Origin of the sequence: Flavobacterium sp. LC2016-01 (assembly GCF_009711135.1) — a bacterium.
GTDB lineage: Bacteria > Bacteroidota > Bacteroidia > Flavobacteriales > Flavobacteriaceae > Flavobacterium.
Genome location: NZ_WMIC01000004.1, coordinates 115343 through 230685, shown reverse-complemented (window position 1 = coordinate 230685; position 115343 = coordinate 115343). Strand labels below are relative to the sequence as shown.

Below are 115343 nucleotides of genomic sequence, written 5' to 3'. Positions count from 1 at the left end.
GCAAAATTATAACGACAAACAATCTTTTACCGTCATAAATAACATTCTTTATTTTTCTGCTGACAATGGTTTAAATGGTTTTGAATTGTGGCGAAGTGACGGAACTGAATCAGGAACCTACATGATAAAAGATATAGCTGCTGATAGAAGTAGTTATCCGAGAAGTTTTACTTCATTGAACAATACAATTTACTTTATTGCTAACGATGAAACGGGAACAGCATTATGGACAACTAATGGTACTCAATCTGGAACAATTAAAATAAACCGTTTGAACGATATGAGGGTTCTGCAAACCGTCAACAACAAATTATTTATAGTTGCAGAAACATCTGGAACATCATATGGACCACATGATGTATGGGTTTCAGACGGAACGGCATCTGGAACAAGTCATATCAAAAGTTTTGGAGATAATATAGATAGTGATATCCAAATAACGGCCTCACTTAAAAACGAAATATATTTTGTTGCCAGAAGTCCCGAAAGTTATAATAAGGCAGTTTATAAAACTGACGGAACAATTGGAGGTACTGTTTTATTGTTTGATGGAGTAACACATCCAATATCAAATCTTGATATAAATACAATTTTAACATGTGGTGAATATGTATATTTTGTGATTGAGGATTATTTAAGAATTCCAAGAGAGCTGTGGAGAACTAATGGAAAAATAACAGAGCAAGTCGCTAACACAGAATCTGCTGTTTTTACCTATATCAGAGGTTTAACATGTTTTAATAAAAATTTATTATATTTTCTTGAAACGTTCCCTCATAAAGTTTCGATGATCAATGATCAATTAGCTCAACCAGTAGAGTTAGATTTAAACCTTCCAAATGGCCAAAAATTTGCTGATAATGAAGGCATTGAAGAATTAGGAACAACGGATAATACTTTATATTTCAGAGCACGAACTGATATTAGTGGAAATGAACTTTACATTGCGAAAATAAATAGCCCAAACTTGAGTACTATTGATCATAACAATGCCAAAACTAATGACCTAAAACGTGTAAGTGTTTATCCTAACCCAGCTAATAAAATAATAAATATTAAATCTTTTGATAATTCTGAAATTGTTAAGTTCGAGATATGGGATGTAAGTGGAAGAAAAATTCAGGAACAATTTAATGAAGATGTAAAAGGCGAAATTAAATATGATGTAAGCTGGTTGCATACAGGAATCTATTTTATGAAAGTAAAACTTTCAGACGGAAAAGTTAATAATGTAAAAGTCATAATTAATCACTAATAATTACAATTTTATAGTACTCCGCAAAGTCTTCTGATTTTGCGGAGTTTTTTTTTTAGCATAAGTACACAATGCTTAAAATGAACTTATATCATTTATATGGTGCAGTAAAAACCTATTTAGCTGGTGTAATAATAATATTGCGATACTCCACAGGACCGTGGTCTCCCTGAAGGAATATTGGCCCGGGCTCGGCCTCGTTGCTGTCTATAGCGCCGCCAGTAATTCCGGGAATATTCTGATTGCTGATTACTGTTTCACCATTGGCAACAACCGTTACCATTCTACCGATCAGGGTAATATCGTACGTATTCCATTCGCCGGCTTCTTTGGCAACCATTTCATTTGGAATCAGCAGTCCATAAATCGCTCCCATTTGATCTAAAGCAGGTTCCATTCCTTTACCATCTGTCACCTGTACTTCATAACGACCGCGAAGATACACACCGCTATTACTGTGTTTTGGAATACGAAACTCTATATGAAGTTTAAAATCATTAAATTTCTCGTTGGTCACCAAATTTACACCCGATTTTGGACTGCGTAAAACGCCATTTTCCACAACCCACTGACTAGTGCCTTCTGTATGCCAATCCTTGATTGAATTGCCATTGAGAAGGTGAATCGGTTTGCCCCAAACAGGTGAAGCAGTGCGACGAAGTGTTGGAACACGAACACCAGTCCAGGTTTGGGTTTTTCCATCAACAGTTTGTAAGGTTCCGTATATTTTTTCACCTTCAATTTCGCCTTCTACACGAAGATCGTTGCTTCCTTTCTCCCATTGCGGTGGTATTGAAAAGCTAAATTTTCGATCCTGGACATGAATTTCAGATATTGGTCTGGCACTGCCTACTACGCACATAAATTGTCCCACAAGTGTTTTAGGCCCCGATCGTCTAATTTCGAGCCAGGCTGGAGCAGGTTTTCCGTCAATATCAATTGTTATATCCCAATGGCCTTTTAAAGTATCTTTTTCAACTGCATAAAGATTGTTGCTGATTTGGCTAGCAAAAAGAGTCAATAACAGGCTAAATATCAAAATCTGGTTACGGAAATTTGGAAATGCTGTGGTTTTGGTTTTCTGGTTCATAAAGTTTTTTTGATATTAAAGATAATTAATTTTCAAAAGAAATCAATTTTGGAGTCAAATCTATAAGATTAAAAAAAGAGCCAAAGGCTCGACCAATATTGTAGAGCTGGACTTTAGTCCAGTTTAAAACGAATGTATTAACGTGGAAATTTGTTTCGTAAAAATCATTATCTAAACTGGACTAAAGTCCAGCTCCACAATATAAATCATTCCTTCGGAATTTTTGTATTTCATTGACGTGAAAATATCTGTGATATTACTTCAAATCCTTCTTAATAACTAAATATTTTAAATCCGTTTTTCCAGCATTACTAATTCCGTGTTCAGCATTTGGTGGACAGTAAAAACTGGTGTTTGGGCCAGCTGTAATCGTTTTTCCGTCAAGGAAGAATTCGGCTGTTCCTTCTAAGATGTAGAAAAATTCTTCTTCGGGATGGTGATGCGGTGAGTGTGTTGATTTTCCGGGTTCAACGATACTCATTTTGAGTGTGTTTTCCTCAGTGAAGTTTTTATCGGCAAACCAATATTGATACCCTACTTTGGTTTTAGTGGCTTTGTTTAAATCAAAGTGATTGACACAATTTTCTATTGTGTATTTTGGTTCTGTTGAAGTTGTTTCTTTTTTTACTTCTTGAGAAAAGGCTATCTGCTGGAAGAATAAAACAGCTAGTGTGGTTTTTATGATGATCGTTGGTTTCATTATTTTTTTTGTAATGTTACGAAAAAATCTCTTTCGTTTAAACTGGACTGAAGTCCAGCCCTACAATATAAGTCATTCCTTCGGAATTTTATTTCGTCCTAAAAAAGAGCCAAAGGCTCGAGCTATTTTGTAGAGCTGGACTTCAGTCCAATTTAATAATGGGAATCATGCCACCGTAATTCCCTCTAAAAATGGCCATCGCCTAGCTTTATAACAACAATAATTAATTTTTATGTTTTAATGCTTCTGATCGAAATTCATATTCGTTCTTAAAAATCCTTCAGTAAAGGATATACTTTTTTAAACTTGTTGAACGCAACTTCATATACACTTTTATTTTCCATATTAGGAAAATAGGTTTGTCCGGTTTTGCTATCATTTGTGATCTTCTCACTGAGTGATTTCAAACCTATAAGAACAGCGCCCCAAGAAGATCCTTCGATAGTTTGCGAGGTTTCAACCTGCATCTGAAAAATATCAGCAGCCATTTGGAGCCACAGTTCGCTTTTGCCAAATCCGCCACTGGCCATAACTTTTGTTTCTTTTCTATGTTTGGGATCCGGAATTAAAATTTCTGTGATTTGGAACAATCCAAATAAAATTCCTTCTAAAGTGGCTCGTACCAAGTGCGCTTGTGTGTGCGTAATCTGCATTCCTAAAAGAGTTCCTTGAGCCGAGGCATCCCAGATTGGCGCTCGTTCTCCCAATAAATAAGGTACAAAAAGCAGTCCATCAGAACCCGCAGGAATTTCTTCAGCTTCTTCAATAAGAACTTCTAAAGATTGTGTTGTTTTCAGTAAAGTTTCTTTCAACCATTGTAAAACTATCGCACCATTATTGACAGCACCTAAAGTAAGATATTGATTGTCCATTAAATGATAACACTGCGTGCGCATTTGGTCGTCAAGATACGGTTTGTCAATAGGAAGTCGAACTGCTCCGCTCGTGCCAATAGTTAAAGCAATACAATTTTTGTTCATGGCGCCTGTTCCGAGATTGGCCAACGCACCATCGCCACCTCCTATTACGTAAAGAAAATCATCTGAAATTCCTTTGCATTGGTGCGTGACTTCGCAAACTTTAGATAGTTGATACGGCTTTATGTTTAAGAAATCCAAAACTTCCTCATCCCAATCTAAACTATTAATATTTAACAATCCAGTTCCGGATGCCATTGAGGTGTCTGTATAATATTCATTGGTCAAATGATGCCAGACATATTCTTTGATACTGATGAATTTATAAGTTTTGGAAAATAGTTCAGCATCAAATTCTTTGAACCAGGCAATTTTTGTCAAAGGAGAAAAAGGATGAATTGGTATTCCCGTTTTTTGATAAAAGTGTTTTCCTTGATCTGAATTTTTAAGTTTTTCGGCAATTCCCGTCGCTCTGTTATCAGCCCATAAAATAGCATCTGTCAGTGGTTTTCCACTTTCATCAATTGCAATAACACTTTGCATCGCCGAGCTAAAACTGATAAACTGAGGCTGAATTGCGTTTGTAATCTCGTTAATACATTCCTTTACGGCTTGCAAAATTTCGTACGGTTTTTGAATACTCCATTCCGGCTTGGGATGATACATTTCGTAAGACTTAGCAATTTGTCGAAGCACATTTCCCTGTTTATCAAAACAAACGGCTTTTGTGGCTGTTGTTCCTATGTCAATGCCAATATACAATGCTTCCATATTATTTATTTGATCCATAAATTTAAAAGTAATACACCAATTAATCCCATTACTCCTATAATTGTTTCCATAACGGTCCAAGTTTTAAAAGTGTCTGAAACGCTGATGCCAAAATATTCCTTAAACATCCAAAACCCAGTATCGTTTACATGCGAGCACATTAAACTTCCAGCGCCAATAGACAAAACCATTAATTCCGGACTCACACCAGATGCAATCACTAAGGGCTGTACAATTCCGGCTGCGGTTAATCCGGCGACTGTTGCAGATCCTAAAGCAATGCGAATAATAGTCGCAATCAGCCAGCCTAACAATAAAGGAGAAAGAGAGGATCGTTCGAAAAAAGCACTCAAATCTGTTCCAATTCCGCTGTCAATTAATACTTGTTTAAAAGCACCGCCGGCAGCAATTATTAAAATGATCATCGTAGCCGAACTTAAAGCACTGCCCGATTTATCCATAATATCCTGCATTTTTCTTCCGCGTAAAATGCCTAAGGTAAGTACAGCAAAAAGTATCGCAATTAACATTGAAGTTGTCGGATTTCCAATAAAAAGCAAAAAGGCACATAACGCACTTTCTTTGGGTAATACTAATTCACTGAACGTAGCTGTGGCCATTAAAAAAATTGGAACTAATGCCGTTACAATGCTAATTGTAAAAGAAGGCATTTCTGATTCTGTGAAAGTTTTGCTGTCGAATAATCCTTTTGGGGGAAAGGCATTTATTTTTTTTATAAATTCAGGAAAGATGATTCCGGCCATGAAAAGTGCTGGAAGCGCAACTATAAGTCCGTAAAGAAGTGTTTTGCCGATATTGGCTTTAAAAATAACTGCAATTGCTGTTGGTCCCGGATGTGGAGGCAAAAAACCATGCGTAATAGAAAGCGCCGATGCCATGGCAATTCCCAAATAAATAATAGGCTGTTTAGTGCTTTTGGCCACGGCAAAAACCATTGGAATCAAAATTATAAACCCTGCATTGTAGAACATTGAAATTCCAACAGAAAATCCGGTTATGACCATTGCCCATTTAATATGCTGTATACCAAAAGACCGAATCATCACAGAACTGATTCGCTGTGCAGCGCCACTATCGGAAAGCAAATTTCCTAAAATAACACCAAAGGCAAGAATAAGAATTAAAGAACCTAACGTACTTCCTATTCCCTCCTGAATCGAATTGATTAAATCCGGAAAAGGCATTTGCTTGAAAATGCCGACAAAGAAAGCGGCAACAATTAGGGAAATAAAGGCATTGAGCTTTACAATGGAAATTAGAATCAATAATAAGAGAATCCCTGCAATAAGAATCAGTAGCGACATAATTTATTGATTAAGTGTTTTGAATTTGTCTCGTAAAAATATTACTTTCTACACGTAAAAAGCCGTCATTTGAAATTTAATATGTTAAATAAATTCATTTAAAGCTGCTTAGGGAAATTATAAAAAAGATACGTTCTCGCCTAGCCCCGATCGAAACGGCATCTCCCGATTTAGAAAAACAAGGCTTTTTAGCCGTAGTTTTTGTTTATCGGAATATAGTGAAGAGCGGGACTAAACGTTCTTTTGAAAACGGAATTTCTGCTCCTGAAAAGAATCCTAACTCAACTTTACAGAATATCAGAAATAAAAACTACTTTTAAAACCACTTCAAAAGCAACTTTTTTTATTATGAATCAACGCCAAATTAAAATAAAATCACACCTTCTATTTGTTATTACTTTAACTTTTACAAATTTTATATACGCTCAGAAATTAGAGGAAAAAAAACATAACGTAATAGCAAAAGACGCATTTCTCACCAAACTATCAGATCAATTCAGTTTTACGGAAGGCCCTGCCTCGGATAAGAAAGGAAATATTTATTTTACGGATCAGCCTAATAATAGAATCATGAAATGGTCGGTTAATGGCGAACTTTCTGTTTTTATGGAAAATGCAGGAAGAGCAAACGGTTTGTATTTTGATCACGCAGGAAATCTTTTGGCTTGCGCCGATGAAAAAAATGAACTTTGGAAAATAGACCAAAACAAAAATTATACTGTACTACTGAACAACTTTGAAGGAAAAAGGCTGAATGGTCCCAATGATCTTTGGGTCGATCCAAAAGGCGGTATTTATTTTACAGATCCTTTTTACCAAAGAGATTACTGGAAACATACGTCCAAAGAAATAGAGAAAGAAAGTGTTTACTATTTATCTGCGGATAAATCCAAAATTATCACCGTTGCCGATGATCTTGTAAAACCGAATGGCATTATTGGGACTTCCGATGGAAAAACCTTATTCGTAGCGGATATAGGAGCAAATAAAACGTACTCTTATACAATTGACAGTAATGGGTCTTTAGGTAAAAAAACGCTGTTTACTGAATCAGGTTCAGATGGAATGACCATAGACCAGTCCGGAAATATTTACTTATGTGGAAACGGAGTTACCGTATTCAATCCAAAGGGAGAAAAAATAGCCCATATTGATGTTCCAGAACCTTGGACAGCTAATGTTTGTTTTGGAGGAAAAAAATTTAAAACATTATTTATTACTGCTGGTAAAAGTGTTTATACGATAGAAATGAACGTTCGGGGCATGAAATAATCAAAATTTTATTCATCAATAAAAAAATCAGACGTTTTTCAGCATCAAAAAACATTAAAATGATCTTCATTCTGATCGAAATTTATTTGAATTTGGCTTAAATTCGAATTTCTAAAAAAAAAGAAAACCTTTCGAAATGCCTTATTTTACTAGTGTTTTAGTATTCTCTATGGTTGAATAAGAAAAAATTATGATGATTTTATATTATTATTTGAAAATCCGCCATACATTTGCCTAACAGTGTTAAACAATTTAATACTCGAATATAATGGCTAGCAAAGATCGAATTTTAAGACAAAAAGAAGAGACAAGAAATAACATTCTTGGCGCTGCTTATGATATCGTAAAAGAAGAAGGCTGGAATGGTTTGAGTATGCGTAAAATTGCCGACAGAATCGAATATACTGCTCCTATTATCTATGAATACTTTTCAAATAAGGAAGCAATATTAGAAGAACTGACTGGCAAAGGTTTTATAAAACTGACTAAAGAACTGCAAATTGCAATCGACAAGTTTGAGAAACCCGAAGATCAATTAGAAGCCATGTGGATGACTTACTGGGACTTCGCTTTTACAAATACTGAAATGTATCAGTTAATGTTTGGTGTTCAAATGACCTGCTGCGCACAGCGATGTTCGGCTCAAGAGGGACCCTACAAATTATTCACTCAGGTAATTGCTGAAGTAATGAAAGACAGTAACCCGAGTCAGGATATCATTAAGCAAAAGTACTTCACTTTCTTTTCTGTTATTCATGGTTTAATCGCCATCAACATCATTAATAAAAGTGATATTTTAGAAACAATAAATGCCCAAATTTTGAAAGATGCTATTGGAGGTATCATCAAATCAATACAATAATATTTTTTTCATTTTTTACTTAACAGTGTAAAATAATTTAATCGGATAATATAAAATCCTTTTTTTTATAACCTTTACTTAACACTGTTAGAAAATTTAATAGAGTAATAAAAACTCTTTTTTTAGACTTTTACTTAACGCCGTTAAATCTTTTAATAGCGATTGAAGTAAAATTGAAAAAGCTTAAAGTATGAAAGTTTGTGCACATTTACTTAACGACGTTAGATAATTTAATTTTATTAAATATGAATCCCGAGAATTTCAGAATACCAAGATTTTTTAAAAGAAATGTTCAACCAATTAAAACCAATATGAAAATGAAAAATGTAATTATAACCAGTTTTATTCTGGCTTTAGTATTAAGCAGCTGTGCCGATAAAAATCAGGCACCTACTGCTCCACCTCCGCCGGTTTTACCTGTGTTGGCCATCACAAGTGCAAATACAACTACTGATGCCGAATATCCTGCTGCTATACAAGGAACAGTTGATGTTGAAATTCGCCCACAAGTAAGCGGAAACCTTGACAGAATTTTTGTTGATGAAGGTTCTTACGTAAGCAAAGGACAAACTTTATTCAAAATAAACGAGCGTCCGTATCGTGAGCAGTTAAACAATGCTTTGGCAAGTCTTCATGCTGCAGAAGCGGCTTTGATTAACGCAAACTTAGAAGTTGATAAATTGACTCCGTTAGTACAAAACAAAGTAGTTTCTGATTATCAGTTAAAAACAGCTAAAGCTTCTCAAAAAATTGCTGCTGCAAATATCGAACAGGCAAAAGCAATGGTTGGTTCTGCTAAAATTAATTTAGGATATACGAATGTAACAGCCCCTGTTAGTGGTTACATCGGAAGATTACCTAAAAAACAAGGAAGTTTAGTTTCTGCTTCTGATGTTGAAGCCTTAACTACTTTATCAGATGTTCATGAAGTGTTTGCTTATTTCTCTTTGGGAGAAACAGATTTCATCAACTTTAAAGCACAATACGCTGGAAATTCTCTTGGTGATAAAATCAAAAAACTGCCTCCGGTTACTTTGATTTTAGCGGACAACAACGCTTATCCTCAAACCGGAAAAATTGATATGGTAGACGGTCAATTTGATAAAACTACCGGAGCAATCACGATTAGAGCAACTTTCCCAAATGCAAACGGAACTTTACGTTCTGGAAATACAGGGAAAATCCGTTTAGGATTAAATCACGACGATGCGATTTTAGTGCCACAAGCGGCTACAGTTGAAATGCAGGATAAAGTATTTGTTTTCAGTGTAGGCAAAGACAACAAAGTAACTAAAACGCCTATTACTATTGTAGGTAAAAGCGGTACCAATTATTTAATTAAAGAAGGTGTAAAAACAGGTGACCAAATCGTGTTAAGCGGTATTGACAAACTTCAGGATGGACAAGCGATTCAGCCAGAAAAATCAACTAAAGTTGCCGAAGTAACTAATAAAAAATAATTCTAAAAGAAAATGTTCAAAATATTTATACAAAGACCTGTACTGGCAACCGTAATTTCCATTTTGTTGGTGATTCTGGGAGTATTAGGTTTGACTAAACTGCCTTTACAACAGTTTCCTGATATTGCGCCTCCATCGGTTTTGGTAACTGCGGTATATCCGGGAGCCAACGCAGAAACGGTTTTACGTTCTGTGGCACCTTCAATCGAAGAATCTATAAATGGTGTAGAAAACATGACGTACATGAGTTCTACAGCTAGTAACGACGGTACTTTGGCTATTACCGTTTTCTTTAAACTAGGAACTGATGCCGATCAAGCTGCGGTAAACGTACAAAACAGAGTTGCTCAGGCAACCAGCCAGCTTCCTGCCGAAGTTGTGCAGCAAGGTATCGTTACGGCGAAACAACAAAACAGTTTCATCATGGCAATTGGTATGTACACCGATGATGAAGCAAAATACGATCAGACTTTTGTTGCCAACTATGCGCAGATTAATATTATTCCGGAACTAAAACGTATTCCGGGTGTAGGTTCTGCCAGTATTTTTGGTGGTGTAAAAGATTACTCTATGCGTGTTTGGTTGAATCCAACACAAATGTCAACTTATAAAGTTACTCCAAGTGAAGTTATGGGAGCGATTCAAGACAAAAGTTTGGAAGCGGCTCCGGGGAAATTTGGAGAACGAAGCAAAGAAGTTTTTGAATACGTTATTAAATACAAAGGAAAATTAACTAAACCAGAAGATTACGAAAATATTGCGATACGTTCTAATGCAGATGGTTCAGTACTTCGTTTAAAAGATGTAGCGAGAGTTGAACTTGGTGCTTATTCATATAACAGTTTAACTCGTTTAAATGGTAAAAAAGGAATTGTAATTGGGGTTATCCAGTTAGCTGGATCGAACTCAAATGATATTCAGATTGCCATTAATAAAATGATGGAAAAGGCTTCTAAAGATTTTCCAAAAGGCATAAAACACAATATTTTCTATAGTACAAAAGTATCTCTTGACCAATCTATCGAACAAGTTGAGCATACGCTATTAGAAGCTTTTATACTTGTATTTATTGTGGTATTTATCTTCTTGCAAGATTTTAGATCAACATTAATCCCGGCTATTGCTGTACCTGTAGCAATTTTAGGAACGTTCTTCTTCATGCAGTTATTCGGATTTTCGATCAACCTTTTAACGCTTTTCGCATTAATTCTGGCGATTGGTATTGTGGTCGATGATGCCATTGTGGTAGTCGAAGCGGTGCATGCGAAAATGGAGCACAAACGTTTGTCTCCAAAAATCGCAACCCATGAAGCAATGCACGAAATAACGGGTGCTATTATCTCGATTACGCTGGTAATGGCTGCTGTATTCCTGCCGGTTGGTTTTATGGAAGGCTCAACAGGAGTTTTCTATCGACAGTTTGCCTTTACAATGGCAATTGCAATTGTAATTTCGGCAGTAAATGCCTTAACATTGAGTCCGGCTCTTGCAGCATTATTCTTAAAAGATAATCACGGAGCACACGATCACGATGCGCCTTATGTGAAAAAAGGATTTAAAGAGAAATTCTTTACCGCTTTTAACAGCAGTTTTGAATCGTTGACAAATCGTTACGTTGGCGGACTTAAATTCTTAATCAGAAGAAAATGGTTGAGTTTAGGCGGATTAGGTTTAATTATCGTAGCAACAATTGTGATGGTAAAAACAACTCCTGCAGGATTTATTCCAACAGAAGACCAAGGATTTATTGCAATTGCAGTAAATACACCATCTGGAACATCATTAGACGGAACTCAAAAAGTAATGACTGAAGCTGAGAATACTTTAAAAGCATTAGACGCTTCTCGATTTGTAACCGCGATTTCAGGTTTCAACTTATTGACAAACTCTACAAGTCCATCTTCAGCAGTAGTTTTCGTATTGCTTAAACCAAATGAAGATCGTGGTGATGTTAAAAATATTGACGAAATCATGAATCAGGTTCGTGGCAAACTGGGCGCTATTTCTGGCGGAAGTTTCTTCGTATTCAGTTTCCCAACTGTTCCTGGATTTAGTAACGTTGAGGCTTTAGATTTAGTTTTACAAGATAAAACTGGAGGAAAACTGGATAAATTCAGTGGAATTTCTCAGAATTTTATCGGCGAATTAATGAAACGCCCTGAAATTGCAGTTGCCTTTACCTCTTTCAAAGCAGATTATCCGCAATTGCAATTAGAAGTTAACGACGAAAAAGCGAATCAATTGGGCGTAAATGTAAAAGACATTTTACAAACCATGCAGGCTTACTTTGGTAGTGCACAAGCATCTGACTTTAACCGATTTGGTAAATATTACCGTGTGGTAGTTCAAGCCGATATCCAAGACAGAGCAGATCCAACAGCAATTGACAGAGTTTTTGTAAAAAACAAAACTGGCGAAATGGTGCCAATAAATACATTAGTAAAACTAACTCGTATTTATGGTTCAGAAACCGCTTCACGATACAATTTATTTAACTCAATTTCTATTAATGCGATTCCGAAACCAGGATTTAGTTCAGGAGATGCCATTAAAGCAATTGAAGAAGTAGCAGCACAACAATTACCTGCAGGTTACGGGTTTGAATTCTCGGGCCAGACTCGTGAGGAGATTTCTTCTGGAGGGCAATCGGCAACTATATTCTTACTGTGTTTGATATTCGTTTATTTCCTACTTGCTGCACAGTATGAAAGTTACATTTTGCCTTTGGCAGTAATCTTATCAATCCCTGCAGGTATTTTTGGAGTATTCGTAGCTATTGGTTTAACTGGAATTGAGAACAACATTTATGTACAAGTTGCCCTTGTCATGCTGATTGGACTTCTCGCCAAAAACGCCATTCTGATCGTCGAATTTGCCGTCCAGAAAAGAAAATCGGGACAAGCGTTAGTTAGAGCTTCAATTGATGCTGCCAAATTACGTTTACGACCAATTATCATGACGTCTCTTGCCTTTATTGTTGGTTTAGTGCCAATGATGAGCGCCAAAGGACCATCAGCTCAAGGTAACCACTCTATTAGTATTGGTGCTGCCGGAGGTATGATTTCAGGAGTAATTCTAGGTTTGTTTATCATCCCTGTTTTATTCATCATCTTCCAGCATTTACAAGAAAAGGTTTCTGGAAAACCAGTTGCCGTAATTCATAACGAAGAAGAAAAATAATAAATGGAAAACTATATCACAACCATCCTTGTCGCCATCATATTTGGCATCGGCTATATATCGTACAGAATCTCGAGAGATCTTGAAACTAGAAAAGATACTTGTACAGAAATTTAATAAAAGAAAGAATGAAAAATCATATAACCAAAATCGTGGTCTTCGCCATTCTGATCACGACCTTAATATCCTGTAAAGTGTCGAAGGATATTGAAACTCCAAAAGATGCATTTCCTGAGAATTTCAGGAATGCATCGGTTTCGAGTGATACAACAAGTATTGCCGATGTGGAGTGGAAAAACTTCTTTACAGAAAAAGATATTATCAAATTGATCGACAGCGCCGTTGCCAGAAACAACGATTTGCAGATTGCCGAAAAGAACATTGAAATTGCACAATACCGTTTTACACAGTCAAAATGGGGAAATGTGCCTCAGGTCAATTTATTTGTAAACGCAAGCACAAGCAATCCTTCTGACAATAGTTTTACAGGATTGAACTTAAATCAGGCAATTGGTGCGAAACATATCGATGATTATTCTGCTGGAGCTTCACTTTCTTGGGAAGCTGATATCTGGGGAAAAATCAGAAATCAGAAAAAAGGGGCTTACGCAGGATATTTGCAATCTGCAGAAGTTAAAAAAGCATTGCAGACGAATATTGTTGCAAACGTTTCAAGAGGATATTACAATCTGTTGATGTTGGATGCCCAATTAGAGATTGCCAGACAAAATCTACGTTTAAATGATAGTACAACAAATATTATCAAATTAAAATACGATGCTGGTCAGGTAACAACTTTGGCGATTCAACAATCGGAAGCACAAAAATTAAACGCAGCGCAATTGATTCCGTTATTGGAACAAAATATTTCTATTCAGGAAAATGCTTTGAGTGTTTTAACGGGTTCGTTTCCTGATTCTAAAGAAAGAACAATTCGTTTAAGCGCTATTGAAGTTAAAAACAATAATGCAGTCGGAATTCCGTCTTCATTAGTAAGCAGAAGACCAGACGTAAAAAGTGCCGAATTGGCTCTTAAAGTCGCAAATGCAAACGTAGGAATCACAAAAGCCGATTTGTATCCAACTTTAAGAATTACGGCTCAAGGTGGCGTAAACTCTTTTGAGACCAGTAATTGGTTCAACATTCCGGCTTCTTTATTCGGAACTGTTGCAGGCGGATTAACGCAGCCGCTTTTGAACAATAAAAAACTAAAAACACAATATAATATCGCTGTAGCGGAAAGAGAAAAAGCCGTTTTAAGTTTCAGACAATCAGTTTTGGTTGCCGTAAGCGAAGTTTCTGATGCTTTAGTTAAAGTGGAGAAATTACAGCAACAGGAAACCTTCTTGAAAGAGAAAGTAAAAACATTACAGCAAGCAATTAAAAATGCTAACCTTTTATTCAAAAACGGTATGGCAGAATATCTTGAAGTTTTAACGGCGCAGGCAAATTTACTGCAAAGCGAACTAGAACTTGCTGATATCAAAAGACAACAGCTTACAGCTAATACAGATTTGTACCGCGCTCTAGGCGGAGGCTGGAAATAATACCCAATACCCGTTAATTATTTATTTTTTGAGATGAAAACGCTGTGAGACCTTTGGGTTTCATGGCGTTTTTTAGTTTGTCATTGCACACGGATGACACGGATTCGCTTTGCGAAAGCGCGGATTTAACGGATTTTTTATTCGCATTTTTTGTCAGGCTGAGCGAAGTCGAAGCCCACGCAATCAAAATCGACAATCTTTGTGGAGTCTCTGTGCGGTCCTTCGACTTCGCTCAGGAAGACAAACCGTATAATAGGTGCAAAATTCACAATTCACAATTCACAATTAATAAAACTTGTCTCAAATGCCCCTAAAATAGTCTTAAATATATATTTCTTCAAAAAGAAAGATTAGTTATGTTTGTAATACATTAACTAATAACTATTTAAAAATAAACCACATGAAAAAAGCAAAAATTATTTTTTGGACAACAACAATTCTAATCTTTTTATTTGAAGGCGTAATGCCAGCGTTGACTTCGCAGACAGAATTAGCAAAAGAAGGAATCAGACATTTAGGTTATCCGGAATATTTTGGAAATGCATTAGTCGTTTTCAAAGTATTGGGCGTTTTAGCATTAGTGATTCCACAAGTTCCAAAAAATGTAAAAGAATGGGCTTATGCCGGATTTGGATTTGATTTTATCTTTGCCTCAATTAGCCATTTTGCGGTTGACGGAATAAATTTTCAAAGCTTTTTCCCATTAATTATTTTAGTGATTCTTGCCATTTCATATATCTACTATCATAAAATAGAACGCTATAAAAACATCGCGTTATAAACTTTTGAAATTATGATCGAGGTTTTCAAAACAAATGTTCAGGAAGTCGAGCAATCAGCTATGATTGTTGGGAAACTTCTTGAACATTTCCCAGACAGCATAATCAATTTTGATTTAGAAGATTGCGACAAAATTCTGCGGATTCATGCCTCATCCATTTCAAATCGAAAAATAATAGATCTTCTCGATTCCTATGGTTTTCATTGCGAAGTGCTTTTATAAGACTCCTAAAAAACATTAAACCGTTGATTTAAAACATTTTAAAATTTTTTATTGTACTTTTGAAAGAGAATCAATTTTATAGAAAAGCAAACTATTCTTTCAGATCACAAGTGTAATTTAAAATTGACAAAATGAAAACAGCAGTCCAAAAAAACATTGTCGAAACATATCTAAAACTGAATGAAATACTTTCCTCATTTTCGGAGGAAGAATTAAACCAAATTCCATATCAAGGAAGCTGGACCGCAGGACAAACAGCACAGCATATTATTCTTGCATGCTCCGGTTTTCCTAAATTATTTGCTGGAAAAACAAAAAAAACCATTCGGAAATATGATGATAATGTATTGCAATTAGATGCCATTTTTCTCGATTTTAGTACCAAAATGAATGCACCAGATTTTCTAATTCCAGAGAAAAAAGAATACGACAAAAATCAATTAACTTCATCTTTAAAAAAAATAGAATCTGAGTTGTTTGAGTCTGCAGAAAAATATGATTTAACCTTAACGTGTCTGGATTTCAATGTGCCAGGTTTTGAACATTTCACTATTTTTGAATGGATTCATTTTGCGCTTGTTCACACGCAGCGGCATACTTATCAACTAAATTCCATACTAAAAACACTAACCAAAGTATAATTTAAAGCTTCAAATCAACCAAAAACCTATTTATATGAAATCAAAAAGTGGCGCTATTTTTATAGCTGGATTAATTGCAGGGACGTTAGATGTGGTTGCTGCAATTACCATTTATGCAGGCATTCTAAACAAAACAACCGGAATTAAAATTTTACAGTCAATTGCCAGCGGTATCTTTAAAAAAGAAGCTTACAGCGGGGGAGCCCAAATGGCACTTTATGGACTTTTACTGCATTACTTCATTGCTTTTACTTTTGCGTGGTTCTATTTTACCGTTTTTCCTTATTTTTCATTTCTGAAAAAAAACACACTGCTTTCTGGAATTGTTTACGGGGTTTTTGTTTGGATTATAATGAACTTGGTAGTACTTCCAGTAGTATTTCCGGTACTTCCAGAAAAGCATTTAGACTTTCCTTTATTCTTATCCATCATAATTTTGATATGCTGTATCGGAATTCCAATTGCTTTTATTCATAAAAAATATCAGTCATTAAAAAGCTAATTTCGAAATAGAAAAATAAAAAAAAAACGCGAAACCAAATATTTTGATTTCGCGTTTTTCGTTTAATGCGATATTGTTATTCGCCCTATTATTATGGTAATAATAGTTAATATTAAAAAAATAAAGAAAAACAATTGTGCAATGCTCTCGGCTCCATTGTCGATTACTCCAAAACCAAATATTCCGGCAATAATTGTCAGAACACTAAAACTTACTGTCCAATGTGACATAACACTTTATTTAATTGTAAATATTCCTTTTTACTATTTTTTCTTCTCTTTACAAAACTCACTTGTTAATCTCATTCATATTAACTCTAAAAATTATTTTTATAACACAATAAGCTAAAAATGAAATCGCTCTTTAGATTATTACAATTCATTTACTCTATTTACAAAATTCCCATTTATAAGCGATTGAGTCATTTTTTTGATCGATTGGATTAATTGTCCCCTTGTTTCTAAAGTAATTTTAGATGAAAATTGAAAAATTATGGAAGTAGCAGTTGCAAAAAGCTTAACCGCTGTAAAACATGGTGTCATTTTAGAGAAAACAGAACGTGCTTTTGAAGAACTCGGAGTTCTAAATCCAGCAATTTATCAAGATGGAAACAATGTTCATATGTTTTACAGAGCTGCGAAAAGAGGAAATTTTTCAACTATAGGCTATTGCCGTTTTGAAGGTCCAAAAAATTTAGTTGAACGACATACAGAACCTATTTTTGTTCCTGAATATATTTATGAAATTCACGGCGTAGAAGATCCCAGAATTGTAAAAATTGACGATCGATTCTATATGACATATGTAACCTATGACGGCATAAATGCATGCGGTGCTCTGGCAACATCAAAAGATATAACCTCTTTTAAAAAGAAAGGCATTATAACGCCCCGATTTATTTTAAATGAATTTACAAACTTGATTCGCAAACACTTACAAACAGCAAGCATTGCCAGAATATTAGCTTTCAACACAGCAAGAAATTATCCGCTGACAGAAACAATGAAAGAAAATTTATATGTATGGGACAAAAATGTAGTTCTTTTTCCTAAGAAAATTGATGGGAAATTCATAGCTTTACATAGATTATTTCCTTCAATTCAAATATTTTCTTTTGAAAAAAAAACCGATCTGACGGTTGAATTTTGGAAAGACTACATCAAAAACTTACCAGACCATATTATTCTGGAACCTAAATATGACCACGAAACCAGTCATATTGGTCCAGGCGCCCCGCCTATTGAAACTGAAGACGGCTGGCTGTTGATTTATCATGCCGCCGAAAGACGTGAAAAAGGTCTAGTTTATCATGCCTGTGCCGCTTTGTTAGATCTTAATGATCCTTCAAAAGTACTGTCGAGATTAACAAAACCGATTATCACGCCATCAGAATATTATGAAAGACACGGTTATGTAAATTATGTGGTCTTCCCTACCGGAACTGCCATTTTTGATGACCTTCTATATATTTATTACGGTGCCGCCGATGATAAAATTGCAGTGGCCTCTTTGAACCTCAACGACTTATTAACTGAATTAAAACAGAATCCCCATGAAGACGATATCCAATAAATCCAAAATAGTTTTTTTATCTACTTTCCCGCCAACACAATGCGGTATAGCAACTTATACGCAGGATACAATCAAAGGAATCACCGATGTTTACGGTAAATCTATCAAATGCGAAATCTGTGAACTTGTTGATAAACCAAAAGAAAAACCTACACAGGCATTTACTTTAAACACAAAAAACAGAGAAGAATATGCTAAAACAGCCGAAGAAATTAATAAAGACGACGCTGTAAAATTAGTTCATATTCAGCATGAATTTGGTTTGTTTTCAGGAAACTATGGCGATTATCTTTTAGACTTTTTAAATGTCATTAAAAAGCCGGTTACGTTTACATTTCACAGTGTAATTCCGAATCCGAATAATGATTTAAAAACGTTTGTAAAACTGCTATTGAGCTACAGTAATTCGGTTTTTGTGATGACAAATAAATCGAAAGAAATATTGGTTAATGACTATGAAATTGACGAAAAAATAATCACCTGCGTACCTCACGGAACTCATATAGTGGTTTATGAAACTCCTGCTCAGGCAAAAGAAAAATTAAACATTGAAGATCGATTAGTACTTTCTACTTTCGGGCTTTTAGGCGAAGGAAAAAATATAGAAACCGGGCTTCAGGCGCTTCCAAAAATTATTGAAAAAGCACCAAATGCCTTGTATTTAATAATTGGAAAAACACACCCAAATTTAATTAAAGACGGTGTAGATACTTACCGCGAAAAACTGGAAGGAATTGTTGAGGAATTAAAACTTGAAAATAACGTTCGTTTTATTAATCAATATCTAGATACTGATGAACTTTTAGAATATCTAAAAGCAACAGATATTTATATGTTTACTTCCAAAGATCCCAATCAGGCTGTAAGCGGAACATTTGCTTATGCAATGAGCTGTGCTTGTCCTATAGTTGCCTCAAAAATTCCGCATACAAAAGAAGTCTTAACGCCAGATTCAGGAATATTAGTAGATATTGGAAATGTTGATCAATTTGCAGCAGCGGCAATCAAACTGATTTCTGATGAAAATTTAAGACATGAAATGGGAATCAATTCATTTACCAAAATGCGTGCTTCTTCTTGGGAAAATGCTGCCATTATACACATCAATACCTATAAAAACTTAATTGAAAATCCATCAGAAATTAAACACAGTTATCCGGCAATTCAATTAAACCATATCAAAAAATTAACTACAGAACTTGGTATTATCCAGTTCAGTAAAATTTCTATTCCCGATTTAGATTCAGGATATACTTTAGATGATAATGCAAGGGCATTAATTGCTTTTTGCATGCATTATAAACTGACTCAGGATAAAGAGGATTTAGCCTATATTCTAATCTATTTAGATTTTATTCAGCGCTGCCAAAAACCAAAAGGAGATTTTATCAATTATGTCGATCAGGAAAACCGAGAGCATATTGAACAGAATGCCGAAGTCAATTTAGAAGATTCAAATGCAAGGGCTATTTGGGCATTGGGAACAGTAGTCTCTCTTTCAGACATTCTTCCAGAAGCTATTATTAAAAAAGCGACTAAATGTTTATTGAATTCTTTAAAATGGACCGAAACTATTCAGTCACCTCGTTCTATTGGCTTTGCAACTAAAGGTTTATATTTATATCACGCGACGATTCCTAATTTATATGTTGCGGCAATAATCAGTAAACTAAATGCAAAACTGCTGGCAAATTATGAAGACACTGCGACGGAAGACTGGCAATGGTTTGAAAATTATTTAACCTACGGAAATGGAATTCTGCCAGAGTCTATGCTCTATGCTTACTTAATTACCAATAAACCTATTTACAAAAAAGTAGCTTTGGACTCCTTAGATTTCTTAATTTCTAAAACATTTGCAGATGGAAATTTTAAAGCAATTTCAAATCAAAGCTGGCATCATAAAGGTTCAGAACCAAGTCAATATGGAGAACAGCCAATCGATGTTACTTATACAATTCAAACTCTAAATACTTTTTATAATGCTTTTAAAACACCGCATTACAAAAAGAAAATGAAAGCTGCGTTTAACTGGTTTTTAGGCAAAAATCATTTAAATCAAATTATGTACAATCCAGTAAGCGGTGGTGGTTATGACGGACTGGAGAAAGAAAATATCAACTTAAATCAGGGTGCAGAATCGACTGTTTGTTTTTTGACTGCAAGATTATTAATGGAAAAATTAGCCTTATCGCAGTCAAGAGTTATTCCTTTAATGAAATCTCGAACTGGTATCGCAATTAATTCATAATATAACGGCAAAGCTGACCAAAATTCCTTTTAAACCCTTAAAATCCCTTTCTTAATGAAAGGGATTTTTTGTTTTGTTAAAAATAAACAAATAAATTTGCCTATCTACTAATAGGTAGTATCTTTGTCAAAAAAATTACTGCTATGACAACACGGGAAAATATTATAGAAAAAGCAGATCAGTTTATTCGAAACAAAGGCTATAATGCTTTTAGTTTTAAAGATATTTCAAATGATATTGGCATAAAAACCGCTTCTATACATTATCACTTCCCTACTAAATCAGATCTTGGAGTGGCGACTATAAAAGAACATATAGCAAGAACTGAAGCTTTGAAGAAAAAAGTAGCCAATGAATCTCCTTTAATACAACTTGAAGCTTTCTTAGCGGTACAGGCACAGATAAAAAAAGAAAATAAAGTCTGCATTGTGGGATCATTAGCAACAGATTTAAATACGCTGGACGAATCCATAAAAACAGAACTGCAAGGATTTGCTCAAATTGTAATTACCTGGCTGACGGAAGTTTTGATCGAAGGAAAAGAACTCAAAATATTTGATTTTGAAATGGCACCAAGAACAAAAGCTATAATGATAATAACCAATATGGTTGCAATTGTACAGCTTTCAAGACTAACAAATGATGATGATTTTGAATTAGTAAGAGAAACGATATTAACAGAATTAAGACCTAAAAAATAATGAAAAGAGTTGTAGTAACAGGATTAGGAGCCGTAACTCCTATTGGAAACAATGTTCAGGAATATTGGAATTCATTAATTAACGGAATCAGCGGTGCGGCTCCAATAACAAGATTTGACACCACACAATTCAAAACTAAATTTGCATGCGAAGTTAAAAACTTTGATGCTTCGTCTATTTTTGAAAAAAATGAAATAAGAAAATACGACCTTTTCACGCAATACGCATTATATGCAACAGATGAAGCGGTAAAAAATGCCAATATTGATTTCGACAGCTTAAACAAAAACCGAATTGGAGTTATATGGGGCTGTGGCGATGGCGGTATTTCAACTTTTGAAGAACAAATTGGAGAATATAAATTAGGAAACGGTACGCCAAGATTCAGTCCGTTTTTCATTCCAAAAAGAATTGTAAATATAGCCTCAGGAGTTATTTCAATTAAATACGGACTTCGCGGCATTAACTATACAACTGCTGCAGCCTGCTCTGCCAGCAATACGGCAATCATAGATGCTTTTAATTACATTCGCTGGGGCAAGGCAGATATGATGATCACTGGCGGTTCTGAGGCTTCTGTTACAGAATCTTCTATTGGCGGTTTTAATGCTTCAAAAGCATTGTCAACATTAAATGACGATCATACTAAAGCTTCGCGTCCGTTTGATAGTACCAGAGACGGATTTGTTTTAGGTGAAGGCGCCGGAGTTGTGATATTAGAAAGCTATGAACACGCGATAAAAAGAAACGCTGTAATTCTCGCTGAAATTGTAGGCGGAGGTTTAGCTGCCGATGCTTATCATTTAACAGGAACACATCCTGAAGGTGAAGGTGCCGTTTTAGGAATGGAACTTGCCCTTGAAGAAGCTGGAATTACACCAGACAAAATTGATTACATTAATGCGCATGCAACGTCTACTCCAACTGGTGATTTAAGTGAGCTTAAAGCAGTAGAAAAAGTATTTGGAATAAATCCTAATGCAAATATCAGCGCCACGAAATCAATGACCGGACATTTGCTTGGCGGTGCCGGCGCAATTGAAGCCATTGCCTGTATAAAAGCGGTTCAGGAAAATATTGTTCCGCCAACGATAAACACACAAGATGTAGAACCCGAATTTGCAGACAAATTTAATTTGACACTTGGAAAAGCACAATCCAGGATAGTTAATTATGCCATGAGCAATACTTTTGGTTTTGGTGGTCATGTGGCCAGTTCCATCTTTAAAAAATTTACAGAATAAATCTTAATTCCAATTGTAATAACATACATTTTTTGAAAAATCCCTTTCTCTCACGAAAGGGATTTTTTATTTGCAGAGACCACAACGTCAATATAGTATAAATATTGCGATTTGATGAAAATTATATAAGCATCCAAAAAAGTTGTGTAAAAGATTTTAACAAGTATTAGGGTAACTTTCATCTATAATTACAAAAGGCATATAAAACTGTTAAAAAACTGATTTACAATATGTTTTAACTCTAAAACAACATTATTTTGATCCTCAGCTTAAAAAATACATTCGCACAAATTGGCACTGCAACAGTGTTTGCATCGCGGTTTTTTAAGGAACTTTTAATTCCTCCCTACGAGGCAAAAGAGTTCTTAAAACAATGTTATGTTATTGGTTATAAATCGTTGCCATTAGTTGCTATAACAGGTTTTATAATGGGTTTGGTACTCACGATCCAGTCCCGACCTACACTGTCAAAATTTGGTGCCGAAAGCTGGCTTCCAGGAATGGTGGCGCTTTCGCTGATTCGTGAAATTGCTCCTGTAATAACAGCTTTAATCTGCGCCGGAAAAATTTCATCTGGAATTGGTGCCGAATTAGGTTCTATGAAAGTTACAGAACAAATTGATGCGATGGAAGTTTCAGCCATCAATCCTTATAATTATTTAGTTGTAACGAGAATTGCAGCTTGTACTTTAATGGTTCCTATTTTAGTGTTTTTTGCAGATGCCGTTGGAATTATTGGCGGTTATGTTGGCATAAATATTCATGGCGATGTCAATTTTTATCGCTATTTAACTCAAATTGTTCAGTCTCTGGAATTTCTGGATGTTATTCCTGCTACCATTAAAACTTTCTTTTTTGGATTTTTCATTGGAATGATTGGCTGTTTTAAAGGTTTTAATGCCGCAAACGGAACGGAAAGTGTAGGCCGAGCTGCAAACTCAGCAGTAGTTACAGCTTCTTTAAGCATATTTATTATTGATATGGTCGCAGTACAGATAACCGATTTATTTTTTTAAGATGATTAAAGAAGAAAAAAATATCGAACCAAAATCAAAAGATAAAAAGCAGACTCCTATCATTGAGATTAGGGATTTGCAGAAGACTTTTGGAAAAGACAATAAAGTTTTAAATGGCGTAAATCTGACCGTCAATAAAGGAGAAGATTTGGTCATTTTAGGACGATCTGGTTCAGGAAAATCAGTTACGATAAAATGTATTGTCGGATTGATAGAACCTGATAAAGGAGAAATAAAAGTTTTTGATGAAAATATATTAGATCTCAGCAAAAGTGAACTCAACAAAATGAGAGTCAGAATTGGTTTTTTGTTCCAAAGTGCCGCTTTATACGATTCAATGTCAGTTAGAGAAAATCTTGCTTTCACACTTAGAGCCCATAAAAGAGATTTAACTGCCGATGACGTTGAAAATGAGGTTCTAGAAGCTCTTGATAGTGTTGGTTTAAGTGATGCAATTGATAAAATGCCAGCAGAATTATCTGGTGGAATGAGAAAGAGAATCGGTTTGGCAAGAACACTGATTCTAAAACCTGAAATCATTTTGTACGACGAACCCACAACAGGATTAGATACGATTACATCAAGAGAAATAAGCGAACTAATTCTGGATATCAAACACAAACAAAAAACCTCATCGATAATCATTACGCACGATATGGCCTGCGCCAAATTAACTGCCGACCGAATTATGGTTTTAAAAGATGGAGTAATCCACGCCGAAGGAACGTATGAAGAACTGGAAAAAGATGAAGACGAATGGGTGCGCTCATTTTTTGAATAAAGCAAAATAAATTGTAGAAATCATGGAAAAGGAATCTGGATATACTTGGAAATTAGGAATGTTTGTATCAGTTGGTCTGCTGCTTTTTATTATGGCCATTTATTTTATCGGAAAACAAAAAAATCTGTTTGGATCTACTTTTCACATCAGTTCAAAATTTAAAACTGTAAGTGGTTTGGAAGTCGGAAACAATGTCCGTTTTTCTGGTATCAACATTGGAACTGTTGAAGAGATCAGGATTATAAACGATTCTTCTGTAGTGGTTTCAATGGTCATTAAAGAAGACGTTCGAAAATTCATAAAAACCGATGCCCGTGCCGGAATTGGTTCTGACGGATTAATGGGCGACAAAGTATTGACTATTTCTCCCGGAGTAAAATCAACAAAAATTATTGAAGACAACGGTGCGATAGCTTCTATAGACGGAATCGAAATGAATGACATCATGAAAAGCGTCAAAAAAAGCGTTGATAACGTTGGTGTAATTTCTGAAGAATTAGCCATTTTCAGCCACAGCATGAACAACGGAAACGGCGCTTTGGCAAGATTAGTTCGTGATGATAAAATGGCAAACAGTGTCACCAATACGCTTTCAAATCTAGAAAGTGGCACAAAAGGTTTCAGCGATAATATGGAAGCCGCAAAAAGCAATTTCCTTTTTAGAGGCTATTTCAAGAAAAAAGAGAAAGAAAAAGCTAAAAAAGAGGAAGAAATAAAAGAAAAACAAGAAGAAGCTCAAAAAGAAAAAGACGAAAAAGCCAAAGAAGAAAAGGAAAAGCAAGAAAAAGCTAAAGAAGAAAAAGCTAAAGAAGAAAAAGCAAAACAGGAAAAGCAAAAAGAGCAAGATGCTAAAAAAGAGCCTGAAAAAAAACAATAAAATTTCTACGCCATGAAAACTTCATATAAAAATATAAGCCTAAAAATTTTAAAATGGACCGGAATCACGTTAGCAGGAATATTACTTTTACTTTTTCTCATTCCGCTATTATTTCCCGGAAAAGTTGCCTCTGAAGTTAAAAAAATAGCCAACGAACGTTTGGACACAAAATTGGATTTTTCGAAATCTAAACTTTCCTTTTTTACTCATTTTCCATCGCTGACCGTTTCTTTAGATGATTTGTCTATGACGGGTTCTGCGCCTTTCAGCAAAGATACGTTGTTAAAAGCAGACCAGGTTGCATTTGGAATAAATCTGAAAAGACTGATTTTTGACAATGAAGTTAAAATCAACAAATTATACGTTTCTGATGCTTTAATAAATGTAATGGTAAACGAAAAAGGACAAGCCAATTACAATATTTATATTGCTCCAGAAGATAGAAAAGACGACAAAAAAGATCCTAACGCACCCGAAGAAGGAACTGCACTACGACTGGAAAGAATTGATCTTGAAAATTGTCATGTCAAATATAATGACCGATCGGCCAAAGTTTTAGTTGATGCAAAAGGTTTTAATTATATTGGAAAAGGAAACCTCAGCGAAGATATTTTTGATTTAAGTACCAATGCCAAAATCGACAATCTTGATTTTTACTATAACCGCACTGGCTATTTGAGAAGAAAAAATGTAAGCGCCGATTTAATTACCCGTATCAATACACACGCACTTTCATTTATTCTTCAAAAAAATGAACTTCATATCAATAAACTGCCCTTAAAATTCACTGGGCTTTTTACTATTTTAAGAGATGGGTATAAAATTAATATCAAAGCCGCTTCAGAAAATACAACCGTAAAAGATCTGCTTTCTGTAATGCCTCCCGAATATTTAACTTGGCTGGAAAAAACAGATATTTCAGGCCGAAGCGATCTTCTTTTTACTTTGAAAGGAGATTATAATGTCGAAAAAAAACAAAAGCCAAATTTAGCTTTCAATTTAAAAATTGATAAAGGCGCTGTAAATTATAAAAATGCTCCCGTACCGCTGACTGATTTTCAAATGGATTTGAATGCGATTCTCCCTTCTTTAGATATGGAACAACTGCTGGTAAATCTTCGAACTTTTAAATTTAAAGTGGGCGATAAAGATTATTTTAATGCCTATCTGCACAGCAAAGGATTTACCGAAATGACAATCGATGCCAGCGTAAAAGGCGCACTGGATCTTGCAGTTGTCGACGCTGCTTTGGGTTTAAATTCGGTTGATATAAAAGGAATTTTAAAGACAAATATTAAGGCCAAAGGTGTTTTCAGTACTTCAAAAAAACTTTTTCCAAAAACTATTGGCGGTATTGCGCTCCACAACGGCTGGCTGAAAACCGACTCCTATCCTAACCCAATTACTAATATTACTTTTGTTGCCAATGTACTCAACAAAGCGGGCACTTATCAGGATTTAATTGTGGCTGTAGCTCCGGCGTCGTTTGTTTTTGAAGGAAATCCGATGTATGTAAATGCTACACTTTCTGACTTTAATGATTTGGCTTATAATGCCAAATTTAAAGGTGAATTGAATGTTGGACGCATTTATCAGGTTTTCTCGCAAAAAGGAGTTGATGTAACCGGTTATGCAAAAGCCGATTTATCTCTTAAAGGAAAACAGAGTTATGCTACAACTGGACAATATAATAAATTGGATAACCGAGGTACCATTCTGCTAAAAAATATTAAAGCCACTTCTGAACTTTTTCCGAAGGCTTTCTTTATTAAACAAGGAAATTTTCGTTTTCAGAATGAAAAAATGTGGTTTGAAAAATTCAATGCGACTTACGGCAAATCCGATTTTGATATTAATGGATATCTTTTAAATACAATAAATTATTTTCTTGAATCAAACGGAACGCTGAGCGGCAACTTCGATATGAAATCAAAACTGATTAATGTTGACGAATTTATGGCACTTGAAAATGGTGAAAACAAAGACCGAAAACTCGAAGTTGATTATGCCAAAGAAGATCATCCGAAAATGAGCGGTGTCGTTATGATTCCGAAAAACTTGAATGTTTCCCTGACCGCAAATGCTGATAAGGTCGAATATAACGGCTTAGTCTTCAACAAACTTTCTGGCAAAACCGGAATTGAAAAAGGGAATTTTTATTTACAAAATGCCACTTTTAATATCATTGACTGCCTTTTAGGAATTGATGCTTCCTATAAAAACGAATCGCCCACAACAGCTCATTTTGATGCACATTTTACTGCTAAAGACTTTAGTGTTCAACGCGCTTACAAAGAAATACCGATGTTCCATGATATGGTAACGGTTGCTGAAAAAGCACAGGGAATTATTTCTGTTGATTATAATGTCAAAGGCGATTTAAACGGAAATATGGGACCCATTTATGAATCGCTGGAAGGAGGCGGTACCATAAACCTGCGTGATGTTCAGGTCAAGGGCTTAAAATTATTTGACGGGATCAGTTCAAAAACCGGGCAAAAAGGCCTTGACAATCCTGACATGAAAGGAATTGAAATTAAATCGACGATAGATAATAATTTAATTTTTGTTGAGCCTTTTACTTTTTCTGTTGCCAGCTTTAGACCCACAATAAAAGGTACAACAAGTTTTGACGGATTGCTCGATTTAAGAATGCGTTTAGGTCTTCCTCCTTTTGGAATTATTGGTTTTCCAATTGTGATAACGGGAACGCACGAAAATCCTAAAATAAAGATATTCAGTAAAACGGGACAAAAAATCATTGCCGCAGTTTATGATGAAAAACACAATAAAGTAATCAGGGAAGAAAAAGTAAGCAAACCAAAAAAATCTAATTCAAATGAAAACAAAAAATCAAAATAAAAATAGTGCTTTCGAAAAGTTCGCGAGTGCTGTTTGTAAAGCAACGGGAAGCACGCCGGCATTTATTATTGCTTTTTTAATTGTTGTTGTCTGGGCCGTTTCTGGGCCGTTTTTCGATTATTCAGAAACTTGGCAATTGGTTATCAATACAGGAACAACAATCATCACTTTTTTAATGGTTTTTTTAATTCAGAAAGCGCAGAACAAAGATTCACTGGCAATTCAGCTAAAGCTAAATGAACTCGTTGCTTCAAACGAATATTCCAGCAATAGTCTTGTTGATATTGAAAGTATGACCGAAGAAGAAATGGAAATTATTCAAAAATATTACCGCAGATTAAGTGAGCTTGCTAAAAAAGATGAAACCATCAGGACATCACATTCAATTGCAGAAGCGCATGAACAGCATGAGCGAAAAGACAAAAATAGAAATCAAAATAAAGCCAAGATTAAACCGGCTAAAAAACCAAATACTCCAACTGCCACAAAAACATCCAAAACCTCTAAAAAATGAAACTACGCTCAACCGAAACTTTCTGGCCTTTGAAATATAAAATGCAGGGAAGCTATCCGTCTTTAGATTCAAATATCGAAACACCAATTTTGATTATTGGTGGCGGTATTACAGGTGCATTAATCGCTTATAAACTAATCAGCGAAGGTAAAAAAGCAGTCTTAGTTGACCGACGCGATATTTGCAACGGAAGCACGGCCGCAAGTACCGCTTTGCTTCAGTACGAAATTGATGTTTCTTTACACGAATTAATCAAACTGCGAGGAGCAGATTGTGCTATAAACAGTTACAGAAACGGGAAAAAAGCAATTTTCGACTTGCGAATCATTATTGATACCATAAAAAGCGACTGCGAATTTGAGTTTAAAAAAAGCATTTATTTCTGCAGTCTCAAAAAGGATATTCCGTTTTTAAAGAATGAATTCAAAACTAGAAAACAGCATGGATTTGATGTTAATTGGCTCAGCAAAGCCGAATTAGAAACAATGGGGCTAAAAGCAATTGCAGCAATAGAATCTAAAACCGCTGCCGTTGTTGATCCGTATCATCTGGCGCAGGATTTAATTTCCTATTGTCAAAATAAAGGAATGCAAATTTATGACCGCACTAATATTGAATCCATAAAAAATCAAGGTGGAAAATTTATTGTCCAGACAGAGAATGGAAATCATATTATGGCGCATGATATTATACATTGTTCTGGTTATGAAAGTACCGAAACTCTAAAAGAAAAAGTTGTCGATTTAAAAAGCACTTACGTCATTGCCTCTGAAAGTTTGCCAGATTTGCCCGCTGTTTTCAAAAACTCTATTCTCTGGGATACTTCAAATCCGTATTTATATTTTAGAGCCACTGCAGACAATAGACTAATTATAGGCGGAGGCGATGAAGATTTTATAGATCCCAAAAAGCGCGATAAATTAATTCCCAAAAAAGAACAATATCTCCTAAGATCCTTCCGAAGAAAATTCCCGAACATCAATTTTAAGCTGGATTATTCCTGGGCGGGAACATTTGGAGAAACAAAAGACGGTCTTCCCTATTTTGGAAAACCAGATCCTAAAAAAAATGAACATTATGTTCTAGGTTTTGGCGGCAACGGCATCACTTTCAGCATCATCGGAATGAATTCAATTCTGGATTCTATCAATAATAAAAATAATATGGATTTGGAGTATTATCGATTTGGGCGATAATTTTAGGAACAAAGAGACAAAGTTGCAAAGAGACAAAGTTTTTATAGCTTTGTAGAACCTTTGCAACTTTGTCTCTTTGTCTCTTTGAACCTTTTTAAGCTGTCACAGCCATCGGATTCAAATTAAACTTATATTCTTTTGGACTGCAGTTAAATTTTTGTTTGAATATTTTTGAGAAATAACTTCTGCTGGTGAAACCAATGCAATAAACAATTTCAGAAATATTCAGGTCAGAAGTACGCATTAAAATCTCAGCTTTTAAAACCCTCATATGTGTGATATAATCATTGACCGTTCTATCATGAATCATTTTAAAACCTTCCTGAAGTTTGCTTGGCGACAATCCTGATTTTTTGCTCAGCGATTTAATCGTAAAAGCTTCTTCTGGACTGGATTTAATAAATTCTGAAAGCTCTTTTATTTCTTCCATTTCTTTTAATGTCAAGCAATTTGCATCTTTCGAAAAAGAATTTAAATCATCGCTGTGCTGCTGAATTTCCATTGCCAAAATAATTTTTAAAATGCCTTCTTTCAATAAATTTCTAACAATTCCGGTTTGCGTTACCGCGTTAAGCTGTTCTATTTTTTCGGCAATTTTCAAATTATATGAACCCATATAAAAGAAATTCTCCTCCATATTATTTTCAAAAAAAGTTTCTTTTACTTTCTGATTCAGTGATGGCATTAAATACGGCTGTTCGGTTTGAGTTCCAACAATAATCATTGTCAGTTTCGTATTAACATCTTTCTCAAAAAATAAAACATTATCCTGATGCTCATTAGATGTTAAAATTGCCGTCTGAAAAGTTTTAAACTTTCGCTCCTCGCCATTTATCCCAAAACTATGTGACAAACCGCCTTTTGAACAATATGCAAAATAAACCGGCGTAGACATCACATTTAAAAAGTCCATTCTAACAGCCGTCGAAAATGTCATATCAAACTGAACGTATGAAATATTATCATTAAAAGAAGCTCCAGTTATGGTTCCTTTTGCAAAACTATTATTAATCTCAAGCGTATATTCATCGAAATCAAAAGCTATTTTTCCATCAAAATTATCATTCAATTCATCAAATACGGTTTGAATTTGTTCTGTATGTATGGTAACTATTTTCATTTTGCGTACATTTAAATTTGACATTTAGTCCCGAAGCCTCGGGATAGATTTCTATAGATAAATCAATAAACCAAAGTTCGGGCAAGCGTTCTTGAAAATGTTATATAATTTTGAGGTTTTGTTTTATAATTACTTCGAAATGATAAATTTAACTCAAACAAAAAATTTCTTAATTCAAAAAAAAATGAAAAGCTTTTCATTCGAACCAATCGCAGCAAATGATTCTACAGTTCTGATTCTCGGCACAATGCCCGGCACAAAATCATTAGAACTGAATCAGTACTACGGACACAATCAGAATAATTTTTGGAAATTTATGTTTCTTATTTTCCAAGAAGATTTCTCATACGATTATGAAATAAGAAAAGCTTTGCTTCAAAAAAACAAAGTTGCGCTTTGGGACGTTTTACAATTTTGTGACCGAATAGGAAGTTTAGACAGCGCCATTAAAAATGAAATTGCGAATGATTTTGAAACGTTTCTAAAACTGCATCCAAACATCAAAACCATTTTTTTCAACGGACAAAAAGCGCATGCCTTTTTTAAAAAATATGTGGAGCTCCAAAAAACATATCAGCTTCATACACTTCCGTCTACAAGTCCCGCCAATGCTGGAAAATCTTTCGATTCAAAATTAGCCGAATGGAAAATTATTACCACTCTGTAAACAAATCAGTTGAAATCATATAACATTTTCAAATTAAAATATAACATAATCCTTGCAGCTCGTTTTAACTTTACTATCAAGAAATAAAAGCCAAAAAAGAAGAAGATTTACATGCACAATGAAGGCTTTTTTCAAATAAATAGAATTACGAACTGAAAAGTTCAGAGTATAAAGAAAACATTGGTTATGTTAGTTTATTTTGAGAAATAAAGCTATTCTAATTTTTAGAGTAGCTTTGTTTTTTTAATCAATATCTAAAAACGCAATTATGAAAGTTCAAACCTATTACAATCACATACGATTTTATACACCTCATCATTTTATATATTATCCCATTTTAACGATTTTTTTATTATTCAGCATCTATTTTGCCTGCACTACAAACGACGCACTGATATGGTCGTTTATCAGCGTAGGTTTCATTTTTCTGTTCTTTTTAGCCTTTATGCTCCGCCAGCATTATGCTTTAATTTTGCAAAACCGAATCGTGCGTTTAGAAATTCGCTACCGTTATTTCACCCTGACCGGAAAAAGGTTCGAAGAATTTGAATACAAATTAACTGATGATCAAATATTTGCACTGCGTTTCGCGCCCGACAGCGAATTTTTACAGCTTCTTGAAGACGCACTAAAAAACAATCTTTCCGGCGATTCTATCAAAAAAGCAATAGTCCACTGGAAAGCCGATTATAATAGAGTCTAGCTTTAATTGTGAATTGTTAATTATAAATTCCTCTTCATGTCGCCCTGAGCGAAGTCGAAGGACTCGTAATGTATAAATTCAACATGCAAACTTTGCGTAATTATTTTGCACTCAAAAGCTCATAATTAACAATTAACAATTTATAATTAAAATTGGGCGTGCCACCATCCCGATAAGAGGGCAAATTACTACACGCATATACGCCCTCTTATCGGGATGCTGTCGGGCTATCCGCGTTGCTTCGGCAACATGCTCCTATCCCTCACGCGGCATCCATTTTCAAAAGAAATTTTGGCCATCATAAAACCTCTTATTTTCATATTAAACTGATAATCAAATGAATTAGCTAAATAATAAACCGTAAAAACTGAAATGAATGATTTTTTTTGTTAACTTTAAGTGTTAAAAATTTATCAAAAACTCTAAAATTAAATCCGATGAAAAAATTAATTTGTTTTATGATAGTTTGCCTCTTTTGGATTACGGCAAAAGCACAAACCACCGCCGAAATTCCAGCTGATACTTTACCCGCCATACATAATAGCTCCGATGAAGTTCAGAATTATGATCCAGAAGATTTGCCTTGGCATGCACGACGCTTTAAATTCACAGCTGGAGCATTTTTTCCAGTAAATAATACACAAGTCGAAGTAGGAAGCAATAATGGTAATTTTGGAAATATGATCGATTTTGAAAAAGATCTCGGTTTTAATAAAAGCAGTACGTCATTTGCTGCTGCTTTTGAATGGCGCATTTCAAGAAGATCAAGACTGGGTTCTGAATATTTTTATTTGAACAGAAAATCAACAAAAGTCCTTCAAAAAGATATAGAATTTGGTGATCATACCTATCCAGTAAATGCAACTGTTTCAGCATTTCTAGACAATCAGATTATTAGAATATACTACGGTTACGCTTTTGTATCAAAACCAAAATATGAAATAGGTGCTTTAATAGGTGCACATGTTATGTTAGTAGATGTAGGTCTGAGTCTCGAAGGGCAAACACAGCAGCTTTCCTTTAGTGATGATTTTGGTGTGACTGCGCCATTGCCAGATCTTGGAGTTTGGGGAGAATTTGTACTAGGCAAAAAAGTGGGACTTTATGCTAACTTTAATTACTTCGCCATAAAAATAAATGATATCGACGGCCGTATTTTGAGTTACAACCTTTCTGTATTATATAATTTGTATAAAAATTTCAGTATAACAGCAGGATACACCGGTTTAAACATCAGAGTTGATGCTGAAAAAGAAAGACTAAATGGTTTCTTTAAATGGGGTTATAACGGGCCGACAATAGCTTTAACTTATTCTTTTGGAAAACATATTCAGCTTCATAAATAAAAGTTGCTAAGAGGCTAAGATTCTAAGTTTCTAAGTTTTTTTTACCGCAAAGCACGCAAAGGATTACGCAAAGTTCGCAAAGTTTTTTACACAAAGCTTTGCGAACTTTGCGTTTGTGAACACAATCTTGACAAAAAAACTTTGCGTGCTTTGCGGTTAACTTGAAACTTGAAACAAAAACAAGCCCGAAATCTTCTGAAAGAAATCGGGCTCATCTGCTCAAACTTAACTAAAATAAACGCAGTTATTACTAACTCAACTAATTTAACGGAGTGAATTTTATAGTTGTTCCCCCTCCAGCTGCCAATTTGATATTAATTACACTTTTACTATTTACTTTTTGTTTTGAAATCGTAACCGGATACGGATTTGTTTTATAATCGGCTCCTGCTCCATCTGCATAAATTGTTGCTTCATATTCTTTTCCGGCATCTAAAAAGGATAATTCTACTTTTAATTCTCTTGCCTCTTTATTGGTAATCGAACCCAAATACCAGTTTTTCTCGTCCCAATCTTTACGAACAATAGTCGTGTATTCGCCAATTTTAGAATCCAAGACTTTGGTATCCGACCAAGTGCAAGGAACATCTTTTATAAATTGAAATTCAGGTTTGCCAACATAATTTTCAGGCAAATCAGAAGCCATTTGCAACGGACTGAAAATAATCACATACAAGGCCAATTGATTTGCTAAAGTGGTTTGAACTCTCGCTCCAGAAGGTGTTTTATAATCAAAATTAAAATTCCCGGGAGTATAGTCAAAAGGCCCTGAAAGCATTCTTGTAAATGGCAAAGTTGTTAAATGCTGTGGTGTATTGCCACCATCAACAGACCAAGCATTATATTCCTGTCCTCTCCCGCCTTCCTGCGACATAAAGTTTGGATACGTACGCTGAATTCCCGTTCCTTTCATTGGCTCATGATTATCGATCATGATATGATATTTAGCCGCCGTTTCAATTACTTTTCTATAATGACGCGCTCCATACTGACTGTCGTGCCATTCTTTTTTATCCAGATATTTGTTCACATAGCCCGTTTTAACCGAATTGACACCCATTTTTTGATACAATTTAAAAGCATCTTCAAGCTGGCTTTCATAATGTTTTGAAGCGCCGGCCGTTTCATGGTGACCAATTAAGCGGACATTTTTTATGGCTGCATATTTTGTAATTTCTTCCAAATTAAAATCGGGATATGCTTTTGTGAAACTAAATGCAGATCCGTCGGCAGTCCAGTCTCCGTCCCAGCCTTCGTTCCAGCCTTCCACCAGAACGCCGTCAAAATTGTTTTTCGCAGCAAAATCAATATATTCTTTCGTATTTTTTGTTGTAGCACCGTGTTTTGGACCTTGACCCCAAGTGAATTTTTCTAAATGCATTCCCCACCAAATTCCGATATATTTTGATGGTGTAATCCAAGAAAGATCTTCAATTTTCGAAGGCTCATTTAAATTCAGCATAATGGTTGAAGTTGCAACATCACCAGGAGTTTTTCCAACCACAACGGTTCTCCAAGGCGTCACAAAAGGTGTTTCAGCATATACTTTTACACCATCTGCCCAAGGCACTAAATCACTTTTGTATTGTTTGTCGCTTGTTTTTAAAAGTGTCATTGAAGCAAAATCAGTCAAGTTAGCTTCGTGAATTGCCACATACAATTTCTCTTTTGTTTCAAAAGTTGCCGGAGTATTAATTGTATCCGTTTTACTGATTGGCGTTTTACGGTATTCGCTTTCATAATAACTGTTTTCGCGATGAACAGGAATCCACCAAACATCATTATTTGATTTAAAAGTAAACTGCGTAACTTCATTCGAAATTTTCACTGTGCCCAAATTTGGCTGTTTTGGAAAAGAATAACGAAATCCTACGCCATCATCAAAAACTCTGAAAATAATATCTACAAGACGCTCCTCGCCTTTTGCTTCTTTCAAGTGAACAATTAATTCATTATGATGATCTCTTACTTTTTTAAATTCTCCCCAAGGCTGTTCCCAAGTTTCATCAGATGTTTTTTCTTCGGTAGAAACCACTTCAAAACCATCCGTCATTTTTTGAATTCCTTGAAACTCAAAACCCAGCAAAGAAGGCTCAATCACCGATTTTCCGCCAGAAGTAAAACTGTATTCAGGCTGTCCAGAAGGCGTTAATTCAAAAACTAATTCGGTGTTTTTTCCAGGAGAACTTATTTTATAGGTCGTTTTTTTAGTACCGCAGGCGCAGATCAGCATTGAAGCTAAAGCAATCAGGCAGTATCTATATCTTATGTTTTTCATTATTTAATTGTATTAATTACAACTGTTATTTTATTTCGCTTACTACTTGTTTTGCTTTTGCGGGCTGCATCGAAACAAAATAATTAAAAGCCTGGTCTAATTTTTTCTGAGCGTCGGCATTGCCTTTCTTTTCTACTCGTAGGTTATATAGTTTGCTGATGTCTGCAAAATAGGATTCGGTGTTTTTTACGCCGGCAAACGTTTTCACTTTTTCGATGTAATTGTAACCAAATTCAACTGTCGGCTCAAACATGGTTCCTTCGCCAAAGTCATTCCACGTAATCAATTGCAGATAGCTTAAGTTTGCATTTTTAGCCAGATTAAGGGTTTCATCAAGTGTTGCTCCATTATTGTGTTCAATTGTCCAGCCAATTGCCGCTCCGCCTCCGCCTTCGGCATAAAAATCTTTAAAACCAGGATAAGCACTTCCCATTGCAACCGAAAGTTTTGGTTTTGTATTAGTGTACCAATTCGTTAAATAAGTACTGTTTTTATACACCCATGAATATTCGCCAGAAGCATTATCTCCTGCTTCTACAGATTGATCCCAAAGCGTCAAGAAAGCTGGTTTTGCAGATAACGTGCTAAAAATGTTTGTCCATTCGGCTGGTGTCTGCAATACAATTGGTCCGAAATTCAGCAATAATGGTTTCCCGTTTATTTTGATGTAGTTTGGATTAGAAAAATAATTGGTCTGCATATAACTTAAATCCGTTTTTGCAGCGCTGGTTACAGAGATTGCTTTTCCTGCATCGACTACATTTTTTGTAACTCGATCTTCGTAAACAATCGCATATTCAAGTCCAACTTTACTTAGCATGGCGATTAACTGCTCTGTATTTTCTTTTACCATTCGGTAATCGTTCACATCATAAGTGCCGTACCAATCGATTAAAACACCATCAATTCCCGAATATTTCATCAATAACAAATGATTTTCAATCACATTTTTGTCGCCCGAATGATAAGGCCCAATCAGCGGATAATAATAAGATGCAATTTCCCTGCGGTTGTTTGCTCCAATATTATTTGGATTTTTATTTGCCATTGTCCAGTGATAGCCCCATTTTTTATCGGCACTGCTTTCATTGGTTTCAAACCAAGGCATATAATGAACATATATTTTGGTGCTGTTTGTTTTTTCAATCGCGACTGGTGCAAGTGTTTCAGGCTCGGTTGGTTTATCAGAACCTTTGTCATCACTGCTGCTACATCCAGAAGCGACTAAAATGTTCATTATTCCAAAAAACAATAAGGTGATATATCTTTTCATATTGATGTAATTTGTTTTTTATATTTTTTGCCACAGATTAAAAGATTAAAAAGGATTTCTTATCATATAATAATCTGTGAAAATCATTTAATCTGTGGCTAAAATATTTTTTATAGAAGCCAACTGACTTAAAAATATGTCAGCCTTCCACGACTAACCAACATGGAAGACTGACATTCAATAACCTAATACCCAGGATTCTGTTTTAGGTTTTTATTTGTTGTTAAAACGGTACTTGGAATAGGGAAAATTGCTCTGTATTTTTCTGTAGTTCCTTTTTCCCACCAGGCTAAGAAAAATGTTCCAAAACGGATGTTGTCTGTTCTTCTTCTTCCTTCAAAAGTAAATTCCTTAAGCAATTCTTGATCAATAAAATGAAGATCAATTGTTGCCGGCATTGCTTCACCTGCACGCGCTGTTACTTGCTGCAAGAACGGTTTTGCCAAATCTGGAGAGCCTAAACGAACGTAACATTCTGCCTGCATCATTAAAATTTCAGCATAACGAATTACAACTAAATCGTGATCACGTTCCCAAGTTTCACCTTCTTTCATTTCATATTTGCCTAAACGGACACCTTGATTTTCTTTAGCATCAGCAACACTTGTAACTTCTTCAGTATAAGTCAACTTTTCACCGTTATCCATAACGATAACTTGTCCTGTCGCTTTATTAATTTGATCTCCGGCAACCATACATTTTTTTCTTTTGTCAGTATCATCAAAAGCAGAAAATACTCCTGGCTGTGCACACATTCCGTTTGCGCTCCATGGATAATCTCCAGTAGCAGAAACAGTCAATTTATGCAAGTAATGACAAGACATTGAATTCATATAGTTTCCAACAGTTCCTGCTTTTGAATCGTAAGGAATTGCAAAAATGATTTCCGGTGATTTTTGATTTTCTGTTGCGAAATTGGCAAAGAAATCTGGCGTCAAAGAGTAACCAGAAATTTTTTGGCACATGTTAAGACAATCCTGCCAACGTGCAGTTCCAATAAAAGCTTCAGAGTTTAAATACAACCTAGCCAATAAAGAATAGGCCACATTTTTTGTCATTTTAGAATACACCACATTTGAATTTAAATGCGGAATAGCATCTGTAAGCTCCTTTTCAACAAAATCATACACTTGTTTTCTAGTAGAATTTGATGGAAGCGACGTGTCCTCAAAATTGGTTACGATTGGCACATTTCCAAATAAATCTAAAAGATTATAGTAATAATAAGCTCTCAAAGCTTTTAATTCAGCATAAATTGGCGCTTTTGCATTATCTGTCAAAGACGATTTATCGATTTGATAAATGATAGAGTTGATCTTTGCAATTCCCGTATAATTGTAACGCCAGGCCGAAAGAATCATTCGGTTATCTGCTTTCCAAGTATGTTTTTGTGCATCCTGATATTGTCCGCCATCGTACCAGTTTGTACCTCTGGTCGGAATTGTCGCTTCATCAGAAACCGTTTCAGTTAAAAAGAATACATATTCGCAAGTTGGATAATTGTTTGAAATTCCGTCAGCGAATCCTCTTAGAGAAGAATACGCCCCTCCAACTAATGCATCAATTTCCTTTGGAGTATTTCCAAAATTTCCATCTTCTACTTTATCATATAAATCTTCACTTAAATCTGTACATGATATCGTAAAAAGCATGCTTATTAATATTGCTGCTGTTATTTTGATTTTCATTTGTTCTATTTTTGAGTTAATTCGCTTAGTTATTTAGCGTAAAATTTAATCCAACAGAGATTGTTGTTGGTCTAGGATAGTTATTATATCTGTCGATACCCGGAGATGCTAAACCTGTTTGATCAATGACACCGTTTACGCCGTTTTGCGCATTTAAGCCAATCTCTGGATCAACACCTTTATAACTTGTGAAGACAGCAAGATTTTCTCCCATTAAATAAAATCTAAGTTTTGATTTTTTTTGCAAACCAAGAGGCATCGTATAACCAAAAGAAACGGTCTGAAGTCTGAAGAAAGAAGCATCTTCAATCCAGTAATCTGAGTATTTTGGAGAAGATGTTATCCCGCTTCCTAAGAAATCATCTGGAACATTGTAAGCCGGTAATCTGTTTGGATCATTCAACATCATGTTTGTTGCATTTAATGCTTTTTGGCCAAACATTCCGTAACCGCTGATTCCAAGATCAAAATTTCCATATGTAAAATTCATTCCAATACCTAATGTCAAATCTGGCTGAATATTTCCTAAATCTGTTTTATCAGCATCTACTAAAGCACTTTCTGGAACAACAGTTCCTGCTGCATTGTAGTATTGTATTTTTCCAGTCGAATCAAGACCAGCATTTCTGAATCCCCAGAAAGTTCCAACAGGATAACCCTCAGCAATAATTTGAGAATATTGTCCAGACATACCTGCTAAACCGTGTAAAGAACCACTGTAAATAACATCTGTTTTATAAGTTGGATTCGAAAGTTTTTCGATTTTTTGAACGTTGTGCCCAAGTGTCAAATTAGCATTCCAATTGAATTTTGATCCTTTAATAATGTCGGCATTCAAAGTAAGTTCCACTCCTTTGTTTGACATTTCACCAACGTTTGCCAGCATCGTTCCAACTAAATAAGGAGGCTGAGGCACTTCGTAAGTGTATAATAAATCATCAGTATTTTTAGAATACCATTCAAATGAACCCGTAATTCTGTTGAAAAGCGTAAAATCAAAACCAATATTTAATTGTTTAGTTGACTCCCATTTCAAATCAGGATTTGGATTTTGTTGTGGCGAATAAGCCAAACTCCAAGTTCCTGTAACAGGATCGTAGTAACTGTCATTTCCAACTCCTAGAATAGAAAGTGATTTGTACTCTCCAATTCCGTCTTGATTACCGGTTACTCCATAACCCACTCTCAATTTCAAATTGTCAAGCCAGCCTTTTGTAGCATCCATAAATCCTTCGTTAGAAATTTTCCAAGCCACAGAAGCTGACGGGAAAGTTCCCCATTTATTGTTTTCTCCAAAACGGCTTGAACCGTCTCTTCTTACCGTTGCAGTCAGCAAATATTTTCCGTCATACGAATAATTTGCACGAGCATAAAATGAAACCAAATTTGATTTTCCTTTATACGAATACACATCACCTAAACGATATTTGTAACCAGCTCCTAAATTATTATAGCCGAAAGCATCAGTTACAAACCCGCTTCTTTGTGCTCCAAAACCTTCGTAAATGTTCTCTAAATAAGAATACCCTGCCAATGCGCTGATAGTATGTTTATCGATAACTTTATTATAATTTACATAAAGTTCGCCTTGTGCATTTGTATATTCTGCGTATGTTCTTTGAGCATAACCGCCTTCTGTCATTCCTTCTAGAACAGCATAACTTGGTTTATAAGTGCCTCCTTTAACTGCATTATGTTCTAAAGAAATATTGGCAACAGCCAAGAAATCATTCAAAAATTTAACTTCTGTTTTAAAATAACCTAAAAGTCTGTGTCTTTCATTATCAACTGTTCTGTTTGTCAAAAGTTCAACCGGATTGTAGTAAAGATTACCCGCTACAGATGAAAATTCTCCAGTTGGCGTATAAACCGGAATTGTTGGATTCAGGTTATAAGCATATTCAAAAATTCTGTAATCAACTGGTTTCCATTTGTCGATGTTGGCAAATAATCCCATGTCAAATTTTACATCTTTATTTTCTCCAAGATATTGATAAGCACTAACGTTTCCGCTAAGTCTTTCTAAACCAGAATTTTTGATAACCCCTTCGTTATTTAAGTACGAAAGTGAAGTTCTAAAACCGCTGTCAGCTTTACCGGAATTGATCGTTAAAGTGTGTGATTGTGAAATGGCTGTCTGCTCGATTGCTTTTTGCCAATTTGTATTTGCACCATAATCAACAGCATCTTTATTTCCTGTAGTACGAACATAATTTCTCCATTGATTTGCTGATAAAAGATCTAAATTATCATTCACATAACCAATACTTGACAAACCGCTATACGTAACAGAAACTCCTTTTGTACCCGATTTTGTTGTGATAATGATAACTCCGTTTGCTCCTCTAGAACCGTAAATAGCAGTCGCTGAAGCATCTTTTAAAACGTCAACTGTTTTGATATCTGAAGGCTGTACAATGTTGATATCAACACCAGCAATTCCATCCACTACAATTAATGGGCTGTTGCTTGCTGTTAATGAAGTTCCACCACGAAGACGCAATGTTGAACCTGCTGCAGGATCACCTGAAGGGCGAATAACATTTAAACCTGCTACTTTTCCCTGCAAAACTTGTTCTGTAGAAGAAATGGTTCCTTTTACTAAATCATCTGCTTTTACAGTTGAAATTGCTCCGGTCAAATCTGATTTCTTTTGCGTTCCGTAACCTACCGCTACAACCTGAACTTCAGCTAATTGATAACCGTCGTTTTGTAAACGAACATCAATATTTTTTGTTGCCGAAGTGATTTGAACTTTTTGAGTTGTTGATCCAATAAAAGAAACTTCAATCGAACCTCCTACGGCTACCATCAAAGTAAATTTCCCGTCAAAATCTGTTGTGGTGGCATTTTTTGTGCCCACCTCAATTACCGAAGCGCCCGGCAATACAGTGCCTGCATTGTCATACACAGTTCCTGATACCTGCTTTTTTTCCTGAGCAAACATTCCTGCCGAAAGAAAAAGCATGAAAATCATGAATACTGCAGTTTTAGTAGTCCACATTTGATGCAGGACTATTTTTTTATTTTTACTATTCATTAGAATTGATGTTTTAATTTGATAGTGAATTATTTGTCTAAAGTTTTAAGAGGAATTTTGGTATCAGAGATTGTTTTGTCTTTGTTGTCTTTTACCAAAACATGAATCTCATTCAAACCTTGAACACCATTTAGCTCTGAAACTAAATTGACAAATCCTTTTATCTCAGCTGTTCCTCCTGAAAACTCGCCAGAAAATGTTTTGCTGCCTGCAGTAATGGTATAAAGCAGTTTGTTTACACCAGGCTCATTGTTTTTTCTAGACATTCCAAGGAAATCTTTTTGGCTGATAACTGTTGGAAAAAAGCTGAAACTTGGCGGCGGCGGCGGAATAAATTCTCCTGCATAAATAATTTGGTCTCCAGAATTTGTTGTCCAATCTTTTGCTACCATCAGGAAAGTAATATTTTCCATAACAAAACCTGCTGGCGGATTGTAATATTCCTGTGGAATCAAATCCATTCTATAAAAGCCATTTCCAAGATCTTTTAATTTTGTTTTTTCAGATACATCTGGAAGCCATGCCTGATATTCCTGCAAAACGGCCCAATTGTTTAATCCTGAATGAAAATGCACACTAGGAACACCTGCAAAACCATCTTTTAAATTAGAGTTAAATAAAATACTAACCGGTTTATCGATTAAAGGTTTTGTTGGATAGGATCTGATCAATTCGTTTGCAGTATAAAATGAAGAAAAATCAGTATACGGCATATTGGCAACGTCACTTTGTTTTGATCCATTTTTGTTTTTCAAACGAAACCAAAATCCCGCACTTGCAGCAATTTCTTCTGGCGTTTTAGAAAAATAAAGTGTTGGCGTTAAAGTAAAACTCCAGATTTTATTTCCCTCATATTTTAGTTTTGCAAAATCAGATGAGTTTTCCCAATGTCCTGCATCTGGTTCTGATGGAGACCAAATCCAGATATAAACATCTTCCGTCTCCGCAAAAGTGGTTCCCGAAAGATCAAAGTACCAAGTTACTTTTTCATCATATTTGTACACAACAGGATAGGATGACATACTGCCTACGGCTCCGGCTGCGTCTTGCGCCTGAATGAAATTAGGAGCCATCAAAAGGGCAAGTAAAATTGTATATATAAACTTTTTCATATTACTTTTTATTAATAGCAGTTAATTTAAACACGTAAGACACGAATGGCGAACCTCCAGAGGAATGAACTAATTGGAATTCTAATTCGTCACTGCTTCCTGGAACCGATGATAATTTAAGCTCATCTGTTTTTTGTGTTTTTTGAGCATCATTGAACAAATAGATTTTTGTTGCACCCAGATTTGTTGGCTGAAAATCTGAACTAAGCGCCCAGTAGCCTTTTGGTGCAAATAAAGGAGGAACATTTCCTGTTACTTCATAACTTGTTGGCTGGTTCTTTTCGTCTACATTGAATTTAATTTTAAAATCCTCGTAATTAAAGTACGTACTCAAGTTTTCTTCGTTAGGTTCGACTTTGTTTGCTTTCGCAACCTCATCAACCATTTTCAAGTTTGTTAATCCCCAATTTCCATTTAGTTTCTCATAAAGGGTAATCGGATCAACGTAGCTTCCGTCGTCGGTATTATCACAGCCTGTGGCCATTAAACCCAAAACAACAGCTAACCAATAAATACTTTTACATCTCATAAATTTGTGGTTTGTTTGTTAGTTTTTTTGTCTTATAAAAGACAGAACGAAACTAGATGTTAAATAAATCTAAAAAAAAATATCTGAGAAAAATCAAGATGAAATTGAAAGAATACCCTATTTAATTAATTGAAAATCAATAATTTATATTATTTTTATAATTCAAAAAATCAAGATGCTGTTTAGATGAAAAGACCTGCTTATTTAATGGTAAATATGACAATATGAAAATTAAAGTGGATATTTTTTTCACTATGCATATATATAACTGGTTTTTATTGTATAATTGCAAATAATTAGACCGCTTTTAACATTTATATCTTATTTTTGAATTCAGAACTTGCTTTTAAAGCTTTTATTTAAAGGAAGTTTCAAAATTCTGAAAGCGCTTTAATCAGCAGCACTCAAGCTTATCCCGAATTAAAAAACGAATTAACTCGACAACCAAAAAAGATTTTTTTTTTACCCTAAACCAAAACAAACCATGCAGAGAATTTTCATTCTATGTTTTTTTATTGCAGGTTTTTCTCTAACTGCGAAAGAGACAAATCCTGTTTTAGAGGAATTAGATAAAGTGCTTCTTAAAAAAGATATTTACTTAAAACAGAAATATCGAAAAATTGAAGCTTTAAAAAGAAATGTGTCAAAATTTACGGTCAGTCAAAACAATGAACAGCTTTATAATACCTATATGTCATTGTTTGATGAATATAAATCGTTTAAATACGACTCCGCTTATTATTATTTAGAAGAAGCAAAAATCAAAGCCATCGTTTTAAAAGACCCAAAATATTTGGCTAAAAGCCGAATTAAAGAAGGTTTTGTGCTTTTGTCATCGGGATTATTTAAAGAAGCCATTGATACTTTAAATGTTATTGATGACCAAAAACTGGATATAAAAAACAAATTTGAATACTATAATATCAAAGCCCGCGCGTATTACGATTTAGCCGATTACAATAAAGATCAGCGGTTTAACATTCATTATGTACAGCAGGGAAATCATTTCTTAAAAAAGGCTTTAGAATTAATTGGAACCAATACAAACGAATATTGGGCCGCAGAAAGTCTGAAAAGATTAAAACAGCAGGACTGGCGCGGTGCCGAATTTGCATTCAGCTATTGGATCAATAATTACAATCTTCCACCTGATTATTATGGTATTGCGACCTCAAGTCTTGGGTACATTTATTCGGAAAGAGGTTATACCAAAAAAGCTATTCAGTATCTCGCGCTTGCTGCAATCGCGGATGTCAAAAATGCTACAAAAGAAACTGTCGCACTTCGAAATTTAGCCAATGAACTCTTTAAAATGGGTTATTTGGACAAGGCCAATGAATATATCAATATTGCAATGGATGACGCGACTTTTTACAACGCAAGACATCGAAAAATTGAGATTTCGTCTATTTTGCCCATTATTGAAAAAGCGCAATTAAACAACGTAAAAGATAAAAATGACAAGCTGGAAAAAATCATTATTCTGCTTACCATATTGACTTTCATAATTGTTTTGTTTTCGGTTATTATCTTCAAACAATTAAAAGAAAGAAACAAAGCCAGAAAAATAATGGCTTCTTCGTATGCACAGCTTCAGGAAATGAACATTAGTTTAAGCGAAGCAAATGCTATTAAAGAAGAATATATTACATATTTTATTAAGGCAACTTCAGCATTCATTAATAAGATTGATCACATTCAAAAAAGCACGCTTCATAAAATTATTACCAAAAAAACAGACGAAGTTATCGCGAGTTTAAAGCGCTATAATGTCAAAGAAGAACGCGAAAATCTGTTTCATCAGTTTGACGAAATTTTCCTTAAACTGTTCCCTACTTTTGTAACCGATTTTAATCATTTGTTTCCGAATGATCATAAATGCATTGTCAAAAAAGGAGAACTTTTAAATACTGAACTAAGAATTTTTGCGCTCTACCGATTGGGAATTCAGGACAGCAATCAAATGGCAGAATTTCTGGAACTTTCTGTAGCTACCATTTATACCTACAAAACCAGAATTAAAAGCAAATCAGACTTTAAAGATACTTTTGAGGAGAAAATTATGGCGATAAAAACTATCTAAGGTCCTGAGATACTAAGGTTCTAAGGGACTAAGATTCTAAGTTTTTTACGCAATCTTGTCATTCCGAGGAACGAGGAATCTCCGCGAGAAGCTCTACAAAGATTGGATTCTCTTTGAGGAGTTACTTGCGGAGATTCCTCGTTCCTCGGAATGACAAACTAAATCTTAAAAAATCATTTTCTATTCAACTGTCTCTAACTGCAAAATCATATTTTGATAATATTTGCTTAGCGAAAACAATTGCTCAGCAAAAATCATCACAGCAAGCGGAATAAAGAAAAACACCGTCAAATTCTCTTCATACAAAAAGAAAGTTGTAATCATAAAAATTCGGGCATACTCCAGGTAATAAATCCATTTTCGCTGTTCTAGCAATGCGCCGCAATTGATTAGTGTAATTATGATAACTGACAAAACAAAAACTTTGTCGAGTGTACTTAACAAATCAAAATAATAAGTAAAAGCAGTTAAAATTAAAGTACAGATTCCGAGTTGAATGTAAAGATAATTACGAAATCGAAGACGCTGATGCGGATTGCTTTTATCCTGTAAAAAACGTTTTTCTAATGTTGGCCGAATGTCCTGATCCATATGCGCGGGACTTCCAAAAACGGCTTTCCAGCGCGCTTTAAAACCTTTTGAGCGTTTCCATAGTTCATAAATTTCAAAATAATAATGAAAATGCTGCCAAAGAAAACTATAGCTTTTTAACGGATGTGTCAAACCGTATTTAGGTTTTTCTTCTTCTTCCTGAAAAGTTCCAAAAATACGATCCCAAAACGTAAACATATCACCATAGTTTTTATCCAGATATTTTTCGTCAGAAGCGTGATGTACGCCATGAACAGAAGGCGTTACAAAAACATATTCCAGCCATTTTATTCGGCCAATAACCTGTGTATGCGTAAAAAATGAATAAGCTCCATGTACAATCAGCATGGTAATAACCATTCCCGGATGAAAGCCAACAAAAGGAAGTATACACCAAAAACCAGTTCTGACTATTGCTTGAAAAGTGGTAATTCTGGCTGCTGCTGTGAAATTAAATTCCTCGCTGTGATGGTGCACAATGTGTGCTGCCCAGAAAAAGTTGACCTCATGTCCCAATCGATGGTACCAGTACCAAACGAAATCTGTTGCGAGAATAAGCGCCAGCCAAACAAATACATTACTCGGAATATCAAAAAGCCTGTAATTGTTATAAATAAAATAATACAGCTGATAAAAACTAGCTGCAATAAATAAATTAATTAAACGCTCTGCAATACCAATACTAATATTTGAAACTGAACTTTCGTAGTTAAAAATTTCTGGTCTTTTTTTGTGCTGCGCCAACTTATATTCTAAAAACAAAAACAGAAAAAAAGCAGGCATTGCGAAAGCAAGAAAATTAATGTGTTCCATTTTTTTAAATTTCTTTTTATTCTTATAAAACTAAAATACAATTCGTTATAAAATTAAAGATAAAGATATTTACAAAAATCATCTCATTTTTTACTTTTTCAAAATGATAGTAACTTTCGAAAATGATCTTTATCTTTTATAGAACCCATTTCTAATTTTGTTTGAATTTTGGAGCTTCTAAAGCTACTTCTTTAACAGACTGCGTATCTGCTACTTTTTGCAAAGCAAGAATGTAAGCCGCAATTCTTGGTGTAACATTATGTTTTAAAGCCGTTCTAAAAACAGTTTCAAAACCTTTTTCTAAAATATCTTCTAAACGCTTATTGATCTGATGAATTCTCCAAGATTCTAAAAGTGAATTCTGAAGCCACTCAAAATAAGAAACTGTAACACCGCCGGCATTTGCTAAAATATCTGGAACAACCAGAACATTATTTTCATGCAAAATTTTATCAGCATCAGATGAAACAGGTCCGTTTGCGCCTTCTACAATAATTTTGGCACGAATAGCGGCCGCATTTTTCTGCGTGATTACATCTTCTTTTGCCGCCGGAATTAGGACATCAACATCTAAAAGCAATAATTCTTCATGCTTAATAGCAACCGAATTTGGATATCCTTTTATGCTTTTGTTATTCAAATTATAATATAAAATCAATTCTGGAATATTGATGCCTTCAGGATTATAAAACGCTTCCGAAACATCACTTACAGCAACAACTTTTAATCCTTTTTCGAATAAAAATAAGGCCGAATGCAGACCAACATTTCCAAAACCTTGAATCGCAACTGTTGATCTCGCGGGTCTTAATTTTAATTTTTGAAGTGCCAATAATGTAATAATGCTCACACCTCTTCCCGTTGCTTCTACCCTTCCTAAAGAGCCGCCTGAATGCAAGTGTTTTCCGGTTACAACAGCGTGAATTGTTTTTCCGTGAACTATCGAAAATTCATCCATCAGCCAGCCCATTTCGTCAGGCCCAGTTCCCATATCTGGTGCAGGAACATCTTTTTCTGGTCCAAAAATATCTGCTAACGCTTTTGTATACGCTCTTGTAATTCTTTCTAATTCTGTTTTAGAAAGCGTTCTAGGATCACAAATAATACCGCCTTTTGCTCCTCCAAAAGGAATTCCGGTCACGGCAGATTTCCAGGTCATCCACGCGGCAAGCGCTTTGACTTCATCAAGATTTACTGCGGTATCATACCTGATTCCACCTTTTGATGGACCTAATGCCGTATTATGAATCACGCGGTATCCTTCAAAATTCTGCTCTTTTCCATTATCTAATGTAATCGAAAAATTGACCACAATTTGTTTTTCAGGACGCTGCAGTTTCAGCCTTAATGATTCATCTAAATTAAGAATGTCGGCTGCTATATTAAAACGATCAATCATCGATTGAAACGGATTCTGTTTTATAATTTCTGAACTCATAGTTTTATACTTTAATTATTTAGTTTATTTGATTTGGGAACATCGCATTATTGTATCGTGAAATAAATTCGGCAGTAACTGCAAGTACAACACGGAATTTTCATCAGACAGCAATGCATCATAATATTTGTATTTCTATTTGATCTCATATAATAGGTTATTAACAGTTCTAAAAAAAAGCCTTTCATTGGTGCATGAAAGGCTAAAAAAAAAAATAACTAACAAGTACTTTCTCTATTAACGCCATTTCATCGCATGGTTTAACATACAGCACATCGTCAAGCTGTACATAAACGGGATGATATTTAGAATATAGTTTTTCATTGTTAGGACAAATTTATAAATATATTTTATAAATTCTATCGAATTAGTCGAGTTAATTTTAAAAACTTTTCTGAATAATTCAAAAACAGCTGTAAATTAAGGTTTTATAGTATTAAAAAAATTTAGTTTAATTGTGAAAAAACAATAAAAACTATAGCAATTAGCGCTAAAAAGATACCCGCGAAGTTAATTTTGGAGAGTTTTTCCTTGAAAAAAAGCAGACCAACAAGACTTCCTAAAACAATAACGCCAATATTCATTCCGGCAAAAACTGTTGATGGATTTTCAGAAAATGCTTTATGCGCTTTTAAATAAAATAATATATTTCCGAAATTGAAGATTCCCACCAAAGCACCAAATAATATATTTTTTGACTGAAGCTTTGCTTTCTTTTGGACTAAATGATAAATCACAATTATAAGAGAAACTGCCAACGCAATATTAAAAACAACAAATAAAGAAGTTGTGTAAGGCAAAATTGTATAAAGAGCAATTTGTTTAAAAAGTATATCTATAATTCCAAACCCTAAAAAAACAATAAACGGATAAATCCATTTGTTCTGATCGTTTCCGGTTTGCTTTTTTAAGATGAATAAAAGCGCTATAAACCCTATTATCAAGCCAATGACTTTATACGAGTTGAATTCTTCTTTAAAAATTAGCCAAGCAGCAATTATTGGAATAAAAAGAGACAATCGCTGTGCAGCATCGGTTTTTACGATTCCCATATGTTTTATAGAAGAAAACAAAAACAGAAAAACTATTGGAAGCAAAACACCAACTGCAATATATATGTTCCAAGGTGCATCTGTATGAACTGCAGTACTATCTGGGCTAAAAGTAAAATAGCATAATATCAATGCCATTAAATAATTGAAAGTAATAATTTGAACAGAATCAGCATTGTATTTTCGGGTTATTTTAAAAATTACACCAACTGTAACACTGCATAGAATACTTAAAACTAGAAATAACATAAATTGAATTTTGACTGCAAAAATAAGGTTTATCTATATGAAGTTTTATTCTTCACTATAATATTTCACAAAATGGTGATTAAATACGGTTTGCATTACTTCAGAAGTAATTCCACAAAATTGGATTTCAAAATCATCTTTTCCAAGGCCAGAAATTGATCCGCCCCAGCCTTTCAACTTTTCACCATTTTCTAGAAATACTTCTAATTGAGGTATTATAACAGTAGCAATAAATTCATCTTCGAGATAATCTGAATTTATATGAACATCAAATTTAGTACAATGGTCTTTAAAAAAATTATAGGGAGATTCAATTCCTTCCAATATAAGTTTTCCATGAATTACTCCCATTGGAACATCAGAAAATTCAAATTTTGTATAACCAATAATTTCATTATTAAGCTTTAAAATATATTTACTAGTCATTTTAACTCCTTATTTGAAATCAAAAATAGTTATTTAGATATTTTAATGTGAAAAATTTAATCACTTTTTAACCAGCCGGTAATGCTCATTCGGGTATTTTGAGTCACTAATACTTCATGAACCAATTCATTACTTTTAAAGAAAACCGTTTTGCCTTGAACTGGCGAAATTTTCTGCTGACTTTTGTTTTGGTGAATCATTAATTCTCCGCCATCACTTTCTTTCCAATTACTATTCAGATAACTGATCATTGAGTATTTACGGCTCGAATTATTTTTGAATTGATCGAGATGTTTCAAATAAAAATCGCCTTTTTCGTATAAAGAATAATGAAACTCGTAACCCGTAATTCCGGCAAAACAACTTTCGTTTAAATAGAGTACGAAAGCATCAATTATGTCAAAAAACTCATTTTCGAAAACATTATTATGCTTTTTATCCAGCCAGTAAATTACATCCTTTCTAATGGTTCCGTCTAGGGCAAACTTCTCAGAATTCCCTATTCCTGCTGTCAATAGCAGGCTTTCATTATTTAAATTGATTAAATTTTGTTTGAGATTATCTGCTAAAGCATCACTCATAAAACGTTCTGATATTCCAATTTTATTCTCTATATAACTTGCTATTAAGTCTTCGAAACTATCATCCATTTCTTTTTTGGGAAAAACTGCAAATACAGCCAACGTGGCAAGGTAGACTAATTAAAATTGGTAATTGGTTTATTTTTAAATAAATAAAAACCCGACAGGTTTTAAAACCTGTCGGGTTTAAGAATTACAATTATCAATTTATAATTATCTACAATTTACTAATATAACTTCCGTACATATCTTTAAACTGATGTCCGGTTGCAAAACGGTCTTTGCTCAGTTTTTTATATTCGACTAAAGCCCATAAAACAAATTCTTTCACAAAATATTGATCTTTTTTATCCAATTCAGGCTGATATTTTTTAAGCAGAATATCTAACGGTGTAACTTCGTCTAAAATTCCTTGGTATGCTGCGTCTGATGCATCATCTAATAATTCAAAACCGCTTTCCGCAAAAAACCATTCTATTAAATCAGAATAAGGTGTTTTTTCTCCTGGTTTTTCTAATTTCTCTATTTTAGGGAAAAGTGTCGGAAACAAAGTTCTGATTGCTGAGCCAATTAAATACTGCGCTACAACAGCCGCTCCCTCCTGCTCTCCTTCATAAACCAATTCGACTTTTCCGGTAATCGCCGGAATAATTCCCATAAAATCGGATAGTCTCAAAACTGTTTTATCCACTCCCGATTTTAATGCGCGTCGTTCTGCGGTACTTATTAAATTCTCAAAAGCTGTAATACTCATTCTGGCACTTACACCGCTTTTATTATCGATATATTCACTTTCGCGGGCCTCAAAACTAATTTGCTCTAAAATATCTCTTGCCAAACTTGGTACATAAACAATATCGCTTTGATTTTCGTCCAATTTTGCTTCCTGTTCAGTAATTGTTCTTGCTATTTCAACTGTTTCAGGATAATGCGTCAAGATTTGTGAACCAATTCTATCTTTTAGAGGTGTTACAATACTTCCTCTGTTCGTATAATCTTCCGGATTTGCTGTAAAAATGAACTGCATATCGAGAGGCATTCTCAATTTAAAGCCTCTAATTTGAATGTCGCCTTCCTGCAAGATATTAAAAAGCGCAACCTGAATTCTGGCTTGTAAATCTGGTAATTCATTGATAACAAAAATGCTTCTATTTGCTCTCGGAATCATTCCGAAATGAATTACGCGGTCATCAGCATATGATAATTTTAAATTTGCTGCTTTTATTGGATCAACGTCACCAATTAAATCGGCTACCGTAACATCTGGTGTTGCTAGTTTTTCGAAGAAACGCTCGTTTCTGTGCAGCCAAGAAATTGGAGTTTCATCGCCTTTTTCATCAATTAAATCTTTGGCAAAACGTGAAATCGGATTTAGTGGATCATCATTAATTTCTGAACCAGAAACATACGGAATATATTCATCTAATAATTCGACCATTTTACGCGCCAAACGTGTTTTGGCTTGTCCGCGGAGCCCTAATAAATTGATATTGTGACGAGAAAGAATCGCACGTTCTAATTCGGGAATAACGGTATTTTCAAAACCGTGAACGCCTTCAAAAACAGGTTTTCCTGATTTTATTTTTTCGCGAAGATTATTTCGCAATTCATCTTTTATACTGATGCTTTTATATCCCGAGGCTTTTAATTGGCCTAATGTTTTTATAGTAGTTATTTCCATTTTTATTGAAATATCGATTGTGTTATTGTTTTATTTTTTGCAGATAATAAACGTTGCGTCATACTTTGTGTTAGACGCACTGCTGTGCGTCTCTACGATTTTGGTACGTGCCAAAAGAAACCTTAGCCTCTTAGAATCTTAGCAACTTAGAACCTTTATTTAATTCTCTTCTTCCTATTCGTTTCATAATCTTCAAAAATCATTTCACCGAGACCTTTTATTCCGGTATAAAATGCTTTTCCTTGATTGGCTTCTGTAAAATGATTCACAAATCGCTGTAAATAGGGATCGTTTGCAATCATGAAAGTCGTAATCGGAATGTGTAATTTTCTAGCTTGCTGTGCCTGTGTATAACATTTGTCTACAATATACTCATCAAGACCGTTGCTGTTCATATAATACGAACCATCGCGCTCGCGTACACAGCTTGGCTTTCCATCGGTAATCATGAAAATCTGTTTGTTGGTATTCCGTTTTCTTCGCAAAATATCCATTGCTAATTGAAGTCCGGCAACCGTATTGGTATGATAAGGACCTACTTGCAGATAAGGCAAATCTTTAATTGGGATTGTCCAGGCGTCATTTCCGAAAACTAAAATATCAAGTGTATCTTTTGGATAGCGCGTTGTGATTAATTCCGCCAAAGCCATTGCAACTTTCTTTGCCGGAGTAATTCTGTCTTCTCCGTACAAAATCATACTGTGGCTGATATCGATCATCAAAACGGTACTCATTTGTGCTTTGTACTGCGTTTCTTCGACAACCAAATCATTTTCGGTCAGCATAAAACTTTCTACGCCATTATTAATTTGAGCATTTCGAAGACTTTCTGTCAATGAAATTCGTTCTAGACCATCGCCAAAGTTAAATTCGCGAAATTCTCCGGTATGTTCATCTCCATTTCCGGCATGTTTTGTTTTGTGGTTTCCGTTTCCGGAGCGTTTTAGATTTCCAAAAATCTGATCTAAAGCCTGCTGGCGAATCGCACGTTCTGTTTTTGCAGTAATTCCAAAACCATTCGAGCCGTCTTGTTTGACTTCGTCTTTTATGTAACCTTTCTTTTTTAAATCTTCAATAAAATCATCAATTGTGTAGTTCTCGTCGGTAAGTTTATATTCTTTATCCAATTCACGGAGCCAGTCGATCGCTTCGTCAAAATCACCCGAAGTATGGGTGATAAGCTCTTTAAAAATACCAAAAAGCTTTTCAAACGGAGACTGAAACGGGGCTTCGTACGACTTAAAATAAAAACCTTTTTTAAATTCGTTTTTCATAATTTTTAAAATTACGTTTTTTTAGAATTACGGAAAAAGAAACGTTTATTAATTTTTAGTTAAAGTATTTCAAGAAAACCTCCTAAAAGAAAGGTATTTCTTGTCAATTATTCAAACTTTCCGTCGACATAAAACCATGCGCCATTTTCAAATTTAAAAGTTGAAAATTCGTAATGTGTCTGCGGTTTTTGATTTGAATCTAAAAAATAAGCTTTAAACTCTACTGTGTTTTCAGTAAAACTCAGAATTTCTAATTTTTGCCATTTATTGGCCGTTGCCCATTTTAAAATTTCAGCTTGCGAATAATATTTTCTTTCTGAAATATAAGTTGTTTCTAAAAGATAATCGGCATTATGAGTTGCATAAGCCGAATATCTGGAGCGCATTAACGCCAAAGCGGTTGGTGCTTTTTGATTTTTCTGAAGATATAATCCACAGCAGTTTTCGAACAGTAAACCTGTATCGCAAAAACATTTATGCGTCGCCATCAACCTGCTCTTCTCCGTTAATTTTTACATGCAGCTGATTCAGCAAAACCTGATATCTGCTGATTTCTCTAAGTTCTTCATCTTCTTCAGCATGATCCAGCATTTCGTCTAATTCATCGCTTACTTCAAGCAATTTATTATTAGCTTCTCTCTCGTTTTTTGCAGCAATCAAATCAATAATTTCCTGAACGTTTGCTTTTAAAGTTTCAAATTTTGTATTCATTGTTATTTTGTTTCAGGTTTCAAGTTTCAGGTTTTCGTTCCAACAACTTGAAACGTTCAACATGAAACTTGAAACTATATTTATTTTTCTTCTTTTTTGTCTTCGTTGAACTTCTTTACAATTTCTTTCAGCTTTTCTTTTCTTGCTACTTCAGCCTGTTTCTTTTTGTTTTGGGCTTTGTGCAATTTGTCATTGTGCTTTTTGATGTTCCTTTCGTTATTGCGTCCCATTATATTTCTCTTTTAATTTCTTCTAATGTTTTTTCGGTAAAAATCAATTCGGTGATAAGCTGTTTTCGCAAATCAGCTATATCATCATAATCAAAATATTTTGCCCATGAAGTCAATTGCTGCAGATTCCGTATTTGTTTTAGTCTTTTTGCGGTTTCAAAACTTGTTCTTAAAACTGCTTTTCCATCAAACTCCGGATTGTTTTTATGCTGATAATTAGCGAGATTTTTATCGAAATCAGCTTCTATATAATACAGCTTTTCCTCGGCATTATCTGGATAAAATTCATTCCATTTTGCAAAACCAATTTTTGTCTTCGATTCGGTTTCAGGTTCTCGGGCAATCAGACGCCATTTGCTGTTGGCTAATCTTCCCCAATGATTAGAAACACGATACATTCCCTCTTCAGTATAAAAATAAGTACTTCCGGCTTTGCTTTCAAATTGTTTTTTTAAACCTTCAATTTTGTCTGGAAGCACTTCGTGAAAAACACAAAACGTATTTTTAAACGAATTTGGATGTGGCTTAAATTTTTTCTGCATATGCAAATATACTCAGATTGTCACGAACTCCCTAAAACAAACCTAAATTGATTAACTTTGCATCTTCAATTTTAAAATAAAAAACGATGTCTAAAGATTCACATGAAAAAATGCCGCAAAAAGGAGTTTACACTGGCATTATCGAAAAAGATGAAAACAATAATTATTTCTGCGGTGAATACCTTTTAGATTATAAGATCGCACATACTAATTTTAATATTGGAGACTGGGTTACTATTAAATCTGTAATCGAAAACCCAAGTGATATCAGCTACGATAAATACCCTAAGAAATCTAAGAACTTCGATAAGGCCAATCATAAGCCGGAATAATTTTTTTGTTTCAGGTTTTGTTAAAACGTATATTTTTTTAACGCAAAGAACACTAAGGTTATTTTTACTGCGTGTTATACATTGAGAATATTAAGTTCGCAAAGTTTTGTATTGATAAAACTTTGCGAACTTTTCATTTTAATGACACTTCAATGAAAAAATCTTTGCGTTCTTCACGTAAACCTTAGCATTCTTTGCGTTAAAAAAACATCGAACTATCCAGTTAACGTTTTAATAAACCAACTTTCATGAATATTTTTTCCATGAAAACAGAAAAGTTAAAAAAAAGTGTACCTTTGCAAAAAATTTGTCGATTTGAACTAATTAATATCGATTTCAAACTAATAGACAAGTAGTTACCTTTTATTTATGAAAAAAATAGTTGAATACCGCAAGTTACTAAACGTAGAAAAAACTGCAGAGCTAAAAGATTTAAAAACAGTTTATCGCAACGCGATGAAAGAATCTCATCCTGATAAATTTGTAGGTGATGACGCTGGTTTAAAAGATGCAGAAGAAAAAAGTAAAACAATCATTGAAGCTTACCACTTTTTAGTAAGCATTCACCCGGATACTATCAAACTTAATTTACCTGAATACACTGAAACAATTTCAACTTGCACGATTACAGATTATAAATTTGTAGAAGGCCGTTTGATTATTGATTTTTCTAATGGAAGTGTTTACGAATACATCAGTGTTCCTAAAGCAACTTACGTAAAAATGGTAAACGCTGATTCACCAGGAAGATTTGCAAAAAGACATATTTTGAACTCTTTTACTTGGAGAAAAAAAACAAACCAAGAATAGTTTTTAAAGCAAAAACATACATAGAAGCACTCTTATTACAGAGTGCTTTTTTTATGCCTAAAAAATGCTAAATTGTTTGTTTTCATTCAAAATAAAAACACAATTAATAGTTTTAAATCATATAAAACAAGCAAATCACTTGATTTTAGGCACTTTAGAGCATGAAAAACTATAACAAAATTTTAGGTTACAAAATTCTTGATGTTCTATATTTTTAAATACTTTTGTTGCACAAATCAATTAACTAATTAATATTTATAATGAAAAAAATATTTTTTTTACTTACAGCTTCTGTAGCTATCATTTCATGCAGCAAAGTTAAAGACGGAGAGTATCTAATTACAGGAACTGCAACTGGAATTGCAAATGGAAAAACAATCATTCTTCAAGGTTCAGATCCAGTAACAAATATGACTGTTGCCCTTGATACAGTAAAAGTTGAAAACGGAAAATTTGAAATAAAAGGAAAAGTAGCTGAACCAGCTTTTCATACTTTAATTCTTCAAGATGCTAATGCTCCAATTCCATTCATCTTAGAAACAGGAGAAATTGCAATCACTATCGACAAAGACAGTATTCATAAATCAAAAATTAGTGGAACTTACAACAACGAAGAGTTTGTAAAATTCCAAGAAGATCTTAACAAAACTCAAAAGAAGTTAATGGATTTTCAGAAAAACAATACTGCAAAAATGCAACAAGCTCAACAAGCTCAAGATACAGCAACTATCAATGGCTTGATGAAACAATATATGGAGATCCAAACAGAAGTTCAGGCAGATACAAAAAAGAAATATGTAACTTATGCTGAATCTCACCCAAAATCATTCATTTCTGCATTAATTGTAAAAGGAATGTCTGAAGATCCAACTGCAGATGCTAAAAAAGTAGAAAGCATTTACAACTCTTTAGATGAGTCTGTAAAAAACACTACTCCTGCAAAAGCAGCTAAAACAAAAATTGGTCAAGCAAAATTGCCTGCTGTAGGTGCATCAGCTCCTCCTGTTGGCAGCGCTAAATGAAGAGCAGATTTTTCAGCTCCAAATCCAGAAGGAAAAGTAGTTTCGCTTAAAGAAAGTTTAGGAAAAGTAACTATCGTTGATTTTTGGGCTTCATGGTGCGGACCATGTCGAAAAGAAAACCCGAATGTTGTAGCTATATATAAAGAATTACATTCAAAAGGGCTAAACATTATAGGTGTTTCTTTAGATAAAGAAAAAAGCAAGTGGACTGAAGCTATCGCAAAAGATGGTTTAACCTGGACACACGTTTCAAACCTGAAATTCTGGGATGAACCAATTGCAAGACAATATAATGTTGAATCTATTCCTGCGACTTTTATTCTTGATGCATCAGGAAAAGTAGTTGCACAGGACTTAAGAGGTCCAGAATTGAAAGCAAAAATATTAGAGCTTTTAGCTAAGTAATACTAAGTATTCAGAATAAAAAAATCTCCCTAGTGGAGATTTTTTTTTGCTTTAACAATAGATATAATTCGGAAAAGAGTAGCTGCTAAAAGAACTAAAACATTCTCAAAAGAAACCGTTGCAAATCACTTAAGATGTTTTAGTATTTAAAATTTTCGAATAAACCATTTGTCAAGCAATTTCAAATATGATGTCATTACATCAATATTTATTTTAATTTATCAATAATAGCAAAGCTTAACGGCTTTATAAATCTTGAATTTATTACCTAAACCTCAAAAACAACACAAAGAATAATCTTACTTTTTGAAATAAATTTAAAAAAACTCACTAATGGAGGTTTTTTATTTTATTCACTTCCAATGAATTAAAAAATAACTTTAAAATAACTTAAAATTAAGTTCATTTTTTGTTTGTAGATGCGAAAAACGTTCCTATATTTGCAACCGCTTAGAACAACAAAGCGCAACAAAGCTGAGATCGGGGAGATACTCAAGCGGCCAACGAGGGCAGACTGTAAATCTGCTGTGTGAACTTCGCAGGTTCGAATCCTGCTCTCCCCACAGAAAGGGTAAAAGAAGCCAAAACGAAAGTTTTTCAATCTTTTCAAAAACCCTCAAAAAACGTGGTAAAGCCTGCAAATCGTAAGATTCGCAGGCTTTTTTCTTTTTTACTGCTTTTCATTTTTTTTAAAAACGCTCAAAATTTCTGTGGCACAATCGTGGCACATTTGAGTTTCAGCAAAATGTGCCACAAAATTAGACCTAAACACCTGTAAACACAGAGGTTAACGAGGTTAACGACTTGTTTTTTTGACGCTATAATTCTACATTTATTAATCTAAAAAGTTGAATTATGTTAGAAAGCAGTTTTGGGTTGGTTTTCTTTTTGAAAATACCCCGCAATGAAAGTAAAATTAGAACTGTCTATTTTAGAATCACAGTAGATGGAATTCCAAAAGAAGCATCCACCAAACGCAAATGGGATATGACTCGGTGGGACAAAAAGAGTGAAAGAGCAGTCGGCACAAAAGAAGATGCAAAATCAATTAACTTTTTCCTGGACTCCCTAGTTTTAAAAATCAACGAAATTAAAACCACTATGATGTACAGCGGTAAATTAATTACCGCTCAAAAAGTAATGGATCAGGTTTTAGGCAACAGTTCGCCACGAATTAAAGTGCTGGAAGAATTTGAAAAGCATAATGATGAAATGAAGGCTCTTCTCGGAAGAGGATATGCAAAAGGAACATTAGACCGTTTTACAATTACTAAAAATCATTTAACAGCTTTTATTCAATTGAAGTTTAAAACTGATGACATAGAATTTACAGATCTAAATTTAGAGTTTGTAAAAGACTTTGAATTTTATCTCAGAACAGTCCGTGACTGCAGTAATAATACTACCCTAAAATACATTGCAAATTTTAAAAAGATTGTAATTCGTGCAATTGATAAGGAAATTATCAGTAAAGATCCTTTTAAAAACTTCAAGGGACGAAAAACTAAGATGGTAAAAAAGCCTCTTACTACCCAAGAACTATATGAACTGGAGAGACATTATTTTACCACTGACAGGCTTGATGTAGTCAGAGATGTATTCGTATTTCAATGTTACACTGGACTGGCTTACATTGATGCATATCAATTGAAGAGAACCGATATCAAAGAAGGAATTGATGGGAATCTTTGGATTATGTCTGAAAGACAAAAAACCAATTCTACAACAAATGTCCCGCTCCTGCCTCAGGCACTTAAAATAATTGAAAAATACAAGGAACATCCACTGTGTATTCAGCGAGGGACTGTCCTGCCTGTTTCTTCCAACCAAAAAATGAATGAGTACCTGAAAGAGGTGGCAGTCTTGTGTGGGTTTCCTTTTACATTAAACACTCACATAGCTCGTCGCACATTTGGCAGTACCGTCACACTCAACAATAACGTTCCTATAAATGTAGTTAAAGAACTGCTGGGTCATGCTTCGGTAAAGCAGACTGAAGCATATGCCATAACAGAGCAGGCAACAATTGGACGAGAAATGTCAATTCTGAATAAAAAACTGAACAAAACTGAACCCAAAATGTCTAAACCGGACTTAGCAGTTCTCAGCAGACTGGAAAAAGAAATCCAGGCTATTAAAAAGAAATACAACATTTCTTCTTGATAAATAATTTCAAAAATATTTAAATTAAAAAGAGGTTATCTCAAATATCTTGAGATAACCTCTTTTTGCATAGTTTTACTTCGCTTTTATAGCCGGGATGATAAGACGGACTGTACTTAATGTATCCTAAATCCTGAAGCTGTTTAAAATATTTATGATAGGTCGGCAGTGTATTGACATGCGATAATTCCATTATTTTACTTCGGCTGACTTGTATCCTCCTCCTCTGCCCCTGCCTGTATCCTAATCCCAGTATAGCGGCCAAAATTGATAGATGATAGACATTTAGCTGGGGATCCTCGACGTACGATGACAGGTAGTCCATTATCTGCCCAACTTTAAGTCTTTTGTTTTGTTTCATCGTCAAATAGTTTTTGAAGATCTTCTTTATTATAGTAGTAAGAGCCAAGTACTTTCTTGAAACGTACTTTTTGGCTTGTTCGTAGATTTTGCACCGAGCCTGCAGAAATATCAAGCAGTTTTCTAACAGCCTTGCTTTTAAGCCACCCAGGTTCTAAAGAATCTTTCTGTGCAGAATTCTTATCTTGAAATACAGCCTGTATTTTATCTAGTAGAAGAAGACCAAATTGTCTTAGATCTTCCTTGGTCACAAATTCATTCATTCTGTAATTATATAAAAGTTATTAATTGAAGAACCTTCAGATATCCGTATCAGCTGAAAACAAAAAATAAACCTCACTCCCGCGATTTTTCTTAAAAGATGGTCGATATTTTATGTATCCATATTGATGAAGTTCCTGGACACATTTATGATAGGTATTTGCAGAGGAAACTTTTGCGATAACAATAATCTCCGAACTAAATACAAAAATTGGATTAATAAAGCCTTTACTGGATCTAAACTGCAATAAAGATGCATAAATGGCAATATGCATTGGACTAATCCGGTAATCATTCTCTATTGCAGTGAAAAAATCCGATAAAGGCTTTAACTTTTCCATAATTATTAAAGTGTGGGAGTTTTTCTTTTCTTTACTTTATTGTCTTTCCTTCCGGGATCACCTTCATCAGAATCTGGATTTTGTTTTTGATCTTTGGAAACCGATTCTTTTTCAGATTCAGCCTTCTTTTCTTCTTTACTCTCTCGATTGTTGATTCGCTGAAGATTTGTGTCGTAAACATTAACGGTTTTGAACTGTGGATTAGCCTCCACATACATTTTACTTTCAGCGCCCCCGGCAACAAAAGTCACTGACTGAAGATTTCCTTTCTTAAGGGAGTTCAAAAGATCTTCCTTGTACTGGGGAGTATTCAGTTCTTTGATAGAATGTTTGGAAAGGCTTGCTTCCAGATCATATCCATAATTTTGATGGTATTGGTTCAGTTTAAAATTACCGCTCTCAGATTCTTTAAAGTTCATTTTCAACCAGCAATTATAGCTCTCGCCTTCTTTTGTCTTAAGATCTTTATTGACAGAACGGCCCTCCATTAAATTATAAGCCTCTTTCATGGTAATGCTTGCGCTGTCTTTGTTGATGTAAAAAGTCTGCTCCAGCCCGGGTTTTTTTTCCTCTTTCTGCAGATTCACGTGATAGGAATTAAAAAAATACATATCAGACTGTTCTGACTTCTTGAAATTTAACTCTACAGTAAGGGTATCTTTATTTGGCAGGCCATTGTTGATAATACCGGTGTGCATAATTTTAAAATCCTTATCACCTTTCATCATGTTCTGTTTCAGTTCTGCATCGAACGTTTCTCCAAATCCAGTATATTTTAACTGGTCTTTCAGGTATTCTAAATTTTTCTCATTCATTGTATCTAGATTTAAATTATTTTCTAAAAATTCTTTCCTCTCCCTAAAAAGCTGGGCAAATCCATAAAGCTCAAAAGCTTCATTTTGGGTAGTATCAATTCCACTTTCTAAAATGGCTCTTAAGTCGTAAATAAGAGATTCAACCGGCAGGCTCTGAAAATAATCTGCATCGTTAGTCATAACTAAACAGTACTCTTGGGCATCCATTGACTTTCTAAAAAATTCTATTGTATAGGTATCGATTACCTCATCAGTATTAAAAGCGACAAATCGATGGCCGTTATGAGCCATTTCTTCAGCAAACGACAGCATCATTTCAGTGTCAGCCAGATTGATTATCATAATGTATTTTAAAATTTAAAAAGTATCAGTGCTGATTCCGTAATCGGAAATATCTTATCAGTCAGATTATTATTAATATCAACTTCCAAATGCCTGCCGCCATTTTTTTCAATCATCTCAAGCGTCAGATATTTATTCTCAGGTATAGTAAATTTCTCCAGCGCATAGACTTTTATTGTTACAGACTCATTAGGTATCACTGCAGTCGATGAAGTTGCATATAATGGCTGTATTTCTATTTCCTGCGATGCCGTTCGTTTTGACTTTTTACGGTCTCTTATAAAAAAGCGAAACTGATCAATATCATAGTTAATCTTTGATTTGTTTTCAAAAACTACACGTATATATAAAACGTCCTGCTGTATAAAGATTCCGTTTACTTCCAGACTTATTTGATACTTGGATTTTTTTAAGCCGGTGGTCTTTTTCATTTTGGATAATGCGATTGAAGCACACTGCTCAATTCTTTTCTGATTTTCATTATCTGCAGAAAATATCACATCATTAGATGCGGCCACTGCATTGTCCGCTTTAATATTTAAATCAGGACAGTCTTCATCATAATTCAGCACAAACACGTATAATTTAGCGTCTGAAGTTACTACTGTTAAATTGGTCTGGAAAAAATACTGCTTAGCTGCTTTTACCAGAAGGATATTCTCCACTCCTTTTGCTTTCTGAACCAGTACATCTGCGCTTCCTTTATCAATGCTCTTAATGGCATAAGGAAAAACAATACTTGTGGTTTTAGAAAAACCGACCTGCAGGTTCTTATACTGGTCTTCATAAAAGGGCATTTCTTTTGGATTTGACTGTGGGTACGCTGATACAAAAACCAGTATACAGCTGATTAGAAACAAATAATTCACTTTTTTCATCTTTTCTCTCTTTTAAGGTTTTAAATTCTTTTGTTTTTCATCATAGAGCAGCACCTGATACCCTGCCTTTACAACCACTTTTATGAGTTTAACTTTTTTGCTCATAAGACTTTTGGCGGCCTCGATGCCCATACCTGCTGCCTGTGCTCCCCAGGAATCCGAAACACCTGTAAGGCCGAGAGTCTGAATGGAACGGTCCGCCGACGCTTTGGCTACATCCCTGCTGATAGCTCCGGGTATATAGATGCCGTCAATGCCGTCAATATCATAAACAGCCAGCTCAACAGGAAATATGGAATTATTGAATTGTATGTTGGAGATCTTTACCTCCAGCCTCTCTCCTTTTAAAGCTGCAGTTCCGTATAGAAAAGTATTCTTGGGTACAGCTGTTCCCTGCAGGAAAATATCATGCAGCAGCCTTAATTTGACTACCGATCCGTTGATAATAGTCTGTGTCTGATGAATAACTGCTTCAATAGAATTCTGCACCACTTCAGAAGGCTGTTCTCCGTCCAGAGAATAAAATGTATTTGTTTTTAGTAAGTTCTGCGAATTTTCATTGCGCTCAAGTGAACTTATGTTGTTCTCCTGTGTTTTTTTCAGCACTGAATATATTTTTCCTTTTTTACTGTCAGTTGATTCTTTAAGCCTTTCCTGCACGCGCTGCGGATGCTGTATATCCAAAATATTCTCCAGCATGCCTCCCAGTTGCTGCAGTTCAGGATCAGATTCCTGTGGTGTGCTCATTGCTGACATAAGTCCTTCGAGTTTTTTGATTTCTTCTGATTCTCCCCGAGAAGTGCCGTAATTTTCAAATTCTCTCATGTCCTGACCGTAACTCGAAGCAGCAGGCTGGCTGATTACTTTTTCAAGAGCCCTAAGCTTCTCATAAACTTTCTGCTCATTGCGGTCCTGAAAAGACTGCGAATTAAAAGCCGATCTGTTTTTTGGAAGAATGCGGGATTCAAGATCATCTGCAGAAAAAGAATTAACTTCATCTTCTGAGACTTTATCATCAAAATAGTTAGGATCTTTCTTTATCTGTTCACGCAGTTTTAAGGAATCAACTGCCGCCTGATCGTAATAACTCATTTTGTCCAGTGTTGAGTCCTCTTTAAACTTAGGCAGAGGCAGATTAAAATTAAATCCCTTCTTTTGATCATTCTCTGCTGTTTTGGCTTCCACTCGTCCTCCTCCTAAGGAATAGAAAAGAAATGTTAGAAATGGAAATGTTATAAGAGGCAGCATTAAAAGCATCTTTCTCTTTTTAGATTCCTTTGGTGATAATGTTTTCTCTTGCATAGTTTTAGTTTTTTAAATTGATTGTCTTAATTTTTGAAGGTGTTGAAACCTCAGCTTCTTTATAAAATGAACTGTAAAGGTTATAGATTAAAAAACCTGATGTTAAGACCGTAAATAGCAGCAGTACCCATATGAGTTCTCTTTTTGAGAGGCCGTCTGTGAATCGCTTCATTTTTTCTGCCCATTTTTTCTGCGCCAGCAGATAATACTCGTGATAAACAAAAGGTTCAGCCCGTCTTTTAAATATAGATTTCATGTAAATTTTATTTTTTGGTTTCAGATGATAAATCCTTATTATCGATAGTATTAAACCGCTCAATAAGAAACCCGTGCGGATTATTATCACTTCTGGAAACATTTCGAAGTGCACCTTCTGTAAGCAGGCTTCTCTTCAAAATACTGGTAGTGCGGATGATACTCTGTCGGGCATAACATCTAAAACGGTAGGGATATTCACGGATATCAATACTCACACTGTCAATCTGAATGGTCTGGCTGATATTCCCTGATATAATTCCCGAATAAAAATTATTTTCCTTTAGGTCATCATAAATGCGTTTTGCACTGTCATCTGCAAGATAAAGCGCCTTTGTAATATTGGTTTTAATAACCTTATCATCAGGATCAAGCGTAAAGAAAAACGTGTGAAAGGTTTTCACATGGTCCCTTGCTTCCACAGCAATATTATCTTTTCTTTCAGATGCATAAGCTTCCAGCGCTTTGCCATTTGCCAGAATATACACTTTGTCCTGCATAAGATTTACCGTTTGGAAACTTTTATAGACCGCATAACAGCTGATTATGATACAGCCGGCAATAACCAGCATTGTGAAACCTCTTACATATCTGAAAGCGGTATCTATGTTTTTCATTTTAGTAAACATGTAATGTTGATTTAAGTCTGTTTTGAATTTCCTTTGAGCCTGTCATTCATATAATTTCCCTTATCAGCAAAATACGGACTGCTCCCCGCCGTAGAAGCCATGCTGCTTGTCATTCTTCGGTCTGCATCTCCCATTGCATCGGATGCCATTCCGACCGCACCTGAAGAGGTCCTGACAACAGAATTAGCTGAACTGCCAAACAGACTTGTCACTTTTTGACCAAGAGCTCCTCCTCCGCCTGCGTGAACTATATAGTTGGCAACAGAAGGCACGGTAAAATATCCTATGATGCCGATTATCATAAAAATGAGGTAAGCCATGTCGGTTCTGCTGAAAAAAGTATCACCGGTCGCCTGCACCTGTGACAGATCCAGTTTGAGCATCAGCTCCTGAATTTTACCGATTATGCTTCCAAAAATATTGGCAACAGGAAGCCAGAGGTAAATATTGATATATCTGGCAAGCCAGACTGTCAGCGTGTGCTGGAAACCGTCAAATACTGCAATGCCGAAAACCAGCGGTCCTAAAATGGAGAGTACAACCAACTGGAAGGTTCTCAGGGTATCAATACAGAGCGCTGCCGCTTCAAACAAAACCCTTAAGATTTCGCTCAACCATTCCTTAACAGAATTTCGAAAACTGTAAGAAGCTTTTTCCATAGCAAATTTTACATCATTGCCTATGCCTGCGAGCATGCTTTCATCCGATGGATCAGCACCGTCGTGAGTATACTTATACCATCTGTCTCGATCTCCCGTTCCCGCCGTGCCGACATACATCTTCCATGGATCTGTTTCCTTTATCGCTTTTTCCTTTTCTTTAAGAAGTACTGCAACCGCATTGTTGGAGCCTGAAACCATAGCAGCAGTAGCTGTTACGGTTGGCTTCATAACACCATTGATAAGTGCCAGAACCGAAGGAAAGATCATAATACAGAATCCTATAACAAACGGACGGAAGAGCGGATAAAAATCAATGGGCTCTGCACATGCAATATGCCTCCAGACTCTGGAAGCTATATACCATATGGCGCCAAATCCCGCTATTCCCTGCCCTACTGCTATAAGATTAGAACACAAAGGCATCATTTCATCATAGAGCTGGTCTAAAACCCCATGGAGACTGTTCATTTCATCACCAAGTCCCTGCGCCATTAACCGCAATGGAAACAATAATACCATAAGCACCGCAGGTGCTGCTTTTTTATTTAATACTATCATCATAATTTAGTCTTTAAATGCCTGTAATCCTCTTGACGCGTAAACATCATTCTTCTCCTTTGCTCTCTGAAGAGCCAGCACATTGGATGATGCATTAAAATTTCTTATGAAAAGAAGTTTATCCTGCATCTGCGCATATATATCGTCAACAGCCTTCAGCCTGTCATCATCCGACATTCTGAGTTTATCAGCGGTTATGACTATTGTTAGTTCATCTAGATTTCGAAGACTCTGATTAAGCAGATTTCCGTAAACTTTTTCAAAATAATTTATTTCCTGTCCGCTGAAATTCCCGCTTTTTATAAATCTGTTCATTGCGTTTCGGCTTTCCTTGACTATTGAAATCTGGTAGTCCACGATCTCTCCTACCTTTTTGTAATTCTTTACCGCAGGACTGACCTGCATAAGTGCGTCCAAAAAGGTTTTATGAAGACTGAAATTTCCTTCAGTCATATCTTTAACCGTTTTGTATCCTCCTGAAAGCAGCTCATATCCCTTTTTCATGTCACTGAGAATTTTCTTGAACTGGGAAAGCTTTTCAATATTCAATATCAGCTGCTGGATTTCCGCTGACTGCCCATTTGATTTATCTGGAATCAGAAAGATGCAGAAAACTGCCATAAACAATAATATCTTTTTCATAGCCGCTTATTTTATAATCCGTACAATTCACTTACACCTCTGTAATCCTTTCTATCTGCAGATTTTGACATCGCCAGAAGTCTGGCTTCACTGCTGAAAGAAAGACAGAAATTATAATCCTCGAGCATAGTTTTGTGCAGAAGATCAATGCGCTCAAGCCTCTGATCATCTTTTAGCTGCAGTTCTGCATCAGTGGTAATAACAAGCAGCTGGTCGAGAGTCTGGCTGCAGCTCCACAGCAGTTTCTCAAAAGACCTCTCAACATGATCCAGTTCATTACCGTAAAACAAATCAGCAGTTTTAAGATCCGCCAAAGTGTTTCGGCAGAGTTTTATTATTTTAAACTGCATGGAAATGATCTCAGCCGTTTTATAATAATTTCTAACCTTTGGATTGATTTTTAAAAGTGAGGTAAAATAATCTCCGTGCAGGTTGAATTCTCCTCTTCTCGCATCCCCAATAAAATTGAGTCCCTTTGATACCGCCGAATATCCTTTCTTTGCATAGTCGATATAAACCTGAAGTGCCGCTATTTGAAGAAGCAGTTCCTTTCTCTGCTTTGCCTGCCCGTTCATACTGTGGCTAAAGACACAGAGGGCCGCGAGTATTACAGCTGTCTTTTTCATGATTTTTTATTTTATTTATGGAATTCCGTAAAATTGTTTCACCCGGTTTACATCAGCTTCTGTTTTGGCCCTCTGAAGGCTCAGCAGTATGTTCTGCTGGTTAAACATTGTAAGGTCATCGTAGTTTGCATCAATCTGGTCGGCAGCCTTGTTGATGATTTCAATACGTTTGAGATCGCTCATCTGGGTGGCAAAAGAATCCAGAATCAAAAAAATCTGGTCGATATTTTTCATACTTTCCTCCAGTATTCCAGTGTAAACACGCTCCATATACTGGATTTCATTGTCTTTAAAATGGGTATCCTGCTTGAAAAGATTCGAGGCTCTTTCATATTCCTGAACAAGCCTTGTCTGCTTTTGGGTAATCTCTTTTATCCTCTGGTAGTAGGTAATAATTGACTTTACTTTTGCCAGCTCTTCATAGTAGCCTTTATAAAGATCTTTCTGTTTCTGAGTCCAGTCCGAGATCTCATCAAGCTTTAATTTGGATAATACATTTTCCACCTGCTTCTGTGCGTTCTGAAGCCAGATGGTCTTGTTCTGCAATTTCTGGATTCTAAGATCAATTGCTTTGATTACTTTTTTTGTTACTGCTTTTACGATCTCCAATATTGGGAGCACCATGGTTTTTTCAGCAGGCCGTGCAGAGGTGCTGACCAGCAGCAGGCAGACCAAACTGACAATTAATTTCTTTTTCATTTTTCTTTTTCATTTAATTCCATTTTTCATATCCTGAGCCATTGCGGCTATTCCTTTCTTTATGTCCCCGCCAAACTTCTTCGCATAGGCATTCATTTTCACTTTCTCGCTTTCCTCTGTTGTATACGCCAGATATTCTTCTAGTGAAACCTCCGTTCGATATACTTTTGAAAGCATCCCTCCCAGCGAGATAAATACTTCTTTGTACTTCCTTGCTGGATCATTGGCCTTATTTACAGAAAGTACAAGTGCCTTCTCTTTGTCTGTAAGTCCCAGCAGCTCCTGAATCTGGTCAAACTTATTCTGATATTTGCTCTGGTCAAGAAGGATCTTGCAGTCGCTATTGTTGATAATAGCCTGTTTTACCACAGGTGAAGAAATAATATCCTCCACTTCCTGAGTTACCACAATAGCTTCACCAAAGAACTTCCTAACAGTCTTAAACAAATATTTTATATAGTCTGCCATTCCTTCCTTGGCAATTGCTTTCCATGCTTCCTCAATAAGAATCATTTTTCGGATACCTTTAAGTTTTCTCATCTTGTTTATAAACACTTCCATAATTATGATGGTTACTACAGGAAAAAGAATTGGATGGTCTTTGATATTATCCAGTTCGAAAACAATAAACCTTTCTTTCAGAAGATCCAGATTTTCCGTTGCGTTCAGCAGATAATCAAACTCTCCGCCCTTGTAATAAGGCCTGAGCACATAGAGAAAGTTATTCACGTCAAAGTCTTTCTCCTTTACCTTATCGGCTTCCAAAATCGATATAAAATCCTCTTTCAGGAAATCATAAAAGCTATTGAAACAGGGAAAAATATCTGAATTACTATCCAATTTCTCGTAATACAGCTGCAGGGCATTTGAGAGCGCCACATACTCGCTCCGGTTAAAGGTTTCGTCATCTTTTTTCCAGAGCGCCAGCAGAAGCGTCTTAATGCTTTCTTTTTTCTCCGTATCAAGATTGTCTCCATCTGAAATATAAAAAGGATTAAAACGGATGGGATTTTTTTCATCGTAAGTGAAATAATAGCCGTTGACCATATCACAGAGTCCCTTGTAGCTGTGCCCGACATCTACCAGCACAATATGAGTTCCCTGTTCGTAATAGCTTCTAACCATATGATTGGTAAAAAAGGACTTCCCGCTGCCTGAAGGCCCTAAAATAAACTTGTTTCGATTGGTGATGATCCCCATCTTAACAGGTTCATCACTGATATCAACATGAACCGGCTTACCAGTCAGCCTGTCTCCCAAACGGATGCCCATTGGACTGAGCGAAGATTTATATCCTGTTTCCATGTTCAGAAAACAGACCGCTTGTTCTGTAAAAGTGTCAAAGGTGTCATTCATGGGAAAGTCCGCCTCATTTCCCGGCATTCCTGACCAGTAAATCTGGGAGGCACCCACAGTTTCATGTTTTGCGGCGGCATCCATCTGTGCAAGGGCTGATGATACCTTGTTTTTAATATCTTTCAGCTCTTCCTTATTGGTGCTCCATGTCAGGACATTATAATGCGCTTTGACCGGCAGCCTCTGCTGTGACACTGCTTCATTCAGGAAATCATTGGTGGCATCCCTTGCAATCATATTCTCCCTGCTGTAGGCCGAGAGTGACTGAAGTCTCAATCGCTTGCTTTCCAGCTTTTGGATGGTTTTCTGGGCATCTTCAATGAAGATATACTGATTGTAAATATGATTACAGGATAAAAGCTGGCCAAGGGTTGAAGCAAAACCAATACTGAATTTGGTTTTATCGGTCGAATAACGGTCAAAATTAATCCTCGATCCGCATAGTCCCGGAAGATCTGCGGCATCTCCAAGCGTAAAAAGCTGGCAGTGCTTGTCCCCTACTGCTAATCCTTCATCAAACCTGATATCCTTAAAAACAAATGAATCTTCCCGCTCTGACAAAAAACAATACTTTTCCACCAGTCCGATTCTCCTGCTCCCGCTTCTTAGCGATTCATTTTGCAGACGCACCAGATTTATAAATCCGCTGTCTTCCATAATCCTCTTAAACTGACCGCAGGCATCTGTAAAATCCTGCAGCAGCTGGGGTTTTAAGGTTTCCTCGGGTACTATGGAACTCCTAAGCAGATTAGAAAACAATGAGGTTGAATTTCTTCTCCCCGCTGGTTTCTTGGTCAGCATGATATAGCAGGAGTGATCCAAAAAAGGTCTTTCATTAAAATAACGCTCACTGCTTCTGGTAAGAAAACTGCTGTCTTCACTTGAAAAATCAGCTTTATAGGCACTTTCTAAAAACCAGTCCTGTTTATGGAAAACACAGAACTTCGGCAGTACCTTTAACGCCTTTATCCAAGATTGGTGAAAAGCTTCATACTCTTGATCTGACAGCGTAAAAATTTCAGGCAGTTCTGCTTTAAAAACTATTGTAACATCTCCCTGTTTTGATAATATGCAATCGTGTTCCACTGCCATAATCGGCAGCTGATCTTCCATCCTCTTCTCCATCCTTCATACATTTTAATCATTAACGTTTTATGGTTATAACTTTACAAAAACCGCTCTGCTGTAAACTTTGATCCACTTCGGAACCTGTTTTTTTGCCAGAGCCTTCATCATGCCGTATTCGCCGTAAGTATTACTCATTCTGTATATTTTAAAAACAAGAAAAGCTCCTGCCGTTCCAATAAAACCAATGCATATAAAAGAAGGAATTCCAATTATATACAGGACGGCAAACAGGATCATAAGACCGACAACACCTCCGCCCAAATACCAGATGTACTGCGCTTTAAGCCCTTTAAATTCAATACTCTGATTGATTCCTTTATTGATAGAATAAACACTGTTGCTCATCTTCTCTATAGTTTAAACACCGAAAAAGGATTTTATGACCGTAGCTACCACCACCAGAAACACACAGCTACCAAACCAGGCTGCCGCAACTTTCCCGGTATCAGGGTCTCCGGCATTCCATTTCTGGTATACTTTTACCGCGCCGATAAGCCCGAGGATCGCACCAACTGCGTACATTAATTCGGTTCCCGCATCAAAGTAACTTCTGACTTTCTGGTTGGCTTCATTGATTCCCGCCACACCGTCCTGGCTGTACATAACATTACTAATCAAAATCATCAGCAGTGACGATCCCATAGCTCTAATTCGTCTAAAAAGACTTTTTAATTTCCATCTGCATTTTTTCATCACAAATCATTTTTAAAGTTATTCTTTAACAAAAAGAAGAGGAATACCGCCGTCGCAGCTCCATTTTTCCTGTCACATAAAGCCATACCGCACAAGAGTGAACGGGGAATATTCCTCCTCTGAATTTTTTAAAATACTGGTCCATCCCAGAGACTGTCAGCTTCGCTTAGAGTTAAAAGGAGATTGGGATGCTTTTGAGATTCAAAGACCATTAGTTGGTTAATGTTTTCTCTTAGGGAAGAAATTTTGATATAAGGGTATTCATCCAGAAGCATTCGCAGGTAGTTTTGAAACTGCTGTTTGGTCAGCCGTTTTTCTGCACTTTCTTTAACTGCTTCTTTAATACGCTGCGATAGATTTTCCGCATCTTGCAGTGTATCAAAAGATTTCGGAAATGAATCGGATATGGACCTAATTTCCTGTAAATTTTTAGAAGTTTTTTTTAGAAATGGTATCTGCAGTTTCATTTCGCCTGATAAGATTTTTTTTAAATCACGACTGTGAAATTTCAGTAAGATTATTAGATACCAGATAATTATGGCAATACCGGCCGCGGCCAGATAATTGCCCCATGAAATATTTGTAAACATAGCTCCTCATTTTATCGTTCAACATTTTATCCTCCTCTATGAAAATCACCATCTGTTAAATGTTGATGGGATTTATTCTACAGGCCAAAGGAACGATAAGAATAAACTTTCTACAAGTACAACTTTTCTGTACCCTTTTTGTACCCTTTCAAAATGCCTGAATTTAAAGGGGTGTCAAATGATACACGGCAATAAAATCTAGTACGTTTTTATCTTACGGATAATTTTCTCAAGACTTTCAATCGCAATTTCCTTATCACGCTCTTCTGCATTATATGATTTGCTTCTGACTGACTGGTAAGAAAGATTTCTCTTTACCGGAGTAGAGAGATAAGGCACTATACTTTTAAATATGTAGTTCATGGACTTGGCCTTAATAATTCTCGCCTCATCTGTCGCCCTTAAAATAAGTCCAATCTGATCTCCAGAAAGTACACATTCAAGTTTTGAATCTGCCTTCTCTACAAATTCACCTTCAATAGTAGCACCAAGCTGCTCCTGCATTAGAATTGCTGCCTTTTTTTCAGCATATCTGATTTCGCTGGAGAACCAGTATTCCAAAAATGAAATCAGATTCTGTTGGGATGGATTAAAGGTTAATCTTATATCTGCGTTTATTTTAGAAAGTTTCTTGCAGAAGTACAGCAGGTTTTCAAGTCTTTCAGATAAATTCCCAAAAACTTCCAAATACCTGCCTATTCTGGTCACGAGTCTTTCAATATATTCTCTGCAGTTAAAATTCATTCTTATTAGCATAAGATCAAGATTAGAAAAACTTTCTGATTCCGTAATTGGATAATTTAATTTTTCAAGTTCGCTGATTATCTCTCTGTAATACAAAATCTGGCGGTAGGTATATTTACTCTTTCTGCAGCTTTGTAGGGGTGCAGCAAGAAGATTAACAACAAATTCCAATTCGGGATCAATTTCCTCTGTATTTTCTTTTTTATTACTTAGATTCTTTAAAGCCTCAAGTGTCTCTTTTTTCCAGATCGAAAAATAGCTGTGCGACACCCTTTGGTCCAGACTCATAAAGGCCGAATATCTTATTTCTACAAATGACACCAAATCATCGAGGGAACTGGCTATCAGGTCAAATATTCTAAAAAATTCAGGGGAATTGAATTTTTCGATCATTCTTATTTCTACTACCCGATCTATCAAAAAAACCAATGAAGTATGATATTTTCTAATATGAAGTCTAATCTGCCTTTTGCTTTTCAGCTCAAAAAAAGAATCTTTAATATGAATTTTGATTTTTTTTGATTCAGACACTATTGTTTTACTCAAATTTTCCAGTTCATGTTCCGATATTTTTACAGAAAAATTATCAGTATCAAATGAATTTAAAATCAACGAATCGAACCATTCCAAAGGATATATTTTAATCATCGTCTTATTGTTTTAATTAAACAATCTTTGGCAGAATGAGGAGCGATTCAGGCAGCTTATTTTTTATTTGAACGAAATTCGGTTGGCAGCATGCCGGTATGTCTTTTAAAAAACACGCCAAAGTTTTCAGCACTGCTGAACTCTAGTTCATCGGCTATATTAGACACGGAATAGCTTGAGTCCGTAAGAAGATTTTTCGAAACATTGACAAGAGCTTCAATAATAAATGCTTTCGCTGTTTTACCGGTGCTCTCTTTTACCATCTTATTCAAATGACCTGGAGTGATAAATAAAGCACCTGCATAAAACTGCACATGATGCTGTTTCCTCAAATGTATTGAAAGTATAGTCAGGAATTGTATTACAATACTTTCTCTTCTTGAAAAATCAAGAGTTAAGTCTGGTTTATATTTCGAATGTATAAACTTGAGTTCATATATAAATAAATTAAAACATATCCGGCGCAGCTTGATAATTACTTCTGGTTTGTCATCGCTGTTCTGCAATGCATACAATAATTTATAAATAAGCGACAAAACTTTAAAGTCCGCTTTTTGAAGACTAATCTTTCGATCTGATTTTAACATAAGAAAACTAAAAGCATCAGAAAGCTCTTTCTCATAACAGTTATTAAATGCAAAATCAAAATTTGTCCTTACAAGATAAAGCTGGATGTTATCCGTCGCCTCAAGCTTTGTACAAATGGAATTAAATGGGATTACCAATAAATCTTTCCGATTGACTATATTGGTTTCGTCATGGAATCTGATATTCATTTTACCACTTTTGATTAAAAGCACTGAAAAATTTGAAACGGCAAATGGAACAGACACAATATTTTTCATCTTGTAGTCTGTAATATATACCACATCAACACCATCATTTTCAATGCTTTTAATCTCAGTATTTAAGATTTCTCTAATCATTTTTGCTCTTTTTGTTCAGATCTTCTTTTAGATTTTATCCTTGAAAAAATATTCCATCCACGTAAAAAACTGGAAATATAAATTAGACAGACAGCAGATGTATAAAACATACGCCGTTAATCTCGGGCTCTCACTAATGTTGTCATTGTAAAGTACGTGCTGGACCAGCTTATCAGCAGCAAAAAGCTTCATTATAAAATAAAGGCTGCAAAGATTAAAAAGGAACAGTAAAATATAAAACAAAGCTCTCTTTTTCATAAATCAAATAGATTGGAAAATCATTAATCAACTATATTAAAATAGGAAGTTATTCAACTTGAGTAACCTCGTAACATATTTAATTTCTGGTACCTTTACTTGTGGTGGACGTCTCCCAATCCCTGTCCTTTCTGTCCTTTTCACTAAATAAAACTGCTTCGGAAATAGAAGAAATAGACAGAACGGTTTCCTTTTCACCTGTTAGAAGCGTTGAATCCTGTCTTTTGGCAATCTCGTATTGAATTATAAAATCGTCTACAATTTGGTACTGCTGTCCGCGAAGATTTCCAAGATTAACTATATACCCCTTCATATCAAGTTTCAATGATGATCCGAGTGTACTTTCATCAACAATTATAAGTAGTGTTGAAACAGGATCCTCTGTAGAAGAAATTGTATCTAAATCAGAACTGCTTTTATCAAAAGTCCTTAGTTCATTTCGTCCAGTTTGGTCTTTGAGTACCGAAATGATCGTTTCTTCTAATTGGGCAGGAATTAGAAGTAGGTAATCTCCCGCCGGAACTTCCTTAAGGTCTTTTTCTAAAGCGGACCCAGTTTTAAAATCCGCTGTTTTCTCTCTGCTGACTGCTTCGTTGGAAACCAGCCCTGAACTAGAATTGTCAAAATCGTCATTAGAACATGAACCTAAAAAAATAATTAAACCAGTTAATAATAAATTTTTCATAATGTAAAATGGTTTGTTAAATTGAGAACTTGTCTCAGTCCATTTTACCCGGGCCAGCAGAACTTTTGTTCAGTACTTTACTGAATCTTTTGCTGTTGAATTCAAGGCAAATCTAAATTGCAAAAAATCATAAATCAAGAACATGTATGTGGGTTTTCGGAAAATCCACTATCGATTTCCATGAAATCAATAAAGTATTTTTCTTACATTATTTCACTGTAATCCAAATATTTACAGTATTTTTGAACGCTTCTCACAGAAAGTTTCCGCATTTTTCTCTACTAATCTGTTTATGCCTGCTTCGAGGCATAAACCTAAAGCTTCCATGGATTATGAAATTTAAATTACCTGTATTGCTGGTTTTATTTTTTTTAAGTAAATCACTAACTGCACAGACGATTTCAAACAGAGATGCGGATTCACTTATTTCCAAAACTTATACGTATCTGGATGATAAGATCTATGAAAACAAAAATGACAGCTTGAAAGCATCTCCTTATTTATACGCATACTTACATAAAGCAAAAAAGGAAAAGAATTTGGAAGAGACCGTTAATGCGTATCAAAACCTGCTGCATCAATCCCCTATGAACCTCCGATTGAAATATGCAGACAGCATGGTGCAGACAGCAGTAAAGTCAAGAAGTAATGAACTCATTGGATCCGCCCAGCTTTCCAAAGGGATAGTATACTACAGTCAGAAAAACTTTGTAAAAGCTTATGATTATTATATTAAAGCAAATGAAAACATTTCTAAAACTGAAAATGATTACTTGATTTATAAAACCAAATATCATATTGCGCAGATTAAATTTTATCTCGGATTTTATGATGAAGCAATTTCTCTTTTTAATGACTGCATTGAATATTTTAAAAAAAATCAGGCTCGTCCCTATTTGAATTCTCTGCATTCACTTGGTGTTTGTTACAACATGACTGGAGATTACAGTAAATGCTCCGAAACTAATGCACTGGGAATTAAAGAATGTGAACGGCTTAATATTCCGGAGATGGAATTATTTTTTAAACACTCCGAAGGAATCAACCAGTACTTTCTAAATAATTATCACACTTCTATTGAATTGCTCCAGGAAGTAATGCCGCAGTTAAACAGCATGACAGAATTTGCAAATGAATCAATTGCCAATTTTTATATTGGAAAAAACTACTGGAAACTCCTGCAGCCGGCAAAAGCTGTTCCTTATTTCAAAAAGGTGGAAAAGGTATTTATTGAGAAAGGCTACATTCGTCCGGACTTAAGAGAAGTTTTTGAATTAATGATTAAATATTACAAGAAAGAAAATAACTTGAAATCCCAGCTCTATTATATAGACCAGCTTCTAAAAGCTGATTCTATACTAATAGATACCAATAAGTATCTAATGGGCAAAATTCACAAAGAATATGACACTAAGGAAATCATGCTTGAGAAAGAAAAAATCCAAAAGCAGCTGATACTGCAAAAATACTATGATGTTATTTTAATTGGTATAGTTGTGATACTCTTTTCAGCAGTACTGCTGGGCACATTTAATCACTTTGAAAATAAGAAACGCAATAAGTTAAAATATGATGCCCTTTTGGAAAAAATTGAAAAGAAGAAAGTACAAAAGCATATCCCTGAAAGATTTCAAATTTCAGATATTTCAGAGGATGCGGTTCAAAGTATTTTACGACAGCTGGAAAAATTTGAGAAAGACAGGAAGTTTTTAGATAAGGATTTAACCCTTGGTTCGCTGACTGCAGCATTTAATTCCAACAGTAAATACTTATCGAAAGTAATTTATAGTTTTAGAGAGAAAGGTTTTGTAGATTATATAAATGATTTAAAGATTGACTATCTGATTGATCTACTTCGTAATTCTAAACTGCATAGAAATTACACCATAAGTTCTTTAGGTGAAGAAGCTGGGTTCTCCTCTACTCCAAGATTTACAAATGCATTTCAATCCAGGGCAGGAATTTCAGTCAGCTATTTCATTAAACAGCTTAAAAAAGATAATCCATAAAAATAATTTTTAATTAAACTCGTTTGCAGTAACAGCAAAATTATATTTTTGCTCACTTAAATAAAAAATTGTACTATGAAAGACCTTGTTGCAAAAATCAACGCCGAAATCGAAACATTTAAAACAGAATCTGAAGCATTGGCTGAAAAAGGAGTTAAAGCTGCCGGAGCTAGAGCAAGAAAATCATCATTGGAAATTGAAAAACTTTTAAAGGAGTTTAGAAAAGTTTCTATTAAGGAATCTAAGAAATAATTTTTTTTAGACTTGCTTATTTAAAAGGGGAATGGGGCTTTGTAGGCCCCATTTTTATTTGATTTTTATTTCTAATACCTAGGCTGTTGTTGTCATCTTAAAAGGTGCGAAGTTACTTTTTTAAAGCCTAAAGCTATTTTTTCATACAGCCTTTTCCCGCTTTATGCTGCAATCTTTGATGCCGAAACCCGGCAGAAAAGGATTTTCGCTTCAATCGGGGCTGAGAAATATTATGTTCTTACAGATGATTTCAGCATCATTTGGTTTAATATTTTAAATACTATTACTTGCTTAATAATCTATCAAGTAAATCTAATTTCGTTGTAATGGATAGGTACGTTACAAAAGACTCAAGCTGATGAAATTTGTAATAGCAATAGTGCCGTAAACTTCCTTCTTGTGCCGTCACATGTTGCGCAATTTTATTTAATTCTTCTAAAGAAAAATCTTTATAGTTAAGAAACATTTTCTTCAAGACATTTTCATCAATTACGGAGTTTAAATATGTTTCAAAAGTTATCTCTTCAGAATTCAGTAAATCATAGATGTATTCGTGGTAAATTTCATCTCCATGGTAATTGTCGTCTAGTATGACAATATATTGAAATGTGCTGAACAGTTCAATATAGCAGTATAAAATCCCATCTTGCTTTAAGCTTTTTAAAACAATAGTATGAAGCGGATAATGCATTGATTTATGGGATCTGTTTTCAAAAATTACCTCTTGAGGAGTAAAAGGGTAAAATGGTAATATCATAATATCATTTCTGAATCTTTCATTGTCCAAATCCAGAATACATTTAAGGTTATTTCTGTCAACACCTTTAAATGTTGCAAAACCAGCTGCAATCTTTGCAAACCCAAAAGGAAAAATTTTGTTCACAATTTCAAAATCAAAGCTGACTTCTCCTGAAAGATCTGTCCAGATTTTTATTTCTTGTTCCGTCTTTATTTCTCCTTTTTTTTTCAAATATTCGATATATCCTTTGCCAATTTTTTCTGACTGTGCATATACAGCATTTTTTTCATGATCGAATACAGGTTTTCTTGGAAAGCATTTGTTATCCTTGAAGACTATTTCTTCATTAAATTTTTGATGCATTCCTACTATTCCTCGCGATGATTTTCTGTCTTTCTCTAAGGGAAGTCTTCTATATATACTCTCAAATATTTTATTAAAGGGAGTGTCGATTAATACTGAGAGGTCTGAATTCGCTTTTGAGCTTAAAATGTTTCTGCTTTTTAGCTGCCCTCCAAGAGCGTTTGGCAGTATATGCTCCAAAGATTTATTTTCGTCTGTAATTTCAATTCCTGTTAAATAGCATTTCATATTATACAAATGGTGATTAGATTACATCAGAATAATCCTATTTTAAAAATAAAAATGAGATATTCTGAAAATGTTTTTTTATTATATCATTTAATTAGGAAAATGTTTGCTGCCAAATATACCCATGCCAGCACTTTTTTACTTTTGAGATCTAATTTTTTCTACCATTTCTATTATTTTATCAGGCAATTTACCTTCAAAATATTCAAAAATTAAGGGATTGCCGGCCAAATAATGACTAGTTAATTCAACCCAATCGTTAACATGAATCTCGCCGTTAACTTTAAATAATTTCTGGGAAAGAGTTTTTATTTTTGATGGATTTTTGTCATTGTGATTAAAGTCGGTTTCCCTACGCTGAAAATACTCTTTCTCAGTATAAAAATGAATGGCTCCATCCAAATGCCTGAACGTACCATTTTTAAGATCAAATTCTGCATGGATGTATTTTGCGGGAAAATATTCATTTCCATCTTTTATAATTCTGCATTCAGGTTCTTTAAATTCTTCTGCCTGAAAAACCTTAATTTTGGTATTGATATTATTTTCAACTGATTCTTTGGTATACCACTTAATATCTAATGAATAAACGTTTCCAAATAAGAAATCAATTTCTGCGGGTTCTAAATCTACAGGAGGTCTTAATTTGGTAATTCCGTCTTCAATCTTTGAAATATCTTGATCAAACTTGGAACCATACCAGCTGTCAAATTCCATTAGCATTCTGCTGTCAAGATTAATTCGAACTCTGTCTAAATCAAGTCCAAGATATTTGTCGTTTTTGGTTGAAATATAATTGCAGAAAATTTCAAGAAACCTTGGAGCAAAAGCTTCATTTTTATAATGACCCCTTCTAAAGTATGGGTGTGCCATTGCCATAAAGTTTTTGGCGGCAAAATAGCCCGGAGCCCATGTTTTTTTTGTAAATTCTTTGTCTAATACTTTAAATGAAACTAATTCCTCTTTATCGACTTTAATTTTCTTATTTAGTAAAGTAAGCAGATCGGGATAAGTTGCGACAATACCAATTTTGGAAATAAATTTTATATCAGAAATAGTAATAGGAATTTTTAACTTATTGCAGTCACTTATAAAATTTTTAATTAATTCTTCATTCTCCTGCAACTCTCTGGTTTGCTCCTCCATCAAAATTTTTCTTTGATTTTCGATTATAATTTCTCTTTCATTCATTTGTAAGCTTTTTTCTTAAGCGTAATTTTAAGTTCTTTCACCTTTTTTTAGCTGGTTTGACAACTCCGGGCATCCCTAAATCTTTTTTGGTGTAGTAGTTTTCAATGTCATCACGATATGAAGAAATAAAAATCTTTTCATTTTTGTTCTCAGCGGCCAAAGGGAATTTATTTTCTAAAAAGAACCCTAAAATATCTATTTCATCCTGAAATTCAACATCATTTCTTTCATACAGGCCAAATCGGTTTTCGATATAATCTTCAAAATCCTTTTCATTTTCGATTAAATCGGAAAATATCATCAGATCATAAAGTGAGACGATCCATGTCCATTTATAATCAGCGCTTAGCACCCCAGATTCTATTAAATATTTTAGATTAACCGATACAGTTGAGAGATGTTCATACATTACAGAAATTTTGATAATCTTATACTGGTTACATTTGTCAATTTTTAATGTATTTAACTTTGAATCAGCAATATATCTAAATTCTGGACTATCGTTGTTTTCAATGTATTTTTCAGCTCTATGACATTGAAATGAACCTTCATTTACTGTCTCTTTTAGCCTGTCTTTTAATCCCTTAACAGCACCTCGTCGATGCTTTTTATTAAGTTCGCCGGCTTTAACTTCAATAATGTAAATTGTGTCCTGACTAATACCTAAAATATCTAATTCAGGTTCTTTAGCTAAACCATCCTCTGTTATATTGTATTTTAATGAATGGTAGAATTCTGCGTTGGGCAGAAACTTCTCAAATAATTGTTTTGTTTTCCTTTCGATATAATTATCGCGTGAATTTAAAAATGAATTGCCTTTAAATGAATGCTCGTAATATATAGGATCTGCTGACTCCAATAGATTTGCGGTAATATTGAATATGTTTCTAAAGGGAAGACTTAAGGAAAAACAGTAGAATTTATCCCCAATCTGAATTAGCGGTTTGGTCTGGCTCACCGAATCGCCTAAAATAAAACCGCCAAACTTGCCTTTTAAAAATTCTGAATTGTCTCCAAATTTATGCGATAGCAGTTCAAAAATCCTTTTTTCTTTTTCAGTCTTAGGAATAACCCAAAACAATCTATTGTAGCCTTCAATTAGATCCAGAGAAAGTAGTGAAGGCCCTTCCGGATGCTCGTCATCAAACAAATCTAAATTCTCAGAAACAAATTGCTGCATAAAGTGCTTTCCTGTCGACATCATTTCCTCCTTGACAGCATCTTCACCTTTTTCGTCACTCCATTCAATAAATCTTTGATGCGCCAATGAACCCCCGAAAGCATTTCCGATCTTAGAACCAACCAATAAATCAAGTTTTTTAATCGTATTATAAATATCTGTAGAATCAAAACCGTAATACTGCTGCAGAAAGTTATTATGGAATCCGAATGTTTCTTCATAAATTTCTGAAATATGGGATTGATACCCATCACCCCGGACATGGATTGCATCTTCCATAACAGCAAGTTTTAGCCAATGATCGAATTCTGTTCCATCCTTAGGATATTCTGCGGACTTTTCATAAAAGTTGATATTCATCTTTATTTTTGATAGCTGGCCTTTTATTTCAAGAATATCATCTTCGGTTGGAAGTATTCCAATTTTGGAATTTGCCTCCGCAGTGGCTATATTTATGGCATATTCAAGCAGGACTTCAATTTCTTCATCTTCTACCATTCTTTCTTTTTGCGCCTCCTCCATATCCTGGCCAGTATAACCTTCCATCAGCTGGTTATAAAGATTCGGGCTCGCTGCAATAAGCTTTGATCCTAATCCTCCTAAAACATAAATTTTATCATATTTGTTTATCAGCAAAACAGCTGTTTTTATTTCATCTTTTATCCAGCTAAAATATCTTTCCCTGTCAGCTTTTGCCTGCGTAATGGCATGCTGCCAAAATGCTTTAACTTCTTCGTTTAGATATGAAGGTGTACTCATAATGGTTTCTTTATCAATTGCAGGCAGAAATTATTTTATTTCAATTTTATTGTATTCATCTGAAAAATGAACGATTAGCACTTCGATAAATCGTCCTAATAAATACCCGAAATCATTTTGAAAATCCAATTTTACACCTTCAATTTCAGTGACTCTGAAGTATAATTTTTGATTGCTAACACTTTCTACGAATGGTTTTACATAATGTTCATTTTCCCATTGTTTTGATTTTGTGGAATGATAATATATATTATAACCTTGTTCATCTTTTTTTGCCTCCCAGGTTTCAAGCTTATTTTTTATTTTGCTAAAAATTGCAGAGGCTAGTTTTTTTGCATCATCGGTGTGAATGATTATTTCCATGAGAAAAATTTGTTTTTTGGTTGTTAATAAATTAATAAAATAAATAGAGTGCAACAAAATCAACTTTCTGTCGGTTTAATTCTGCCAGTTAACTCATAATTTAAATACGAGAATTAGACTTGGCTTAACCTTTGTTTTTTTCAGACCAAACATACAATGATGTTTTTTTTATATTTTATGCTTTTCCATAATATGCAAAATAATTCTTTTAATAATTATAAGTCCACCGTATAAATACCTATTTTATTTATTTTTTGAGCATAAAAAAAGATGCCTAAGCATCTATTATATTTAAAACAAATCTTTAATATCAACCTTTAAGGCTATTGCAATTAATGTTAAAGTTTTTAATGTTGGATTGGTTTCTCCTCTTTCTATTCTTGCAACCTGATTTACTGACATACCAATTTCAACAGCCAATTTAGATTGAGAATATTGATCTTTTTCTTCTCTAATTTTCCTTATAGTAGCTCCAAGCTTCTTTTGTACTTTATTTATTTCTATATCTTCCACATGTTAAATTTGCAGTATAAAAAAATATTAATCCTACACATATATGTGTAGTTGTTATTTTTTTTCATTATATTTGTTTTTGAATTTATATATTTGCGATTCTTCACATAAAGATATTTGAAGCATTCGCTTAGAATCTCGACTTGAAAACTGGAAATTTAAAAGGAACGAGAGGATAAGTAAGATGCTCACGCCTATGGCGTGGGCTCACTTATTGTTCCTCGGTATTTCCAGTACCTCAAGTCAATAAGCTGAGTTCCGCGCCTTTTTATTTGGTTCTTCATCGCTTATATTTCTTAGCAATACTTTAAATTAAAAATGACTTCGCATTATAAGAAGGCTTAATCTTATAACTCATTTATTAATGTAAAAAAAAATATATTATGACCATTAAGTCGTTTACTTAATGCATAAAAAATGGCCCTCAGCTGCAGCGACCAAACTAGAGCAGAGGACCTTAGCTAATCAAATCCATATTTAACTAACCAATCCCAATATTATGAATTATTTTTCATTTTCCAAGGATGGAAGAGCTCTTTATTGCCTATTTTTTGCTGGCGTACTGTTGTCTTTTTCCACCATTTATTCCAGAAATTTTCGGAATTCCAAAGCCGTTCCCTGCCAGCGAAATGTGGTTCAGGGTATTGTAAGTGATGGCTCATCTCCGCTGCCCGGAGTTACCATCAGTCTTAAAAGCAATAAGAATTCAGCCGTAATCACAGATTACAACGGCCACTATTCAATTGAAGCTTCTCCTCGGGATACATTGATAGTATCTTTCATTGGATTCAAAACAAAATTTATTCCAGTAAATGACAGGGCTAAAATTGACATTAAACTTGAATATGATACTACAACCCTACAGGAGGTTCGGGTAAATGCTGGTTATTATTCCGTAAAGGAACGTGACCGAACGGGGAGTATTGCCCGAATTACCTCCAAAGATATTGAAACGCAGCCTGTCACTAATGTGCTGGCTACAATGCAGGGGCGCATGGCTGGAGTAAATATAGTGCAGAATTCAGGAATGCCAGGCAGTGGATTTTCTATAGAAATACGCGGGCTGAACAGTTTAAGAAACGACGGAAACACCCCGCTGTATATTATTGATGGCGTCCCTTATTCTTCCCAAAGCATCGGAAGCTCCTATACATCGGGCAATATGTCTTCCCAGAACAGTCCTCTTAACAGCATAAACCCATCAGACATTGCTTCCATAGAGGTGCTTAAAGATGCCGACGCGACAGCCATATACGGTTCGCGCGGGGCAAACGGTGTTGTCCTTATCACCACACGCAAAGGAAAGAGCGGTAAAACCTCTTTTACGGCATCGTACTCAAATGGAATCGGAAAGGTTACCCGCTTTAAGGATGTTCTGGATACTCCGCGTTACCTGGCAATGCGAAAAGAGGCATTTGCAAACGACGGTGTGACACAGTATCCTGCATCAGCATATGATGTAAACGGCACATGGGACCAGAACAGAAACACAAACTGGCAGAAAGAGCTTATAGGTGGAACGGCAGACTATACTAACATACAGTCCTCAGTCTCGGGAGGGTCTGAAAAAACGCAGTTTCTGCTGAGCGGCAATTACTCTCGCGAAACAACCGTATTTCCCGGTAATTTTGATTATGTAAAGGCAGGCGGGCATTTCAGCGCCAGCCATGAATCGGAAGACAAAAGATTCAGACTGAATTTTTCTGCAGTATATGCAGGACAGTTCAGTACTCTCCCTTCTGTGGATTTTACCCAGACATCGGCCATGCTTGCTCCAAATGCGCCCGCCCTATACGATGCAGCAGGCAGTCTGAACTGGGAAAACAACACCTTTGATAACCCGCTGGCTCCCTTGAACGGAAAAACCAATGGAAATACCTATGATCTGCTTTCAAATGCGATTCTAACCTATGATATCGGTGTAGGTTTTTCTGCCGGCGGAAGTTTTGGATACACCTCTCTTAACCAGAAGCAGCAGAACCTGCAGCCCAACACGATTTACAATCCTGCAAATGGTCTGGGAAGCGAGTCCTCCTCTGTATTTACCAATAAAATCAGCCGCAGCTCGTGGATCATCGAGCCAAAGCTTTCATGGACAAAAAATCTGGGAAAGACTGCAATTGATGCGCTGGCAGGCACTACCTTCCAGCAGCAGAATGCAGACCAGCTGATCAACTACTACAAAGGCTTCTCCACTAACAGCCTGATGGAAAATCCTCAGTCAGCAGTGACCAATACAATATTGAACAGCAATGAAAGCGTCTATAAATACCAGGCGTTTTTCACAAGGGTCAATTTTAATTATGACGGAAAGTATATCCTGAATCTTACCGGAAGACGTGACGGATCAAGCCGATTCGGGCCCGGAAGGCAGTTTGCCACTTTCGGGGCAGTCGGGGCGGCGATGATTTACAGCGGGGAAAAATGGATAAAGGATAACATTCCTTTTTTAAGTTTCGGTAAGATCCGTGCTAGTTACGGGACAAGCGGAAACGACCAGATAGGCGATTACCAGTTTCTAGACACCTACTCTGCCTCAGCGGCACGATACCAAGGTATTTCAGGGCTCCAGCCAAGCAGGCTTTTTAATCCTGATTTCGGATGGGAAACCAACCGCAAGATGGAATTGGCACTTGAAAACGGCTTCATCAATGACAGGATCTTTACATCTGTTGCATGGTTTCAGAACCGTTCCTCCAGCCAGCTTGTAGGCATTCCCCTTCCCGGCACGACAGGTTTTGCCTCCATTCAGGGAAATCTTGATGCCGAAGTGCAGAACATGGGAATAGAAATAGCCATCAGAACCGTAAATGTGAAAAGCGGAGATTTCAGCTGGACTTCAAGTTTTAATCTTACCAGCATCAGAAATAAACTGCTTTCCTTTCCCAGTCTTGAAGCCTCGACTTATAAAAACCGATATGTGATCGGAAAACCCTTGAATCTTGTCAAGGTATTCCATTATACGGGTCTTGATGCTGCAGGCAGCTATCAGTTTGAAGATGTAAATAAAGACGGAAACCTGACTGCCGTTGAGGACAAAAAGACCATTAAGGACCTGAATCCGAAATACTACGGAGGACTGCAGAATCAATTCCGCTTCCGCGGCGTGGAGCTTGATTTCCTGTTCCAGTTCGTGAAACAGGAAAATTTCAATGAAAATTTCGGAAATCCCATGCCGGGCACCATGTCTAACCAGCCAAGCGGCGTGACATCTCATTGGCAGAATGCAGGAGATATGGGACCATACCAGGGCTACAGCGACAGCAATGCAGCCAGAAGAACTACCAATACCAGATATATACAGAGTGATGCCGCGATCAGCGACGCTTCCTATATACGCTTGAAAAATATCTCTTTGTCCTATGAGCTGCCCAAAAGCTGGACAAAAAGCATAAACTGCAGACTGAGCGTTGAGGGACAGAATGTGCTGACATTCACCAAGTACAAAGGCATAGACCCCGAGTTTAAAGTTTCCGGATTCCTGCCTCCTCTTCGGATCTTCAGCACCAGCATACAGCTAACTTTTTAACCTTAGATCTTTTATTATGAAAACATTATATTATAAAATAGACATTGCACTGGTGCAGCTCTTCCTTTTGGTTATCGCGTCAGCCTGCTCTAATTTTACCGATGTGGAGCTTCCCTCATCGCAGCTGACAGCCGGAGCCGTATTCGAAGATAGAGTTACAGCCAATGCCGCCGTGACCGATATTTATTCCAAAATAAGGGACAAGGGACTGCTCACAGGATATCCGACAGGACTTTCAAACCAGCTGGGCCTGTACAGCGATGAACTTCAGTATTATGGAATTTCAGGAACGGGACAGGCTAATTTCTACAATAATTCCCTGACAGACACCGATGCCGAGATATCCGAACTGTGGAACAGCAGCTACAATCAAATCTATGCCGCCAATGCGGTTGTGGAAGGGCTTGCAAAATCAGCAACGGTGCCGCTGGCTGACAGACATCAGCTGACCGGCGAAGCGCTGTTTGTCCGCGCCTTGATTCATTTTTATCTTTTCAACACATTTGGGCCGGTTCCCTATATTACTTCAACTGATTATAAAAAGAACAGCACTGTGGCAAGAATGCCAGAGCAGGATCTATACAGCAGTATCAGAAAGGACTTGGAACAGGCCGCCGAACTTCTGCCAAGAAATTATGTTTCGGCCGACAGGTCGCGTCCAAACAGAGCTGCCGCGCAGGCGCTCCTATCACGTCTGTATCTTTATAATCAGCTTTGGGACCAGGCTTCCAATACGGCCTCAGCAGTAATTAACCAGACTGATTTATACATCTGGCCTTCCACACTGGATCTGCTATTTGAAAAGGAAAGCCGCTCCACGATCTGGCAGCTGACCCCGTCACTGGCAGGAGCAAATACTTATGAAGGGAATAACTTTATTTTTCTGCAGGGGCCGCCGCCTTCGGCAGCTTTGAGCAATAACCTTCTCAATGCATTCACCACAGGCGACAGGCGCAAGACACAGTGGATCAAATCGGTAACCAACGGTACATCTGTATGGTATCATTCCTATAAATACAAAAGAAAAGCCAGCACCGCAGTGAGTGCTGAATATTCGGTCATTCTGCGTATTGCCGAACAGTACCTGATAAGATCAGAAGCCCGTGCGCATCAGGGCGATCTCATAGGGGCTAAGGAAGATTTGAATAAAACCAGAAATCTTGCAGGTTTGGGAAATACCACTGCCGGTACGGCGCAGGAAATTATAGAGGCAGTGCTTCTGGAGCGCCGCCTGGAACTATTCACCGAATTAGGACATCGCTTTTTTGATCTCAAAAGGACAGGGAAACTGGACCAGGTTCTTTCAATTTCCAAGCCCCAATGGAAGACATCCGCCAGAGTGCTCCCATTGCCTGAGTCCGAACTGCAGCTGAATCCAAACCTAAATCCCCAGAATGAAAGCTACTAAATTCATATCATCAAGTATTTTTTCCAGGTTTACCTGTTTCATTTTTTGGTTAGTAATCTGTCCCGCAGCTGCGGGGCAGGCTGGCCAAAAAAGAATGCTAACCCGTGACCAATATAAACTTTGGAGCGTCCTTGTGCCTGATAAAATTTCCAGCAAAGGAAATTGGGCAAGCTATCGTCTGCATTATGAGTACAGCAGCACCGACAGTCTTTTTCTTCAGAAGACCGCAGGCACCCGCAGGTATTACTATCCGGATGCAATTGAAGGAAAATTCAATGCAGAATTTCATTTTGCCTGCGTCTCAAAAGACACCATGCATTTACGTGATCTTAAAACAGGAAAAACCCAAAAGATTTCAGGCGTAAAGGCATTTGATTTCTCGGCGGACCATAATTTTACCGCAATAGTAGCAAAAGCAGCCACAGAGAAAGATAATCTCGAGATCAGAAACAGGGCAGGCAGCATTATATATCAGGTAAAGGGTATAACAGCTTACTGTTTTGATCCTGAGCAGAAAGGAATTGCTTTCAGCACTTCTGAAAATAACAGTTCGCAGATGGAACTGATTTTATATCAGAAAGGCATCGTTAGAAAAAAACTGCTGGCAGAACACGGTTCGTCATTTAAAAAACTGCTCTGGAAGGAAGATGGAATTTCATTCACAGATAACAGCCCAGATTACTCTAAATTTTTCTATTACAGTGTCAGCACAGATAAGCTTAATGTGCTGGACCCGAAAACAACCGCAGGCTTTCCGAAGGACATGGATATCGCAGATTCATTTCTCAGCAGGCAGATACACTCCAAAGACGGAAAAAAAGTAATTGTGTGGCTTAAGGAAAAACAGTCGCTCTCTGATGTGATTGATCCCAAAGCAGTGCAGATCTGGAATACAAAAGACAGACTTTTATTTGAATACAGGAAATTTATCGGAGACCTCAGGATGCGCGATAAAATGGCACTGTGGAATGTGCAGGAAAACACGCTTGCGAAGATTACAGACAGGGAATTAGCACGAGGATTTCTGAGCGCAGACTATAGATTTGCATTCATATATGACCCCATTGCTTATGAACCTCAGAACAGGCAGCACTGCCCTTACGATCTTTACGCGGTTGATCTGGCAGATGGAAATAGAACCCTCGTGGTCAGGAATTACAGCATGGAAGAAAAACCATCGGGCTCGCCTGACGGAGGTTATCTCTGTTATGCCAAAAACGGACACTGGTGGATTTATGATATCGTAAAAAACTCCCATGCAAACATCACACAGGAAATTCCTGTTTCCTTTTTTTCAGAAGACAACAACCGCCCTTCCGAAGACAAACCATACGGAATTGGCGGATGGACCCTGGACGGACAAATTATCCTGTACGACAGGTACGATTTATGGAAGATTTCGCTGGATGGAAAAACAAAAAAAAGACTGACCTCGGGCAGGGAAATAAAAAAGTCTTTCCGTATTAAGTCCTTTAATTCCGATCCTGTTTACAGCCCAATCGAATCCAATAAGCATGCTCTGGATTTAAACGGGAACTTATTTCTGGAATCATCAGACAAAGAACTTCCCGCGTCTGGTCTGAGCACCTGGAATTCAAAATCGGGTGTAAAGGAAATGGTCTGGGAAAACAAAAAAATAAACCAGATTGCTAAAGCTTCCGGCAGGGATGTTTTCATGTATCTGGAGCAGAATTTTCAATCCTCTCCAATGCTCATGATCTACAATGGCCGAACAAAAGAAATTTTCCAGAGCAATCCCCAGCAGAAGAATTTTTACTGGAGCAAAAATATAAAAATCGAATACGATGCAGACGGTGTAAAAACAAAAGGCATACTTTACTATCCCTCAGACTTTAGGGAGGGAGAAAAATATCCGCTGGTAGTCCGCATTTATGAACGCCAGTTCGGCTACAAAAATGATTATATAAATCCTTCACTGATCGAGGGAGACGGATTCAATATACACAACTATACCAATAACGGATATTTTGTGCTGCTGCCCGATATCAATTATGAATTTGGCAATCTGAAAAAGTCCGTCACCGAGAGTGTCCTTTCTGCAGTTGATGCAGCTGTGGCCCAAGGCAGTATAAATCCCGATAAGGTCGGTCTGATTGGACATTCTTTCGGAGGCTATGAAACCGATCTCATTATTACGCAGACCAACCGCTTTGCCGCGGCAGTATCCGGAGCGCCGTGGACCGATCTGGTAAGCGCCTACCTCTATACAGGCCCTATGTTCAGAAGACCGGATTTCTTCCGCGCTGAAGACCACCAGCTCCGCATTGGAAAATCACTGTACGATGACATGCAGAGTTACCTGAAAAATTCTCCTGTGCTGCTGGCTTCTCAGGTCAGCACGCCTCTGCTTGGCTGGGCGGGAGAAGAAGACAGGCATGTTAATTCAAGGCACAGCATGGAGTTTTATCTGGCACTCAGACGTCTTGGCAAAGACCATACTCTTTTAATATATCCTGGTGAAGAACATCAGCTGGAAAGACATGAAAATGCAACGGATTTAAATCTGCGCATCATGCAGTGGTTCAACTGCTATCTGAAAAATGAAAAAAAACAAGACTGGTTCAGCAGTCCTTACAACTAAATTAATTGCAGAAATAAAATGCCGCCGTAAGCCAAAACTTACGGCGGCATCATTTATAAAGTTAACAAATTAAGGAGTGCTTCTCTTAAGCGGAGTTAAACAGTCCTGTTCAAATAACTGCGTTACATTATCCGGTGCCTTGCAGATCCATTCACCGTCTTCATCACATTCCTGCACAGCATTACAGCTGTCTGGATTTGAAATGTGTCTGTATCCCATCTGATTTACCGGTTTGGAACCTCCAGATATTGAGCTGGTACTTGCAGCACTTGCCAGTCCCAGTGCTGCCACTGCCATTGGCAATCCGATTTTAAAAACATTTTTCATAATAATCAAATTTATATGGTTAATGATCTACTCTTTTACAGGTTTTCGATCAGTTCCCTGCTATTTGGCCAATAGATTGTCGGTGTCATTTTTTATATATTTTGAGGTGATTTTACTGTCGATCTTATAGCTGATGATATAATTGCCTGCCAGTACGTATAACTGATCATTCTGTACAGCAAATTTTTTCATTTTCATGCCTTCATAATGGTAGATGCAAAAACTTAAGAGATAACTTTTTGCGGCAAGATCATACACATCAATTATGCTTGCCTCTTTCCACATTCTGCTGTTTTCATAAAGCCCGGGTATTGCTGAATTTACAAATAGGAGATTTTTATATACGGCACTGTTTTTATTTACAAACAAAGGAGGTTTGGAAAGCTCCCTCTGTCCGTGTTTCACATCCCTGGCTATACTTAATTTTGCTGTTGCTATAGTGTCGATGGTAGTGCCTCTGGAAATGATTTTCAGCGAGCGGTCAGCTATCGTAAACTGGTTTCGGTATGCATAGAGATAAATGATTTTTTCCATACCTTCGCTGTAGAGCAGATGACCGTCAGTATCAAATACTCCGTCTGTCTGCTTCTGTAGGATGTCAGGATTTAAAATCGTTCTGCCCTGCTCTGCCGTTTCAATAATTCCCAATACATTATCTCCGGTTTTCGAGCTGTTTGACAATACGGCAATCCTTACTGAATCAATTGCAGCGGCTGTGGTGAAATACTCACCCTTCTGTCTGGCAAGTTCCGCTTTCCAATCACGCACCTTTCCCCGGAAGATGCATGGAACCGTGCCGTCTGTAACAAAAAAATAAGGAGGCCGTACCGATATTTTTACTCCCCTGAAAGGCAGCTCCTTATTATCCAAATCAATCATGCTTTTTTCCAGCTGGACCAGTCTGCTGCTCAGAACTGTAATTGATAAAGGAGCAGTGGAATTACCAAGATAAACATGCAAATTATCAGCTCCTGCAAAATAATAGGAATTCAGTTTTAAATCATTGACTCCTGTCCGCGTAATTGGGGTATGGGGAAAACGTCTGGTAAGTCTGTTATGATAATGTATAATATTCTCAGAAAATAGAAACATCACGACAACTATGCTGATACTGCTGATTGTGAGAGCAGAAAATAATGCTGTTAATTTTTTTTTGTTTATAAAGTGAAATTTATGCGTGCCACCCCCATGAAGGATTATGCCGAAAACAGCAAGAAAAACAAAGAACAGATTAAAAATCAGATGAGACTGCCAGCCCAGCTTCTCCAGCACGCCGCCGCACGAGCAGGGTACAAAAGAGGTGTAGTTAAGGATTATAAAAATATAGGCCGTGAACATAACCATTAATCCATAGGCTGCGAAAAGCCCCGCAGGCTTGTATTTGGGAATCAAAAGCAGCACGCAGATAAGTATCTCGGTTACAGGCACAATAACTGCCACTTGTTCGGTAAAAGCGCTGAGCAGAGGCGACTGACCCAGCTGGATTCTGAAATGCTGAAAATCCATCAGTTTGCTTGCCGAGGCGTAAATGAACAGCAGTATATACAGCAGACAGATGGTTTCTGTAATGTAATATTTTGTTCGGCTGCTTAAAGTCATAATCTTGCTTTTTAAATTCACTGCTAGTTTCTTTGTGCCCGATGCTGTCGGTAATGATCAATGCAAATGTATATACGAAATTTCTCATAAACACTTTAAAAATCAAGCTAAAAACTTTGAAAATCAGGCAGTTTTATTTTTTAACAGGCATCAAAAAAAATACCTGCATTTTGTAAGAATCATGCAGGCATTTAATAATAGTGTTTGTTTTGGAATCAGCCTTTTATCGAGGCGCTGATCCCGGCAAGTTTTTCATGCAGCTCTATAAGTCCTGCTTTCTGCAGGAACTCTTGAGAGAGACTCTCCAGTTCTTCCTTTCCCTGCTCGTTTATGCTCTCCAGAAGAACCGATGACCCTTCCCTTATCTTCAGCCCGTCCTGTATCAGATGGCTTAAAAGCAGAACATTTTTTCGTGAAATTTTCAGATCCATCTTCATCGTCTCATTCATGCCAGGGATACTCAGCACCGTATCAAAAACCCTGGCAGCATCATTTGCTGTAATCATAATTTATCATTTAAAAATTAATACTTCACTCACCGTAAAATTATAAAGTATAATCCCTATCTACCCTACTCAAAATTTGGGGAGGATTGCAGGGCGTGTCTGCCTTTTCTAATTTAGCTCTCAGTTAGTTATTCAGTGCTTGTTCATTATCATTTTTTGGAATCCCAAGACAGCTTCTGAATTGGGCTTTCTATAAATTTTAATAGGTATGACAGGTATTGACCAACTATTAGAAAAAGCTGAAAAATGCCTTTTCGAAGCTTTCGGACTGCGGTTTTCTGCAGTCAGCAAGATGTCCGGTTGTATCACAACCGATATCTTGCTGCCCATCTGCTCGGAACTCGCGGGCAGTGATACTTTAAGATTGAATGAAATTGAGACAATGAAAATGAAAAGATCATGGAAGATAAAAACAGTACCAGAAACAGATGGCTCCACATCCGGCTGACCAATGAAGAATTCAATCTTATTGACAGGAATTTCAAAGCATCAGCCTGCCGCAAGCGAAGTGATTTCGTGCGCAGGAACCTGCTGCGCAGACCCATTGTAATGAAGTACAGGAATGAGTCGCTGGATAAATTGCTGCAGGAGCTTATCATGCTGCGGACCCAGCTGAATTTCATGGGCAATAATTTCAATCAGAGCGTCAAAAAACTCCACACCTTAATTGAAATTTCTGATTTCAGAACATGGGTAATTTCTTTTGAATCCGACAGGAACAAATATTTTTCCCTGGTGGATGAAATAAAAAAACACATTGAAAATCTAGCCCAAAAATGGTTGCGGTCATAAACACAGGGCACTCGATAAGAGGTATCTTCACCTACAATGAGAACAAAGTTTTGGAGGGAAAAGCCTTGTGTATCGGGGAGGGAAATTATCCAATGGATCTTGAAAAAATGTCAGAAAATTTTAAGCTCGGCGTATTTTTAAAACAGCTCCAGCTCAATGAAAATGTGAAGCGGTCCGCTGTGCACATCTCACTGAATTTTGACCGGTCCGATACGGACTTATCCAAAGAAAAACTCATGCAGATTGCTGCTTCCTATATAGATAAAATTGGATTCGGATTGCAGCCTTATCTTATCTATCAGCATCACGATGCGCGACATCCCCACATCCATATTGCCACAATAAATGTGAGGGCAGACGGCTCAAGGATTGATATGCACAATATCGGAAGAAACCAGTCCGAAACGGCGCGCAGAGAATTGGAGATTTCTTTTGATCTGGTTCGGGCGGATTCAAGAAAAAAACAGGGGCAGGCGCCCATTAATGCCATTGATGTGGAAAGAATAAAATACGGCGCAATAGATTCCAAGAGAGCAATCGGCTCTGTATTGAATGCAGTCATTCCGCATTACAAATACACCACACTGGGTGAGCTCAACGCAGTATTGAACCTCTATAACGTGAAGGCGGAAATGGGAAAGGAAAATTCAAAAATGTTTCAGAACAAAGGGCTGATCTACCAAATTTTGGACGAGAAAAAAAAGGCTGTAGGGGTTCCGATAAAAGCCAGCAGTTTTTATTCCAAGCCTACCCTTTCCCGGCTTGAAATTAATTTTGCTGCGGCTAAAACTGCGCGTGTGGCAAACATGAAAAGAACCCGGAATGCAGTAGATCTGCTGCTGCTGAAATATCCTTCCATTACGCTTTCTCAGCTCGAAACCCGGCTGGCGAACCAGGGAATAACCGCCGTAGCCAGAAAAAATGAGAACGGGGTAATCTACGGCATGACCTACGTGGACCATAACACCAGATGCATTTTCAACGGCAGCAGCCTTGGACCTGCTTATGCGGCCAAAGGACTCCTTGAGCGTCTTGGCGGATATGCTGAATTTGGAAAACAGTCTGCTGTTCTTGACAGTACAGTAAGCCGGCAGGGTTCTTTTATTTCCGCCGCTGAAGTACAGCGGATAATTGATGATGTGCTTTACGCCGGAACTCCGTCTGATTACGTTCCTAGAGAGCTTAAAAACAAACGGAAAAAAAGAAGAAGAAAAGGTCAGTCCGATAATAAGTAACACATAAAAAACTATAAGCATGCAGACAGGAGAAAATGAACAGGCGCTTCGAAAAATTTTGGATATGACAAGACTGATGAGCATCACAGTGCTGCTTATTCATTTTTATTTTTACTGCTTCCTCTCTTTCAGGAAGTGGAATCTCGCTCCGGATTTTGCCTGCAGGATACTGGAGAATATACATCGTACGGGGCTTCTGGACAGCTTCCATACGTCCAAACTTTTTGCCCTCGCACTGCTGGTTATTTCCCTTATGGGAGCCAGAGGAAGAAAAAATGAAAAGCTAAAAGGTTTGACAGCATTTTATTATATCAGTCTGGGATTGCTGCTTTACTTTGGTTCTTATCTGGCTTTTGCCTTGTTTTTGGATACTGGGATATGTGCTGCAGTATATATATCACTGTGTTCTTTGGGCTATCTGACCACGCTTTCCGGAGGCACGCTCCTGTCTCGCATTATCCGCAGAAAGCTGGATTCAGCAGATATTTTCAACAAGGAAAATGAAACTTTCCCGCAGGAGGAAAGGCTGATTGAAAATGAATATTCCGTTAATCTTCCTGCCCGTTATCACCTCAAAAACAAAGTGCGCCGCAGCTGGATAAACATCATAAATCCTTTCCGCGGCATTCTGGTTCCCGGTACCCCCGGCTCTGGAAAATCATACTTCGTAATCCGCCATGTCATCACCCAGCACATCGCTAAGGGCTTTTGCATGTTCATATATGATTTCAAGTTCGACGACCTCACCATTATAGCTTATAATGCCTGGCTGAAATTCCGTCATCTTTATGCCGTGGAGCCAAAATTTTATATCATAAACTTTGACGACCTCTCCAGAACACACCGATGCAACCCCCTTGATCCGACGGCAATGACAGACATTACAGACGCAGCTGAATCTGCACGCACCATCCTTATGGGACTCAACAGGGAGTGGATCAAAAAACAGGGCGATTTCTTTGTGGAATCCCCGATAAATTTCCTTACCGCAGTCATATGGTATCTTAGAAAATACAACGATGGCGAGTACTGCACCCTGCCCCATGTCATAGAAATGATCCAGACAGATTACGAGAGTCTTTTCACGCTTTTGAGAACCGAAAAAGAGATCGAAGTGCTGATCAATCCCTTTGTCAGCGCATTCCTAAATGAGGCAGTCGACCAGCTGGAGGGGCAGATTGCCTCGGCCAAGATCTCACTGGCAAAACTCTCCTCCCCGCAGCTTTATTACGTGCTGTCAGGCAGTGATTTTACGCTCGATATTAATAACCCGTCAGATCCGAAAATTGTTTCAATGGGAAACAATCCGCAGAAAATACAGACTTACGGAGCGGTGCTTTCCCTTTTTGTCAGCCGTCTTATCAAGCAGGTAAACCAGAAGGGAAAGCTTAAAAGCAGCCTTGTTTTTGACGAATTTCCCACTATCTATCTCAACAATATTGACAGCCTGATTGCAACGGCGAGAAGCAACAGGGTGAGCACCTGTTTGGGGATTCAGGACTTCAGCCAGCTTCGTAAGGACTATGGGCGCGAACAGGCCGATGTGATCATTAACATAGTGGGAAACATCGTCTGCGGACAGGTCAGCGGGGATACAGCCAAACAGCTCTCGGAACGATTCGGAAAGATAATGCAGGACCGAGAAAGCCTTTCCATCAACAGCAGCGACACCTCCATCAGCCGTTCAAGACAGCTCGAATCCGCAGTGCCGCCGTCGAAGATTTCTTCGCTGAGTTCGGGGGAATTTGTAGGGATGACAGCCGATAACCCGGACTGCAAGATTGAGCTTAAAACCTTCCACTGCGAGATCATCAACGACCACGAAAAGATCAAAAAAGAAACGGATAACTACAAAGAAATTCCGGTCATACGTACAATTGATAATGTGATCGTCCAGAAAAATTATCTTCAGATCAAAATTGAGATTCAGGAAATAATCCACAGCGAAATGGAACGAATAATCAAAAGCCCGGCACTTTCATCCCTGGTTCTCAAAAAAGAAAAATAACCTTGTACGCTTATAGTTTTTCTTGAGGCAGGGCAAAAGAAAAATGTTTTTTAGCTGCCGGATTCTTTTAGAATCTGCAGTGTCTTTTCGTCCTGCCCTCCATTGTAATATTTCTCAAGCACCTTCCCAAAATATTCTGGCGTATCAGGCAGCAGTCCAAACAGGGTCATGCAGGATTTCAGTTTCCTTTCGTCCGGCCTGCCCAGGATTTCCAATGTTCTCCATTGAAATGTTTTTTTGAAATGCTTGAAATTATAAAATATTTGAATACCTATTCCAAAGTTAGTGACAGAAATTATGGGACGATTTTCTTATGCTTTACGGAAACCCGTAGAATACTTTTGAAAACATTTTCTACTTTGCGCTTTAGATTAATTTAAGCTGGGAAAACACGCAATTTTTTGCGGATGCAAACACGTATTTCTACTGTAGTTTTCTGTATGCTTCTTTGCTTAAATTAGTCCCCTAATCCAATTCTAATTATGATTGAGCATTACTTTGATTATAACCAGGACAGAAAAGACTTCTGTTTTGAATTTTTCTATGTTACCCAAAATAAAAAAGTAGATGCTGCATTTCTTGAAGATCTGAAAGAGAAGGTCCTCTTATCATATCGCTCAATCGAGGCGCTGAAGTTTCATCTGAGCGAATCATCTGAAGACGAAATTAAAAAATATGTTACAGACTATGTAATACCGGAAAATGCCGGCATCATTGACCGTATTGTAAGGCAGGGGGACTGGGGAGAAATTGTTGCAGGACTGATTGTGGCAAATATTCAAAAACTTAGCATACCGATCCACAAACTGCGATGGAAAATAAATAAAAACAAATCAGTATTTGGCACAGACTTGATCGCCTTTAATCCGGGAGATCCGATAACAGACATACATTATTATGAAATAAAGACCAGGGTCGCCTCGCATCAAAAAGAAGGCACAAACCCAAATCGCAACTATATCTCAATCATTGCCCACAATAGCCTTGCAAAAGAAAACAATGTACCCAATGAAATGCTGGCTGACTTTCTTATGAGGTATTATGTCGAGCAGAACGACTATGCATCTGCAGCAAAATTTAAAGACATCGTTAAGAATCCTTCAGCTTACAACAGAAATTTTGAATTGTTTTTTATTGTGGAAGAGAACAATTACACTGACACAATTTTTGATGAACTTCACAACCTTCCACCGCAGCTTGCCCCTTTGCGCGTTACCGTAATTATCATTAAAGATCTGCAGAAAATTATTGATGAAACATGGCAAGATATTGACCAGCGCTTGGTGGACATGATAAAAAAATAAAATGACTAGACAGGAATATACCCAGTTTATTGACAGCGAAGTTAGGAATGTCTTGAAAGACACTACCCTTGCCAGCTACAAGAACCAGATTTTCGCCTGGCGCCTTAATGCATCCTTTACAAGATCGTTCCAGATTGATTACCTGTGGAACCGTGCAGTATTTCTTTCAAGCAGCTGCGCATATCTGCTGGAGCAGGACGGCGACACAAGAATAATTACGACAGGTTTGAAATCCAGCGCGGAAATCTTTGAATATCTAAGCGAACTCAAAGAATTAGCAGAGCTTTATGATAAGGACTCTGTCCTTCTTCTCTCTGCATTGTGCTATGATCTGTCCGGATATCAGGCAAATGCCTACTGCATTGCGCAGCAGATTGGCGAATTTATATTTGATGACGAAAGATCCGAAACAAGCACTGATTCCGAAAGCTACATCGTTAGGCAGATAACCTATATTCTTTTAAAAAAAATACCCGAGGCAAAGGCCAATATCCAGGCCGCGGATGATCTCGGCATTATACTTTTTGATGATGCTTTGTCAAAATGGTGTGATGCTATTTTCAGGCTTTCTGAAGACACCGGATATCAAGAAGCTTTTGAGAGAGTCTACCAATATTATCTAAAAAGGCACAATATTTTTATCTCGCATCTTCTATCTCTTTTAAAGACACGCATTGCTGTTTTTGAGAACAAATCAATCTGGAACACGCTCAAAAAAAACGGACATATTGCAGAGAGCAAAGTTTGGAGAAAATATGTAAAACTTTTGGCGCATGACTATTATGACAGCAATTCTATAAAAAATATCGGGAACCGCAGATCAGTATTTGAACTCTGGACTTCCCAGCATAGGGCAATCGAGCAGGGGCTTCTTGAAAGAAATGAAAACTTTGTAGTTCAAATGCCCACCAGCGCCGGCAAAACTTTCATTGCTGAACTTTCAATATTAAAAAACCTTACTGAGTTTCCTGATAAGAAATGCATTTATGTCGCACCTTTCAGGGCGCTTACAAGCGAAAAAGAGATTGAGCTTGGCAGGTACTTTTCCAAGCTCGGCTACTCAGTCTCCGCCCTTTCCGGGAGCTATGAAGTGGACAGCTTCCAAGATGTAATAATCTCCCAGACAGATGTCCTGATAGCCACTCCCGAAAAAATCGATATGCTCGTTCGAATAAATCCCGAACTCTTTAAAGGCATTTCCCTAATGGTTGTGGATGAAGGCCACATTATCGGCGAAGTGAGCACAAGAGCAGCTTTGCTGGAATTTTTGATCATACGATTGAAAATTAAATTTCCTGAAATAGCATTCTTGTTCATTTCGGCAGTTATGCCTCCAAAAAATGCAGACCAATATGCGCAGTGGCTTAGCGGCGAGCAGGAGAACGTGCTGCGATCCCTTCAGTTTCCTGACAGTCCCGTAACTGAAGAATGGGAACCTACACGCAAATTGATTGGAAGCTTCACCTGGACGAAAGGGGGAAGCCAGATCGGATTTAAAAATTTTGAAGAAACTGAGACGCTTACTTCAATCGGGAAATCATTTGTACCAAATTACCTCATGCACAGAGAAATTGGAGGAAAATATCCTACTGTAAAAACCAAGCCCGCAACTACTGCAGCTCTGGCCTACAGAATGACTTTCGAAGGCAATACGCTGGTGTTTTGCGGACAGCCTAGACGTACCCTGACCATAGCAAACCAATTATTGCAAATCTTACAGGGCATTGATATCGATCTGCCGGAATGGTTTGAGGCCGATGAGGGCAAGGAATCATTTTATTACACAAAAATGTGGTATGGAGAAGACGATCCCATAACGCAGTCTATCAGGCATGGTATTGGAATTCATTTCGGGGATATGCCTGAACAAGTAAGGAATTCTGTAGAGCATGATTACCGTACAGGAAGATTAAGACTGCTGCTGTCGAGCAATACGGTCGGACAGGGTCTTAATTTTCCAATAAAGAACTTGATTTTTTACAATCTGGCAATTGGACATGGCGACGATGGGCAGATATTGATTTCAAAGAGGGACTTTTGGAATATTGTCGGAAGAGCTGGACGCGCTGGCAAAGAAACGGAAGGAAAAATAATTTTTGTAATAAATACCCCTATTGATCTGAATAATTATAAAGAATTCACCAATAGGGATAATCTGGAGGAAGCAGACAGCCTATTCTCTAAAGTCATAAATACATATAACCGCAGGAGAATTAACCGCATAGTTCGTGACAGGCACTTGTCAATTTTATCGGAAACATTCCTGATGGAAATGTTTACCGAGGAAATCATTGGGACTGATTATGAAGAAATCATAAACGATATTATCGACAATAGCCTTTTCAAATTCCAGCTCGATGAGGATGACCTTGAACTGATAAAAAGGTCTTTCCGCAGTACTTTTAAGAAGTTTGAGGAAAATCTTGACGTCTCCGATGCTGAAATATATAAGCAGTCCGGTTTTACTTACGACAGCAATATCATAATTGATGACTTTATCATCAAGCATCTGGAAGAACTGAACGGCTATTTGGAAGATGACAATCATTTTGATTTCTGCAGGCTTGTTTTTGAGTTTTTGCTTGATGCAGGATTAGAGGAACTGGATGATCGCAAGCTGACAAATATAGGTCTTACTGTCGAGATGCATTATCCAATCATAGAAATGTGGATTTCCGGCGAGCCTCTCGAAGAAATTATCGAACAGTGGAAAAAGAATAAAAACATAGAAAGTTTCCATCTGTTTCTTTCAAAAGGTCTTTATTATCTGTATCCATGGGCATTTACTGCCTTTACCAACATTATGATTTACAGGCTCGGAATTGAAAGGGATGATGTGCCGTACAATATTGCCAACTTATCATCCTACCTGAAATATGGACTGCCTGATTCAGCAGGCTGCTTGGCCAGATCGCTTGGAATTAAGAACAGGGATGCGGTCGTTGTGCTTACCGAACTGGCATCCGGACGAACAGGTCCTGATTTTATAAAATGGCTTTCAAATTTGAGTACCGGCAGAATCAATAGTTTGGAACTTTCAGTATTTGATAGGGAAAATATTATCAGCATAAGCAGAAAACTTACGCCTCACCGATTCAACGCTCTTCCCGATGTATTTTCTTTTACAGTAGAAGCAACCTCGGAATTTGCTGGTTATCGCATAAGCTCCCGCAGGGTTTCTGAAGGAGCCGTTCTTGAATATGCAAGAGTACGACGCAGCAATAATCCATATGCCATCTATTTATTATACAAAGGGCACCGCATAGGACGAGTGCCTGCAGAGTACAGCAAGGTTATTTCAGCTGAAATCGACATAAATGATACCGATTATCTGGTGACAGTCAAAGAGGTCATTGCGCACGGAAACTACAACAGTATCATCGTAGAAATGGCTTTGATGGATTTATTGTAAAACCAGAATGCGCATAGCAAAATAAAACGGATTGATTTGGTTTTTCTAGTTTTTGCTTTTTACATGGCAGATAGCAACATCTTTTTAACAAATCGAATTCTTAAAATCCGGAATCGCTTGTACCGAGTATTTGAGCGGCGGCTGATTTTCTCCATCTGAGAACTGAGTCTTTTATAGCAATGAGGTCCCAGTTCTCATCAAGGATGTCTAGTCCCCTAAAGACGGCGGACTCTGTAATATCGCATTGTTTATCCGTATTTAGATTAAACTGGGAAAGCACTCTTTTGGTATGTTTGTGGAACTCCTCATTATCATCTTCTTTATGTTTTATATAATTGGCCAGGCATATTATGAGTTCAATATTTGTGTAACCGGAAGCAGGCAGGATATCTCCGTGCTTGTAATGCTCCAGCTGAAGCTGCTTCCCTCCTTGTTCTGTGAGGTCCTTTATCGAGGCATTTATATAATTTTGAAAAGCGATGAACGCAAGTCCAAAAATATGCTCTGAATCTTCCAGAAAAAACAGTGCGTCATACCATTTGTTCTTTTCACCAGAGCGCTGAAACTCTTTGATAGAACTGCTCAGTCCTTTGATGACCATATTCAGGCTGCTTGCCCTGTAATCAACTTCTAGATAATGCATTGTTTATTTCTTTTTAAGTATGTTTATTCTGCTTTCAAATTACAGCCCTGCTTTTATCTGCTTTATTGCGGCAACCGCATTTTTGCCAAAAACCAGGTTGCCAGCTGCTTGCTGCAACAGGGGCAGGTCTACTGCGTTCCCATAATCTCCAATCTTATCAATAGCGTATCTAATGATTGTATCGGCACTGTCAAACCCATATCTGGCATTTCCGGCAACGGGATCTGCAACGCTTTTCCTGCAGGCTTCAAGCAACTTATCCGGAAACAGATCATAAATCCCCTTGATAGATGTATTCTCATTTTCGTAGAACCGGACAGGGAAATGTGTCTGATAATATGAAAACTGAAGGTTTTTTAATAGATATACTCTAAAAAGTGCCTCATTTTCAAATAGAAGTTGAAATATTGGGGCACAATTCTTTCTTATTTCCTGCTCACTTATATTGGTCCTATTTATCCAATAAAACAGTTTGGTGCCTGCATGCAGCAACTCCGGCTCGCAATCCCGTGCGGCAATATTTTCAATTTCATAATTGTATCTGCCCAAAACCACATAAGCCGCAATCCACGTTTTGACTTTTTCGTAACGCAGTACTGACCCGCTCTGCGGCTTGTCCAGATAATGCAGAAGATACTTGCAGCATCCTTTTCCAAGAAGCTGCTCGGACATAAATATAAGGCCGGGAACAAAAAGTGTATTCTCGCTATAAGAGCGCACCGCCATTGAATAAAAGATTCTTTTGGAAGCTTCGTCCAGTTCCTGCAGTGATTCGAAATAAGCTCTGTTATAGGGATGATCGAACTGGTTCGAATATAAATTAAATGCTTCTCGCCATGATTCTTCTGCTTCCGGCTCCTCCAGCAATTTGCTGATCTCCGATTTTACGCTTTCTTTATGAGATTCTGTATCTTCATCAAGCGCATCTAAATCAGCAAGAGCTTCAAGAACCAAAGTAGAAATCCAGCCGTTTCTCGTTTCTCGGTGGATCTTTTCCAAAGCACTTATCAATGCCTGCTGCTGCATACCATCTGAGGCGCAGTGCGATACGATAAACAATACTTCCACCTTGAGATGATACGGAATAATGTTCCATGATGCTGTAAGCGCCTGATGGATGATAGGATACAAAATGCCCGGGCTTAAATTGATTCGCAGCAGGTGTAGTAGAAAATACAGCTGTCCCGCGGTAATTTCTGAAGGCAGCTGCTGCCTTATCTTTTGGTCCTCAATTTTAGGTTCATTGTCTAAAGCAAAAAGCCCTGAATTGACAAGATTGAAAAGCTGCGAAATTGCTGGCACAGTCTCATAATTTCTAAAAGAAACATATACTGCCGCAAACAAACCATTTTTCAGATTAACCTTTTTTTCTCTAGCCTCTTCAAATAAGGCCTTATAATATTCTTTGATTCTGTTTTCTACAATCCCGATAATGGAAAGAACTTCCTGTAGATGTTCCGCTTCCGATAATTTAAAAGCGAGGACCTGCAGAAATAATTTATCGCTGTTTGTCCAGTTTACCTCAGAAACTGAAGTAGCTTCAATCGGAAAATACTCGTCTGCAGTAAGTATAAAGAAGATTCCCTCCGCATCAAGACGCAATTTTTCAATAACTCTCCCTATACTTTCTTCTGCCCAATTGCTGCAGTATTCCCCTGCTTCGCCTTTAATGATTTCTTGAATTAGTGCAATATCAGTTATGCTGTCCAAAAGGCTGTTTCTGACTACAGGCTCTTCAACAGCACCTATTATTAAAAGTCTCTTCTCATCATTTCTGGGAGCATTAAATTCTGAAATCAATTCCTCGGCTTCATTGCTGAATCTTATAACTGCATCTGCAGTAAAAAAATTTAGGATCATCTCATGCTCGAAACTGACTTTTGTAAAATCCCTGACCAGAATGTGTTCTTTTAGGCAGCGGTCCAAAACAAGATCTGATATATTATTCTCCTGCATTATGATGTTCAGCTGGCGCAGGGAGATAGAAAAGTTAATTTCTCGGGACATCCAGTCAGCGGCCAGTGAAAGAAGGAACATTGCCTGGGTTTCAAAGGCAGCAAGCTTTTTTCTGACGTAGAGTTCAAACAAACTGAACCTGCTTATCCTATCAGCGCCGAACTCACCTATTTCTCCAACCATTTTTGCTTCTTGCGCTGTGGAAACATTCGCTAAGACAGGCATTAGCTTCTCAGAATAATTTGAATATTTTGATGCAATGGCCGCTTTAATCTCTATATCCGGCAGTGCCATTCTAAGAAAATCAACTTCGAGGCTTTCAAAATCTGCAATATGGTCCTGAGCTGTTATTATAAACAGCATTTCTTGCTTGTTTGAGATGTCGGCAAGCTGGCTCAGCAGTACTGTTGCTTTTGACGAATCACATTCGTTGATTCCATCTAAAACAAGAAATATTTTTTTTCCGGCTGAATTACAGATTTCAAAAAAATCAGATGCTGAATTAAAGCCATTTTTAATGACTTCATCTTCAATCATCCTGATAAGTCCCGTATCAAAATATTTGGCTTGCAGTATCAGCGGAACCATTTCATCACTGTTGTTCAGCGCCCAGGCTTTTGCCAGAAGCGATTTTCCGCATCCCGATCTTCCAAGAATAATTTTTCCTTGTTTATTAAATGGCAGTCCAAAAAGCTTACGCACATCATAATGTATCTGGTCTTCTCCTAGAAAGATATAGACGATGCCATCAGGTGAGGGCAGGTTGGCTTTTGCCGCATCAGTAAAGTTTTTTATCAGTGCGTCGCAATCGGCATGCACAGCTGTTTGATTGCTCCCCCTGTTCCCAAACTCAATTTCCAAGAATCTCTTTATTTTGTTGAATCGCACATTATCATCCCAGAAAATTGCTTCAATTTCTGAAATGAGATCTGATACAAACAGGATGTCTTTGGATTGGTCAAAAATTTCTTCAGATCCCTCTATTTTGGAGAACTTTTTCTTCTTCGTGCTCAAAATAAGAAATCGAACTCCATTTGTGAATTTTTTGGAAAGTTCAAATTCTTCAAATGTTTTAAGGGTTTTCTTTATTTTGTTTGCGCTGCTCTCTGATGTAATCTGGAAAGCAATTTTCGAAGAAACTGTATTTCCGAGGTCGACACCCGGAAAGTTTATCTTTTCTTTATTTAAATCTTTAAGGTTATATTTATATATCAGATTAAGCAACCTAAGACAGACTCCTTCTGCTACTTTATTGATGTCAAAGTAATTCAGAGAATTTGAAATTTCAATCTCATAAATCCACTTTTTGATGTACTCCTTAATTTCGCTGATTTCTTTCTGCTGGTTTGACATTCTTCTTTATGATACTATCTTAATTTCCAAATTTAATAAATATTGCGTTGAATTTTAAAACCAATTAAACGAATTTGTTGTTAAAGAAAGTGCGCCTAAATGTATAAGAAGTCGCTCGAAACTGTATACCAAATTAGCATTTCCGTCCGCTGCTTTAAAATCTATCTTTATCCTTAATATATAAGTGTTCTTTGAGGCAGTGAAATAAAAAATGTTTTTTTTAGCTGGCGGATTTCTTTAAAATCTGCAGTGTCTTTTCGTCCTGCACTCCATTGTAATATTTTTCAAGTACCAGCCTGAAACAGTCAGGCGCATCAGGCAGCAGTCCAAACAGGGTCATGCAGGATTTCAGTTTTCTTTTGTCTGGCCTGCCCAAGATTTCCAGTGCCGTTTTATTCTCGATTTTAAGCACTGCCTGGGTAATTTCCACCAGCCGTCTGCCCAGTATCGGGTGATTGAGATACTGTGATGCTTCCTGCAGGTTTTCAATGCCGTACAGGATATTATAATCCGTAAATCCCAGTCCTCTCAGCTGCGGGAAAATAAACCACATCCAGTGGGTCTGTTTTCTGCCCGCCCTTATCTCATGCAGCGCATTGCCGTACGTTTCCTGCTGGGCTTCCAAAAAACGGTCAAGGTCATATTGCTTTTCCATCACAGTGTTTTTTTTGCAGCTTGAAATTACAAAATTTTTGAGTGCCTTTCGCAAAACAGGCATCTGAAATTGATTCTGCCTGCCGTAAAAATGGATAGGGAAATCTTCAATGAAAACGGATTAAAAGAGCCGCGAAAATAGCACCCGCAGTCTCCTGCATGCGCATAACGGCCTTGCCGCCCTTCGGGACTTATAGCACTCCGGAAACTTTATCGGGCGCTTGATTTTGTGCTTTCTTTTTTCCCGTTTTTCTTTTGAAAAATTTCATGCGGGGCTTGAGAAAAAACAGATAAATACTCACTTAAAATGTTTCATCATGGAAATCTCAGGACGAATTACAAAAGATGCCGTTACGGCAAAAATTTCAAATGACAGGGAGGTGGTAAATTTCTCCATTGCCGTCAACGACAGCTACAGACCAAAAGGGTCAAGCGAGCTTAAAAAGATTGTGACCTACATCGACTGCTCCTATTGGATGGGTTCCAAAATGGCGCAGTGGCTTAAAAAAGGCACTATGGTCGAACTCTTCGGGCGCATCGGTCTGAGTGTCTACACCAATGCCGAGGGCAGAGCGCTCGGTTCGCTGACCTTTCACACCAGTAATATCAAAATACTGGTTTTCCCGAAAACAGAAAATACTGCTGAAGCTCCCGCATTTCAAAAGAAAAATACAGCAAAAGACGAACCCGACGACCTGCCTTTCTAAATCATGCGCACATTATTTTTTATACACGCCTAATGACAATATTATGGAAGCCTTATCAAAATCCAACTACAGAGAATACCGTGTAGCCGATGCCTTTAATGAGATAATCCTCAAAAACATCACTTCCTATAACGGAAAAAAAAGAGAGCAGCTAAAATCATTCTTTCTTGACCTGCAGCAAGGGGGTTGCGTGAGTGGTATGATTTCCGAATTTATCTACCACGCCGACTGCAAAGAATTTTACATCGAGCATATCGATGACCTTGAAAATATCAGAACCGAACTTGAAGAGGCAATTGGCGAAGCGATCGAAAACCGATTCCAAGCTCCTCACTACACTTTTGTATGTTGGCTCTGCTTTGAAGAATACTGCTATGGCCTCTATTCAAGGCTTTTTGAATAACAGTTCAATCTTAAATATTCTCTTATGAAAGCATCCGACAAATTCAAGACCGCCATTGAAAATTACCTGAATGAAAAAGCGCAGAACGATACTGCTTTTGCGCCTGCCCTTGCCAAACAGTCCAAAAACCTTGAAAGCTGTTTCCATTACATTTTCGGCGAGGTCAAAAAAACAGGGGAATGCGCCTTTGATAATCAGGAAATCTTTGACATGGCGGTGCTGTACTACACAGATGACAGCATTGGAACTCCTGCCCCTGTTCAATGCAGAGTAGCAGTAAGCCCGCCTGTAAAACCTGATTTGTTCTCAACTGCTCCCGCAGTATCTGAAAGCACAGTTCAAAAAACACAGGTAGTACAATCTGTAAAACCTGCACAGAAAACCCTAACACTCTTTGACCTATGATACCCAAAACATCTGTAGAAAAAGAAATCAGCGCCTTAAGCGCTGACCTTGCGCCCATCACAGCACAGATGCACCAGTGGGCGGAAAAAAATATTTTCCTGAAATGGACGGTGCTCTCAAGGGGAAAATTCCATTGTCTGGAATGCACCCATGCGTGGAAGCCTGACAGCGAAAGCCAGTCCTGCAAAAATTATATCAACTGCACCGCCTGTAAGGGCAGACTTAAAATACATCAGCACAATCAGGTGCATTTCAAAGAAATCGAATACTTCGCCGTTACTGATGCCTGTCAAGGGTATCAGGTCGTGCGCATCATCTGCTCGCACAAGAACATGAAAAAGAATTTTCTTCCCGATTATTCCCATACGGAAGTCATGCAGCATTGGATAAATCCCAAAGGGGAAGTGCGTACCATCTCCCGAAGCACCAATGTTTTTTCCAATGCATATGATGCATGGCAGTACTATTCCCCTTTGGAAATCCGTCCAAAGCATTTTCAGAACTCTCCTAAATACCGCATCAACCCCTACAAGGTTTATCCAAGCCTCAAAGTGATTCCGCTTTTGAAAAGAAACGGCTTTAAGGCTTCCGTGCACGGCATTGCCCCGCAGATACTCTTTACAGCCCTTTTAAAGGACTGCATTGCAGAAACACTTTTAAAAAACTCGCAGATTTCCCTGCTCACGCATTACCTGACTTCCCATGAACAGCACCTGCATGAAAACTGGCAGGCAGTAAAAACCTGCCTTAAACACCGCTATAAAATTCAGGACATCAAGATTTGGGAGGATTACATTTCCCTGCTCCGATGGTTTAAAAAAGACCTCGGCGCTCCTGCGCTCACCTGTCCTGAAAACCTAAGCGGGGCGCATGACAGGCTTGTCGCCAAAAAAAGGGATATTCAGCGCAAAGAGCATCTTGCGCAGATGCGCGCAGAAATACAGAAAGCTGAGCCGATTTATAAGCAGGATAAAAAACAGTTCTTCGGACTTTCTTTTACTGATAAAGACCTTACCATAAAAGTCCTTGACAGCGTGCAGGATTTTATCGAAGAGGGCGACACGCTCCGCCACTGCCTATTTACCAACGAGTATTATAAAAAGAAGGATTCCCTCATACTCTCGGCACAAATCGGGAACATACCCATGGAAACCATTGAAGTGTCCCTTTCAAAAATGGAAATTATCCAATGCAGGGGGCATCGAAATAAAGCTACTAAATATCACAGCAGGATTTTGGGTATTATCCGCAAAAATATGCCCGAGATTGCACAGCGTATGAAGAAACGAAAAAAACAGGCAGTTTCCGCTTAACCCTCTCCACTATTGACACCGCAGATTTTTAACTGCGGTTTTTTTTGGCGCGCAGACACTTTTAGGCATATCGGACAGTCCTGGTTTAGGAGCTATTGCGGATGTTAAGTCAATTTCATCACAAAGTTCGGGCACGGCTTTCGGTTCTCCGCAAAAAATTCCCCCATAAATGCAGGGCTGCGCTCCTGCTTTATTGCGTTGCTTTCTGCGTTCGCTCAGCCCTGTCCGGGAAGCGGTGCTGTAATTAATCTTAAAACTACAGCAGCTATGAAAAATCAGCATCAAAACACAGACTGGCAGAAAGTATCAGAAATCGAACTGATCTATAAAACCAAAGTAAAAAGCACTGAAAGACCCTATATCGGTTCTTCCAGAGATGCTTACCGAATACTGATGGACAGCTGGGATCCCGGCAAGATAGAATTCCTTGAGCAGTTCAAAGTGCTGCTGCTCAACCAGTCCAACAGGGTTCTGGGAATCTACGAGGTCTCCTCGGGAGGCATCTCGGGAACCGTGGTTGATATGCGCCTGCTTTTCGCGGCAGCCCTGAAAGCCGCCGCCGTCGGGATCATCATCACCCACAACCATCCCTCAGGAAAGACAGTCCCTTCCGAGACAGACAGGAATATCACCCGAAAAATCCGTGAAGCAGGAAAACTGATGGATATTCCCCTGCTCGACCACCTGATCGTGACCCCTGAGACCTATTACTCTTTTGCAGAAGAAGGCGCCCTTTAAGGGCGTTTTCTTCTTTCATGCCCTTGGTCTGCTCTGGTTTTTTAAGTAATTTTGCCCTATGAATCATGAAGAAATAAAACGCCATTTTGAGAACAATCCGCCGCCCAAGGAAGTGGAATGGACTCCGTGGGCAAAGATCACCGACTCGCAGGTTTTCCTCAACAGCTGTTATACCACCATCAGAAATTTTAACGGCCCGATAGACCGATGCCCGGCATGGTGGCATCTGAGGGATTTTTATCTCCTTATGAAAAAAACAGCTCCCCAGCAAACCAGTGAGAAACCTGCAACTGAATAATTCTGATCCTTCCGTAAATTCTTAATAAAGCAAAAAAGCACCGATTTGGGTGCTTTTTTTATGTCCCGAAAAATAAGGCTTTTTAGATTTTGTTATTATTTAGAACATTTTATTTTTATAAATTGTTATTATCCGTACTAATTTTGATGAGTATAAAATGATTAAGATTATGAGCCGGGCAATTGTACACATCGACATGAACACGTTTTTCGTATCCTGCGAAAGGCTGACAAATTCAGAACTTAACGGCATACCGCTTATCATCGGCGGAGGCGACAGGGGCGTTGTGGCATCCTGTTCTTACGAAGCCAGAAAATTCGGCGTGCGTTCCGCCATGCCGATCCATATGGCCATGAAGCTCTGCCCTCAGGCAAAAATTATGAAAGGCGACATGGAACTCTATTCCAGGCTTTCCCATGACATTACCGAGATCATTCAGGAAAAAGCGCCAGTAGTGGAAAAAGCAAGCATTGATGAATTTTATCTGGACATTACCGGCATGGATAAATTCTACGGCAGCTACAAATGGACTGATGAGCTCGCGCACCGCATCACAAAGGAAACAGGCCTTCCCCTCACCTTTGCCCTTTCGGTCAACAAAACCGTTTCGAAAATCGGAACCGGCGAGGGCAAACAGAAGCAGAACCTTGAAATTCCCGAGCATCTGGTGCAGTCTTTTTTGAATCCGCTCTCCATCCGAAAAATCCCGATGGTCGGCCAGAAAACCTTTGAGCTTCTTTCGAGAATCGGCATCCGCACCATCCGGACACTCTCTGAGATGCCGGCCGAATCCCTGCAGCAGATGATCGGCAAAAACGGCAACGAGCTCTGGAAAAAAGCCAATGGCATTGACAACACACCTGTAGAGCCCTACACGGAAAGAAAATCAATTTCAACCGAGCATACCTTCTCCCAGGACACCATCGACGTAATGAAATTAAACCGGATCCTGCAGGGGATGGTGGAGAAACTGGCCTACCAGCTGCGTGCAGAAGAATGGCTCACCTCAACGGTGACCGTCAAAATAAGGTACGCCAACTTTGATACCGAAACCAAGCAGTCAAGGGTGCCGTACACCTCAGCGGATCATATTCTGACCCAGACCGTCACTGATCTCTTTACCAAACTGTACCAGCGCCGCATGAGGCTGCGCCTCATCGGAGTGCGCTTCAGCGGACTGGTCAGGGGAACATATCAGATTGATCTTTTCAATGATACCGAGGAAATGCTTTCCCTATATCAGGCCATGGACAGAATGAAGACCCGTTACGGATTTGATGCCGTGATGAGATGCGCCGGCGCATCTTTCAAACCTAACAATAAAGACGAAATTTTAAAACGCAAAAAATAGATCATGTTTCTCAACTGCCACTCTTTTCATTCCCTGCGCTACGGCACTATTCCGCTGGATGATCTGATAAGACAGGCGGCAGAGTGCGGAGTCACGGCAGCCGCCTTGACCGACATCAATACCGTAACGGGGATTTATGATTTTATAAAAGGCTGCGAAGCCTCAGGTATAAAGCCGCTTGTCGGAATAGAATTCCGCTGCAGGCATAAATTGCGTTATATCGGTCTTGCCAAAAATGCAGCAGGGCTTGCCCGGATGAACCGCTTTCTGACCGATCATAATTTCAGCGGGAATCCCCTGCCGGAAAAGGCGCCGTCTTTTGAATCGGTTTATTTTATCTATACGCTGGAAAATGCGCCTGAACAGCTTGGCGAGAATGAATATATCGGCATCCAGCCTGACCAGCTCGGCAGGCTTTTTATGCCGGAACTTAAAAAGAAGATTTCTAAAATGGTTGTTCTTCAGCCTGTGGTTTTCCGCACCAAAAGGGAATACAACCTGCACCGGATCCTGCGCGCCGTTGACCTCAATGAACTTCTGTCCAAACTCGGGCCTGAGGACTGCTGCAGAAAATCGGATATGATGATTCCCGAAACGGAACTTGCCGCCTTGTATAAAGATTATCCCGAGATCATCCAGAATACCCGGTACATAATCGAGCACTGCAATTTTCAGTATGATTTTGAGAGCCCAAAAAACAAAAAACATTACACCAAAAACAAAAAAGGGGACATTGCCCTTTTGACCACTCTTGCCGAAGAAGGTCTGGTATGGCGGTACGGGCGCCATAATGCAGAAGCAAAAGCGCGCGTTGAAAAAGAGCTCAAAGTGATCAATGACCTTGAATTCAGCGGTTATTTTCTCATTACCTGGGATATTATCCGTTACAGCAACAGCCGGGGTTTCCTTCATATCGGAAGGGGCTCGGGCGCCAACAGCATTATTGCCTACTGTCTGGGAATAACCGATATCTGTCCTTTGGAGCTTGACCTGTATTTTGAGCGCTTTCTGAATGAGAACCGCAAGAGCCCTCCAGATTTTGACATCGACTGGAGCTGGAAAGAACGTGATGTGATACTGAAATATATCTTTGACCGTTACGGTTATGAGAATGTTGCTTTCTGCGGCACGAACGTCGAATTCAAATACCGCTCGATTTTCCGGGAGGTCGGCAAGGTATTCGGACTGCCGAAAGACGAGCTTGATCTGCTGGCCAAGAATCCAATGAAATTCCATCAGCCGAATTCCATTGTCAAACTGGTTCAGGAATACGGCATGATGCTCGAGAAATATCCAAATATGCGCAGCATGCATTCCTGCGGGATCCTGATATCGGAAGAACCGCTGACCAATTATACGCCGTTGGAAATGCCCCCGAAAGGTTTTCCCATCGTGCTCTTTGATATGCATACGGCAGAGGATATCGGTTTTGATAAATTTGACATCCTAAGCCAGAGAGGCATCGGCCATATTGATGACACGGTGAAAATAATTGAGCAGAACAGAGGCATTCGCATCAATATCCGCGACACAAGAATATCAAAAAATGAACAGTCCGCAAACGTCTATCTGGCCCAAGGACGCACAATAGGATGCTTTTACATCGAAAGTCCCGCTATGCGGGGCCTATTACGCCGTCTAAAATGCGGCGATTATAAGACACTCGTGGCGGCATCATCCATTATCCGTCCCGGAGTAGCGCAATCGGGAATGATGAAGGAATATATCTTCCGTCATAACAACCCGTCAAAATTTGAATACTTCCATCCGGTTTTTGAAAAGGAGCTCGGAGAAACCTACGGTATTATGGTGTATCAGGAAGACGTGATCAAAATTGCCCTGCATTACGGCGGGCTCTCGGCCGCCGACGGAGATATCCTCAGACGTGCCATGTCGGGCAAGGGACGCTCAAAAGCGGCGCTTCAGAAAGTAAAGGACGATTTCTTTATTGCAGCTGCCGCAAAAGGTCATCCCGAAGCGCTGAGCCAGGAAATCTACCGCCAGATTGAATCCTTTGCTGGTTACTCCTTCTGCAAGGCGCATTCTGCCTCCTATGCCGTAGAAAGCTACCAGAGCCTTTACCTGAAGGTGCACTACCCTATTGAATTCATGGTTGCCGTAATCAATAATCAGGGAGGATTTTACAGAACTGAAATCTATGTGCATGAAGCCAGAATGGCCGGTGCTGTGATACATACTCCCTGCGTGAACAAAAGCGAATATGAAACCGCTCTGTACGGCAGCGATATTTATCTGGGTTTTATGCACCTGCAAGGCCTTGATTCTAAACTCTCGCAGTTCATCTCTTATGAACGCGAGAGAAACGGTTTTTATAAATCGCTGGAGGATTTCATAAACAGGGTGCCGATGGGCATTGAGAATGTGAAAGTTCTTATTTTTATCGGCGCTTTCCGCTTTACGGGAAAAACCAAAAACCAGCTGCTGGTACAGGTAAGCCTTTTGATGAATAATTTCAAGCCGGAAAACCGCGGGCTTATGCTCATTGAGCAGCCTGCAAAAGAGTTCAAACTGCCTGTTCTCGAGCGCTCTGTATTTGAGGATGCTTTTGATGAAATCGAGCTTCTGAATTTCCCGGTTTCCTGCACCGTTTTTGATCTGCTGCAGACCAGACACCGAGGTGATGTGATGGTGCGCGACCTTTTGAAATACCATAAAAGACAGGTCCGAATGCTGGCTTATCTCATCTCGACAAAACAGGTGCCTACCAAAAGGGGCAATATGTATTTCGGGACGTGGATCGATAACGAGGGAGCCTATTTTGATACGGCGCATTTCCCCGACAGTCTGGCAAATAATCCATTTCAGGGAGGCGGCTGCTACCTGCTTTTGGGGACCGTGGAAATTGACTATCATTTCCCGACCATCACCATTTCAAGGATGGCAAAAATGCCTTTTATCCCTGATCCCAGATATTCGGACTCGGACAAGAGATATACCACCCAGCACAATATCAAACAGGATGTCAGCAGCACACACCGCCAGCCTTATCCGCAGGAGCACGAAATTAATCTGCCGCGCCACAGAATGAAATTTTGAATTTTATTTATGTAAAGTCCTAAGAATGAACTAAATTTGATAGAGAAGTAAAAAAAGAAATAGAAAAACAAACATAAAGTACAGCAGATTTGTACTGTTTCTTTTCCAAAGCGTCTTTTTTCGCTTTTCATTTTCTTTTAAAAGTCTTTCAATGCGTTTAATGTCTATTGGGTATAATTCCATAAGATACGTTTTGTCAAACTTAAGCTCAATTAAAAGCACAAAAGCCTTTACGAGGGCCTATTTGTGTCAGGATAAGACATTTTTAAAACAGCCTTAAAACGGAAAATTATGTGTTATTACACCCAGCAGAATGCCTCGATAGAAGATCTCAAAAGACGATTTAATGCAGAACTCGACAATGAGGAAACGTATCTGCAGTCGGATTTCATAAACGGATTTTCCCATCCCAACATCCCTGTGATACTCAATTCCTCTCCGCATCTTATCACAACGGATTATACCTGGGGGCTTCTGCCTTCCTGGGCAAAAGACATCGAGTTCAGAAAAAACACGCTCAATGCCCGAATTGAAACCATTGACGAGAAAGCATCATTCAATAATATAACCCATAACCGCTGCCTTATAATCGCTTCAGCCTATTACGAATGGCACTGGAAGGACGAAAAAGGAAAAAGCAAGGACAAATACCAGATCAATTCACAGGATGATGAAATCTTCACCTTTGCAGGTTTGTATTCCTCGTGGACTGACCCTCTGACTGACGAAATAAAAAACACATACACTATGGTAACAACCAAAGCAAATGAGACAATGCGCTTTGTGCACAACCACAAAATGCGAATGCCTATAATGCTTAAAAAACAGGATGAATCAGCATGGCTCGATCAATCTGTAAAGATTCAAGAATTTGCATTTCCCTATGAAGGAAATCTGGTGGCATTTCCGTCAAATTAATACCAGCTATATGAAACAGGATACCGATTATTTCAACGGCATGAGCACCGAAGATCTTCATCAGAGATTTATGCAGAAACTTTATTCAAAAACAGAATTCATACAGTACAATGACCCTGATGACTTTTTCGA

102 protein-coding genes and 1 tRNA gene (2 of these 103 running past the window's edge) are annotated in these 115343 nt (G+C 37.2%); 49 read left to right on the top strand and 54 right to left on the bottom strand.

From position 1 onward, the window contains the following. On the top strand, positions 1–1255 hold the final stretch of the coding sequence (locus GKZ88_RS10385) for an ELWxxDGT repeat protein (RefSeq protein ID WP_155102306.1). Its footprint begins 1721 nt before the window's first position; 1255 of the gene's 2976 nt are visible here — the last part of the coding sequence; its start codon lies beyond the left edge, outside the window; the stop codon is at positions 1253–1255. 115 nt (positions 1256–1370) lie between these two features. Here the strand turns inward: GKZ88_RS10385 and GKZ88_RS10380 are convergent, their stop codons facing one another. The 4 genes from GKZ88_RS10380 to GKZ88_RS10365 all read right to left on the bottom strand — a co-directional run bounded on the left by GKZ88_RS10380 (position 1371) and on the right by GKZ88_RS10365 (position 6058). Further along, positions 1371–2345: a DUF1080 domain-containing protein gene (locus tag GKZ88_RS10380; protein WP_155102305.1), complete on the bottom strand. Its 975-nt coding sequence runs from the start codon at positions 2343–2345 to the stop codon at positions 1371–1373. Positions 2346–2601: 256 nt separating this feature from the next. Beyond that, positions 2602–3045 carry a cupin domain-containing protein gene (locus GKZ88_RS10375; RefSeq protein ID WP_155102304.1) on the bottom strand — a complete coding sequence of 148 codons (444 nt, stop codon included), beginning with the start codon at positions 3043–3045 and terminating at the stop codon, positions 2602–2604. 269 nt (positions 3046–3314) lie between these two features. Beyond that, positions 3315–4751: a gluconokinase gene (locus GKZ88_RS10370; RefSeq protein WP_155102303.1), complete on the bottom strand. Its 1437-nt coding sequence runs from the start codon at positions 4749–4751 to the stop codon at positions 3315–3317. Continuing rightward, positions 4739–6058 (bottom strand): gluconate:H+ symporter, encoded by a 1320-nt coding sequence (locus GKZ88_RS10365; protein WP_155102302.1) that lies wholly within the window; start codon positions 6056–6058, stop codon positions 4739–4741. The genes GKZ88_RS10370 and GKZ88_RS10365 overlap by 13 nt, the downstream gene beginning before the upstream one ends. A gap of 348 nt (positions 6059–6406) precedes the next feature. On the opposite strand from GKZ88_RS10365, the gene GKZ88_RS10360 reads away from it, so the two are divergent. The 9 genes from GKZ88_RS10360 (at position 6407) to GKZ88_RS10320 (ending at position 16525) form a co-directional block, all read left to right on the top strand. Beyond that, positions 6407–7330, top strand: coding sequence for an SMP-30/gluconolactonase/LRE family protein (locus GKZ88_RS10360; protein WP_155102301.1), 924 nt, complete (start codon positions 6407–6409; stop codon positions 7328–7330). 268 nt (positions 7331–7598) lie between these two features. Beyond that, positions 7599–8192 (top strand): TetR/AcrR family transcriptional regulator, encoded by a 594-nt coding sequence (locus GKZ88_RS10355; protein ID WP_068842436.1) that lies wholly within the window; start codon positions 7599–7601, stop codon positions 8190–8192. Between the two features lie 245 nt (positions 8193–8437). Then, positions 8438–9652, top strand: coding sequence for an efflux RND transporter periplasmic adaptor subunit (locus GKZ88_RS10350; RefSeq protein WP_155102300.1), 1215 nt, complete (start codon positions 8438–8440; stop codon positions 9650–9652). A gap of 12 nt (positions 9653–9664) precedes the next feature. Then, a complete protein-coding gene (locus GKZ88_RS10345) occupies positions 9665–12832 on the top strand; it encodes an efflux RND transporter permease subunit (RefSeq protein ID WP_155102299.1) in 3168 nt (1055 codons plus the stop codon). A 128-nt stretch (positions 12833–12960) separates the two neighbouring features. Continuing rightward, positions 12961–14379 (top strand): TolC family protein, encoded by a 1419-nt coding sequence (locus GKZ88_RS10340; RefSeq protein WP_155102298.1) that lies wholly within the window; start codon positions 12961–12963, stop codon positions 14377–14379. A 400-nt stretch (positions 14380–14779) separates the two neighbouring features. Further along, positions 14780–15160, top strand: coding sequence for a DoxX family protein (locus GKZ88_RS10335; protein ID WP_155102297.1), 381 nt, complete (start codon positions 14780–14782; stop codon positions 15158–15160). 12 nt (positions 15161–15172) lie between these two features. Next, on the top strand, positions 15173–15382 hold the full coding sequence (locus tag GKZ88_RS10330; RefSeq protein ID WP_155102296.1) for a hypothetical protein: 210 nt from the start codon (positions 15173–15175) through the stop codon (positions 15380–15382). A 131-nt stretch (positions 15383–15513) separates the two neighbouring features. Further along, entirely contained in the window at positions 15514–16023 is a 510-nt protein-coding gene (locus GKZ88_RS10325) for a DinB family protein (RefSeq protein WP_155102295.1), read from the top strand. A gap of 34 nt (positions 16024–16057) precedes the next feature. Further along, positions 16058–16525, top strand: a complete 468-nt coding sequence (locus GKZ88_RS10320; protein ID WP_155102294.1) for a DUF1440 domain-containing protein — start codon at positions 16058–16060, stop codon at positions 16523–16525. A 62-nt stretch (positions 16526–16587) separates the two neighbouring features. Here the strand turns inward: GKZ88_RS10320 and GKZ88_RS10315 are convergent, their stop codons facing one another. After that, a complete protein-coding gene (locus tag GKZ88_RS10315) occupies positions 16588–16755 on the bottom strand; it encodes a DUF1328 family protein (RefSeq protein WP_155102293.1) in 168 nt (55 codons plus the stop codon). A 262-nt stretch (positions 16756–17017) separates the two neighbouring features. Here GKZ88_RS10315 and GKZ88_RS10310 point away from each other — a divergent pair, with 262 nt between their 5' ends. The 10 genes from GKZ88_RS10310 (at position 17018) to GKZ88_RS10265 (ending at position 29539) form a co-directional block, all read left to right on the top strand. Beyond that, positions 17018–18097 (top strand): pesticidal protein Cry7Aa, encoded by a 1080-nt coding sequence (locus tag GKZ88_RS10310; protein ID WP_155102292.1) that lies wholly within the window; start codon positions 17018–17020, stop codon positions 18095–18097. Continuing rightward, complete coding sequence (locus tag GKZ88_RS10305) at positions 18078–20348, top strand: glycosyltransferase (protein ID WP_155102291.1); 2271 nt, start codon at positions 18078–18080, stop codon at positions 20346–20348. The genes GKZ88_RS10310 and GKZ88_RS10305 overlap by 20 nt, the downstream gene beginning before the upstream one ends. 143 nt (positions 20349–20491) lie before the next feature. Beyond that, positions 20492–21049: a TetR/AcrR family transcriptional regulator gene (locus GKZ88_RS10300; protein ID WP_155102290.1), complete on the top strand. Its 558-nt coding sequence runs from the start codon at positions 20492–20494 to the stop codon at positions 21047–21049. Beyond that, the gene (gene fabF, locus GKZ88_RS10295) at positions 21049–22293 is read left to right on the top strand and encodes a beta-ketoacyl-ACP synthase II (RefSeq protein WP_155102289.1); all 1245 of its coding nucleotides are present in this window, start codon (positions 21049–21051) and stop codon (positions 22291–22293) included. Before GKZ88_RS10300 ends, fabF begins: the two co-directional genes overlap by 1 nt. Positions 22294–22550: 257 nt before the next feature. Next, a complete protein-coding gene (locus GKZ88_RS10290; protein WP_155102288.1) occupies positions 22551–23309 on the top strand; it encodes an ABC transporter permease in 759 nt (252 codons plus the stop codon). A 1-nt stretch (position 23310) separates the two neighbouring features. Beyond that, positions 23311–24090: an ATP-binding cassette domain-containing protein gene (locus GKZ88_RS10285; RefSeq protein WP_155102287.1), complete on the top strand. Its 780-nt coding sequence runs from the start codon at positions 23311–23313 to the stop codon at positions 24088–24090. 22 nt (positions 24091–24112) lie between these two features. After that, positions 24113–24967 carry an MlaD family protein gene (locus GKZ88_RS10280; RefSeq protein ID WP_155102286.1) on the top strand — a complete coding sequence of 285 codons (855 nt, stop codon included), beginning with the start codon at positions 24113–24115 and terminating at the stop codon, positions 24965–24967. 12 nt (positions 24968–24979) lie between these two features. After that, positions 24980–27829, top strand: coding sequence for an AsmA family protein (locus GKZ88_RS10275; RefSeq protein ID WP_155102285.1), 2850 nt, complete (start codon positions 24980–24982; stop codon positions 27827–27829). Next, positions 27807–28343, top strand: a complete 537-nt coding sequence (locus GKZ88_RS10270) for a low affinity iron permease family protein (RefSeq protein WP_155102284.1) — start codon at positions 27807–27809, stop codon at positions 28341–28343. The genes GKZ88_RS10275 and GKZ88_RS10270 overlap by 23 nt, the downstream gene beginning before the upstream one ends. Continuing rightward, the gene (locus GKZ88_RS10265; protein ID WP_155102283.1) at positions 28340–29539 is read left to right on the top strand and encodes an FAD-dependent oxidoreductase; all 1200 of its coding nucleotides are present in this window, start codon (positions 28340–28342) and stop codon (positions 29537–29539) included. The genes GKZ88_RS10270 and GKZ88_RS10265 overlap by 4 nt, the downstream gene beginning before the upstream one ends. Positions 29540–29633: 94 nt before the next feature. On the opposite strand, the gene GKZ88_RS10260 is transcribed toward GKZ88_RS10265, so the two are convergent. After that, a complete protein-coding gene (locus tag GKZ88_RS10260) occupies positions 29634–30659 on the bottom strand; it encodes an AraC family transcriptional regulator (protein ID WP_155102282.1) in 1026 nt (341 codons plus the stop codon). Between the two features lie 184 nt (positions 30660–30843). On the opposite strand from GKZ88_RS10260, the gene GKZ88_RS10255 reads away from it, so the two are divergent. The 3 genes from GKZ88_RS10255 to GKZ88_RS10245 all read left to right on the top strand — a co-directional run bounded on the left by GKZ88_RS10255 (position 30844) and on the right by GKZ88_RS10245 (position 33375). Then, positions 30844–31326, top strand: coding sequence for a DNA-deoxyinosine glycosylase (locus GKZ88_RS10255; RefSeq protein WP_155102281.1), 483 nt, complete (start codon positions 30844–30846; stop codon positions 31324–31326). A 268-nt stretch (positions 31327–31594) separates the two neighbouring features. Beyond that, on the top strand, positions 31595–32029 hold the full coding sequence (locus GKZ88_RS10250) for a DUF6526 family protein (protein WP_155102280.1): 435 nt from the start codon (positions 31595–31597) through the stop codon (positions 32027–32029). A 437-nt stretch (positions 32030–32466) separates the two neighbouring features. Then, positions 32467–33375 (top strand): hypothetical protein, encoded by a 909-nt coding sequence (locus GKZ88_RS10245; RefSeq protein WP_155102279.1) that lies wholly within the window; start codon positions 32467–32469, stop codon positions 33373–33375. Positions 33376–33634: 259 nt separating this feature from the next. On the opposite strand, the gene GKZ88_RS10240 is transcribed toward GKZ88_RS10245, so the two are convergent. From GKZ88_RS10240 to GKZ88_RS10215, 6 genes are all read right to left on the bottom strand, one after another. Then, positions 33635–35653, bottom strand: a complete 2019-nt coding sequence (locus GKZ88_RS10240; protein ID WP_155102278.1) for a glycoside hydrolase family 97 protein — start codon at positions 35651–35653, stop codon at positions 33635–33637. A 25-nt stretch (positions 35654–35678) separates the two neighbouring features. Beyond that, a complete protein-coding gene (locus GKZ88_RS10235) occupies positions 35679–36926 on the bottom strand; it encodes a glycoside hydrolase family 71/99-like protein (protein WP_155102277.1) in 1248 nt (415 codons plus the stop codon). Positions 36927–37111: 185 nt separating this feature from the next. Then, entirely contained in the window at positions 37112–38614 is a 1503-nt protein-coding gene (locus GKZ88_RS10230) for a RagB/SusD family nutrient uptake outer membrane protein (RefSeq protein ID WP_155102276.1), read from the bottom strand. Positions 38615–38639: 25 nt separating this feature from the next. Then, a complete protein-coding gene (locus GKZ88_RS10225) occupies positions 38640–41654 on the bottom strand; it encodes a TonB-dependent receptor (RefSeq protein ID WP_155102275.1) in 3015 nt (1004 codons plus the stop codon). A 29-nt stretch (positions 41655–41683) separates the two neighbouring features. Beyond that, positions 41684–42766 (bottom strand): hypothetical protein, encoded by a 1083-nt coding sequence (locus GKZ88_RS10220; protein WP_155102274.1) that lies wholly within the window; start codon positions 42764–42766, stop codon positions 41684–41686. A gap of 1 nt (position 42767) precedes the next feature. After that, positions 42768–43295: a DUF5004 domain-containing protein gene (locus GKZ88_RS10215; RefSeq protein ID WP_155102273.1), complete on the bottom strand. Its 528-nt coding sequence runs from the start codon at positions 43293–43295 to the stop codon at positions 42768–42770. A 484-nt stretch (positions 43296–43779) separates the two neighbouring features. On the opposite strand from GKZ88_RS10215, the gene GKZ88_RS10210 reads away from it, so the two are divergent. After that, the gene (locus GKZ88_RS10210) at positions 43780–45378 is read left to right on the top strand and encodes a DUF6377 domain-containing protein (protein ID WP_155102272.1); all 1599 of its coding nucleotides are present in this window, start codon (positions 43780–43782) and stop codon (positions 45376–45378) included. Between the two features lie 180 nt (positions 45379–45558). On the opposite strand, the gene GKZ88_RS10205 is transcribed toward GKZ88_RS10210, so the two are convergent. The 11 genes from GKZ88_RS10205 to GKZ88_RS10160 form a co-directional block, all read right to left on the bottom strand. Then, entirely contained in the window at positions 45559–46782 is a 1224-nt protein-coding gene (locus GKZ88_RS10205) for a sterol desaturase family protein (RefSeq protein ID WP_155102271.1), read from the bottom strand. 151 nt (positions 46783–46933) lie between these two features. Further along, entirely contained in the window at positions 46934–48220 is a 1287-nt protein-coding gene (locus GKZ88_RS10200; protein ID WP_196216470.1) for a Glu/Leu/Phe/Val dehydrogenase, read from the bottom strand. Between the two features lie 446 nt (positions 48221–48666). Then, entirely contained in the window at positions 48667–49521 is an 855-nt protein-coding gene (locus tag GKZ88_RS10195; protein WP_155102270.1) for a DMT family transporter, read from the bottom strand. 45 nt (positions 49522–49566) lie between these two features. Further along, the gene (locus tag GKZ88_RS10190) at positions 49567–49947 is read right to left on the bottom strand and encodes a hypothetical protein (protein WP_155102269.1); all 381 of its coding nucleotides are present in this window, start codon (positions 49945–49947) and stop codon (positions 49567–49569) included. Between the two features lie 56 nt (positions 49948–50003). Further along, positions 50004–50597: a 2OG-Fe(II) oxygenase gene (locus GKZ88_RS10185; RefSeq protein WP_035650916.1), complete on the bottom strand. Its 594-nt coding sequence runs from the start codon at positions 50595–50597 to the stop codon at positions 50004–50006. Positions 50598–50745: 148 nt separating this feature from the next. Beyond that, complete coding sequence (locus GKZ88_RS10180) at positions 50746–52209, bottom strand: AAA family ATPase (protein WP_155102268.1); 1464 nt, start codon at positions 52207–52209, stop codon at positions 50746–50748. A gap of 155 nt (positions 52210–52364) precedes the next feature. After that, complete coding sequence (locus GKZ88_RS10175; RefSeq protein WP_155102267.1) at positions 52365–53483, bottom strand: VWA domain-containing protein; 1119 nt, start codon at positions 53481–53483, stop codon at positions 52365–52367. A 107-nt stretch (positions 53484–53590) separates the two neighbouring features. Then, positions 53591–53971, bottom strand: a complete 381-nt coding sequence (locus GKZ88_RS10170; RefSeq protein ID WP_155102266.1) for a YchJ family metal-binding protein — start codon at positions 53969–53971, stop codon at positions 53591–53593. Next, positions 53958–54194, bottom strand: coding sequence for a hypothetical protein (locus tag GKZ88_RS10165; RefSeq protein ID WP_133526791.1), 237 nt, complete (start codon positions 54192–54194; stop codon positions 53958–53960). The genes GKZ88_RS10170 and GKZ88_RS10165 overlap by 14 nt, the downstream gene beginning before the upstream one ends. Before the next feature lie 80 nt (positions 54195–54274). Further along, positions 54275–54424, bottom strand: a complete 150-nt coding sequence (locus GKZ88_RS22325) for a hypothetical protein (protein WP_196216469.1) — start codon at positions 54422–54424, stop codon at positions 54275–54277. After that, positions 54424–54966: a hypothetical protein gene (locus tag GKZ88_RS10160; RefSeq protein ID WP_155102265.1), complete on the bottom strand. Its 543-nt coding sequence runs from the start codon at positions 54964–54966 to the stop codon at positions 54424–54426. Before GKZ88_RS10160 ends, GKZ88_RS22325 begins: the two co-directional genes overlap by 1 nt. Before the next feature lie 86 nt (positions 54967–55052). Here GKZ88_RS10160 and GKZ88_RS10155 point away from each other — a divergent pair, with 86 nt between their 5' ends. From GKZ88_RS10155 to GKZ88_RS10130, 5 genes are all read left to right on the top strand, one after another. Next, a complete protein-coding gene (locus GKZ88_RS10155; protein ID WP_133526793.1) occupies positions 55053–55298 on the top strand; it encodes a hypothetical protein in 246 nt (81 codons plus the stop codon). A 369-nt stretch (positions 55299–55667) separates the two neighbouring features. Then, positions 55668–56108 (top strand): KTSC domain-containing protein, encoded by a 441-nt coding sequence (locus GKZ88_RS10150; RefSeq protein ID WP_155102264.1) that lies wholly within the window; start codon positions 55668–55670, stop codon positions 56106–56108. Between the two features lie 260 nt (positions 56109–56368). Then, positions 56369–57130, top strand: a complete 762-nt coding sequence (locus tag GKZ88_RS10145) for a DUF4369 domain-containing protein (protein WP_155102263.1) — start codon at positions 56369–56371, stop codon at positions 57128–57130. 887 nt (positions 57131–58017) lie between these two features. Beyond that, a tRNA-Tyr gene (locus GKZ88_RS10135) sits at positions 58018–58098 on the top strand. Between the two features lie 292 nt (positions 58099–58390). Continuing rightward, positions 58391–59698: a site-specific integrase gene (locus GKZ88_RS10130; RefSeq protein ID WP_155102262.1), complete on the top strand. Its 1308-nt coding sequence runs from the start codon at positions 58391–58393 to the stop codon at positions 59696–59698. Positions 59699–59738: 40 nt separating this feature from the next. On the opposite strand, the gene GKZ88_RS22485 is transcribed toward GKZ88_RS10130, so the two are convergent. From GKZ88_RS22485 to GKZ88_RS10035, 19 genes are all read right to left on the bottom strand, one after another. After that, positions 59739–59891 (bottom strand): hypothetical protein, encoded by a 153-nt coding sequence (locus tag GKZ88_RS22485; protein WP_230392497.1) that lies wholly within the window; start codon positions 59889–59891, stop codon positions 59739–59741. Positions 59892–60036: 145 nt separating this feature from the next. Continuing rightward, complete coding sequence (locus GKZ88_RS10120) at positions 60037–60321, bottom strand: helix-turn-helix domain-containing protein (RefSeq protein ID WP_155102261.1); 285 nt, start codon at positions 60319–60321, stop codon at positions 60037–60039. Positions 60322–60357: 36 nt separating this feature from the next. Beyond that, entirely contained in the window at positions 60358–60660 is a 303-nt protein-coding gene (locus GKZ88_RS22480) for a hypothetical protein (RefSeq protein WP_155102260.1), read from the bottom strand. A 5-nt stretch (positions 60661–60665) separates the two neighbouring features. Then, positions 60666–61817 (bottom strand): hypothetical protein, encoded by a 1152-nt coding sequence (locus tag GKZ88_RS10110; protein ID WP_155102259.1) that lies wholly within the window; start codon positions 61815–61817, stop codon positions 60666–60668. Positions 61818–61825: 8 nt separating this feature from the next. Then, positions 61826–62695, bottom strand: coding sequence for a conjugative transposon protein TraN (gene traN, locus GKZ88_RS10105; protein ID WP_155102258.1), 870 nt, complete (start codon positions 62693–62695; stop codon positions 61826–61828). 12 nt (positions 62696–62707) lie between these two features. Next, positions 62708–63997 (bottom strand): conjugative transposon protein TraM, encoded by a 1290-nt coding sequence (traM, locus tag GKZ88_RS10100; RefSeq protein WP_155102257.1) that lies wholly within the window; start codon positions 63995–63997, stop codon positions 62708–62710. 4 nt (positions 63998–64001) lie between these two features. Next, on the bottom strand, positions 64002–64253 hold the full coding sequence (locus GKZ88_RS10095) for a hypothetical protein (protein ID WP_155102256.1): 252 nt from the start codon (positions 64251–64253) through the stop codon (positions 64002–64004). A gap of 7 nt (positions 64254–64260) precedes the next feature. Beyond that, on the bottom strand, positions 64261–64869 hold the full coding sequence (gene traK / locus GKZ88_RS10090) for a conjugative transposon protein TraK (RefSeq protein WP_230392496.1): 609 nt from the start codon (positions 64867–64869) through the stop codon (positions 64261–64263). A 23-nt stretch (positions 64870–64892) separates the two neighbouring features. After that, a complete protein-coding gene (traJ, locus tag GKZ88_RS10085) occupies positions 64893–66104 on the bottom strand; it encodes a conjugative transposon protein TraJ (protein ID WP_155102254.1) in 1212 nt (403 codons plus the stop codon). A 3-nt stretch (positions 66105–66107) separates the two neighbouring features. Then, on the bottom strand, positions 66108–66743 hold the full coding sequence (locus GKZ88_RS10080) for a TerB family tellurite resistance protein (protein WP_155102253.1): 636 nt from the start codon (positions 66741–66743) through the stop codon (positions 66108–66110). Positions 66744–66754: 11 nt separating this feature from the next. Further along, on the bottom strand, positions 66755–67369 hold the full coding sequence (locus GKZ88_RS10075) for a hypothetical protein (protein WP_155102252.1): 615 nt from the start codon (positions 67367–67369) through the stop codon (positions 66755–66757). A gap of 15 nt (positions 67370–67384) precedes the next feature. Further along, positions 67385–68068 (bottom strand): conjugal transfer protein TraI, encoded by a 684-nt coding sequence (locus tag GKZ88_RS10070; RefSeq protein ID WP_155102251.1) that lies wholly within the window; start codon positions 68066–68068, stop codon positions 67385–67387. Positions 68069–68077: 9 nt separating this feature from the next. Next, positions 68078–70549, bottom strand: coding sequence for a TraG family conjugative transposon ATPase (locus GKZ88_RS10065; protein WP_155102250.1), 2472 nt, complete (start codon positions 70547–70549; stop codon positions 68078–68080). A 33-nt stretch (positions 70550–70582) separates the two neighbouring features. Further along, entirely contained in the window at positions 70583–70897 is a 315-nt protein-coding gene (locus tag GKZ88_RS10060) for a DUF4133 domain-containing protein (protein WP_155102249.1), read from the bottom strand. Positions 70898–70909: 12 nt separating this feature from the next. Then, positions 70910–71194 (bottom strand): DUF4134 domain-containing protein, encoded by a 285-nt coding sequence (locus GKZ88_RS10055; protein ID WP_230392508.1) that lies wholly within the window; start codon positions 71192–71194, stop codon positions 70910–70912. A 179-nt stretch (positions 71195–71373) separates the two neighbouring features. After that, positions 71374–71835 carry a hypothetical protein gene (locus tag GKZ88_RS10050; RefSeq protein ID WP_155102247.1) on the bottom strand — a complete coding sequence of 154 codons (462 nt, stop codon included), beginning with the start codon at positions 71833–71835 and terminating at the stop codon, positions 71374–71376. A gap of 198 nt (positions 71836–72033) precedes the next feature. Further along, complete coding sequence (locus tag GKZ88_RS10045; RefSeq protein ID WP_155102246.1) at positions 72034–73227, bottom strand: hypothetical protein; 1194 nt, start codon at positions 73225–73227, stop codon at positions 72034–72036. 56 nt (positions 73228–73283) lie between these two features. Then, on the bottom strand, positions 73284–74153 hold the full coding sequence (locus GKZ88_RS10040; RefSeq protein WP_155102245.1) for a helix-turn-helix domain-containing protein: 870 nt from the start codon (positions 74151–74153) through the stop codon (positions 73284–73286). Positions 74154–74490: 337 nt separating this feature from the next. Next, positions 74491–75096 carry a hypothetical protein gene (locus GKZ88_RS10035; RefSeq protein WP_155102244.1) on the bottom strand — a complete coding sequence of 202 codons (606 nt, stop codon included), beginning with the start codon at positions 75094–75096 and terminating at the stop codon, positions 74491–74493. Between the two features lie 353 nt (positions 75097–75449). Here GKZ88_RS10035 and GKZ88_RS10030 point away from each other — a divergent pair, with 353 nt between their 5' ends. Together GKZ88_RS10030 and GKZ88_RS10025 are read left to right on the top strand one after the other, a co-directional pair. Beyond that, positions 75450–77105, top strand: coding sequence for an AraC family transcriptional regulator (locus GKZ88_RS10030; protein ID WP_230392495.1), 1656 nt, complete (start codon positions 75450–75452; stop codon positions 77103–77105). A 75-nt stretch (positions 77106–77180) separates the two neighbouring features. Then, positions 77181–77357 (top strand): histone H1, encoded by a 177-nt coding sequence (locus GKZ88_RS10025; protein ID WP_155102242.1) that lies wholly within the window; start codon positions 77181–77183, stop codon positions 77355–77357. Between the two features lie 283 nt (positions 77358–77640). Here the strand turns inward: GKZ88_RS10025 and GKZ88_RS10020 are convergent, their stop codons facing one another. The 5 genes from GKZ88_RS10020 to GKZ88_RS22475 form a co-directional block, all read right to left on the bottom strand. Further along, positions 77641–78687, bottom strand: a complete 1047-nt coding sequence (locus GKZ88_RS10020; protein ID WP_155102241.1) for an HNH endonuclease — start codon at positions 78685–78687, stop codon at positions 77641–77643. A gap of 138 nt (positions 78688–78825) precedes the next feature. Beyond that, positions 78826–79878 (bottom strand): hypothetical protein, encoded by a 1053-nt coding sequence (locus GKZ88_RS10015; protein ID WP_155102240.1) that lies wholly within the window; start codon positions 79876–79878, stop codon positions 78826–78828. A gap of 37 nt (positions 79879–79915) precedes the next feature. Further along, positions 79916–81817 (bottom strand): hypothetical protein, encoded by a 1902-nt coding sequence (locus tag GKZ88_RS10010; RefSeq protein WP_155102239.1) that lies wholly within the window; start codon positions 81815–81817, stop codon positions 79916–79918. Positions 81818–81847: 30 nt separating this feature from the next. Then, the gene (locus tag GKZ88_RS10005) at positions 81848–82180 is read right to left on the bottom strand and encodes a hypothetical protein (protein ID WP_155102238.1); all 333 of its coding nucleotides are present in this window, start codon (positions 82178–82180) and stop codon (positions 81848–81850) included. A gap of 291 nt (positions 82181–82471) precedes the next feature. Next, positions 82472–82693, bottom strand: coding sequence for a helix-turn-helix transcriptional regulator (locus tag GKZ88_RS22475; protein ID WP_347343867.1), 222 nt, complete (start codon positions 82691–82693; stop codon positions 82472–82474). A 499-nt stretch (positions 82694–83192) separates the two neighbouring features. Here GKZ88_RS22475 and GKZ88_RS09995 point away from each other — a divergent pair, with 499 nt between their 5' ends. The 3 genes from GKZ88_RS09995 to GKZ88_RS09985 are packed head-to-tail and all read left to right on the top strand — an operon-like array spanning position 83193 to position 90232. Further along, on the top strand, positions 83193–86222 hold the full coding sequence (locus tag GKZ88_RS09995) for a SusC/RagA family TonB-linked outer membrane protein (RefSeq protein ID WP_155102237.1): 3030 nt from the start codon (positions 83193–83195) through the stop codon (positions 86220–86222). Positions 86223–86238: 16 nt separating this feature from the next. After that, complete coding sequence (locus GKZ88_RS09990; RefSeq protein ID WP_155102236.1) at positions 86239–87630, top strand: RagB/SusD family nutrient uptake outer membrane protein; 1392 nt, start codon at positions 86239–86241, stop codon at positions 87628–87630. Further along, positions 87617–90232: a prolyl oligopeptidase family serine peptidase gene (locus GKZ88_RS09985; RefSeq protein WP_155102235.1), complete on the top strand. Its 2616-nt coding sequence runs from the start codon at positions 87617–87619 to the stop codon at positions 90230–90232. The genes GKZ88_RS09990 and GKZ88_RS09985 overlap by 14 nt, the downstream gene beginning before the upstream one ends. 69 nt (positions 90233–90301) lie before the next feature. On the opposite strand, the gene GKZ88_RS09980 is transcribed toward GKZ88_RS09985, so the two are convergent. From GKZ88_RS09980 to GKZ88_RS09970, 3 genes are all read right to left on the bottom strand, one after another. Continuing rightward, entirely contained in the window at positions 90302–90559 is a 258-nt protein-coding gene (locus tag GKZ88_RS09980; protein WP_155102234.1) for a hypothetical protein, read from the bottom strand. Between the two features lie 60 nt (positions 90560–90619). After that, on the bottom strand, positions 90620–92158 hold the full coding sequence (locus tag GKZ88_RS09975) for a DoxX family protein (RefSeq protein ID WP_155102233.1): 1539 nt from the start codon (positions 92156–92158) through the stop codon (positions 90620–90622). A gap of 215 nt (positions 92159–92373) precedes the next feature. Next, a complete protein-coding gene (locus tag GKZ88_RS09970; protein ID WP_155102232.1) occupies positions 92374–92664 on the bottom strand; it encodes a hypothetical protein in 291 nt (96 codons plus the stop codon). Between the two features lie 399 nt (positions 92665–93063). Between GKZ88_RS09970 and GKZ88_RS09965 the strand changes: the two genes are divergently transcribed. From GKZ88_RS09965 to mobC, 3 genes are read left to right on the top strand one after another with little or no spacing between them, the layout of a single operon-like run. Further along, complete coding sequence (locus GKZ88_RS09965; RefSeq protein ID WP_155102231.1) at positions 93064–93456, top strand: plasmid mobilization relaxosome protein MobC; 393 nt, start codon at positions 93064–93066, stop codon at positions 93454–93456. Further along, positions 93441–94691 carry a relaxase/mobilization nuclease domain-containing protein gene (locus tag GKZ88_RS09960; protein ID WP_155102230.1) on the top strand — a complete coding sequence of 417 codons (1251 nt, stop codon included), beginning with the start codon at positions 93441–93443 and terminating at the stop codon, positions 94689–94691. Before GKZ88_RS09965 ends, GKZ88_RS09960 begins: the two co-directional genes overlap by 16 nt. A 19-nt stretch (positions 94692–94710) precedes the next feature. Next, the gene (gene mobC / locus GKZ88_RS09955) at positions 94711–96699 is read left to right on the top strand and encodes a conjugal transfer protein MobC (RefSeq protein WP_155102229.1); all 1989 of its coding nucleotides are present in this window, start codon (positions 94711–94713) and stop codon (positions 96697–96699) included. Between the two features lie 50 nt (positions 96700–96749). On the opposite strand, the gene GKZ88_RS09950 is transcribed toward mobC, so the two are convergent. Continuing rightward, positions 96750–96914 (bottom strand): DUF1810 family protein, encoded by a 165-nt coding sequence (locus GKZ88_RS09950; protein WP_155102228.1) that lies wholly within the window; start codon positions 96912–96914, stop codon positions 96750–96752. Positions 96915–97181: 267 nt separating this feature from the next. On the opposite strand from GKZ88_RS09950, the gene GKZ88_RS09945 reads away from it, so the two are divergent. Together GKZ88_RS09945 and GKZ88_RS09940 are read left to right on the top strand one after the other, a co-directional pair. Further along, positions 97182–98003, top strand: coding sequence for a hypothetical protein (locus GKZ88_RS09945; RefSeq protein ID WP_155102227.1), 822 nt, complete (start codon positions 97182–97184; stop codon positions 98001–98003). Between the two features lies 1 nt (position 98004). Then, positions 98005–101415 (top strand): DEAD/DEAH box helicase, encoded by a 3411-nt coding sequence (locus GKZ88_RS09940; protein WP_155102226.1) that lies wholly within the window; start codon positions 98005–98007, stop codon positions 101413–101415. 100 nt (positions 101416–101515) lie between these two features. On the opposite strand, the gene GKZ88_RS09935 is transcribed toward GKZ88_RS09940, so the two are convergent. From GKZ88_RS09935 to GKZ88_RS09925, 3 genes are all read right to left on the bottom strand, one after another. Further along, positions 101516–102058, bottom strand: coding sequence for a hypothetical protein (locus tag GKZ88_RS09935; RefSeq protein WP_155102225.1), 543 nt, complete (start codon positions 102056–102058; stop codon positions 101516–101518). Positions 102059–102097: 39 nt separating this feature from the next. Beyond that, positions 102098–105367: an SMEK domain-containing protein gene (locus GKZ88_RS09930; protein WP_155102224.1), complete on the bottom strand. Its 3270-nt coding sequence runs from the start codon at positions 105365–105367 to the stop codon at positions 102098–102100. 220 nt (positions 105368–105587) lie between these two features. Continuing rightward, entirely contained in the window at positions 105588–106022 is a 435-nt protein-coding gene (locus tag GKZ88_RS09925; RefSeq protein WP_155102223.1) for a DUF1810 domain-containing protein, read from the bottom strand. 316 nt (positions 106023–106338) lie between these two features. On the opposite strand from GKZ88_RS09925, the gene GKZ88_RS09920 reads away from it, so the two are divergent. The 10 genes from GKZ88_RS09920 to GKZ88_RS09875 all read left to right on the top strand — a co-directional run. Beyond that, complete coding sequence (locus GKZ88_RS09920; protein WP_155102222.1) at positions 106339–106728, top strand: single-stranded DNA-binding protein; 390 nt, start codon at positions 106339–106341, stop codon at positions 106726–106728. Positions 106729–106771: 43 nt separating this feature from the next. Then, positions 106772–107131, top strand: coding sequence for a hypothetical protein (locus GKZ88_RS09915; protein ID WP_155102221.1), 360 nt, complete (start codon positions 106772–106774; stop codon positions 107129–107131). Between the two features lie 24 nt (positions 107132–107155). Next, positions 107156–107536, top strand: coding sequence for a Cas9 inhibitor AcrIIA9 family protein (locus tag GKZ88_RS09910; RefSeq protein WP_155102220.1), 381 nt, complete (start codon positions 107156–107158; stop codon positions 107534–107536). Beyond that, positions 107533–108849, top strand: coding sequence for a PcfJ domain-containing protein (locus GKZ88_RS09905; RefSeq protein ID WP_155102219.1), 1317 nt, complete (start codon positions 107533–107535; stop codon positions 108847–108849). Before GKZ88_RS09910 ends, GKZ88_RS09905 begins: the two co-directional genes overlap by 4 nt. Before the next feature lie 267 nt (positions 108850–109116). Next, positions 109117–109587: a JAB domain-containing protein gene (locus GKZ88_RS09900; protein WP_155102218.1), complete on the top strand. Its 471-nt coding sequence runs from the start codon at positions 109117–109119 to the stop codon at positions 109585–109587. Positions 109588–109645: 58 nt separating this feature from the next. Then, positions 109646–109885: a hypothetical protein gene (locus GKZ88_RS09895; protein WP_155102217.1), complete on the top strand. Its 240-nt coding sequence runs from the start codon at positions 109646–109648 to the stop codon at positions 109883–109885. Between the two features lie 169 nt (positions 109886–110054). After that, positions 110055–111236: a DNA polymerase IV gene (gene dinB / locus GKZ88_RS09890; RefSeq protein WP_155102474.1), complete on the top strand. Its 1182-nt coding sequence runs from the start codon at positions 110055–110057 to the stop codon at positions 111234–111236. Positions 111237–111239: 3 nt separating this feature from the next. Continuing rightward, positions 111240–114293 (top strand): DNA polymerase III subunit alpha, encoded by a 3054-nt coding sequence (gene dnaE, locus GKZ88_RS09885; RefSeq protein ID WP_155102216.1) that lies wholly within the window; start codon positions 111240–111242, stop codon positions 114291–114293. Between the two features lie 291 nt (positions 114294–114584). Next, positions 114585–115211, top strand: coding sequence for an SOS response-associated peptidase (locus GKZ88_RS09880; RefSeq protein ID WP_155102215.1), 627 nt, complete (start codon positions 114585–114587; stop codon positions 115209–115211). A 10-nt stretch (positions 115212–115221) separates the two neighbouring features. Continuing rightward, positions 115222–115343, top strand: partial view of a hypothetical protein gene (locus tag GKZ88_RS09875; protein WP_155102214.1) — the beginning only. Its footprint extends 304 nt past the window's final position; 122 of the gene's 426 nt are visible here — the first part of the coding sequence; its start codon is at positions 115222–115224; the stop codon falls past the right edge of the window.

Bases quoted from the DNA above. Each gene is read 5' to 3' on its own strand.
- GKZ88_RS10380 (WP_155102305.1), bottom strand. From the start codon at position 2,345: ATGAACCAGAAAACCAAAACCACAGCATTTCCAAATTTCCGTAACCAG.
- GKZ88_RS10005 (WP_155102238.1), bottom strand. From the start codon at position 82,180: ATGGAAATAATCATTCACACCGATGATGCAAAAAAACTAGCCTCTGCA.
- GKZ88_RS09960 (WP_155102230.1), top strand. From the start codon at position 93,441: ATGGTTGCGGTCATAAACACAGGGCACTCGATAAGAGGTATCTTCACC.
- GKZ88_RS09980 (WP_155102234.1), bottom strand. From the start codon at position 90,559: ATGAAAAATGTTTTTAAAATCGGATTGCCAATGGCAGTGGCAGCACTG.
- GKZ88_RS10320 (WP_155102294.1), top strand. From the start codon at position 16,058: ATGAAATCAAAAAGTGGCGCTATTTTTATAGCTGGATTAATTGCAGGG.
- GKZ88_RS09905 (WP_155102219.1), top strand. From the start codon at position 107,533: ATGATACCCAAAACATCTGTAGAAAAAGAAATCAGCGCCTTAAGCGCT.
- GKZ88_RS10230 (WP_155102276.1), bottom strand. From the start codon at position 38,614: ATGAAAATCAAAATAACAGCAGCAATATTAATAAGCATGCTTTTTACG.
- GKZ88_RS10195 (WP_155102270.1), bottom strand. From the start codon at position 49,521: ATGTTATTTCTAGTTTTAAGTATTCTATGCAGTGTTACAGTTGGTGTA.
- GKZ88_RS09940 (WP_155102226.1), top strand. From the start codon at position 98,005: ATGACTAGACAGGAATATACCCAGTTTATTGACAGCGAAGTTAGGAAT.
- GKZ88_RS10245 (WP_155102279.1), top strand. From the start codon at position 32,467: ATGAAAAAATTAATTTGTTTTATGATAGTTTGCCTCTTTTGGATTACG.
- GKZ88_RS10375 (WP_155102304.1), bottom strand. From the start codon at position 3,045: ATGAAACCAACGATCATCATAAAAACCACACTAGCTGTTTTATTCTTC.
- GKZ88_RS09975 (WP_155102233.1), bottom strand. From the start codon at position 92,158: ATGACTTTAAGCAGCCGAACAAAATATTACATTACAGAAACCATCTGT.
- GKZ88_RS10325 (WP_155102295.1), top strand. From the start codon at position 15,514: ATGAAAACAGCAGTCCAAAAAAACATTGTCGAAACATATCTAAAACTG.
- GKZ88_RS10130 (WP_155102262.1), top strand. From the start codon at position 58,391: ATGTTAGAAAGCAGTTTTGGGTTGGTTTTCTTTTTGAAAATACCCCGC.
- dinB (WP_155102474.1), top strand. From the start codon at position 110,055: ATGAGCCGGGCAATTGTACACATCGACATGAACACGTTTTTCGTATCC.
- GKZ88_RS09900 (WP_155102218.1), top strand. From the start codon at position 109,117: ATGAAAAATCAGCATCAAAACACAGACTGGCAGAAAGTATCAGAAATC.
- GKZ88_RS10025 (WP_155102242.1), top strand. From the start codon at position 77,181: ATGAAAGACCTTGTTGCAAAAATCAACGCCGAAATCGAAACATTTAAA.
- GKZ88_RS10370 (WP_155102303.1), bottom strand. From the start codon at position 4,751: ATGGATCAAATAAATAATATGGAAGCATTGTATATTGGCATTGACATA.
- dnaE (WP_155102216.1), top strand. From the start codon at position 111,240: ATGTTTCTCAACTGCCACTCTTTTCATTCCCTGCGCTACGGCACTATT.
- GKZ88_RS10280 (WP_155102286.1), top strand. From the start codon at position 24,113: ATGGAAAAGGAATCTGGATATACTTGGAAATTAGGAATGTTTGTATCA.
- GKZ88_RS10240 (WP_155102278.1), bottom strand. From the start codon at position 35,653: ATGAAAAACATAAGATATAGATACTGCCTGATTGCTTTAGCTTCAATG.
- GKZ88_RS10175 (WP_155102267.1), bottom strand. From the start codon at position 53,483: ATGAAAAACGAATTTAAAAAAGGTTTTTATTTTAAGTCGTACGAAGCC.
- GKZ88_RS10010 (WP_155102239.1), bottom strand. From the start codon at position 81,817: ATGAGTACACCTTCATATCTAAACGAAGAAGTTAAAGCATTTTGGCAG.
- GKZ88_RS10235 (WP_155102277.1), bottom strand. From the start codon at position 36,926: ATGAAAAGATATATCACCTTATTGTTTTTTGGAATAATGAACATTTTA.
- GKZ88_RS22480 (WP_155102260.1), bottom strand. From the start codon at position 60,660: ATGGAAAAGTTAAAGCCTTTATCGGATTTTTTCACTGCAATAGAGAAT.
- GKZ88_RS10160 (WP_155102265.1), bottom strand. From the start codon at position 54,966: ATGCAGAAAAAATTTAAGCCACATCCAAATTCGTTTAAAAATACGTTT.
- GKZ88_RS10070 (WP_155102251.1), bottom strand. From the start codon at position 68,068: ATGAAAAAGAAATTAATTGTCAGTTTGGTCTGCCTGCTGCTGGTCAGC.
- GKZ88_RS10190 (WP_155102269.1), bottom strand. From the start codon at position 49,947: ATGACTAGTAAATATATTTTAAAGCTTAATAATGAAATTATTGGTTAT.
- GKZ88_RS10355 (WP_068842436.1), top strand. From the start codon at position 7,599: ATGGCTAGCAAAGATCGAATTTTAAGACAAAAAGAAGAGACAAGAAAT.
- GKZ88_RS10270 (WP_155102284.1), top strand. From the start codon at position 27,807: ATGAAAACAAAAAATCAAAATAAAAATAGTGCTTTCGAAAAGTTCGCG.
- GKZ88_RS10250 (WP_155102280.1), top strand. From the start codon at position 31,595: ATGAAAGTTCAAACCTATTACAATCACATACGATTTTATACACCTCAT.
- GKZ88_RS10260 (WP_155102282.1), bottom strand. From the start codon at position 30,659: ATGAAAATAGTTACCATACATACAGAACAAATTCAAACCGTATTTGAT.
- traM (WP_155102257.1), bottom strand. From the start codon at position 63,997: ATGCAAGAGAAAACATTATCACCAAAGGAATCTAAAAAGAGAAAGATG.
- GKZ88_RS09995 (WP_155102237.1), top strand. From the start codon at position 83,193: ATGAATTATTTTTCATTTTCCAAGGATGGAAGAGCTCTTTATTGCCTA.
- GKZ88_RS10285 (WP_155102287.1), top strand. From the start codon at position 23,311: ATGATTAAAGAAGAAAAAAATATCGAACCAAAATCAAAAGATAAAAAG.
- GKZ88_RS09935 (WP_155102225.1), bottom strand. From the start codon at position 102,058: ATGCATTATCTAGAAGTTGATTACAGGGCAAGCAGCCTGAATATGGTC.
- GKZ88_RS10170 (WP_155102266.1), bottom strand. From the start codon at position 53,971: ATGGCGACGCATAAATGTTTTTGCGATACAGGTTTACTGTTCGAAAAC.
- GKZ88_RS09970 (WP_155102232.1), bottom strand. From the start codon at position 92,664: ATGATTACAGCAAATGATGCTGCCAGGGTTTTTGATACGGTGCTGAGT.
- GKZ88_RS10185 (WP_035650916.1), bottom strand. From the start codon at position 50,597: ATGGATGATAGTTTCGAAGACTTAATAGCAAGTTATATAGAGAATAAA.
- GKZ88_RS10015 (WP_155102240.1), bottom strand. From the start codon at position 79,878: ATGAATGAAAGAGAAATTATAATCGAAAATCAAAGAAAAATTTTGATG.
- mobC (WP_155102229.1), top strand. From the start codon at position 94,711: ATGCAGACAGGAGAAAATGAACAGGCGCTTCGAAAAATTTTGGATATG.
- GKZ88_RS10080 (WP_155102253.1), bottom strand. From the start codon at position 66,743: ATGAAAAAGATATTATTGTTTATGGCAGTTTTCTGCATCTTTCTGATT.
- GKZ88_RS22325 (WP_196216469.1), bottom strand. From the start codon at position 54,424: ATGGGACGCAATAACGAAAGGAACATCAAAAAGCACAATGACAAATTG.
- GKZ88_RS10300 (WP_155102290.1), top strand. From the start codon at position 20,492: ATGACAACACGGGAAAATATTATAGAAAAAGCAGATCAGTTTATTCGA.
- GKZ88_RS10095 (WP_155102256.1), bottom strand. From the start codon at position 64,253: ATGAAATCTATATTTAAAAGACGGGCTGAACCTTTTGTTTATCACGAG.
- GKZ88_RS10310 (WP_155102292.1), top strand. From the start codon at position 17,018: ATGGAAGTAGCAGTTGCAAAAAGCTTAACCGCTGTAAAACATGGTGTC.
- GKZ88_RS10050 (WP_155102247.1), bottom strand. From the start codon at position 71,835: ATGTTTACAAATATTTCATGGGGCAATTATCTGGCCGCGGCCGGTATT.
- GKZ88_RS10040 (WP_155102245.1), bottom strand. From the start codon at position 74,153: ATGATTAGAGAAATCTTAAATACTGAGATTAAAAGCATTGAAAATGAT.
- GKZ88_RS10360 (WP_155102301.1), top strand. From the start codon at position 6,407: ATGAATCAACGCCAAATTAAAATAAAATCACACCTTCTATTTGTTATT.
- GKZ88_RS10335 (WP_155102297.1), top strand. From the start codon at position 14,780: ATGAAAAAAGCAAAAATTATTTTTTGGACAACAACAATTCTAATCTTT.
- GKZ88_RS10045 (WP_155102246.1), bottom strand. From the start codon at position 73,227: ATGATTAAAATATATCCTTTGGAATGGTTCGATTCGTTGATTTTAAAT.
- GKZ88_RS10215 (WP_155102273.1), bottom strand. From the start codon at position 43,295: ATGAGATGTAAAAGTATTTATTGGTTAGCTGTTGTTTTGGGTTTAATG.
- GKZ88_RS10315 (WP_155102293.1), bottom strand. From the start codon at position 16,755: ATGTCACATTGGACAGTAAGTTTTAGTGTTCTGACAATTATTGCCGGA.
- GKZ88_RS10200 (WP_196216470.1), bottom strand. From the start codon at position 48,220: ATGAGTTCAGAAATTATAAAACAGAATCCGTTTCAATCGATGATTGAT.
- GKZ88_RS10275 (WP_155102285.1), top strand. From the start codon at position 24,980: ATGAAAACTTCATATAAAAATATAAGCCTAAAAATTTTAAAATGGACC.
- GKZ88_RS09985 (WP_155102235.1), top strand. From the start codon at position 87,617: ATGAAAGCTACTAAATTCATATCATCAAGTATTTTTTCCAGGTTTACC.
- GKZ88_RS10120 (WP_155102261.1), bottom strand. From the start codon at position 60,321: ATGAATGAATTTGTGACCAAGGAAGATCTAAGACAATTTGGTCTTCTT.
- GKZ88_RS09910 (WP_155102220.1), top strand. From the start codon at position 107,156: ATGAAAGCATCCGACAAATTCAAGACCGCCATTGAAAATTACCTGAAT.
- GKZ88_RS10220 (WP_155102274.1), bottom strand. From the start codon at position 42,766: ATGAAAAAGTTTATATATACAATTTTACTTGCCCTTTTGATGGCTCCT.
- GKZ88_RS09990 (WP_155102236.1), top strand. From the start codon at position 86,239: ATGAAAACATTATATTATAAAATAGACATTGCACTGGTGCAGCTCTTC.
- traK (WP_230392496.1), bottom strand. From the start codon at position 64,869: ATGAAAAACATAGATACCGCTTTCAGATATGTAAGAGGTTTCACAATG.
- GKZ88_RS10350 (WP_155102300.1), top strand. From the start codon at position 8,438: ATGAATCCCGAGAATTTCAGAATACCAAGATTTTTTAAAAGAAATGTT.
- GKZ88_RS10180 (WP_155102268.1), bottom strand. From the start codon at position 52,209: ATGGAAATAACTACTATAAAAACATTAGGCCAATTAAAAGCCTCGGGA.
- fabF (WP_155102289.1), top strand. From the start codon at position 21,049: ATGAAAAGAGTTGTAGTAACAGGATTAGGAGCCGTAACTCCTATTGGA.
- GKZ88_RS10330 (WP_155102296.1), top strand. From the start codon at position 15,173: ATGATCGAGGTTTTCAAAACAAATGTTCAGGAAGTCGAGCAATCAGCT.
- GKZ88_RS10345 (WP_155102299.1), top strand. From the start codon at position 9,665: ATGTTCAAAATATTTATACAAAGACCTGTACTGGCAACCGTAATTTCC.
- GKZ88_RS10145 (WP_155102263.1), top strand. From the start codon at position 56,369: ATGAAAAAAATATTTTTTTTACTTACAGCTTCTGTAGCTATCATTTCA.
- GKZ88_RS22485 (WP_230392497.1), bottom strand. From the start codon at position 59,891: ATGGAATTATCGCATGTCAATACACTGCCGACCTATCATAAATATTTT.
- GKZ88_RS09880 (WP_155102215.1), top strand. From the start codon at position 114,585: ATGTGTTATTACACCCAGCAGAATGCCTCGATAGAAGATCTCAAAAGA.
- GKZ88_RS10155 (WP_133526793.1), top strand. From the start codon at position 55,053: ATGTCTAAAGATTCACATGAAAAAATGCCGCAAAAAGGAGTTTACACT.
- GKZ88_RS10265 (WP_155102283.1), top strand. From the start codon at position 28,340: ATGAAACTACGCTCAACCGAAACTTTCTGGCCTTTGAAATATAAAATG.
- traJ (WP_155102254.1), bottom strand. From the start codon at position 66,104: ATGATGATAGTATTAAATAAAAAAGCAGCACCTGCGGTGCTTATGGTA.
- traN (WP_155102258.1), bottom strand. From the start codon at position 62,695: ATGAAAAAAGTGAATTATTTGTTTCTAATCAGCTGTATACTGGTTTTT.
- GKZ88_RS10255 (WP_155102281.1), top strand. From the start codon at position 30,844: ATGAAAAGCTTTTCATTCGAACCAATCGCAGCAAATGATTCTACAGTT.
- GKZ88_RS09945 (WP_155102227.1), top strand. From the start codon at position 97,182: ATGATTGAGCATTACTTTGATTATAACCAGGACAGAAAAGACTTCTGT.
- GKZ88_RS10060 (WP_155102249.1), bottom strand. From the start codon at position 70,897: ATGAGCAACAGTGTTTATTCTATCAATAAAGGAATCAATCAGAGTATT.
- GKZ88_RS10205 (WP_155102271.1), bottom strand. From the start codon at position 46,782: ATGGAACACATTAATTTTCTTGCTTTCGCAATGCCTGCTTTTTTTCTG.
- GKZ88_RS09895 (WP_155102217.1), top strand. From the start codon at position 109,646: ATGAATCATGAAGAAATAAAACGCCATTTTGAGAACAATCCGCCGCCC.
- GKZ88_RS10305 (WP_155102291.1), top strand. From the start codon at position 18,078: ATGAAGACGATATCCAATAAATCCAAAATAGTTTTTTTATCTACTTTC.
- GKZ88_RS09920 (WP_155102222.1), top strand. From the start codon at position 106,339: ATGGAAATCTCAGGACGAATTACAAAAGATGCCGTTACGGCAAAAATT.
- GKZ88_RS09915 (WP_155102221.1), top strand. From the start codon at position 106,772: ATGGAAGCCTTATCAAAATCCAACTACAGAGAATACCGTGTAGCCGAT.
- GKZ88_RS10165 (WP_133526791.1), bottom strand. From the start codon at position 54,194: ATGAATACAAAATTTGAAACTTTAAAAGCAAACGTTCAGGAAATTATT.
- GKZ88_RS10065 (WP_155102250.1), bottom strand. From the start codon at position 70,549: ATGGAGAAGAGGATGGAAGATCAGCTGCCGATTATGGCAGTGGAACAC.
- GKZ88_RS10150 (WP_155102264.1), top strand. From the start codon at position 55,668: ATGAAAAAAATAGTTGAATACCGCAAGTTACTAAACGTAGAAAAAACT.
- GKZ88_RS10225 (WP_155102275.1), bottom strand. From the start codon at position 41,654: ATGAATAGTAAAAATAAAAAAATAGTCCTGCATCAAATGTGGACTACT.
- GKZ88_RS10110 (WP_155102259.1), bottom strand. From the start codon at position 61,817: ATGATAATCAATCTGGCTGACACTGAAATGATGCTGTCGTTTGCTGAA.
- GKZ88_RS10055 (WP_230392508.1), bottom strand. From the start codon at position 71,194: ATGGGATCGTCACTGCTGATGATTTTGATTAGTAATGTTATGTACAGC.
- GKZ88_RS09930 (WP_155102224.1), bottom strand. From the start codon at position 105,367: ATGTCAAACCAGCAGAAAGAAATCAGCGAAATTAAGGAGTACATCAAA.
- GKZ88_RS10210 (WP_155102272.1), top strand. From the start codon at position 43,780: ATGCAGAGAATTTTCATTCTATGTTTTTTTATTGCAGGTTTTTCTCTA.
- GKZ88_RS09925 (WP_155102223.1), bottom strand. From the start codon at position 106,022: ATGGAAAAGCAATATGACCTTGACCGTTTTTTGGAAGCCCAGCAGGAA.
- GKZ88_RS10340 (WP_155102298.1), top strand. From the start codon at position 12,961: ATGAAAAATCATATAACCAAAATCGTGGTCTTCGCCATTCTGATCACG.
- GKZ88_RS10075 (WP_155102252.1), bottom strand. From the start codon at position 67,369: ATGAAAAAGACAGCTGTAATACTCGCGGCCCTCTGTGTCTTTAGCCAC.
- GKZ88_RS10020 (WP_155102241.1), bottom strand. From the start codon at position 78,687: ATGAAATGCTATTTAACAGGAATTGAAATTACAGACGAAAATAAATCT.
- GKZ88_RS10365 (WP_155102302.1), bottom strand. From the start codon at position 6,058: ATGTCGCTACTGATTCTTATTGCAGGGATTCTCTTATTATTGATTCTA.
- GKZ88_RS10035 (WP_155102244.1), bottom strand. From the start codon at position 75,096: ATGAAAAATTTATTATTAACTGGTTTAATTATTTTTTTAGGTTCATGT.
- GKZ88_RS09965 (WP_155102231.1), top strand. From the start codon at position 93,064: ATGGAAGATAAAAACAGTACCAGAAACAGATGGCTCCACATCCGGCTG.